This window comes from Glutamicibacter nicotianae (assembly GCF_016907615.1).
Lineage (GTDB): Bacteria > Actinomycetota > Actinomycetes > Actinomycetales > Micrococcaceae > Glutamicibacter > Glutamicibacter nicotianae.
In genome coordinates, this window is record NZ_JAFBCH010000001.1 from 1,364,966 (window position 1) to 1,479,932 (window position 114,967).

General features: G+C 62.8%; 104 protein-coding genes, 3 rRNA genes and 1 pseudogene (2 of these 108 cut by a window edge). 82 read left to right on the top strand and 26 right to left on the bottom strand.

Annotation, left to right across the window (positions count from 1 at the left end; all coding sequences use genetic code 11):
- Positions 1-423, top strand: the final stretch of a protein-coding gene (locus JOE62_RS06645) for an MBL fold metallo-hydrolase (RefSeq protein ID WP_204721299.1). 612 nt of this gene lie to the left of the window's left edge; the window shows 423 of its 1,035 coding nt (coding positions 613-1,035); the start codon falls outside the window, past its left edge; the stop codon is at positions 421-423.
- Complete coding sequence (locus tag JOE62_RS06650) at positions 420-1,901, top strand: MFS transporter (protein WP_204721301.1); 1,482 nt, start codon at positions 420-422, stop codon at positions 1,899-1,901. The genes JOE62_RS06645 and JOE62_RS06650 overlap by 4 nt, the downstream gene beginning before the upstream one ends.
- Positions 1,902-2,346: 445 nt before the next feature.
- Here the strand turns inward: JOE62_RS06650 and JOE62_RS06655 are convergent, their stop codons facing one another.
- Positions 2,347-3,690, bottom strand: a complete 1,344-nt coding sequence (locus JOE62_RS06655; RefSeq protein WP_204721303.1) for an MFS transporter — start codon at positions 3,688-3,690, stop codon at positions 2,347-2,349.
- A 112-nt stretch (positions 3,691-3,802) separates the two neighbouring features.
- On the opposite strand from JOE62_RS06655, the gene JOE62_RS06660 reads away from it, so the two are divergent.
- The 3 genes from JOE62_RS06660 to JOE62_RS06670 all read left to right on the top strand — a co-directional run bounded on the left by JOE62_RS06660 (position 3,803) and on the right by JOE62_RS06670 (position 6,972).
- The gene (locus tag JOE62_RS06660) at positions 3,803-4,282 is read left to right on the top strand and encodes an acyl-CoA thioesterase (protein WP_204721306.1); all 480 of its coding nucleotides are present in this window, start codon (positions 3,803-3,805) and stop codon (positions 4,280-4,282) included.
- A gap of 197 nt (positions 4,283-4,479) precedes the next feature.
- Positions 4,480-5,268: a cyclase family protein gene (locus tag JOE62_RS06665; RefSeq protein ID WP_204721308.1), complete on the top strand. Its 789-nt coding sequence runs from the start codon at positions 4,480-4,482 to the stop codon at positions 5,266-5,268.
- A 51-nt stretch (positions 5,269-5,319) separates the two neighbouring features.
- On the top strand, positions 5,320-6,972 hold the full coding sequence (locus JOE62_RS06670; RefSeq protein WP_204721310.1) for a thiamine pyrophosphate-binding protein: 1,653 nt from the start codon (positions 5,320-5,322) through the stop codon (positions 6,970-6,972).
- A gap of 124 nt (positions 6,973-7,096) precedes the next feature.
- On the opposite strand, the gene JOE62_RS06675 is transcribed toward JOE62_RS06670, so the two are convergent.
- From JOE62_RS06675 to JOE62_RS06700, 6 genes are all read right to left on the bottom strand, one after another.
- Positions 7,097-7,255 (bottom strand): hypothetical protein, encoded by a 159-nt coding sequence (locus tag JOE62_RS06675; protein WP_204721312.1) that lies wholly within the window; start codon positions 7,253-7,255, stop codon positions 7,097-7,099.
- A gap of 236 nt (positions 7,256-7,491) precedes the next feature.
- A complete protein-coding gene (locus JOE62_RS06680) occupies positions 7,492-9,888 on the bottom strand; it encodes a bifunctional salicylyl-CoA 5-hydroxylase/oxidoreductase (RefSeq protein ID WP_204721313.1) in 2,397 nt (798 codons plus the stop codon).
- Between the two features lie 64 nt (positions 9,889-9,952).
- A complete protein-coding gene (locus tag JOE62_RS06685; protein WP_204721315.1) occupies positions 9,953-11,584 on the bottom strand; it encodes an AMP-binding protein in 1,632 nt (543 codons plus the stop codon).
- Between the two features lie 34 nt (positions 11,585-11,618).
- Complete coding sequence (locus tag JOE62_RS06690; protein WP_204721318.1) at positions 11,619-12,509, bottom strand: acyl-CoA thioesterase; 891 nt, start codon at positions 12,507-12,509, stop codon at positions 11,619-11,621.
- Positions 12,506-12,988 (bottom strand): cupin domain-containing protein, encoded by a 483-nt coding sequence (locus JOE62_RS06695; RefSeq protein ID WP_038990080.1) that lies wholly within the window; start codon positions 12,986-12,988, stop codon positions 12,506-12,508. The genes JOE62_RS06690 and JOE62_RS06695 overlap by 4 nt, the downstream gene beginning before the upstream one ends.
- A gap of 41 nt (positions 12,989-13,029) precedes the next feature.
- Complete coding sequence (locus tag JOE62_RS06700) at positions 13,030-13,890, bottom strand: fumarylacetoacetate hydrolase family protein (protein ID WP_038989617.1); 861 nt, start codon at positions 13,888-13,890, stop codon at positions 13,030-13,032.
- Between the two features lie 144 nt (positions 13,891-14,034).
- Between JOE62_RS06700 and JOE62_RS06705 the strand changes: the two genes are divergently transcribed.
- Positions 14,035-14,454 (top strand): RidA family protein, encoded by a 420-nt coding sequence (locus tag JOE62_RS06705; protein WP_038989616.1) that lies wholly within the window; start codon positions 14,035-14,037, stop codon positions 14,452-14,454.
- 73 nt (positions 14,455-14,527) lie between these two features.
- On the opposite strand, the gene JOE62_RS06710 is transcribed toward JOE62_RS06705, so the two are convergent.
- Together JOE62_RS06710 and JOE62_RS06715 are read right to left on the bottom strand one after the other, a co-directional pair.
- Positions 14,528-15,400, bottom strand: coding sequence for a PaaX family transcriptional regulator (locus JOE62_RS06710; RefSeq protein WP_038989615.1), 873 nt, complete (start codon positions 15,398-15,400; stop codon positions 14,528-14,530).
- A 74-nt stretch (positions 15,401-15,474) separates the two neighbouring features.
- Positions 15,475-16,035: a phosphorylase family protein gene (locus JOE62_RS06715; protein WP_204721320.1), complete on the bottom strand. Its 561-nt coding sequence runs from the start codon at positions 16,033-16,035 to the stop codon at positions 15,475-15,477.
- Between the two features lie 121 nt (positions 16,036-16,156).
- Between JOE62_RS06715 and JOE62_RS06720 the strand changes: the two genes are divergently transcribed.
- The 3 genes from JOE62_RS06720 (at position 16,157) to JOE62_RS06730 (ending at position 18,745) form a co-directional block, all read left to right on the top strand.
- Positions 16,157-16,648, top strand: a complete 492-nt coding sequence (locus JOE62_RS06720) for an S-ribosylhomocysteine lyase (RefSeq protein WP_038989613.1) — start codon at positions 16,157-16,159, stop codon at positions 16,646-16,648.
- A 184-nt stretch (positions 16,649-16,832) separates the two neighbouring features.
- Complete coding sequence (locus JOE62_RS06725; RefSeq protein WP_204721322.1) at positions 16,833-17,198, top strand: hypothetical protein; 366 nt, start codon at positions 16,833-16,835, stop codon at positions 17,196-17,198.
- A 176-nt stretch (positions 17,199-17,374) separates the two neighbouring features.
- Positions 17,375-18,745 (top strand): M16 family metallopeptidase, encoded by a 1,371-nt coding sequence (locus JOE62_RS06730; RefSeq protein ID WP_420842175.1) that lies wholly within the window; start codon positions 17,375-17,377, stop codon positions 18,743-18,745.
- A gap of 70 nt (positions 18,746-18,815) precedes the next feature.
- Here the strand turns inward: JOE62_RS06730 and JOE62_RS06735 are convergent, their stop codons facing one another.
- Positions 18,816-19,550: an alpha/beta fold hydrolase gene (locus JOE62_RS06735; protein ID WP_204721324.1), complete on the bottom strand. Its 735-nt coding sequence runs from the start codon at positions 19,548-19,550 to the stop codon at positions 18,816-18,818.
- Between the two features lie 92 nt (positions 19,551-19,642).
- The gene (locus tag JOE62_RS06740; RefSeq protein WP_204721326.1) at positions 19,643-20,053 is read right to left on the bottom strand and encodes a hypothetical protein; all 411 of its coding nucleotides are present in this window, start codon (positions 20,051-20,053) and stop codon (positions 19,643-19,645) included.
- Positions 20,054-20,247: 194 nt separating this feature from the next.
- Between JOE62_RS06740 and dapB the strand changes: the two genes are divergently transcribed.
- Positions 20,248-21,006 carry a 4-hydroxy-tetrahydrodipicolinate reductase gene (dapB, locus tag JOE62_RS06745; protein WP_204721328.1) on the top strand — a complete coding sequence of 253 codons (759 nt, stop codon included), beginning with the start codon at positions 20,248-20,250 and terminating at the stop codon, positions 21,004-21,006.
- Positions 21,003-21,455, top strand: coding sequence for a tetratricopeptide repeat protein (locus JOE62_RS06750; protein ID WP_204721330.1), 453 nt, complete (start codon positions 21,003-21,005; stop codon positions 21,453-21,455). Before dapB ends, JOE62_RS06750 begins: the two co-directional genes overlap by 4 nt.
- 60 nt (positions 21,456-21,515) lie before the next feature.
- Here the strand turns inward: JOE62_RS06750 and JOE62_RS06755 are convergent, their stop codons facing one another.
- Positions 21,516-22,688, bottom strand: coding sequence for a heparan-alpha-glucosaminide N-acetyltransferase domain-containing protein (locus tag JOE62_RS06755; RefSeq protein ID WP_204721332.1), 1,173 nt, complete (start codon positions 22,686-22,688; stop codon positions 21,516-21,518).
- 67 nt (positions 22,689-22,755) lie between these two features.
- Here JOE62_RS06755 and dapA point away from each other — a divergent pair, with 67 nt between their 5' ends.
- Positions 22,756-23,667: a 4-hydroxy-tetrahydrodipicolinate synthase gene (gene dapA, locus JOE62_RS06760; protein WP_204721334.1), complete on the top strand. Its 912-nt coding sequence runs from the start codon at positions 22,756-22,758 to the stop codon at positions 23,665-23,667.
- 19 nt (positions 23,668-23,686) lie between these two features.
- Positions 23,687-25,393, top strand: coding sequence for a ribonuclease J (locus JOE62_RS06765; protein ID WP_038989607.1), 1,707 nt, complete (start codon positions 23,687-23,689; stop codon positions 25,391-25,393).
- A gap of 88 nt (positions 25,394-25,481) precedes the next feature.
- On the opposite strand, the gene JOE62_RS06770 is transcribed toward JOE62_RS06765, so the two are convergent.
- Positions 25,482-25,751, bottom strand: a complete 270-nt coding sequence (locus tag JOE62_RS06770) for a hypothetical protein (RefSeq protein WP_204721336.1) — start codon at positions 25,749-25,751, stop codon at positions 25,482-25,484.
- Between the two features lie 240 nt (positions 25,752-25,991).
- Here JOE62_RS06770 and JOE62_RS06775 point away from each other — a divergent pair, with 240 nt between their 5' ends.
- The 18 genes from JOE62_RS06775 (at position 25,992) to JOE62_RS06860 (ending at position 43,284) form a co-directional block, all read left to right on the top strand.
- On the top strand, positions 25,992-26,819 hold the full coding sequence (locus JOE62_RS06775) for an ABC transporter ATP-binding protein (protein ID WP_204721338.1): 828 nt from the start codon (positions 25,992-25,994) through the stop codon (positions 26,817-26,819).
- On the top strand, positions 26,816-27,502 hold the full coding sequence (locus JOE62_RS06780; protein WP_204721340.1) for an ABC transporter permease subunit: 687 nt from the start codon (positions 26,816-26,818) through the stop codon (positions 27,500-27,502). The genes JOE62_RS06775 and JOE62_RS06780 overlap by 4 nt, the downstream gene beginning before the upstream one ends.
- On the top strand, positions 27,499-28,227 hold the full coding sequence (locus JOE62_RS06785) for an ABC transporter permease (RefSeq protein ID WP_204721342.1): 729 nt from the start codon (positions 27,499-27,501) through the stop codon (positions 28,225-28,227). Before JOE62_RS06780 ends, JOE62_RS06785 begins: the two co-directional genes overlap by 4 nt.
- The gene (locus tag JOE62_RS06790; protein WP_204721344.1) at positions 28,224-29,126 is read left to right on the top strand and encodes an ABC transporter substrate-binding protein; all 903 of its coding nucleotides are present in this window, start codon (positions 28,224-28,226) and stop codon (positions 29,124-29,126) included. The genes JOE62_RS06785 and JOE62_RS06790 overlap by 4 nt, the downstream gene beginning before the upstream one ends.
- Positions 29,127-29,383: 257 nt before the next feature.
- Positions 29,384-30,373, top strand: coding sequence for an ABC transporter substrate-binding protein (locus JOE62_RS06795; RefSeq protein ID WP_338085761.1), 990 nt, complete (start codon positions 29,384-29,386; stop codon positions 30,371-30,373).
- The gene (locus tag JOE62_RS06800; protein WP_204721346.1) at positions 30,373-31,620 is read left to right on the top strand and encodes an MFS transporter; all 1,248 of its coding nucleotides are present in this window, start codon (positions 30,373-30,375) and stop codon (positions 31,618-31,620) included. The genes JOE62_RS06795 and JOE62_RS06800 overlap by 1 nt, the downstream gene beginning before the upstream one ends.
- Positions 31,617-32,723, top strand: a complete 1,107-nt coding sequence (locus tag JOE62_RS06805; protein WP_204721348.1) for a FecCD family ABC transporter permease — start codon at positions 31,617-31,619, stop codon at positions 32,721-32,723. The genes JOE62_RS06800 and JOE62_RS06805 overlap by 4 nt, the downstream gene beginning before the upstream one ends.
- A 30-nt stretch (positions 32,724-32,753) precedes the next feature.
- Complete coding sequence (locus JOE62_RS06810; RefSeq protein ID WP_204721350.1) at positions 32,754-33,551, top strand: ABC transporter ATP-binding protein; 798 nt, start codon at positions 32,754-32,756, stop codon at positions 33,549-33,551.
- A gap of 79 nt (positions 33,552-33,630) precedes the next feature.
- Positions 33,631-35,034, top strand: coding sequence for a mycothione reductase (gene mtr, locus JOE62_RS06815; RefSeq protein ID WP_204721352.1), 1,404 nt, complete (start codon positions 33,631-33,633; stop codon positions 35,032-35,034).
- A gap of 87 nt (positions 35,035-35,121) precedes the next feature.
- The gene (locus JOE62_RS06820; RefSeq protein WP_204721354.1) at positions 35,122-35,583 is read left to right on the top strand and encodes a hypothetical protein; all 462 of its coding nucleotides are present in this window, start codon (positions 35,122-35,124) and stop codon (positions 35,581-35,583) included.
- 135 nt (positions 35,584-35,718) lie between these two features.
- Positions 35,719-35,970: a hypothetical protein gene (locus tag JOE62_RS06825; protein WP_204721356.1), complete on the top strand. Its 252-nt coding sequence runs from the start codon at positions 35,719-35,721 to the stop codon at positions 35,968-35,970.
- Positions 35,971-36,066: 96 nt separating this feature from the next.
- Entirely contained in the window at positions 36,067-39,057 is a 2,991-nt protein-coding gene (locus JOE62_RS06830; RefSeq protein ID WP_204721375.1) for an FtsK/SpoIIIE family DNA translocase, read from the top strand.
- A gap of 5 nt (positions 39,058-39,062) precedes the next feature.
- Positions 39,063-39,665, top strand: coding sequence for a CDP-diacylglycerol--glycerol-3-phosphate 3-phosphatidyltransferase (gene pgsA / locus JOE62_RS06835; protein WP_204721377.1), 603 nt, complete (start codon positions 39,063-39,065; stop codon positions 39,663-39,665).
- A 6-nt stretch (positions 39,666-39,671) separates the two neighbouring features.
- The gene (locus JOE62_RS06840; RefSeq protein ID WP_204721379.1) at positions 39,672-40,154 is read left to right on the top strand and encodes a CinA family protein; all 483 of its coding nucleotides are present in this window, start codon (positions 39,672-39,674) and stop codon (positions 40,152-40,154) included.
- 197 nt (positions 40,155-40,351) lie between these two features.
- Positions 40,352-40,765 carry a helix-turn-helix domain-containing protein gene (locus JOE62_RS06845; protein ID WP_038992609.1) on the top strand — a complete coding sequence of 138 codons (414 nt, stop codon included), beginning with the start codon at positions 40,352-40,354 and terminating at the stop codon, positions 40,763-40,765.
- A gap of 110 nt (positions 40,766-40,875) precedes the next feature.
- Complete coding sequence (locus JOE62_RS06850) at positions 40,876-41,100, top strand: DUF3046 domain-containing protein (protein ID WP_204723239.1); 225 nt, start codon at positions 40,876-40,878, stop codon at positions 41,098-41,100.
- A 241-nt stretch (positions 41,101-41,341) separates the two neighbouring features.
- The gene (gene recA / locus JOE62_RS06855; RefSeq protein ID WP_038992608.1) at positions 41,342-42,394 is read left to right on the top strand and encodes a recombinase RecA; all 1,053 of its coding nucleotides are present in this window, start codon (positions 41,342-41,344) and stop codon (positions 42,392-42,394) included.
- Positions 42,395-42,492: 98 nt separating this feature from the next.
- A complete protein-coding gene (locus JOE62_RS06860) occupies positions 42,493-43,284 on the top strand; it encodes a regulatory protein RecX (protein WP_239543244.1) in 792 nt (263 codons plus the stop codon).
- Here JOE62_RS06860 and JOE62_RS06865 read toward each other — a convergent pair.
- Positions 43,278-43,586 (bottom strand): hypothetical protein, encoded by a 309-nt coding sequence (locus JOE62_RS06865; protein WP_204721381.1) that lies wholly within the window; start codon positions 43,584-43,586, stop codon positions 43,278-43,280. The genes JOE62_RS06860 and JOE62_RS06865 overlap by 7 nt on opposite strands.
- 171 nt (positions 43,587-43,757) lie before the next feature.
- Here JOE62_RS06865 and miaB point away from each other — a divergent pair, with 171 nt between their 5' ends.
- Genes miaB through dapF form a run of 3 tightly spaced genes read left to right on the top strand, consistent with a single transcriptional unit; the run spans position 43,758 to position 47,162 of the window.
- Positions 43,758-45,287, top strand: a complete 1,530-nt coding sequence (gene miaB, locus JOE62_RS06870; RefSeq protein WP_204721383.1) for a tRNA (N6-isopentenyl adenosine(37)-C2)-methylthiotransferase MiaB — start codon at positions 43,758-43,760, stop codon at positions 45,285-45,287.
- Between the two features lie 4 nt (positions 45,288-45,291).
- Complete coding sequence (gene miaA, locus JOE62_RS06875; protein WP_204721385.1) at positions 45,292-46,194, top strand: tRNA (adenosine(37)-N6)-dimethylallyltransferase MiaA; 903 nt, start codon at positions 45,292-45,294, stop codon at positions 46,192-46,194.
- A gap of 32 nt (positions 46,195-46,226) precedes the next feature.
- Complete coding sequence (gene dapF / locus JOE62_RS06880) at positions 46,227-47,162, top strand: diaminopimelate epimerase (RefSeq protein ID WP_204721387.1); 936 nt, start codon at positions 46,227-46,229, stop codon at positions 47,160-47,162.
- A gap of 70 nt (positions 47,163-47,232) precedes the next feature.
- On the opposite strand, the gene JOE62_RS06885 is transcribed toward dapF, so the two are convergent.
- Positions 47,233-47,838 carry a class I SAM-dependent methyltransferase gene (locus tag JOE62_RS06885; protein WP_038992599.1) on the bottom strand — a complete coding sequence of 202 codons (606 nt, stop codon included), beginning with the start codon at positions 47,836-47,838 and terminating at the stop codon, positions 47,233-47,235.
- Between the two features lie 420 nt (positions 47,839-48,258).
- Here JOE62_RS06885 and hflX point away from each other — a divergent pair, with 420 nt between their 5' ends.
- From hflX to JOE62_RS06900, 3 genes are all read left to right on the top strand, one after another.
- Entirely contained in the window at positions 48,259-49,827 is a 1,569-nt protein-coding gene (gene hflX / locus JOE62_RS06890) for a GTPase HflX (RefSeq protein WP_204721388.1), read from the top strand.
- Complete coding sequence (locus JOE62_RS06895) at positions 49,820-51,817, top strand: ATP-dependent DNA helicase (RefSeq protein WP_204721390.1); 1,998 nt, start codon at positions 49,820-49,822, stop codon at positions 51,815-51,817. The genes hflX and JOE62_RS06895 overlap by 8 nt, the downstream gene beginning before the upstream one ends.
- 144 nt (positions 51,818-51,961) lie before the next feature.
- Positions 51,962-53,008 (top strand): glycoside hydrolase family 76 protein, encoded by a 1,047-nt coding sequence (locus tag JOE62_RS06900; protein ID WP_204721392.1) that lies wholly within the window; start codon positions 51,962-51,964, stop codon positions 53,006-53,008.
- 56 nt (positions 53,009-53,064) lie between these two features.
- Here the strand turns inward: JOE62_RS06900 and lexA are convergent, their stop codons facing one another.
- On the bottom strand, positions 53,065-53,784 hold the full coding sequence (lexA, locus tag JOE62_RS06905; protein WP_073706797.1) for a transcriptional repressor LexA: 720 nt from the start codon (positions 53,782-53,784) through the stop codon (positions 53,065-53,067).
- A gap of 258 nt (positions 53,785-54,042) precedes the next feature.
- On the opposite strand from lexA, the gene JOE62_RS06910 reads away from it, so the two are divergent.
- From JOE62_RS06910 to JOE62_RS06945, 8 genes are all read left to right on the top strand, one after another.
- On the top strand, positions 54,043-54,396 hold the full coding sequence (locus JOE62_RS06910; RefSeq protein WP_073706798.1) for a LysM peptidoglycan-binding domain-containing protein: 354 nt from the start codon (positions 54,043-54,045) through the stop codon (positions 54,394-54,396).
- An 80-nt stretch (positions 54,397-54,476) separates the two neighbouring features.
- Positions 54,477-55,583, top strand: coding sequence for a histidinol-phosphate transaminase (locus JOE62_RS06915; protein WP_204721394.1), 1,107 nt, complete (start codon positions 54,477-54,479; stop codon positions 55,581-55,583).
- 22 nt (positions 55,584-55,605) lie between these two features.
- Entirely contained in the window at positions 55,606-56,226 is a 621-nt protein-coding gene (gene hisB, locus JOE62_RS06920) for an imidazoleglycerol-phosphate dehydratase HisB (protein ID WP_013348471.1), read from the top strand.
- Positions 56,227-56,862: an imidazole glycerol phosphate synthase subunit HisH gene (gene hisH / locus JOE62_RS06925; protein WP_204721396.1), complete on the top strand. Its 636-nt coding sequence runs from the start codon at positions 56,227-56,229 to the stop codon at positions 56,860-56,862.
- Between the two features lie 2 nt (positions 56,863-56,864).
- Positions 56,865-57,014: a CG2302 family histidine operon protein gene (locus tag JOE62_RS06930; protein WP_204721398.1), complete on the top strand. Its 150-nt coding sequence runs from the start codon at positions 56,865-56,867 to the stop codon at positions 57,012-57,014.
- Positions 57,015-57,043: 29 nt separating this feature from the next.
- On the top strand, positions 57,044-57,781 hold the full coding sequence (priA, locus tag JOE62_RS06935; protein ID WP_204721400.1) for a bifunctional 1-(5-phosphoribosyl)-5-((5-phosphoribosylamino)methylideneamino)imidazole-4-carboxamide isomerase/phosphoribosylanthranilate isomerase PriA: 738 nt from the start codon (positions 57,044-57,046) through the stop codon (positions 57,779-57,781).
- 221 nt (positions 57,782-58,002) lie between these two features.
- Positions 58,003-58,884 (top strand): SseB family protein, encoded by an 882-nt coding sequence (locus JOE62_RS06940; protein ID WP_204721402.1) that lies wholly within the window; start codon positions 58,003-58,005, stop codon positions 58,882-58,884.
- Positions 58,885-58,925: 41 nt separating this feature from the next.
- Positions 58,926-60,263: an MFS transporter gene (locus JOE62_RS06945; RefSeq protein WP_204721404.1), complete on the top strand. Its 1,338-nt coding sequence runs from the start codon at positions 58,926-58,928 to the stop codon at positions 60,261-60,263.
- On the opposite strand, the gene JOE62_RS06950 is transcribed toward JOE62_RS06945, so the two are convergent.
- Complete coding sequence (locus JOE62_RS06950; protein WP_204721406.1) at positions 60,260-60,811, bottom strand: GNAT family N-acetyltransferase; 552 nt, start codon at positions 60,809-60,811, stop codon at positions 60,260-60,262. The genes JOE62_RS06945 and JOE62_RS06950 overlap by 4 nt on opposite strands.
- 96 nt (positions 60,812-60,907) lie before the next feature.
- Positions 60,908-61,273: a DUF1844 domain-containing protein gene (locus tag JOE62_RS06955; RefSeq protein ID WP_204721408.1), complete on the bottom strand. Its 366-nt coding sequence runs from the start codon at positions 61,271-61,273 to the stop codon at positions 60,908-60,910.
- Between the two features lie 328 nt (positions 61,274-61,601).
- Here JOE62_RS06955 and infC point away from each other — a divergent pair, with 328 nt between their 5' ends.
- From infC to JOE62_RS07000, 9 genes are all read left to right on the top strand, one after another.
- Positions 61,602-62,252, top strand: a complete 651-nt coding sequence (gene infC, locus JOE62_RS06960) for a translation initiation factor IF-3 (protein ID WP_413455903.1) — start codon at positions 61,602-61,604, stop codon at positions 62,250-62,252.
- A gap of 165 nt (positions 62,253-62,417) precedes the next feature.
- Complete coding sequence (rpmI, locus tag JOE62_RS06965) at positions 62,418-62,612, top strand: 50S ribosomal protein L35 (RefSeq protein WP_013348480.1); 195 nt, start codon at positions 62,418-62,420, stop codon at positions 62,610-62,612.
- A gap of 104 nt (positions 62,613-62,716) precedes the next feature.
- The gene (gene rplT / locus JOE62_RS06970; protein WP_038993693.1) at positions 62,717-63,364 is read left to right on the top strand and encodes a 50S ribosomal protein L20, sunset domain variant; all 648 of its coding nucleotides are present in this window, start codon (positions 62,717-62,719) and stop codon (positions 63,362-63,364) included.
- Positions 63,365-63,475: 111 nt separating this feature from the next.
- Positions 63,476-64,354 (top strand): TrmH family RNA methyltransferase, encoded by an 879-nt coding sequence (locus JOE62_RS06975; protein ID WP_204721410.1) that lies wholly within the window; start codon positions 63,476-63,478, stop codon positions 64,352-64,354.
- Between the two features lie 25 nt (positions 64,355-64,379).
- Positions 64,380-64,820 (top strand): (deoxy)nucleoside triphosphate pyrophosphohydrolase, encoded by a 441-nt coding sequence (locus tag JOE62_RS06980; RefSeq protein ID WP_204721412.1) that lies wholly within the window; start codon positions 64,380-64,382, stop codon positions 64,818-64,820.
- An 86-nt stretch (positions 64,821-64,906) separates the two neighbouring features.
- A complete protein-coding gene (locus JOE62_RS06985) occupies positions 64,907-65,536 on the top strand; it encodes an LppM family (lipo)protein (RefSeq protein WP_204721414.1) in 630 nt (209 codons plus the stop codon).
- A 142-nt stretch (positions 65,537-65,678) separates the two neighbouring features.
- The gene (pheS, locus tag JOE62_RS06990; RefSeq protein ID WP_204721416.1) at positions 65,679-66,758 is read left to right on the top strand and encodes a phenylalanine--tRNA ligase subunit alpha; all 1,080 of its coding nucleotides are present in this window, start codon (positions 65,679-65,681) and stop codon (positions 66,756-66,758) included.
- Positions 66,759-66,761: 3 nt separating this feature from the next.
- The gene (gene pheT / locus JOE62_RS06995; protein WP_204721418.1) at positions 66,762-69,305 is read left to right on the top strand and encodes a phenylalanine--tRNA ligase subunit beta; all 2,544 of its coding nucleotides are present in this window, start codon (positions 66,762-66,764) and stop codon (positions 69,303-69,305) included.
- Positions 69,306-69,461: 156 nt separating this feature from the next.
- Positions 69,462-69,671 (top strand): hypothetical protein, encoded by a 210-nt coding sequence (locus tag JOE62_RS07000; protein WP_038993684.1) that lies wholly within the window; start codon positions 69,462-69,464, stop codon positions 69,669-69,671.
- Here the strand turns inward: JOE62_RS07000 and JOE62_RS07005 are convergent.
- Together JOE62_RS07005 and JOE62_RS07010 are read right to left on the bottom strand one after the other, a co-directional pair.
- Positions 69,668-70,150: a GNAT family N-acetyltransferase gene (locus JOE62_RS07005; protein ID WP_204721420.1), complete on the bottom strand. Its 483-nt coding sequence runs from the start codon at positions 70,148-70,150 to the stop codon at positions 69,668-69,670. The genes JOE62_RS07000 and JOE62_RS07005 overlap by 4 nt on opposite strands.
- Before the next feature lie 260 nt (positions 70,151-70,410).
- Positions 70,411-70,932 (bottom strand): phosphoribosyltransferase, encoded by a 522-nt coding sequence (locus tag JOE62_RS07010; RefSeq protein ID WP_204721422.1) that lies wholly within the window; start codon positions 70,930-70,932, stop codon positions 70,411-70,413.
- Between the two features lie 295 nt (positions 70,933-71,227).
- Between JOE62_RS07010 and JOE62_RS07015 the strand changes: the two genes are divergently transcribed.
- Positions 71,228-72,742: a DUF5129 domain-containing protein gene (locus tag JOE62_RS07015; RefSeq protein WP_204721423.1), complete on the top strand. Its 1,515-nt coding sequence runs from the start codon at positions 71,228-71,230 to the stop codon at positions 72,740-72,742.
- The gene (locus JOE62_RS07020) at positions 72,742-73,422 is read left to right on the top strand and encodes a 4'-phosphopantetheinyl transferase family protein (RefSeq protein WP_204721425.1); all 681 of its coding nucleotides are present in this window, start codon (positions 72,742-72,744) and stop codon (positions 73,420-73,422) included. Before JOE62_RS07015 ends, JOE62_RS07020 begins: the two co-directional genes overlap by 1 nt.
- A 47-nt stretch (positions 73,423-73,469) precedes the next feature.
- Here the strand turns inward: JOE62_RS07020 and ppk2 are convergent, their stop codons facing one another.
- The 5 genes from ppk2 to JOE62_RS07045 form a co-directional block, all read right to left on the bottom strand.
- Complete coding sequence (gene ppk2, locus JOE62_RS07025) at positions 73,470-74,366, bottom strand: polyphosphate kinase 2 (protein WP_204721427.1); 897 nt, start codon at positions 74,364-74,366, stop codon at positions 73,470-73,472.
- 132 nt (positions 74,367-74,498) lie between these two features.
- The gene (locus JOE62_RS07030) at positions 74,499-75,800 is read right to left on the bottom strand and encodes a M1 family metallopeptidase (RefSeq protein WP_204721429.1); all 1,302 of its coding nucleotides are present in this window, start codon (positions 75,798-75,800) and stop codon (positions 74,499-74,501) included.
- A gap of 13 nt (positions 75,801-75,813) precedes the next feature.
- Positions 75,814-79,749, bottom strand: a complete 3,936-nt coding sequence (locus tag JOE62_RS07035; RefSeq protein WP_204721431.1) for a Pls/PosA family non-ribosomal peptide synthetase — start codon at positions 79,747-79,749, stop codon at positions 75,814-75,816.
- A 165-nt stretch (positions 79,750-79,914) separates the two neighbouring features.
- The gene (locus JOE62_RS07040; protein WP_204721433.1) at positions 79,915-80,838 is read right to left on the bottom strand and encodes an amidohydrolase family protein; all 924 of its coding nucleotides are present in this window, start codon (positions 80,836-80,838) and stop codon (positions 79,915-79,917) included.
- A 16-nt stretch (positions 80,839-80,854) separates the two neighbouring features.
- Entirely contained in the window at positions 80,855-81,823 is a 969-nt protein-coding gene (locus tag JOE62_RS07045) for a quinone oxidoreductase family protein (RefSeq protein ID WP_204721435.1), read from the bottom strand.
- 217 nt (positions 81,824-82,040) lie between these two features.
- Between JOE62_RS07045 and argC the strand changes: the two genes are divergently transcribed.
- From argC to JOE62_RS07080, 7 genes are all read left to right on the top strand, one after another.
- Positions 82,041-83,072, top strand: coding sequence for an N-acetyl-gamma-glutamyl-phosphate reductase (argC, locus tag JOE62_RS07050; protein WP_204721438.1), 1,032 nt, complete (start codon positions 82,041-82,043; stop codon positions 83,070-83,072).
- A complete protein-coding gene (argJ, locus tag JOE62_RS07055) occupies positions 83,069-84,283 on the top strand; it encodes a bifunctional glutamate N-acetyltransferase/amino-acid acetyltransferase ArgJ (RefSeq protein ID WP_204721440.1) in 1,215 nt (404 codons plus the stop codon). Before argC ends, argJ begins: the two co-directional genes overlap by 4 nt.
- 22 nt (positions 84,284-84,305) lie before the next feature.
- Positions 84,306-85,268 carry an acetylglutamate kinase gene (gene argB / locus JOE62_RS07060; protein ID WP_204721442.1) on the top strand — a complete coding sequence of 321 codons (963 nt, stop codon included), beginning with the start codon at positions 84,306-84,308 and terminating at the stop codon, positions 85,266-85,268.
- Positions 85,265-86,530, top strand: a complete 1,266-nt coding sequence (locus tag JOE62_RS07065) for an acetylornithine transaminase (protein WP_204721444.1) — start codon at positions 85,265-85,267, stop codon at positions 86,528-86,530. Before argB ends, JOE62_RS07065 begins: the two co-directional genes overlap by 4 nt.
- Before the next feature lie 52 nt (positions 86,531-86,582).
- Complete coding sequence (gene argF, locus JOE62_RS07070; RefSeq protein WP_204721446.1) at positions 86,583-87,542, top strand: ornithine carbamoyltransferase; 960 nt, start codon at positions 86,583-86,585, stop codon at positions 87,540-87,542.
- Between the two features lies 1 nt (position 87,543).
- Positions 87,544-88,047: an arginine repressor gene (locus JOE62_RS07075; RefSeq protein WP_038993670.1), complete on the top strand. Its 504-nt coding sequence runs from the start codon at positions 87,544-87,546 to the stop codon at positions 88,045-88,047.
- A gap of 86 nt (positions 88,048-88,133) precedes the next feature.
- Complete coding sequence (locus tag JOE62_RS07080; protein WP_204721448.1) at positions 88,134-90,101, top strand: HNH endonuclease signature motif containing protein; 1,968 nt, start codon at positions 88,134-88,136, stop codon at positions 90,099-90,101.
- 81 nt (positions 90,102-90,182) lie between these two features.
- On the opposite strand, the gene JOE62_RS07085 is transcribed toward JOE62_RS07080, so the two are convergent.
- On the bottom strand, positions 90,183-90,734 hold the full coding sequence (locus tag JOE62_RS07085) for a macro domain-containing protein (protein WP_204721450.1): 552 nt from the start codon (positions 90,732-90,734) through the stop codon (positions 90,183-90,185).
- Between the two features lie 253 nt (positions 90,735-90,987).
- Between JOE62_RS07085 and argH the strand changes: the two genes are divergently transcribed.
- From argH to JOE62_RS07180, 19 genes and pseudogenes are all read left to right on the top strand, one after another.
- A complete protein-coding gene (gene argH, locus JOE62_RS07090) occupies positions 90,988-92,403 on the top strand; it encodes an argininosuccinate lyase (RefSeq protein ID WP_204721452.1) in 1,416 nt (471 codons plus the stop codon).
- A gap of 134 nt (positions 92,404-92,537) precedes the next feature.
- Positions 92,538-93,278 (top strand): maleylpyruvate isomerase family mycothiol-dependent enzyme, encoded by a 741-nt coding sequence (locus JOE62_RS07095; protein WP_204721454.1) that lies wholly within the window; start codon positions 92,538-92,540, stop codon positions 93,276-93,278.
- A gap of 86 nt (positions 93,279-93,364) precedes the next feature.
- On the top strand, positions 93,365-93,913 hold the full coding sequence (locus tag JOE62_RS07100; RefSeq protein ID WP_204721456.1) for an adenine phosphoribosyltransferase: 549 nt from the start codon (positions 93,365-93,367) through the stop codon (positions 93,911-93,913).
- A 217-nt stretch (positions 93,914-94,130) separates the two neighbouring features.
- Positions 94,131-96,413, top strand: coding sequence for a HelD family protein (locus tag JOE62_RS07105; RefSeq protein WP_204721457.1), 2,283 nt, complete (start codon positions 94,131-94,133; stop codon positions 96,411-96,413).
- A gap of 185 nt (positions 96,414-96,598) precedes the next feature.
- A complete protein-coding gene (gene tyrS / locus JOE62_RS07110; protein ID WP_239543247.1) occupies positions 96,599-97,918 on the top strand; it encodes a tyrosine--tRNA ligase in 1,320 nt (439 codons plus the stop codon).
- Positions 97,919-98,441: 523 nt separating this feature from the next.
- A 16S ribosomal RNA gene (locus JOE62_RS07115) occupies positions 98,442-99,967 on the top strand.
- A gap of 629 nt (positions 99,968-100,596) precedes the next feature.
- Positions 100,597-103,731 (top strand): 23S ribosomal RNA (locus JOE62_RS07120).
- Between the two features lie 163 nt (positions 103,732-103,894).
- Positions 103,895-104,011: ribosomal RNA gene (gene rrf / locus JOE62_RS07125) — 5S ribosomal RNA — on the top strand.
- Together the 16S, 23S and 5S rRNA genes form the textbook arrangement of a ribosomal RNA operon.
- 347 nt (positions 104,012-104,358) lie before the next feature.
- Positions 104,359-105,480: pseudogene (locus JOE62_RS16750) on the top strand (hypothetical protein); the annotation flags it as partial.
- Between the two features lie 165 nt (positions 105,481-105,645).
- Entirely contained in the window at positions 105,646-106,410 is a 765-nt protein-coding gene (locus JOE62_RS07135; RefSeq protein WP_204721461.1) for a tetratricopeptide repeat protein, read from the top strand.
- A gap of 48 nt (positions 106,411-106,458) precedes the next feature.
- Positions 106,459-107,466 (top strand): HAD-IIA family hydrolase, encoded by a 1,008-nt coding sequence (locus JOE62_RS07140; protein ID WP_038990318.1) that lies wholly within the window; start codon positions 106,459-106,461, stop codon positions 107,464-107,466.
- Positions 107,467-107,468: 2 nt separating this feature from the next.
- Positions 107,469-107,642, top strand: a complete 174-nt coding sequence (locus JOE62_RS07145; RefSeq protein WP_204721463.1) for a hypothetical protein — start codon at positions 107,469-107,471, stop codon at positions 107,640-107,642.
- Complete coding sequence (locus tag JOE62_RS07150; RefSeq protein ID WP_204721465.1) at positions 107,639-108,427, top strand: TlyA family rRNA (cytidine-2'-O)-methyltransferase; 789 nt, start codon at positions 107,639-107,641, stop codon at positions 108,425-108,427. The genes JOE62_RS07145 and JOE62_RS07150 overlap by 4 nt, the downstream gene beginning before the upstream one ends.
- Positions 108,428-108,501: 74 nt before the next feature.
- On the top strand, positions 108,502-109,527 hold the full coding sequence (locus tag JOE62_RS07155) for an NAD kinase (protein WP_204721467.1): 1,026 nt from the start codon (positions 108,502-108,504) through the stop codon (positions 109,525-109,527).
- A gap of 117 nt (positions 109,528-109,644) precedes the next feature.
- Complete coding sequence (recN, locus tag JOE62_RS07160) at positions 109,645-111,399, top strand: DNA repair protein RecN (protein ID WP_204721469.1); 1,755 nt, start codon at positions 109,645-109,647, stop codon at positions 111,397-111,399.
- 107 nt (positions 111,400-111,506) lie between these two features.
- Complete coding sequence (locus JOE62_RS07165) at positions 111,507-113,186, top strand: CTP synthase (protein WP_204721471.1); 1,680 nt, start codon at positions 111,507-111,509, stop codon at positions 113,184-113,186.
- Positions 113,187-113,302: 116 nt separating this feature from the next.
- Positions 113,303-113,947, top strand: coding sequence for an NUDIX domain-containing protein (locus JOE62_RS07170; RefSeq protein WP_204721473.1), 645 nt, complete (start codon positions 113,303-113,305; stop codon positions 113,945-113,947).
- Complete coding sequence (gene xerD / locus JOE62_RS07175) at positions 113,944-114,867, top strand: site-specific tyrosine recombinase XerD (protein ID WP_204721475.1); 924 nt, start codon at positions 113,944-113,946, stop codon at positions 114,865-114,867. The genes JOE62_RS07170 and xerD overlap by 4 nt, the downstream gene beginning before the upstream one ends.
- Positions 114,867-114,967: the 5' portion of an NUDIX domain-containing protein gene (locus JOE62_RS07180; RefSeq protein WP_204721477.1), read on the top strand. The gene runs 403 nt beyond the window's last position; only the first 101 of its 504 coding nucleotides appear in the window; its start codon is at positions 114,867-114,869; its stop codon lies beyond the right edge, outside the window. Before xerD ends, JOE62_RS07180 begins: the two co-directional genes overlap by 1 nt.

The window sequence follows — 114,967 nt, forward strand, 5'->3', positions numbered from 1 at the left end:
GCCTACCGCATCGATTCGCAATACGGATCGGTCGTGGTCTCCGGCGATACCGCTTACTCGGAGAATTGCATCAAGCTTGCCCGGGGCGCCGACCTATTGCTTCACGAGGTCATCGACCTGCCGGGCATCCTGGCGACATTCCCGGATGGCCCGACGCGTGATGGCATCGAGGTGCACCTGCGCGAGTCGCACACCCCGTACAGCGAGGTAGGCAAGGTCGCCGCGAAGGCCGGAGTTGGTGCTCTGGTGCTGCACCATATTGTTCCCAACACCCCTGGCGCCGCCGATTTGGAGGCTATGCTGGAGACCGCACGCGGTGATTTCTCCGGGAACGTAACCATCGCCGAAGACAATGACGTCTACAGCGTCGGCCCGGTAGCGGTGGAAATCTCCGCTGCAGAATCCAATGGGAGCTTGGTATGAGCACGACGCAGAATCTCGCTGACCACACGTTGCGTGCTGCCATTGCCAACGGCAAGATGAACCGGCGCGCCTGGCTGGTTACCGGCATGCTGGTGCTCTTCCAGATCGTGAACTTCGCGGACAAGGCAGTCCTCGGGCTTGTGGCGGATCCTGCCATGCGCGAACTGGGGCTAAGCGCCGGCCAGTTCGGTTTCATCGGCAGCGCCTTTTTCTTCCTCTTCGCCATCGTCGGCATTGTTGTCGGTTTCCTGGCCGGAAAGGTATCCACCCGTTGGATCCTGCTGACCATGGGTGTTGCGTGGGCCGTGCTGCAGTTCCCGATGCTCTTTGGCGGAGGCGCGGCCATCCTCCTGGTCACACGCATCCTGCTGGGTGGCGCGGAAGGGCCTGCGACTCCCATTTCGCTGCAGCATGCCCATGGCTGGTTCAACGCCAAGGAGCGAGGCCTGCCCAGCAGCGTCATCGCTGCCGGCTCCACGTTGGGGCCGATTGTCGCTGCTCCCATCCTGGCATGGATCATCGCCAACCCGGCGCTGGGCTGGCGCTGGGCCTTCGGCTTCCTGGGGATTTTCGGTCTGATATGGAGCCTGGGCTGGCTGCTGGTAGGCCGCGACGGACCCTATAGCCATGCGAAGCCGGGACCTTCGAAGAACGACTCCGTTGCTCATTCCGGGGCCCATGCTGAATCCGCCGCAACAGGCGAACCGCAGCAGGAACAACCGGCAGCGCTTGATCCCGAGGGCAAGGGAAGCATTGCGGATTCTTCCGATCTGCTGAAAATCGTCCCGATACGACGCGTCCTTGGCTCGTGGATGTTCGTGGCGGCGGTCCTCGCGGGTGCAGGTTGCTTCTGGGCCCAGGGATTCTTGACCACCTGGTCGCCGAAGTACCTGGGATCCGTAGTGGCGTTGAGCCCGGAGATGATCGGCTTGGTTTCGACCTTCCCATGGGTGGTCGGCGCCATCGCGTTGCTGGTCCTGGGCTTCGGCTCCCGCTACTTGATGAAGCGCGGGGTGACTGTTCGCTGGGCCCTGGGTGCGCTGTTCGGCGCTACGCTGCTGATCTCGGGGATCTGCTTCTCGATCCTTCCGTTCCTCTCCGGCTACGCCGCCGTGGCGATGCTGACCCTGGGCGCAGGAACCGCCATGATCTACCCGCTGGCTCCCACAGCGATCGCATTCAGTGTCTGTTCCAAGCAGCGTGCGGCTCTCATGGCCACGTTGACGGGCCTGGCCTCAGTGGGTGGCGTGGTCGCTCCGGCAATGGTTGGCGGCTTGATGGATCGCGCAGGCTACATTCCCAGCCCGAAGGGCGTGGCCGACTCGGCGGAGATGGCAGGGCTGCTGGCCCAGGGCATGAATACCTCATTCGGGATGATCGGCATCTATCTGGTCATCGTCGGCATCTTCTGCGTCCTGATGCTCAATCCGGATCGGACGGCCCGCAAGCTGCAGACCAGCTTCACGTTCACCGGCTAGCACTGGCCATCGAGATAGCCCTAACTGGGCGGCAAAACCCCATCTGCACAATGTGTGGATGGGGTTTGCTGATCGCTCCGGTTCTGCCGCTCAAGCTCGGAAACGTCTAGTTGCAAGGTGCTGCGCTGGCTCGCTGCAGATGCGATAAGCCAAGCAGGGGGTCCTGCCAAGGGCGCGGTGGCAAAGGGGTGGACGCAGTAAAAGGACAGGCGAAGTAGGGGGCAAATGCATCTATGCTCAACGTTGGGAATCGCACGGAATAGATGCATCCGGGAGTATTGCAAGATCACTTGATAGAAAGCGAAGTCCGCATGCTGCAGCGTCGGCATGGATCAAGGATGGGCTGGCTCGGTTTCAGGATGGACAAGAAAGAACCGTGGCACACCACCGCCAGGGGGTATGCCACGGTTCGCGGCCGAAGGCCGCGGACGAGAGAAGACCAGTATTATTCGGAGGCCAGCGCCCGCTGCGAGTCAACTGGCTGCGGTGCGCTTACGGTGATTTGCGGAGGAATCAGTGCCACAGAAATTGCGGCGATCACGCCGACGACAGCAAAGAATACGAAGTTGAACTCGAAGCTGATTCCTGTTGCCGCGATCCAGCCGCCGATGATGGGACCAGAAATTGCGCCGATGCGGGCGAAGGACAAGGCCCAGCCTGTGGCTGTGCCGCGCTGCGCGGCCGGATAGTAATCGGCGATGTATCCGGTGAGTACCAGCGAGGTAGAAATCGATCCGATGCCGGCAAAAGCCACGAAGAACAGGTTGACCAGCATGGTGTTGGGGAACATCAACAGCAAGATGCCGCCAGCGCCGAGCAGGTAGAAGATCACCAGAATTGTCTTCTGCCCGTACTTGTCGGCCAGGAAACCCAGCGCCAATCCGCCGGCAGCCGAGGCAAGGGAGAAGACCAGCAAGAAGGTCAGCGAGGAACCGAGGTTGTACCCTGCGCTGCGCATGATCTGCGGCAGCCAGGTATTCAAGCCATAGACCAGGACCATGCCGCAGAACAGCGAGATCCAGAAGAAGATCGTCGAACGCAGGTACGTGCCGGAGAACATGGAAGCCATGACTTGGCGCCAAGGGGCTTTTCCGGCGGGAACCGGCGGCGCAACGGGTTCGTAGTTGCAGATGCCCTGCCGGGCGGCCAATGCCTTGGCTTCGCTGATCCGGCCCTTGGACACCAGATACTCAAGGGACTCCGGAAGCATCCAGGCAACTAGCGGAAGCAGCACGACAGGAAGCGCACCCACCGCGATGACCCCGCGCCAGCCCAGGGTGGGCAGGAGCGACATGGCGACCAAAGCAGCCGCGACGATTCCCAGTGAATAGCCCGAGTACATGATTCCGTAGTTCAGCGACCGCTTCTTGGGTGGCGAATACTCGATGGTCAACGCAGCGGCCACCGGGATGATGCCGCCCATGCCCAGTCCGCCGATCAGCCGGAAGAGGCCGAACATCTCCGGGGTCGGGGCTAGCGCGGCACCGGCCTGGGTGATGGTGAAGACCAGCATGGCCAGCAGCAGCATGCGCTTGCGCCCGATGATATCGCTGAGCGTGCCGATGAACAGCGCGCCGAAGAGCATGCCCACCAGCGCGTAGGCGCCCAGCCCTCCGAGCTCCATGGGGCTCAGCGACCATTCCTTGTAGTCTGCCAATGCCGGGAGCACTGCACCGAGCACGCCAACATCGTAGCCTTCAGCCAGGATGGCGAGCCAGCACGCGAAGAGCACCATTGTGGTGGTTCGTTTGGGGATTTTCCAATCCGCGGATGCGGGGGAATTTTGCATCTTTTCACTCTCCTTGGGTGGGTTGGGCGGAATTCGGTGAACACCAATAGGATTATCACGTTAAAGTGACGTGCGTTACAATAGCAATACAGAATAATTGAGGGGGATCTTGATGCCGAATTCCGCTAGGGCAGATGAACCGAGCGAAGTGCCGCTGCCTCCGGCTGCCGACTTCATTGCTTCAGGAATCGCGGGAACGTCGCTGGAGCGCACTATCGAGTGGGTGGATACCGATGCTGCAGGACACCAGCACAACTCGGCCATCCTGCGCTTCGTCGAGGCGGCCGAAGCCAAGCTGTTCCGTGAGGCCGGTGCGCAGTCCTACTTCTCCATCTCGCCGCGAGCCAGGCATGAGGTCGACTACCGGGCCAAGCTGTATTTCGGCCAAGTGGTGACCGCGGCGGTGCGCGTGGAAAAAGTTGGACGCAGCTCCATGACCTTCGGATTCAAGGTCTGGGGACATCCGCATCGAGATCGCGGGCTCGTTGTTGCCGCCGAAGGCCGCTTTGTAACCGTGTGTGTTCCTGTCGGCGCGGAGGGCTCGGCCCCCTGGCCTCAGGAAATCCTCGAGAGTATCGAGGCTGGTTCCTGACTTGGATTCATCCCTCGCTCGCGTACCACCAGGCGTGAGTGCCCGTCCGTGCATTGTGGATCATGGTCTCATTTGGGCATGTTGTTGGTTCCTGGTGGCGCGACTGGTAGATTGAACCTAATTTGGTAAATGTGACGATCGTCATAATTACACTAGGGTTCACATGGCCCTGGATCACCTTTGCCCGAGGAGACGCAATGCCTGCCATAGAAGAAGCCGATCTGAACACGATGCTGACGGCGTTGGCCGCCGGCACCATCCACGTCCACGACTTGACTGCTCCGCTGTCGGACACCACACCGACCTTGGTGTTGCCAGATCCGTTCTCGAACCTGATCGATTTCAGCCTCGAGGAGGTTTCGGCCTACAACGAGCTTGGTCCGTTCTGGAAACACCACAACATCCATACGGGTGAACATATCGGAACCCATATCGATGCGCCGATCCATTGGGTTTCAGGTCGAGAAGGCAAGGATGTGTCGCAAATCGATCCGCAACGGCTAGTGGGTCCGGCAGTCGTGCTGGACTTCAGCGAACAAGCGGCAGCCGATCCGGATTTCCTCATTGATGCCGTGCACCTGCACCAGTGGCAAGAGGACCATGGAGCCTTCCCTGCCAATGCTTGGCTCCTGTTCCGTACAGGGTGGGAGAAGCATGACCATGACAAGCAGGCTTTCTTGAATTTCGACGCGTCCGGCTCGCATACGCCGGGTTTCACCTCCGAATGCGCCAAGTACATTGCTGAGGAACTGGACATTTCCGGTATTGGTGTGGAGACCGTGGGAATTGACGCCGGCAGGGCCGGTGAACTAGATCCTCCGTTCCCCATGCATTATTTCCTGCTCGGTGCCGACAAATACGGAATCACCTCGCTGAAGAATCTGGACAAGCTGCCGGCTTTCGGTGCCATGATCGTCGTCGCCCCGCTGCCCATCGTCGGAGGCACTGGTGCGCCAACCCGGGTACTGGCAATGGTTCAGAAATGAGGTTCCGGCGACCCGTGGCCACCGGCATTGCGCAGAAAGAGAGGAAAACCAATGAATGTCGCTGAACTAGTTGGCAAGACCTTGGCCGAACTCGGAGTGGGACATTCCTTCGGGGTGGTTGGCAGTGGAAATTTCGCTGTCACGAATGCGCTGATTGCGAGCGGTGTGCCGTACACCGCTGCTCGGCATGAAGGCGGAGCAGCGACGATGGCCGACGCCTATTCGCGCACCAGCGGCAAGGTTTCTGTGCTGTCGGTGCATCAGGGCTGCGGCTTGACTAATGCCGCCACGGGTATTGGCGAAGCTGCCAAATCCCGCACGCCGATGATTGTGCTCGCGGCCGAGGCGGCACCTAGCGCGGTGTACTCGAATTTCGCCATGGACCAGGATGGGCTAGCGGGCTCTATCTATGCCATTTCCGAACGCGTGCACAGCTCCCAAAGTGCGGTGGCCGATACAGTTCGTGCTTACCGCAGGGCTGTCAACGACCGGCGGACCGTGGTGTTGAATCTGCCACTGAACATCCAAGGCCTCGAAGCACCGGAAGTCCCTGCTGCAACCGAGATCGTTCCGATGGAGCCGATTCGCCCATCGCGTGCCGCGGTGCGGGCACTGGCAGTGCTGATCGAGAATGCCCGGCGCCCGGTGTTCATCGCCGGACGTGGCGGACGCGGCGCCAAGGCAGAGATTCTCGCGCTTGCTCGGCACAGCGGGGCACTGGTGGCGACCTCGGCGGTGGCCAAAGGCTTGTTCAATGGCGAGGAATTCAGTCTCGGGATTTCCGGCGGGTTCTCTTCGCCGCTGGCTGCGGAGCTGATTTCCGGCGCGGATTTGATTGTGGGATTTGGCTGCGCCCTGAATATGTGGACCATGCGCCATGGACGTCTCATATCCGATGGCACCAAGGTAGTGCAGGTGGATCTGGAAGAGCCCGCGCTGGGAGCGAATCGTCCCATCGATTTGGGCGTCGTCGGCGACTCGGCGCAATGCGCCCGCGACGTGCTGGAATATCTTGAGGCGCAGCGGATGCCGATGCGCGAAGGCTACCGCACCTCTGCGGTGCGCCAGCGGATCGACGAAGGCGCCAACTGGAGTCATGTTGACTATCGGGATCTGTCCACGGAAGACTGCATCGATCCGCGAACCTTGACCAAGGCGCTGGATGAGTTGCTGCCGAAAGAGCGCCTCGTCAGCGTGGACTCGGGCAACTTCATGGGGTATCCCAGCCAGTTCCTGTCAGTTCCCGACGAGCACGGTTTCTGTTTCACCCAGGCATTCCAGGCGATCGGCCTGGGGCTGTACACCGCTATCGGTGCGGCGCTGGCCCAACCCGGCCGTTTGCCAGTGTTGGGTACCGGCGATGGCGGATTCCACATGGCCATCGCCGAACTGGATACTGCGGTCCGGCTGAAGCTGCCACTTGTGTGCATCGTCTACAACGATGCCGCCTACGGGGCGGAAGTGCATCATTTCGGCGAGCCTGGCACGGAACAGAATATGGATTCGGTGACTTTTCCGGACAGTGATTTCGCAGCCATCGGCCGTGGCTTCGGGGCTGATGGCATCACGGTGCGCACGCTTGCGGATCTCGCAGCGGTCGCCGAGTGGCTAGGCTCGGATCCCGACCGGCCGCTGATCATTGACGCGAAAATCGCTTCGGACGGCGGCGCCTGGTGGCTCGCGGAGGCCTTCAAGGGGCACTAACCCTGTGCAGGAATAGCGGTTGCTGCTTGGATACCCTGGCGCGGCGTGCACAAAGTGCGCAACGCCGGGGTCTTCTTTTTTCGCTAGAGGGCGTCGCTGACGTTCTAGACATTGCGCGCCTGGCCTATAATCCGATCGCATCTTGCCAGGCGCAGGTTCCTGCATGCGCCAGCGCTATGCGCTTGCGCATCTGGAAATACAGGGCAGAGGCAACAAAGGCGAATCGCAAGCCGAGGAGCAGTGCGATGGAGAGCTGCTGGGCGAACAAAGCCGGTACCAGCATTGATGCTGTCGTCGCCAGGGGCAATCACGCTCAGCTGGCGCGAACTACGTTATCTCGATAATCCGGGTTCACGCTGCGCGAGTCGAGTACGGGAAGATTTCGTTGAACAGTCCAACGGAGGTTCGGTAATGGATTGGGATCCCGGCCAAGCGGTGCGTAGTGGTTCCCAGCGAGGCAAAAGCACGCAGGTCCGGCGGCCCTGAAGGGGCCACCGGACCTGCGGTGCGCAGCAACAGCTAAACGCTGGTTACCAAATTAGAAGTAGCGGATTCATTGGAAGGAGTCCAGCGCAGATGAGTTTGCTCCAGTTCCTCTTCTTGGCGGACCAGTGAGAGCCGAGGGCGGACGGCATCCGTGCGCGCGGCAGGCGGCTTGCGGCGTCCAGCCTTGAACTGCAGCGGCCACGTTGCGCCGTCGCCGATGTAATCCTGTTCGGCAGCTGCTTGCAAGGTCCACTGCGGGTTGTACAGGTGGGTGCGGCCCAGTGCCACCAGATCCGCGCGGCCCGCCAAAAGGATCGAATTCACGTCGTCGTAGGAGGATACGGCACCGACAGCGATGACCGAGGCTCCTGCCTGTGCGGCAACCTGGTTGCGGATCTTGTCGGCGAACGGGGTCTGGTAGCTGCGCCCGAAGGCCGGCTTCTCGTCCTTCACAATCTGCCCGGACGAAACATCGATAAACTGCGCGCCGTGGGCGATGAACGCTCGGGAGATCTCAACTGCGTCATCGTCGGTATTGCCGCCCTCGGCCCAGTCGGTGGCCGAAACGCGCACGCCGATGGTCTTGTGTGCTGGCCAAGCTTGGCGGACCGCATCCAGCACTTCCAGCGGGTAGCGCAACCGGTTCTCCAGGCTGCCGCCGTACTCGTCGGTGCGCTGGTTGGACAGCGGGGAGAGGAAGGACGAGAGCAGGTAGCCGTGGGCCATGTGCACTTCCAGCACGTCGAAGCCTGCGGCATCGGCACGGCGGGCCGCGGCGACGAACTGCTCGCGCACCTCGTCCATCTGCGCACGGTCCATTTCCACCGGTACGTGGCAGCCTTCGCCATAGGGGAGTGCACTAGGGGCGATGACTTCCCAGTTGCCTTCTTCCAACGGCTGGTCGATGCCTTCCCACATCAGTTTTGTCGAGCCCTTGCGGCCAGAGTGCCCCAGCTGCACGCCGATCTTGGCATTCGAGTTTCCGTGCACGTAGTCGGTCACGCGCTTCCAGGCTTCTGCCTGCTCATCGGTGTACAGGCCGGTGCAGCCCGGGGTGATGCGCCCGATATCAGAAACGCAGACCATTTCGGTCATCACCAGCCCCGCTCCACCCATTGCCTTGGAGCCCAGATGGACCAGGTGGAAGTCACCGGGCACTCCGTCGGTGGCCGAGTACATGTCCATGGAAGACACCACTATTCGGTTCACCAGGTCGGTGTTGCCCAATCGGTGCGGCTGAAACATCGCTGGTGCCGCGGAAGGTGAAGCGTTGAGTCGAGCGAAGTTCTCGTCTACCTGCTGTGCAAATCCGGTATCGCGCAGCTTGAGATTCTCATAGGTGATGCGCCGCGAGCGGGTGAGCAGGTTGAAGCAGAACTGAACCGGGTCCTGATCCTTATACTGGCCAATGTTCTCGAACCATTCCAGCGAGGCCTGGGCCGCGCGCTGGGTGGATTCCACCACCGGGCGGCGCTCGGTCTCGTAGGCGGCAAGTGCCGAGTCCACGTCGGCATGCTCATGCAGACAGGCTGCGAGGGCCAGGGCATCCTCCATGGCCAGCTTGGTGCCCGAGCCGATGGAGAAATGGGCGGTGTGCGCGGCATCGCCCAACAGCACGATGTTCTCGTGGCGCCAATTCTCGTTGCGTACCGTGGTGAAGTTGATCCACTTCGAGTTGTTGGTCAGCACTTGGTAGCCGGCCAGTTCCTCGGCGAAGATCTCCGCGACCTTGTCCACCGACTTCTGGTCACTCACGCCGGGGGCGAAGACCTCATGCTCGGTCTCATCGAATCCGGCCGCACGCCAAACATCCTCGTGCATTTCGACGATGAAAGTCGAACCCTCGTCGGAATATGGGTAGCCGTGGATCTGCATGGTTCCGGCATCAGTTTCCTTGACAAAGAATTTGAAGGCCTCGAAGACCTGGTCGGTACCCAGCCACATGTACTTGGAAGTCCGCGGATCTAGGGTGGGCTTGAAGGAAGCTGCGTACTTGGTGCGCACCGCGGAATTCAGCCCATCGGCCGCGAGCACCAGATCGTAGTCGGCCGCCAGCTGCTCAACATCCGGGGCAACGGTGGAGAAGCGCACATCCACGCCCAGCTCGAGGCAGCGGCGCTGCAGCAGCTGCAGCAGTTCCTTGCGGCTCATGGCAGCGAACCCCTGGCCACCCACGGTGTGCATCTGGCCTCGGAAGTGGATATCGATGTCGCTCCAGCGGGCGAAGCGCCGGGACATGTACTCGGCAACCACCGGATCGGCATTGCCGATGCCTCCGAGGGTCTCATCGGAGAACACCACGCCGAAGCCGAAAGTGTCTGATGCGGCATTGCGTTCCCACACGGTGACATCGTGGTGTGCATCCAGCTGCTTCATCAGGGCCGCGAAGTACAGGCCGCCAGGGCCGCCGCCGATAACTGCAATCTTCATGGTGTGTCCTTTCATCAGCCCCGGAGGGCGATTGGGCCGTGGCCCGAAAATTTTCTGGGTAGTTTTATGCGACCGGCGAGCTGTTGAAGGCCTCGCGCAACTTGAAGTGCTGCAACTTGCCGCTGGGATTGCGCGGCAACTCGGTGACGAAGCGGATTTCCCGCGGATACTTGTATGGAGCGATCGTTGCCTTGACGAAATCCTGCAATTCCTTGGCCTTGCCGTCATCAGCCTGGGCACCTTCGACCAGGACTACGAATGCGCAGACGATCGATCCGCGATTTGGATCAGGGCGGGCGACTACCGCGTTTTCCAGCACCTCGGGATGCTGATCCAAGGCTTGTTCGACTTCCGGTCCGCCGATGTTGTACCCGGAGGAGACGATCATATTGTCGCTACGGGCCTGGTAGGTAAAGTAGCCGTCCTCGTCCCGGGAGAAAATGTCCCCGGTGATATTCCAGCCGTCTTCCACGTAGCTGGTCTGCCTCGGGTCATCCAGATAGCGGCAACCGGTCGGCCCGATGACTGCAAGTCTGCCGGGTTCGTTGTCCGCGGCTTCGTTGCCCTCGGGGTCCAGCACCGTGGCGCGGAATCCAGGAATCGCCTTGCCGGTGGTTCCCGGCTTGATGTCCGGGCCGGAGGCAGAGACGAAAACGTGCAGCATCTCGGTGGAGCCGATGCCGTTGACAAGTTCCAGTCCGGTGGCTTCCCTAACCTGGTGCCAGGTGTCGGCTGGCAGGTGTTCTCCGGCAGAGACTGCGATACGCAAGGACTTGAGCATCTCGGCCTTGCCGTTCTTCAAGATGGCCCGGTAAGCGGTCGGCGCGGTGAACAGGATCGTTGCCCCCGCCGCGTGGGCTTGTTCGGCCAGCTGCACCGGGGTGGCGCGTTCGGTCAGCAGCGAACTGGCACCGAAGCGCAAGGGGAACACCACCAGCCCGCCCAGCCCGAAAGTGAAGGCCAACGGCGGGGAACCGGCGAAGACATCGTCCTTGGTCGGTTCCAGGATGTAGCGGGCGAAGGTATCCGCATTGGCCAGGATGTCGCGGTGGAAATGCATGGTGATCTTCGGAACGCCGGTGGTTCCCGAAGTCGGTCCCAACAACGCCACATCGTCCGCGGCCGTGGCCACCGCGGCGAATTCGCCGGACTTCGCTGCAGCTTTGCGGACCAGATCCTTGGGTTCCGCCCCGCCATAGCTGATCACCGGGTAGCTGCCGCTACTGGCCGTGAGCGCATCCTCGGCGAAGCGATGATCGGTGATCATTGCCATCGGCTGGGTCAGCGCCGCCAGTTTGGCTATCTCTGCGGAGCGCAGGGCCGCCATGGTGGTCACCACGACGCCACCGGCCTTGACCACGCCGAGCCAGCAGGCCACGAGCCATGCATTGTTCGGTCCACGCAGCATCACCCGGTTTCCTGGTACCAGCCCGTAGTCCTCGACTAGCACCTGGGCTACCTGGTTAGCCCGCTGGAGCAGCTGTCCATAGCTCAGGCTGGTGCCATCGGGTGCCAGCAGTGCCGTGCGCTCAGCGCCGAACTGCTCGACAGCCTGGTCGATCAATACTTCGGCGGCATTTAGCCGGTCCGGGTACTGCAGCTCGGGCAGCGTGAATTCCAGCGTGGGCCATAATTCCGGTGCGGGAAGATGATCTCGGGTAAAGCTATCATCATGTGCTGAAGGTGAAAGTTCCATGAGGCAACTCCGTTGGCAGATTCGGTGGAAAGTCCTAGTGGGCATTCCGCGCGGGGCGGATCATTCCTTCTTGGGCTACGGTGGCAAGCAGCTTGCCATCGCGGGCATAGAATCGCCCGATGGCCAAACCACGGTTGTCTTGGCTTGAAATGGCTTCCTGGGCGTAAAGTACCCATTCATCCATCCGCCCTTCGCGGTGGAACCACATGGAGTGATCCAGGCTGGCGGTCACCAGTCCTTCGTCTCCCCAGCTCAACCCGAGGCTGCGCATGATCGGCTCCAGAATCGTGTAATCGCAGACATAGGCCAGCGCTGCCTTTTGGATCACCGCATCATCGGGCAGCGGGGAAAAAGCCCGGATCCAAACGGCCTGGCTACCGGTCTTCTCGCGCTCGCCGGGAAGGTAGATCGCTTCGGGAACATGGCGCATGTCGAAGCTGCGGCCCCCGGCCCAGTATTTGGCGGCATCGCCTTCGACGCCCTCCAATACCTGGGCTGCGCTGGCCAGTGACTGCGGATCCAGATCAAGGGAATCGCCCGGGGCGTCAATTGCATATTCGGCCCCTTCTTCGGGCACGTGGAAAGATCCCAGTGCGCAGTAGACCGGCTTGCCGTTCTGGAAAGCGCGCACTTGGCGGGTTGAATAGCCACGGCCATCGCGCAGATGCTCCACCTCGTAGCGGACCGGTTGGTGCATATCCACGGGCCGCAGGAAGTAGGAATGCATCGAGTGCAGCTTGCGGTCTGTGCCCACCGACTTCATCAGCGACAGGGCGCCCTGGGCGACCATGTCGCCACCGTAGGCCTTGGGCCACGGCACGTACTGCGGAGTGGCGGTGAAAGCCTGGTCGAAGACTTCGGCCTCGCACTCGGCCATGTTGATGGCGTCCAGGAAAACCTGGGCGGACAGTGATGTGGTGTTCATGCTCGGCGGTATCCTTCCAAGGTTTCGTCGGCGACATCGGGCAGGTTGACCACGATGTTCTCCGGGGTCCTGGCGGTGAGCCATACCAGTTCCTCGGTGACCGACATGTTGGCCTCGACATGGGGCATGAACGGAGGGACGAAGACCCAGTCGCCGGCTTTCATATCTGCGTACTGCTCGTAGTTCTCTCCGTAGTAGATCCGGCCGTGCCCGCGCAGCACGTAGCCGCCGGTTTCCGCCTCCCCATGGTGGTGCGGCAGGGAACGGTAGCCAGGGACGTTGGAGACCTGTCCGAACCAGATCTTGGTGGCCGGGGTGTGCTGGATGCTCACGCCGGAGACGCGGATGCAGTCACCGGACTGTGCGGTGTTGGTGTCCTCGGATCCTGCCCGGGTGACTACGGGGACAACCTGTCCATTGTCGGAGGCGTAGATCGAGTTATCGCCCTCGGTGCGGTAGGTCATGGGTGTTTCGGTCATGATGTGCTCCTTCGGTGTTGGTTGCTGGATGCTGTTGATGGTCATTGGGATAGGGCTGGGCTGTTTACCCGGATCCGGAATTTGTTGGAGAGGATGCCGATACCGGGGATTTCGGTTTCTATCCGGTCCCCGTCAGCGAGGAATCGCGGTGGTTCCATGCCCATCCCGACTCCTCCGGGGGTCCCGGTCAGTACGATGTCTCCGGCACGCAAAGTGGTGAATTCGGAAATGTAGCTGATCAGCCGCGCCGCGGAGAAGACGAGCGTCGAGGTGTTGCCGCGCTGCACTTCCTCGCCGTTGATGCGGCAGATGACCTCCGCCCCGGCAACCGGGTCGATCTCATCTGCCGTAGCCAGCACGGGACCCAGGGGAGTGGTGCCATCGAAGGCCTTGCCCTGGAACCATTGCAGGGTGCGGCGCTGCCAGTCGCGCATCGAAATATCGTTGGCTACCGTGTATCCCGCAATAGCGGCCTGGGCTTCTTCCAATGACGCTGAGGATGCATCTGAACCAAGCACAACTGCCAGTTCCGCCTCCCAATCCACATTGGTCGAGGAAGCGCTGGAGATCTCCGCGTCGGGATCTGCCAGGGTGTCTGCGAACTTTGCGAACAGTGTGGGGTAGTCGGGTAGTTCGCGTCCCATTTCAATGATGTGTTCGCTGTAGTTCAGCCCGCAGCAGACCACCTTTGCGGGTGCTGGCAGCGGATTGAGCAGCCGGGCCTGCCCCGCTGGGATGAGATCGTCTGCGGTGCCGGATGCCAGAGTTTCTGCGGCGGTTGCTTTCCAGTCCTGACGCTTGATGAACTCGCTAAGATCGCCAGCTGGCAGGGGCAGGTATCCCTGATCGGTCTGGATTGCCGCCAGGCTCTTCCCGCCGGCGTTGATCGTTGCGAGCTTCATGAGTGCGTTCCCTTTGTTCGTGAGTGAAAATCTATGTGTCGACTTTTTTACCGTCGTCACGTAAGCTCAATGTAGCACGCATCACAAAGATGGCGCTAGAGCTAATTGGGGCAAATTTCATGCACCCGGTACAAGGAGTGGGAAATGACTGAAACCAAGCTGCACCGCAACGAGACGATCAACCCGGCATCCATGGCAAAGCCCTCTGGATATGCCCACGGAGTTAAAGCGGGAGATACTGTCTATCTCGGCGGCCAGACGGCGCTGGACAAGGACATGAATATCGTTCCCGGTGGCATTGTGGAGCAGTTCAAGCAGGCTTTTTCAAACGTGCTGACCACCTTGGTTGAAGCCGGGGGGCGTCCGGAGGATCTGACCAGTGTGACCATATACCTGACTGATGTGGATGATTACATGGCACATGGCAGAGAAATTGGGCGCCTTTGGCGCGAGATGGCCGGTTCGGAATATCCAGCAATGGCCGGAATCGGGGTCAGCCGACTGTGGCAGAAGGAAGCCCTGATTGAAATCCAGGGTGTGGCTGTCATCCAGGACCGCGACTAGCCCCGGAATGCGGAAAAGGGCTGCGAAACCAATCGGTTTCGCAGCCCTTTTTCTTGTGGCGAGAAGGCAAGGATCAGCGTTGTTCGCTAATCACCCGTTGCACATGCCGTGACGCGAGCGGCGACAATAGGGTATGCAGGTCTTTGAATAACGCTTCTGCCTTCAATGCGTTCCAACCCTCCGGGAGCAACTCGGCTGGCAACCCCGGGTCGGAGTAGGGGAATCGGCGCCACTGTGTAAGCAGTATCAGATGGTCAGCGAAGCCCTGAGCATCGAGCTCAGCGCTCTGCTGCGTATTGGCGCGTTCCTTCCAGAATTCCAGCAGTCCCTGATTTTCCTCTAGGAATTCGGAATACATTGCTTCCAAGGTTCCTAGATCCCACCAAGAATTCAGGTTCTCTCGCAACTGCACGCCGCCGATGTGCTCGGCCAGGAAGAACTCGAAGTACTTGTCCAAGCCATGCCGGGTAAAGTAGCCCAAAGCGGGGTCCTTGGCATGTTCCGGTGCTATCCAGAGTCCGGGAACCACCGAACCGAAGCCCATGCGCACCAAAGCGGAACGAATCTTGTGCCGGATATTGCGCTGGGTTTCGGGGACCGTGAAGGTTGCCAGCAGCCAGCGATCTTCGGCCGTTGCCCGGCGCGGATGGAAGATCCGCTCGTCGCCTTCGGCGAAGGTAGTCAGCACCGATTCGGACAACGAGTATCCATTGCGGCCGCGGACTTGCACGCTTTCGATTATTCCGCGCTTCTTCAGCCGTGAAATCGAGGAACGAGTACCCGCAGGCTCGACTCCCACGTCCTGCATCAAGGAGATGATTGCTGCCACCTGCAAGGCTCCATCATGCTGGCGGGCATGCATTCCAAAGAGCGAAACGATGAGCTGGTGGTGGCGGGGCATGGAGACCTCTACTGCACCGACGTGTGGTTTTGCCTGTGCTGTCATGGAACTGTCTCCCTTCGATGCTGGTGTAACAATAATAGAACGAGCCTTCAGCCTGCGGTCGCGTCGGCGGCCTGCTAGACCAGATGCTTGTCGAAGAACTCGCGCAGCTGGACGCTCTTCTGCTTGGCGATGTCATCCCATTCGTCGATCGACGCCGAGTCGTCCGCGTAATCGGATGGGATCTTGAAGATCTGCAGCGGGACATTGAAGCGCTGGCAGATGCTGGCGTAGGCGTAGCCTTCCATGTCGACGAGCGAGGCGCCCAAAGACTTGATGTGGATGCGCTGTTCGTCATTGGAAACAAAAACGTCACCGGTAGCCATGGTGGCCTGGAAATCAGGAAGCAGAATTTCACCTGCGGGATCCACATCCGCCGAAGGCAGCGGGAAATCGTGCTGGATCAGCTTGGTGACCTGGTAAATGGTGTCCAGGCTCGGGCGATCTTCACCGGCATGACCTACAACGCCGGCGGTGCCCAGTACTACGACGTTCTTGATGTTGCCCTCAGCGAGCACTCCAGCCAAGGCTACCGATGCGTTGATCTTGCCAACACCGGAAACGATGTGCTCGACATCTGCAAAGGCTACGGCTTCGTCTGCGTGCGCAAAGACGAGCAAGGACTTCTGGTCCGACATGAACTTCCCCTCTAAAGAAATCTGCTCGGGGAGTGCTGCCCCGAACGTCCTAAGAAGTCTATCGGTTACCTCCTTCGCTGAGGTCTCGATTCGCCGGACGGTGAGCAGATAGACTTTGCGTATGAGTGATATTGAACTTGCTGAAGTTGAAAGCTTTGCCCTGGACCACACCAAGGTGAAGGCGCCGTATGTGCGCAAAATCGGGGTGGAGCACGGTCCCAAGGGCGATGCCATCACCAACTACGACATCCGTCTAGTCCAGCCAAACCACGGTGAGATTCCAACGGCTGGCCTGCACACCATCGAGCACACCATGGCTGGTTTGCTGCGTACCCGAATTGACGGCCTGATTGATTTCTCCCCATTTGGCTGCCGCACCGGCTTCCATATGATCTTGTGGGGCGAACCGACCCCGGCGGTTGTCGCCGCTGCCATCAAGAGCTCGCTGGAAGACATTGCCGAGAAGGTTACCTGGGAGGATGTTCCGGGAACCGAAGCCGTGAGCTGCGGTAATTATCGTGACCATTCACTGCACTCGGCGCGCGAATGGGCGAAAGTCGTCTTGGAACAGGGCATCAGCCTTGACGCGTTCGATCGTTCCAAGATTGCCTAAGCAGTAGCTTGAGAACTGGAAATCCCGTGTGTTCCGTTGGGACGCGCGGGATTTTTCCTTGCCTGGCTGTTTCCTTGCCTGGCTGTTTCCTCGCCTGGCAGAATGGTAGCCGCCAAGCAGTAAATCAGCCGCACAATCACTGTGAGCAGTCGGTAGCATGAAGACTATGCGCAGAGTTCTTTCCTTGGCATCAGTACTTGGCGCCATGTCGTTGGCTATTAGTGGATGCATGAATTTCGATGCGGCAAGGACATCCAGCATCGGTGAGGAATGCCAATCGGCAATCCAGCGGCAGAACGAAGCCTGGTCCGATCCTGAATCATCCCAAGAGATGATTGGCGAAGCCGAGAAAAAGTCGCTTAGTGCTTGCAAGGACCTCGATGAGTGGAGCACTGCTGTCTCCTATAATCCCGGATCAATGGGATATCCGGAATTGAGTACAGAAGATGCCGCGAATACGGTATACCTTGCCTGTGCCTCCAGTGACCCGGCGCGGCAGACCCCAGTTTGCGCTGATGCTGCGAAACGCGGGTATCTCGATGCGACATGATCTGCAAATCTGCCTGACGGTATTTCGAAAGCCGCGGTTCGATCTCGAAATCTCCGAGAATGTGATTGCCCCGTCACCAATGAGCTATTGCTTTCAAATGGCGTTTCTATGGGAGAATGAAAGACAGTGTACTTAGCTTGAAATCGCTATTCTCGACGAATTAAGGACGTATATTCGTGGCCATGATTCCATTGCCGTTGCATTCGGTGGAGACCACGCAGTTTTCTCCGATTGACCCGGCGGACCCGACGTTGGTCCACCGCGGCGAAGGCGGCTCTGAAGTCCGGCGCAGCATCCTGCCTGGTGGCGTGCGGGTCCTGACGGAAGCGATGCCCGGACAGCGATCCACCACTGTGGGATTCTGGGTTCCGGTCGGTTCCCGTGACGAAGAAGCAGGACACTACGGCTCCACGCACTTCCTGGAGCACTTGCTCTTCAAGGGCACTGCAAAGCGCACTGCCTTGGAAATTGCCCAGTCCTTCGACGCTGTGGGCGGCGAATCGAACGCAGCCACCGCCAAGGAATCGACATGCTATTACGCACGGGTGCTGGACACGGATCTGCCAATGGCGCTGGAGGTCATTGCTGACATGGTCACCTCAGCGGTGATCGATCCGCAGGAACTAGAGCAGGAGCGCGGGGTGATCATCGAAGAGCTTGCAATGGATGCAGATGATGCGATGGACGTCGCCCACGAGCGCTTCGTTGCCAACGTCCTGGGCGATCACCCGCTGGGACGGCCTATTGGCGGAACTCCAGAAGAGATCATGGAGATCTCCCGCGAGGCAGTCATGGAGCACTACCGCGCGCACTACCGTCCAAGCGAGCTGATTGTTACTGCCGCAGGTTCCCTGGAGCACGACAAGCTGTGCGAGCTGGTTCTCAAGGCGCTGGCTGAAGCCGGCTGGGAACTGGACCCGATGGCCGTACCGGAGCCACGCCGCATGGGCGAGCCGGCACAGATCACCTCGAAGGCCGGGTTGGTAGTCATCAACCGCCCAGGCGAGCAAGCCAATATCATCATGGGCTGCTCGGGCATCACCGGCCACGACGACCGGCGCCAGGTGCTCGCGGTGCTGAACGCTGTGCTCGGCGGCGGCATGAGCTCGCGCTTGTTCCAGGAAATCCGGGAGAAGCGCGGACTGGTGTACTCGACTTATTCCTTCTCCGCCGCCTATACGGATGCCGGATACTTTGGCATGTACGCCGGTTGTGCCCCGGCCAAGGCGGCTCAAGTTATCGGGTTGCTCGGCGACGAGCTGGATCGCTTGGCCAAGGACGGCATCAGCGAGTCTGAATTGGCGCAGGCCAAGGGCCAGCTATCCGGGGGAACAGTGCTGGCCTTGGAAGATCCCGGAAGCCGCATGTCCCGTTTGGGCCGGGCAGAAATGATTACCGGTGAATTCCAAGACATCGACGAAGCCTTGTCTCGAGTCAACGCAGTCACCGCCCAGGACGTGCAGCAGCTGGCCCAGGAACTGGCGGCCAAGGATCGCGTAATCACCGTGGTAGGACCGTTTGAGAATGAAGCCGCGCTAGGCCTTTAGAATCCACCGGCAGCGCCCCTTGAATCGAATCTGAGGATCTTGATTCACGGGGCACTGCCGTTTTATTTGTTCAAACTGCGGCTTCGACTAGCGCCGCAAGCTCGGGCGCGTGGGAGAAATTGAACCCATGCGCACCATGGTGCATGACAGTAAGCTTGGCTTGCGGAGTTTTGGCGACCAAGCGAAGACCGAACTCCGGGGGAGAGAGCAGATCCCGGGTGCCGCATACGACATCAACCGGGCAGTGCACCGTGCGGAGCAAATCGATGGTGGAGTAATCCAACATCTGGGCACAGCTTTTGGCCCACCAGGGGATACCGCAACGCAGGTAGTCGACAAGCAAGATCGCCTTCACCGAGTTCAACTCATACGGTAAATCCTCGAAGAGCCGGCGTGCCTGCCTGAAGAGCGTCGCCTCGCGGTCGTTGACCGCGGGAGCTGCAATGATCAGGTGCTTGACCAGGTCCGGCCACGCGCGAGCCAGCTCAATGGAAACCTGCGAACCCATGGAATGCCCGAGGACAATTGCGTTCTCCACCTTCAGCTCGCGCAACGCCAGTGCCACTTCGTGTGCAAAACGCGGTACGGTCACCGGGCGACCATCATCGAGATTCTTGCCATGGCCGGGCAGCTCGGGAACGATCACCCGATGCGTCTGCGCCAAGATGTTTGCCAGCGGAGTGAAATAGCGGCTGGAAGCTCCGAGCCCATGCAGGAGCACCACGTCAGGCCCCTGGCCCGCGACGCGAACCGAGAGCCTGGTTTTCAAGGATTCGGGCAAATGCCCAAAGTACTCGTGGCGCACGCCAGCCTTTCATCGTGCGAAAAGTGCGCACATACTATCAGTAGGGAAAATCGACACGCTCGCCAGAAATGGCGAGACGAGCACCAAGGGAGCTAGCCGCCCACCCCGGTCGAATGCTGATTAATGGCGGAACGGAGATCTTCCGGGAAGAGTTCTTTCACGTCTTTTTCGTAGTCGGAACCGTCACTTGGACGACGCAGTTCTTGCCCGTCGATGCGGAATGGGAAGGCGTCGGCTTGAGCCGCGGCATCCGCGGATTCCTGGCTATCGGGTGCGCAGGTAGCCCAGCCGTAGGTCGTGGAATCCTCGATTCGGAAAACTTCTACCTGGCATGTCGGTGAATCGATAACTGTTCCCTGCTCTTGGACGATATCGATGATTGATGCTCGTTCGCCATCCGACAGGGTGATCGGTTCGCTGCCAGAACCGCAGGAAGTGCATGCGAAGGTCGCGGCGAGGATTGCACCGATGCCGAAACCGATACGCTTAATTTTCTGACCCATGGCCCTGCTCACTATTTGGGAACTCCTGACACATATTTTTCCCCTATTTGCTGGGCAAAACAAGTTGGACTGGCCGTAGGGTGCCTCCGCAATAATTTGCCGACTGCTCCCTGCTGAGAAGTCGTTGCAAAACTCGAGAGAGATCACGTCATCGTTGGCAGGAATGGTGCGTTCAGGAGGATAGGCTTAAGCCCATGAGTGCACAGATCAAGGTGGCCGTGCTCGGCGCGGCAGGACGAATGGGCTCGGAAGCGGTCAAGGCCGTGACTGAGGCTGCAGACATGGAACTGGTTGCAAGCTTGGGGCGAGGCGACGACCTGTCGCAGATCCTCCAAGCCGGAGCAACCCACATCGTTGACCTTTCCGTGCCAGCATCCACCGAAGACAATGTGCGTTTCGCCGTTGAGCATGGACTGCATGCGGTCGTCGGCACCACCGGCTGGGATGATGCCCGCCGGGCAAATCTGGAAACGTTGCTGAGCGAGCATCCCGAAGCCGGTGTGCTGATTGCGCCCAACTTCGCCCTCGGCTCCGTGTTGGCCAGCGCGTTCGCTGCCACGGCAGCGAAGTACTTCGAATCCGTAGAAATCATCGAATTGCATCACCCCAATAAGGTGGACGCTCCCAGCGGTACCGCGGTGCGTACCGCTGAACTGATCGCCAAGTCGCGTGAAGCCGCTGGGGTACCAGCCAGCCCTGATGCTACCGAGACCCAGCTCGACGGTGCCCGCGGTGCAGTTGTCGATGGAATCAACGTCCATTCGGTCCGCTTGCGTGGCTTGGTAGCCCACCAGGAAGTGCTCTTTGGCGGACCCGGCGAGCAGTTCACGTTGCGCCATGATTCCTTTGACCGTGCCTCGTTCATGCCGGGCGTCCTTCTGGGCCTGCGCACCGTTGGTTCCCGTCCGGGGTTGACCTATGGGCTCGACGGCTACCTGGAGCTGGGCCAGTGAAAACCAAACTATGGGTAGGCGGCATTCTGCTGCTGTTCGCGCTGTACATTGGCATGACATTCACCCAGGCCATGCGACTGCTGAATACCGGGGAGCTGGTCGCCCAGATCATGGGCATTGCGATCTTGGTGATTCCTGCCTTGTGCGTCTGGATACTGATTCGCGAAGTGCTCTTCGGTTTACGCACCGAGAAGATGGGCAAGGCCTTAGCCGCTTCGGGTGAGCTTCCAGAAGATCTTCCCCGCATGCCATCGGGACGCTTCATCCGTTCGGCGGCCGACGCGGATTTCCCCAACCACCAGCGGGACGTGGAAGAGAACCCGGAGTCATGGAAATCCTGGTACCGCCTGGCGCTGGCATATGAAGCCTGTGGCGATAAGCCGCAGGCTCGCAAATCCATGCGTAGGGCGATCACCTTTTGGCAAGCAGATCAGAAGGTCAGCCAGTAGAAATCACGAATACCAGCATAGTGCCGATGGCCCGGGCTCGTAAGAGCCCGGGCCATCGTTCTAGAACTTCATCTTCGTTTCGGGATCGGTGTCAGCTCCGCTGAGTACCCTGACGCCATATTCCAGCGGACCGGATGCCCGGCTGAAGCCGAGCCAAATTCCGCAGACGGCAGTGGCTGAAAAGAGAATCCACCAGATGGCCGTCGGATCCATGTTCTCTTTCATCGCCGGCAGCAAGATGATGTGTCCGGCATACAGGGTCAGTGGTGCGCGGCCGGCGCCAGCCAGAATCCGGCCCAGCACGCCAAGTCGGCCAATAATCAGCGATAGCAGGCCGATGATTGCGGCGGCGCAGGCGGCGTTGTGCAGCGTGGACAGCAAGGAATTGCTGTGGCCGGTTGGCAACCAGAGGTAGGCGGGATTATCCAGGAACGGATCGAGATTGGTGCCCGGCAGGCGCCCGGTGGTGATCATTGTTGGAACGAGGGATAAGTCCAGACCCAGTTCTTGGGCTATGACCCCGGCATTCTTCATGCTCACCAGATGTCCCGCTGCATAGGTCGCTGCTGCGATAAATGTCCCGCCCGCAGCAAGCAGGCCAGCAGTTTTCGTGCTGCGAAGATTGCATCGTCCGATGGCTATTCCCAGCAAGCCGAATCCGAACCAGATCATCAAAGGGTAGTATCCGGTGACGGCCAGATCCTTGAGGAGCAATTGCGGGGTGAGAAGGTCGCCGAAGCTTGGATTATGGCCTAGGGAGTTCCCCATCCAGCTGCTGGCCAAGGGCCGCCAAAGAACCGGCATCAGCAGCAGCCACAGGACTGAGACTACCCAAATAGTTATTCTTGTGAGCCTCAGACCCAGCGGAAGCAATAGAAATAGTAGTCCATAGTGGACAAGAATGACTGCGATGGCTTCATTTATTGACCCAATGGCCATTCCGAGCACGGCAATAATTAATGCTCTCAGCACAAGGACTGAGTAAACCTTAGGGTGAGAAAAGCCCTTCCGCGCCATGGATTTCGAGAGCAAACCCAGGGATAATCCGGCCAGCACCATGAACAGGACCGATGCCCTGCCGGAGGCGACAGCCCCGGTAAACGTTGGGGAGTAGGCGGGTGCGCCGCTGATTTCATACAGTGCGAAGACGTGCGCGGCGAACATGCCGAGGATGGCGGCAAGCCGCGCCGCATCCACGCCCAAGAGGCGCTGGGAACTACCCGAATCGTTCATGGAATCATCGCACCACGAATAGTTCCAGGGATGCCAATGCGACATGCGCGAGTGTAGATTTAATCCCATGGCAACAAGTGCAATTGATAATCAGGCATACCCGTTCGGAACCGTGCTGACCGCTATGGTCACGCCCTTCGACGAAGCGGGTGAAGTCAATTACGCGTTGGCCGCAAAACTGGCAACGAAGCTGGTTGATGATGGCTGCGACGGACTGGTTGTCACCGGCACCACCGGCGAGACCTCGACCCTGACCGATGAAGAGAACATCGAGATGTTCCGTACCGTCGCCAAGGCAGTGGGCGGCCGGGCCGCGGTGCTGGCCGGTTCCACCACAAACGACACCCGCCACTCCATCAAGCTGTCGCTGGCTGCCAAGGAAGCGGGCGTCGACGGTGTGCTGCTGACCACCCCGTACTACAACAAGCCAAGCCAGGCAGGCGTCATCGCCCACGTGAAGGCCATCGCCGAAGCTGTTGAGCTGCCCATCATGCTTTATGACATCCCTGGACGCACCGGCATTGCGCTGGCACCGGAAACCATTATCGAGCTGGCCAAGATTCCTCAGGTCATTGCGCTGAAGGATGCCAAAGCGGATTACCAGTCCACCACCACCGTGCTGGCCAACACCGAACTGCACGTGTACTCGGGCGATGACGGCCTGACCCTGCCGCTGATGGCGGCCGGTGCGGTCGGCGTGGTTTCGGTCACCGCTCACGTTGCAGCCGCCAAGTACCGTACGCTAGTTAATGCAATGCATGCAGGAGATCTGGCAACTGCACGCACCACACACTTTGAGCTGGACGCGATTCAGCGCGGCATCATGGGCCACATTCAGGGCGCCGTTGCCGCAAAATATGGACTTCACTGGCAGGGTGTCCTGCCGAACACCGTCGTCCGGCTGCCGCTGTTGGCACCGTCGGACGCAGAGCTAGATGCCATCCGCGCGGACCTACGTGAAGGTGGATGGGATCTGTAACGAAAGGGACTAACCACATATGACTGAGAGTTCAGTAGGTAAGGCTGACGCTGCGCGTATGCAGACTCCGGCGAAGCTGAAGAAGGGGACAATGCGCATTGTTCCCCTCGGCGGCTTGGGCGAGGTCGGCCGAAACATGACCGTATTCGAACTCAACGGGAAACTGTTGATCGTCGACTGCGGCGTGCTCTTCCCCGAAGAGCACCAGCCTGGCGTGGATCTGATCCTGCCGGATTTCTCCTACATCAAGGACCGGCTGGACGACGTGGTGGGCCTCGTGCTGACCCACGGCCACGAGGACCATATCGGTGCTGTTCCTTACCTGCTGCGCCTGCGCGAAGACATCCCTTTGTACGGGTCCAAGCTGACCCTGGCCTTCGTTGAAGCAAAGCTGGCAGAACACCGCATCAAGGCCAACACCAACATCGTGGTGGAGGGCGAGATCGCGCAGGTTGGCAACTTCGAATGCGAATTCGTTGCCGTGAACCACTCGATCCCCGACGCCCTGGCAGTATTCCTGCGCACCGAGGCCGGCACGGTGCTGCACACCGGCGACTTCAAGATGGACCAGCTGCCGCTGGACGGCCGCATCACCGACCTGCGCCACTTCGCGCGTCTGGGCGAGGAAGGCGTGGACCTGTTCCTGCCGGACTCCACCAACGCCGAAGTCCCTGGCTTCACCGTCGCCGAACGCGAAATCGGCCCGGTCCTCGAAGCCAAGTTCGCGCGCGCCCGCCGCCGCATCATTGTCGCGTCCTTCTCCTCGCACGTGCACCGCGTGCAGCAGGTGCTGGATGCGGCCGCGATGCACGGGCGCAAGGTTGCCTTCATTGGCCGCTCGATGGTGCGCAACATGGGCATCGCCGAACGCCTGGGCTACCTCGACGTGCCGCAGGGCGTGCTGGTCGACCTGAAGCAGATCGACTCGCTGCCGGACCACAAAGTCGTGCTGATGTCCACCGGTTCGCAGGGCGAGCCGATGGCAGCCCTGTCCAGGATGGCCAACGGCGAGCACAAGGTCCAGGTCAACCCGGGCGACACCGTCATCCTCGCCTCCAGCTTGATCCCGGGCAACGAGAACTCGGTCTTCCGCGTGATCAACGGCCTGATGCGCCTGGGCGCGGAGGTCATCCACAAGGGCATGGCCAAGGTCCACGTTTCCGGCCACGCATCGGCTGGCGAATTGCTGTACTGCTACAACATTCTGCGCCCGAAGAACGTGCTCCCGGTGCACGGCGAAACCCGCCACCTGATTGCCAACGGCCGGCTGGCCGCGCAGGCCGGTGTCCCGGAGGACAACGTGCTGCTGGCAGACGACGGTTCGGTTATCGACATGAAGGACGGCGTTGCGAAGCTCGTCGGCCAGGTCGAATGCGGATACGTCTACGTTGACGGCTCCAAGGTCGGCACCATCACCGACGATGACCTGAAGGACCGCGTCACCTTGGGCGAGGAAGGCTTCATCTCGGTCATCACCGTGATCAACCGCCAGAACGGCACGATCATCTCCGGCCCGGACATCCACGCACGCGGTGTGGCGGAAGAGGACTCAGTCTTCAACGAGATCAAGCCGAAGATTGCAGCCGCGATTGTGGAAGCAGTGGGCAACAACCCGAACCACACCACGCACCAGCTGCAGCAGATCACCCGCCGTGTGATCGGCTCGTGGGTATCGCGCAAGCTGCGCCGCCGCCCAATGATCGTCCCGGTAGTGCTCGAAGCCTAGACTTCCGGAATTATTGCCTCGAACCAATTATGGTTCGAGGCAATAATTTTTTGGACAGCTCCAACAGTGCCTGTGTAGAAATTCAGTGTCATCCAACGAAACTCAAGAATGCAGGCTTCGGCCAGTCAGGCGGTTCGATTGACGGAGCAGGACTTTGCGGCACGACGTGCCCCGTTTGCGCGTCCATGACAATGACCGAATCCCACTGGTCCGCATCGATCCGCTCCAGAACCTCTTCGGTGCGAGTGTCCATGATAACTGCGCTGTCCCAATCACTGGTTGGGGTAAAACCTTGCGTGTCAGCGATTGCTGGTGACGATAGAGCCAAGGCACCAATTGCCAAAGCGGCAGTAGCCATGAATTTCGAGCGTTTGTGCAATGTATTCTCCAAATGCCGTAAAAATGCTTTTGGCTCACTCTACCGACTTTCTGGTAGGAATACGGTAAGCGCCAAACTGTTTGAAGCTGAATGATTCCCGGCATTGGGTGCTGTCACAGCGCTTTTGAGGCAGAATTGGGCTCAACGCCAGCTCAAGGAGACGAAACATGCTCAGGCATCGCACAAGGTTCGGAATGAAACCGCCGAGGAGGAACCCGCATGATTGAGTTTGAGAACGTCTCGAAGCACTATCCGGATGGCACGGTTGCCGTCAAGGATTTCAGCCTGCAAATTCCGGCACACCGCACCACAGTCTTCGTGGGATCCTCAGGCTGCGGCAAGACGACCTTGCTGCGGATGGTAAACCGCATGGTTGATCCGAGCCATGGAGTGCTTCGGATCGATGGGGAGGACATCACCAACAAGCCAGCGGTGGAACTGCGTCGAAGCATTGGCTACGTCATGCAGAACTCGGGACTCATGCCGCATTTCACCGTCGCGGAGAACATCGCTACCGTGCCGCGGCTCCAAGGCATGTCCAAAGCCGCGTCACGCAAACGAGCCCTCGAACTCATGGAAACCGTAGGTTTAGTTCCTTCACAGGCCGACCGCTACCCGCACCAACTCTCGGGAGGCCAGCAGCAGCGAGTCGGTGTCGCCAGAGCACTTGCCTCGGATCCGAACATCCTGCTCATGGATGAGCCCTTCGGCGCAGTTGACCCTATCGTCCGCGCCGAGTTGCAAGAAGAGTTGCTTCGACTCCAAAGAGAACTCGGAAAAACCATCGTCTTTGTCACCCATGACATTGATGAGGCATTCCTGCTCGGTGACCAGGTAGTGATTCTCGCGGCCGGCGCACAAAAGCTCCAAGTAGGCAGCCCCAGTGAAATTATTGAGAATCCAGCCAATGATTTTGTCGCCTCCTTTATCGGTGCGCAGCGCGGGTCCCGGGCACTGAGTCTGAAGCAGACGGAACATGGAACCGTCCTTGTCGATGCGCAAGGCCGAACACAGGGCAAGCTTGTCGAGGACGGAACAGTCCAGTGAACTGGATCCTGGAAAACCTCGGACTCATTGGGTCGCTTTCGGTGGAGCACCTGCGCCAGTCCGTGATAGCAATTGTTCTCGGATTCGCTGCGTCGATCCCGCTGGGTTGGGTGGCCTGGAAATACAAGCTCGTGCGCGGACCAGTCGTGAGCCTCACTGGATTGCTCTACACGATCCCTTCATTGGCTTTGCTGATGATACTGCCCGTGCTCACCGGGATGAGCGCGATCAGCGAAGCCAACTTGATTCTCGCTCTGGCGATCTACGCGGTCGCCATCATGGTGCGCAGCGTGGTCGACGGGCTGAACTCGGTCGACCCGGCAACCAGGTCGGCGGCAACGGCCATGGGCTACGGAACGGCACGTCGTTTCTTTGCTGTTGACCTCCCCTTGGCCGGTCCCGTGGTTCTGGCCGGATTGCGCGTGACCGCGGTGAGCACGATCTCGCTGGCAACGGTTGGCATCCTGGTCGGCGTCACCAACCTGGGCTACTTGTTCACCAACGGCTTGCAGCGCCGCATTATCGAGGAAGTCCTGGCCGGTATTATCGCAGTGGCAGCGATCGCCCTGCTGGTCGACCTGCTGTTGCTTTTGGCAGGTCGTTGGCTGATGCCGTGGACCACGGCGAGCACCTTGAAGCGGCGAACGCCGGCGCCGAAGTCCACTGAACAGGCGGCATCATGAATCTGATTTCCGATGCGCTGTCGTGGATCTTCGCAGCTGAACAGTGGCAGGGCGATGGGGGACTGGGTGCCCTGCTGGGGCAGCACCTGCTGTTCACCGTGCTGGCAGTGCTGATCGCCGGCGTGATTGCCATCCCCGCCGGATGGGCAATCGGGCACACTGGCAAAGGGCGAGAAATTGCGGTCGGCATCGCCGGCATTGCCCGGGCGGTGCCATCCTTCGGCTTGCTGATCCTACTGGTGCTGCTGCTCGGTGTACTGCACAAGCCAGAAGCGGCCCTGCTGACCTTCGTTGTGCTGGCGATTCCATCACTGCTTGCGGGAGCCTACACCGGCTTCGAAGCCATTGACCGCAAAACCATTGACGCTGCCAGGGCCGTGGGGATGACCGAATGGCAGATACTCTTCAAAGTCGAGATTCCACTAGGCCTTGCCCTGCTCGTGGGCGGGATCCGCTCCGCAGTGCTTCAAGTGGTGGCCACGGTAACTGTCGCCGCCTACGTGAACCTCGGCGGCCTGGGCTTGCCCATCATCACCGGACTGAACCTGCGGCGCTTCGACATGGTCCTGGGTGGAGCCTTGATGGTTGCGGCGCTGGCCCTTGTGCTGGACTTGGCATTTGCCACGGCCCAGAAAGCTGCCGTACCGCGCGGTCTGGGTGCGCGCACGAAGAAGAAGTTCCACTATACCGATGACCAAATCACCCTCGAAAGGGAAATGTCATGAACAGGAAGCAGTTTTTCTCCACAAGCGCTCTCGTGCTGGCTGGAAGCCTGGTACTGGCCGGATGCTCCAGTGCGGACCCGCTGGCCACGGAAAGCGATGCCGCCCAGGATGGCGGAACAACGGTCGTGGTAGGTTCGCAGGCCTACTACTCAAATGAAATTGTCGCCGAGATCTATGCCCAGGCACTTGAAGGAGCCGGCATGGAAGTAGAACGGCAATTCAGCATCGGGCAGCGCGATGCCTACATGCCTCAGCTGGAAGACGGAAGCATTGACGTCTTCCCTGAATACACGGGCAACCTGCTGCAGTTCTACAAGGAAGACACCGAAGCGCGTTCCTCCGAGGAAGTCTATGACGAGCTGAAGAAGTCCTTGCCTGAATCACTTGCGGTGCTCGAAGCCGCCGAGGCTTCGGACCAGGACTCCTATACGGTGACGAAAAAATTCGCCGAAGCCAACAACCTCACCAGCATCGAGGACCTTGCCGGCATCTCCGAACCATTGACCGTGGGTGGCCCGCCCGAACTTGCTGAGCGCCCCTACGGCCCCAAGGGCTTGGAAAGCACCTACGGCGTGAAGGCGGAGTTCTCTGCAACGGGCGATACGACCGTTGAAGACCTGGTCGCCGGCACGGTGAATATTGCCAACGTCTTTACTGCCGATCCGCGCATCCAGACCGAGGACCTCGTGGTTCTGGAGGATCCGAAGTCCCTGTTCCTGGCATCAAACGTTGTGCCATTGGTGGCTGCTGATCAATCCGAGGAATTGGCGGAAGTCCTCAATCCGGTCAGCGAGAAACTGACGGCGCAGGTTCTGGTGAACCTGAATGTCCAAAGCACCGTGGACAAGAAATCGGCAGCAGACATCGCTTCGGCCTGGCTGGCTTCCGAGGGACTCTAGCCCGCAATCCAGCACAGAAAAGCAGCATCACGGCAGCCGCGCCGCCCGTTCAATTTCGGGCAGTGCGGCTGCTTTTCATTGTCCGAAAACGGCTTTGGCTGGGAAGAGCGAGGTGCTGACATATTTTGACAATTAATAATGATTCTCATTAGTGTTTAGCGTTGTTGGCTGAGGACTCGCTGGAATTCGGCGGTCGACGCCCGCTTGCCATGAATGGAGCACTGATAGATGAAAAACTCAACCCCTGGAAGCTGGCCGTGCCAGTTGCAGTCCTGGCTTTGGTAACCGGGTGCAGCACGCCGGCCGGATCCGCCAGCGGCGCGCCACAGGGTGCCGAGGCGACAAACCTTGTCCTAGACAACTGCGGAAGGCAAGTAGTCTTCTACAAGGCCCCGGAAAGCGTTCTTGCTGTGGGCTCGGAAGCGCCAGCCCTATTGACTGCCGCTGGAGCGGGAGACAAGCTCACGCACTACGCAGGCAGCATGCAGGTGCCTTTCGACGAGGAAACCATGGCGGTGGTGCGCAAGGCCGATCGGATCACCGAAGACTCCCATGACGTCTCCTACGAAATGATCCTGGCCTCGGGTGCGGACGTGGTGATCGGAACCGATATCGCAGCCGGAATCGATCTGGATTCGTTGGCAGAGCGTTTGGAAAGCGCCGGAGTGAAGATGCTGACCGTCAGCGGGTACTGCGCTGGATTCGAGGATCGATCCACCGGAGGACTGAGCGGTTTCGACCAGATCTACAAGGATGTGGAATCCTACGGACAGCTCTTCGGCACCGAACAGGTAGCCGCCGGCTCGGTGAAGGACATGCGCTCCCGCGTCGAGCAGGCAGCGCGCAATGCCAAGCAGGCCAGTGGGCAGCGGGGCATGGCGTTGTACGTGCCCGTCTCCGGCACCTTGGGGTCATACGGCCATGAATCCCTGATTGCCGAGCAGATGGAATTGCTGGGCATGGAGAACGTCTTCAGCGACGTTCCCAAGCGCTACTTCGAGCCCTCCACCGAAGAACTCGTGAACAGCGCTGCCGACAAGGTCTTCGCCATGTACCTGCCGACCGGTTCCTCGAACTTGGAAACGGACCAGCAGGTCATCGACGAGCTGCGCAACCGCCCCGAATTGGAGGGTTTGCCCGCCATTGATCAGGACAGCGCCATCGTGCCGCTGAACTACTACTATTCTTCGCCCGGTCCGCTGGCCGTGGACGGGGTCGAGCTGATCGCCGACCGGCTGGCTCGTTGATGAGCCAGACCGACCTGCATACCGCGCACCGGTTGCCCAGCGAACGGCGCATTATCGCGGAGATCTGGCCTGCGCTGCTGGCCTCGGCACTGGGCTTGCTGCCCTTCACGGTGCTGAGCACCTTCCTGGTGCCCATCGCGGACTGGGCCGGGGCCGGCTACGCAGAAACTGGAACCCTGCGCGGGCTGGCCGGCATCGGCGCGGTGCTCGCCGGAGTTGCGCTGGCCCCGCTGATCGGGCGCATCGCCCCGGGCACCGTGGCCGCCGCGGCGCTGGGGTTGATGGGCCTGGCAGCCATCGTGGGAACCTTTTCGGGACTGGCCGCGCTGGCGGTATTCTGCCTGGCCACCGGTGTATCCAACGCCTTGCTTTACCCCGCGCTGTCCACCGCGGCCGCGGACCGGTTCGGCACCACGCCGGCCGCCGGCCGGGCAGCCACCATGGTGATGACGGCCCAGACTTTGGCTTCCACCGTGGGCGCGCCGCTGCTGGCGCTGCCGGCGCTGTTCTGGGGGTGGCAGGGCAATCTGGTCGCGATCGCCGTGCTCAGCATCGCGCTGATCCCGGCGGTGCTGCGCTACGGCCGCCGTGGCGCTGGGCACGCCGGGGACACCCCGGCCCCTGCCCGGCTGGGCTACCTTGCGGCCTTCCGCACCCTGGCTGGGGTGCCCGGCGCCCGGGCTCTGCTGCTGGTTTCCTTCGGGCGCGCCGGAGCCTTCATGGGGCATCTGGCCTTCCTCGCTCCGCTGTATGCCCAGAAATTCTCCCTGGATGCCAATTGGTTCGCCTTCGTCTGGTCGGTCAGCGGCGGGGCCTTCTTCCTCGGCCACCTGCTGGCCGGGAGAATGCTCAACGCCGAAGATTCGCCGGCCCGCACCCGTGTCGTGATGGTTATCAGCCTGGGTATTTCGCTCGTGGCGCTGTCCGGGGTCTACCTCGCTCCGGTGCTGCCGCTGGCGGTGGCCGGCACAGCGGTGCTTTCGGCCAGCCACGCGGTGGTCTCGGCCGCCGTGATGAGCCTGCTGGTGAGCCGCTGCACGCAGGTGCGCGGCACCGCGCTGAGCCTGAACGCGGCCGGAATGTCCCTGGGCTTGTTCCTGGGCACGGCGGCTTCCGGCGCGGGGCTAGCCGCCTCCGGCTACCTGGCCGCCGCTGCCGTGCTGTGCGCATTGACACTGGTGGCGCTGGCTGCCGCGCTGACCCTGCGCGCCCCTTCCCCTGCCAAAACCTTGGAAAGGCAACCATGACCCCGTTGGATTCTGCAGTGCGAGCACACCGGGAGCCGCTGGCCGGTCCGGGCGATGATCTGGATCATGACCGGCGCGCCCGGCACGCATGGCTGTGGATTTGCGCGCTGCTGAGCGTGTTGCTGGTCTCTGTGCCGGTGGCCGTAGGGCTCGGCCCGGTGGCCATTGAGCCGGGCACCGTCCTGCAGATCCTCAAGGCGCACCTGTCCGGGGCAGCCGACTCCGGTGCCTTCAGCGCATCGGATGAGTCCATTGTCCTGCTGCTGCGCGTTCCGCGGGTCCTTCTGGGCGCCGCCGTCGGCGCCGGGCTGGCCCTGGCCGGGGTGGCGCTGCAGGCGCTGACCCGCAACATCCTGGCTGAACCGTACCTGCTGGGCGTGACCTCCGGGGCATCCACGCTCTCGGCGGCCTCGATCCTCTTCGGAGCGGCCGCCGGCATCGGAACGGCCTCGCTGGCGGCCAGCGCCTTTGCCGGGGCGTTGGCCGCGGGGATCGTCGTCTACCTGCTGGCACGGGTCGGCTCCGAGATGACATCCACCCGTCTGGTCCTGGCAGGGGTGTCAGTGGGCTATGTGCTGCACGCGCTCACCTCGCTGCTGATTTTCGCTTCGGAGGATCCGAACGCCGGACGTTCGGTGCTGTTCTGGACCCTGGGTTCCTTGGCGCAGGCTACCGGGCAGTCGGTCATGATCGCCTGGGTCGTGGTGCTCGGGACAGCTACGCTGCTGGCCTATTGGTCAAGACCGCTGGATGCGCTGGCCATTGGCGATGGCACCGCGCAGGCACTGGGCATAGCTCCGGCCAAACTGCGCGCGTCCGTCATGGTCGTGACCGCGGTGTGCGTGGGCGCGCTGGTCGCATCCTCCGGCGGCATCGGGTTTGTCGGGTTGGTGATTCCGCACGTGGCCCGGCTGTGCGTTGGATCGACGCACCGGATCCTGATACCGGTCGCTGCGTTGCTCGGTGCGGTGTTCCTGGTCTGGGCCGATGTGCTGGCCCGGACGGCCATGGCGCCGCAGGAGTTGCCCCTGGGCATCGTGACGGCGCTGCTCGGTGCCCCATTGCTGTTCGCGCTGGTTCGCAAGCTCAATGCGGTCCAGTAGGAATCACGAATCTGGAAGAAGGCAAGAAGAATGATTACTGCTACCGATATTTCCGTGGGCTATGGCGGAAAGCTGGTCATCGAATCGGCAGGGCTGCAAGCCGGCCCCGGGGAAGTGGTCGGGCTGATCGGCCCCAACGGCAGCGGCAAGTCCACCCTGCTGCGCACGCTCTATGCGGCGCTGAAGCCTACCGCCGGGCTGGTGCTTGTCGACGAACGCCCGGTCGCCGAACTGCGCGGCAACGAACTGGCCCGCAGAATTGCGGTCGTGGCCCAGGAAACCCCCACCGAATTGCCGGTCAGCGTCGCCGAAATGGTGCTCCTGGGCAGGGCACCGCACCGCAAGGCGCTGGCCGCCATGTCCCGCGAGGACCACCGGGCAGTTGCCTCGGCGCTGGCCCGGGTCGGCGCCCGGCACCTGGCCGACCGCCGCTACTCGACCCTCTCCGGGGGTGAAAAGCAGCGCGTGCTGGTGGCCCGGACCTTGGCCCAGCAGGCCGAGCACCTGCTGCTGGACGAGCCCACCAACCACCTCGACATCCGCTACCAGCATGAGCTGCTGCGCATGGTCGGAGAACTGGGAACCACCACGGTGGTGGTGCTGCACGACCTGAATCTGGCGGCCCGCTACTGCAGCAAGCTGGTGCTGCTGGCCAACGGCGGAATCATCGCCGCGGGCACGCCGCATCAGGTGCTGGTGCCCGAACTCCTGCTGCAGGTCTACGGGATCCATGCGCAGCCGGTGCTCGTGGACGGGATCCTGCAGCTGGTGTTCAGCCTGGCCGATGAGCCAGAACTGCAACATAGCGGAAGTCCGGTTCCCGGATGATAGCCTGCCCGGTAGGCAAGCGCTGTCAGCGCGCCTGCCTGCCGGGCCCCAAGCATTGACCCTGAAAGGTACACCTGCCATGACGTCTTCCGCCGCTATCGAAGCAGACAAGCACTACGATCTGATCATCCTCGGCACCGGATCGGGCAACTCCATTCCCGGTCCTGAATTCGACGGGCAGTCCATTGCCATCATCGAGAAGGGCGCCTTCGGCGGCACCTGCCTGAACGTCGGCTGCATCCCGACCAAGATGTATGTCTATGCCGCAGACGTCGCTTTGGAAACCAGGGAATCGGCGAGGCTGGGAATCGACGCCCAAGTCAATTCCGTGGACTGGCCCGGCATCGTCAGCCGGGTCTTCGAGCAGCGCATCGATCCGATCGCCCGGGGTGGAGAGGAGTATCGCCGCGGCGAGCAGACGCCGAACATCGACGTCTATGACCAGCACGCGCGTTTCGTCGGCGAGCGCACGCTGCGCACCGGGCAGGGAGAAGAAGCCAAGACCATCAGCGCGGACCAGATTGTCCTGGCAGCCGGTTCGCGACCCTTCATTCCGCAGGAAATCATTGATTCGGGGGTGCACTACCACACGAACGAGGACATCATGCGCCTGGCCCGCCAGCCGAAGTCCATCGTGATCATCGGCGGCGGCTACATCGCGATGGAGTTCGCCCACGTCTTCGAGGCGCTGGGCACCAAGGTCACCATCCTGGCCCGCTCCGAGCTGATGCGCCATCTGGATGCCGACCTGCGCGAGCCCTTCAACCAGCTGGCCACCGAACGCTATGACGTGCGCATGGGACGGACGGTGGCCAGCGCCGTGCAGGAAAGCGACGGGGTGGTGCTGACCCTGGATGACGGCTCCACCGCCAGCGCCGAGGTGCTGCTGGTAGCGACCGGGCGGGTGCCCAACGGCGACCAGCTGGACCTGCAGAATGCAGGCATCGCCTCGGACGACGGGCAGGTCAGCGTGGACGAATACGGCCGCTCGACTTCCGCTGAAGGTGTCTGGGCGCTGGGCGATATTTCCTCGCCCTTCCAGCTCAAGCATGTGGCCAACGCAGAGATGCGCGCGGTGCGCCACAATCTGCTGAACCCGAAGGACATGGTGAAGATGCCGCACGAGCACGTGCCGGCCGCGGTCTTCACCCACCCGCAGATCGCCTACGTCGGGATGACCGAAGAGCAAGCCCGCGAGGCCGGGCATGACGTGACCACCAAGGTGCAGAAGTACGGTGATGTGGCCTACGGCTGGGCCATGGAAGATGGCACCGGCATCGCAAAGCTCATCGCCGACCGGGACACCGGCAAGCTGCTCGGTGCGCACTACATGGGCCCGCAGGCCTCGACGCTGATCCAGCAGATGATCACAGTCATGGCCTTCGGTCTGGACGTGCGCGAGGTGGCAACCAAGCAGTACTGGATCCACCCGGCCCTGCCGGAGGTCACCGAGAACGCGTTGCTCGGCCTGGATTTCTCCTAGCTGCCGAAGCCGGCCAGTTCACTGGCCGCCGGCAGATGAATCCGCAGGCCAGTAACCATTGGCGCCACGCTGTCCTAGGCTGAAGCCATGACTCGGACTACCGCGCGAACCGCGACCTCGAAGACCGGCAGCATGTTCCTGATCGCCGCGGGCGTGGGCCTGGGTCTGGGCGTGCTGGCGGTGCTCTGGATGTTCTGGCCGATCGGCCAGGATGGCTACGGCAGCAGCCTCGGCGAATTGGGCTTGCCGCTGGCCTACGGCGCGATAGCCGGCGTGCTGATGGGGTTGATCTGCTGCAGCGGGGCGCATGCGGCCCTTGAAATCCAAGCCGCGGGGAAACCGGAGGCCAGTGGCACCCGGCAATCGGCAGCCGCCGGCCTCGGAGCTGCCGTTGCCGCCATGCTTCCCGCGGTGGCGATCGCCGCCATGGGCCTGGGCGATACGAATCCGGCACCATTCCTCGGTACTGCCCTGGGGCTGCTGGTGGTGTGCTTCGCCGCGGGATCCGCCATCCTGGCCGGGCTCAACTGCTGCACCGCCCGAGGCTGAAGATCTCTGGGGAGCGACGGCCCAAGCGCCAGCTGGTTGCCAGCTGGGCGCCGCTGGCCGAGCACCGCTCGCTGTGGCAGGTTGGGGGCGGGCGCCACGTCCAGGCGCCGGTTCCAACGCAGAGCAGGAGTAAGCATGAAGTCCGCAAGCCGCCTCGGCGCCTGCGCCACGGCAACGATGCTGGCCGGGGCGTGGGCGCTGTCGGCCATCCCGGCCGCCTACGCCAGCGCCATCGCCTACACCCAGGGAGTCTCCAGTGCCGGCACCTGCGCCATGATGGAAACTGCCACGGTGGATGCCTTCGAGGCCTCCGGGTACCAGGTGGAAAGCCATGCCTGCATGCCAAGCCCCGGCGGCTACACCCTGGTGATCGAGTACACGCCATAGCCCGGTCCTGCGGCGTGATGATTATCTAGCCGCTGCAGCACCCGTGCAGACGTGTAAATTCGGGGTGCATCCAGCGTATGGCGATACCCTTGGAGTATGGCCTCACGTACCCAGTCTCAGGGGACGAAGAAGACTGCGACGCGCAAACCCAAGGCGTCCAGCTCCTCGTCCTCCAAGAAAACGCCCGAGAACCCTGATGCGGAACTCGCCCTGCCGCTGCGCGCAATCCGCAGCGTGTGGATGGGCATTGCCCGGATCTTCGGCGGCGCGTTCCGCCGCATCGGCGGAACCGTCAAGCCTGACTACGAGCTGCGCCGCGACGGCACCGGCTTGTTCCTTGCGCTGATCGCGATCATCGTCGCGGTCATCGAATGGTGGGGCCTGCGCGATGCCGGCTGGTTCGGCACCGGCGTGCACGCTGTCGCCGGCGGCACCCTGGGCTTCATGGCGGTGCTGGTGCCGGTCATCCTGTTCATCGGCGCCTTCCGGCTCTTCCGCTACCCCGAAGCTGTCACCGCGAACAACCGCATCGGCATCGGGCTGCTGATCATGACGCTCTCCGGCTCATCGATCGCCTCGCTGGCCAACGGCTCGCCGGCGGTCACCGACGACTTCGAAGCGCTGTGGAATGCCGGCGGCATGGCCGGGTCCATCCTGGGCACCCCGCTGGGCCTGCTGATATCGGTTCCGGGCGCCATGGCGGTGTTCATTTTCCTGGTGTTCATGTCGATCCTGATCGTCACCGCCACCCCGGTGATGCAGATCCCTGCGCGCGTGCGCGCCGGCTACAACCGCCTGCTCGGCCAGGACCCGGATACGCCGCGCGCCACCCGGGCCACGGCGGCGATGGAACTGGATGCCACCCGCGAGGACCACGACCAGTCCTACCTCTATCCCGAAGCCGAGGCCGAGGCCCCGGCACCGAAAAAGAAGAAGCCGGGCTTCTTCGAGCGGCGTGCAGCCGCCGCCCGCAAGGTCACCGAAGTCTACGACGTGGATGGGACGGAGAATTCCGACCGTTCCGGCGATATCGCCTACGACCAGGCGGTCATCGGCGAGGATGATCCTGCCACCGACGCGATGCCTGCGGTCAACCGCAACTCCGGCAAGATCTTCGACGCCGACGAGGCGGCCACCCAGGCCATCGCCCGTCCGCAGCTGGATGGCTCCGGCCCCGCCGATGCCAGCGAAGACGCCGCCACAGTGGCGATACCGAAACCGGCCGGCCCGCCGCCGGGGGTCAAGCGCCCCACCAAGGCCGAGGCCGAAATGGCCGAGATCATGGCCAACATCGGGCTGAAGGCCGAACCCGAAGCCACCACCTCCGCGATGGACCAGGTCTCCTCGCGCGCCGCCGGGCTCGGAACTTCCCCGCAGGCGCCGATCCCGGCGCGCAGCGAGCAGCTGCAGCTCTCCGGGGATGTCACCTACACCCTGCCCGAGGAGCACTACCTGCCTGCCGGACCGCCGGCCAAGGAAGCCTCCGAAGCCAATCAGGTGGTGGTCGACGCGCTGACCAACACGCTGCAGCAGTTCAAGGTCGACGCGCAGGTCACCGGCTTCTCGCGCGGCCCGACGGTGACCCGCTACGAGATCGAGCTGGCTCCGGGCACCAAGGTGGAGAAGGTCACCGCGCTGTCCAAGAACATCTCCTACGCCGTGGCCTCCTCGGATGTGCGCATCCTCTCGCCGATCCCGGGCAAGTCCGCCATCGGCATCGAGATCCCGAACACCGACAAGGAAGTCGTCGCCCTGGGCGACGTGCTGCGCAGCTCCAACGCCCGCAAGTCCGAGCACCCGATGGTGATGGGCGTGGGCAAGGACGTCGAGGGCGGCTTCGTCGTGGCCAACTTGGCCAAGATGCCGCACCTGCTGGTGGCCGGCGCCACCGGCGCGGGCAAGTCCTCGTTCGTGAACTCGATGATCACTTCGATCCTGATGCGCGCCACCCCCGACGAGGTGCGCATGGTCATGGTCGACCCCAAGCGCGTGGAGCTCACCGCCTACGAAGGCGTGCCGCACCTGATCACCCCGATCATCACCAACCCGAAGAAGGCCGCCGAGGCCCTGCAGTGGGTGGTCCGCGAAATGGACACCCGCTACGACGACCTGGCCAACTTCGGCTTCAAGCACATCGACGACTTCAACAAGGCGGTCAAGGCCGGCAAGGTGCACCCTCCCGAGGGCTCCAAGCGCGTGCTTAAGCCCTACCCGTACCTGCTGGTGATCGTCGACGAGCTCGCCGATTTGATGATGGTCGCCCCGCGCGATGTGGAAGAGTCCATCGTGCGCATCACCCAGCTGGCGCGTGCCGCCGGCATCCACCTGGTGCTGGCCACCCAGCGCCCGTCGGTGGACGTGGTCACCGGCCTGATCAAGGCCAACGTGCCTTCGCGCATGGCCTTCGCCACCTCTTCGGTCACCGACTCCCGCGTGGTGCTCGATCAGCCCGGCGCGGAGAAGCTGCTGGGCCAGGGCGACGCGCTGTTCCTGCCGATGGGCACCTCCAAGCCGATGCGCGTCCAGGGCGCCTGGGTCACCGAATCGGAGATCCACCGCGTCGTCGAGCACGTCAAGAGCCAGCTGCAGCCCGAATACCGGGACGACGTGATCCCGGCCGCCGAGAAGAAGAAGCAGATCGACGAGGACATCGGAGACGACCTGGAGCTGCTGCTGCAGGCCACCGAGCTCGTGGTCACCAGCCAGTTCGGCTCCACCTCGATGCTGCAGCGCAAGCTGCGCGTGGGCTTCGCCAAGGCAGGTCGCCTGATGGACCTGATGGAATCGCGCGGCGTGGTCGGCCCTTCCGAAGGCTCCAAGGCCCGCGACGTGCTAATCCAGCCGGACGACCTGCCGATGGTGCTGGCCGCGATGCGCGGGGACGATCCGGCCACCAGCACCCCGTCGGCCACCGAGGCCGCGCTGGTCGCCGAGGCCAATGTGAACCATGCCGAGCCGGTCACCGACTATGCCGAGGACCTGGTCGCCAAGGATCTGGAGGATCGCCCGCAGGCCGTGGACTACTTCGACGGCTCCGATGACGACGATTCGGGCGAGGACGCCTGGAACCTGACAGGAAGAAACTGATACCCATGAGCGAGCAAGCTGGCCGCAGTGCCCAGCCACCGGTACCGACGCTGAACATCGCCAACGTGCTCACCACCATCCGCATCATCATGGTGCCGTTCTTCATCTGGGCGCTGATGGCGGATAACCACGAGCAGGGCCTGTGGCGCTGGGTCGCGCTGGCACTGTTCGTAGTGGCCATGTACACCGACAAGCTCGACGGGGACCTGGCGCGCAGCCGCGGGCTGATCACCAACTTCGGCAAGATCGCCGACCCGATCGCGGACAAGCTGCTCACCGGCTCGGCGCTGGTGTGCTTCTCGATCCTGGCCGAGCTGCCCTGGTGGGTCACCATCGTGATCCTGGTCCGCGAATGGGGCATCACCCTGCTGCGCGTGGTGGTCATCCGCTACGGCGTGATCGCCGCGAACATGGGCGGGAAGATCAAGACCGTGCTGCAGGCGATCGTGATCGGGGTGTACCTGCTGCCCTATACCCATACCATCGACTGGCTGGGCACCGGAGCCTGGTACCTGATGCTGCTAACCCTGGCGGTCACCGTGGTCACCGGCATCGAATACGTCATCAAGGCCGGCCAGCTGGTGGCGGCCGCCAAGAAGCGGAAGTAGGGACAGATGAAGCCCGCAGCCCCCGAGGTGATTGCCAAGGCAATCGACGGCGCCGTGCAGCTGGCGACCGCGGAATCGCTGACCGCCGGAATGATCGCCGCGCGCCTGGCCGAAGTTCCCGGCGCCTCGGCCGTATTGCGCGGGGGAATCGTCAGCTATTCTTCCGAGGTCAAGGCCTCGCTGCTGGGCGTCGACGAAGCACTGCTGGCGGCCAACGGCTCGGTGGATCCCGAGGTGGCCCGGCAGATGGCCATCGGCGCGCAGCGTGCTTGCGGCGCCGACACGGCGATTTCGGCAACCGGAGTCGCCGGTCCCGAAGCGCACGATGGCAAGGCCGTGGGCACCGTGTATATTGGATGGGCCATGGGAGACAAATCCGGATCCGAGGCCCACCACTTTGTGGGGGACCGGGCGCAGATCCGCGAGCAGAGCACCCAAGCGGCACTTCACCAGTTCGCTGCCATCTTGGATAAAGCTTCTTCACAGTAAGACGCGAAATACTTTTCTTCCTGAGATATTACGCAAAAATCATCCCGGATGTGGCGTAGCTCGCATTTATGTGATTAGGGTGAACGTACGGGAACAAAATCGTATGACCTGTCGTTGTACGAATTGCAGGGCCGCAAGGATGGCCCCCCGTATTTGATTAGATCTTCGAGATGGACCTAGGAGCAGAGGCTAAATTCATGGTCAAGCAACCCGTAACTGTCAATGGTGTCGTCCGTTGGCGCGACATGGGAGAAGCCCATATGGTCCAGCCCGAGAAGGAGGAGCACAAAATGGTAGTACTCCGTCATGAAATCGGCGATGTCCTGCGCGACGTCCGCCAGCGCCAGGGTCGTACCCTGCGCGAGGTTTCGCACAGCGCACGAGTTTCCCTCGGATACCTGTCCGAGGTTGAGCGTGGCCAGAAGGAAGCCTCTTCGGAGCTGCTCTCCTCAATCTGCGTGGCGCTGGAAATCCCATTGTCATTGATGCTCCGTGAAGTATCCGAGCGCGTTGCCCTGGCAGAGGGCATTGCGATCCCGGATACCGTCCCGACGGATATGGCCGACGAGTTTGCCGCCAAGGGCAACAGCAAGCCACTGGCCTCGGTCTAGCATCATCTTTTCCAGGCCGCCGCTACTCAGTAATCGAGACTGCCGGCAGCCATGCAAGGAGCCCGCGCGAAATGCGCGGGCTCCTTGCCTATTCGTGGGAGAATTATCAGGTGAAAATCAGCGATTTCTGGCGAAATATGGAAAACGAGTTCGGCCCGCGGTACTCCCGCGTGCTGGCCGATTCCATGGCCCTGACCGAACTCGGCAGCCTGACTGCGGCACAGGCGCTCGATAGGGGCATCAAGCCCAAGCAGATCTGGGAAGCCCTGTGCCGGGCGCAAGATATTCCGGCTGAACGCTGGCTTGGCGTGGATATCGAGCCGAAGCAATCATAGGGATTCCATTCGAATACCCATGCAGTAATTCTTCGAACACGCCGTGTTGAATTTCGAACACCTGTTCGGATAGGGTTATGCTGGAAACAACGCGGGAAACTGCGCCAAGAACTTAAGCACTGGGATTGTCCACACTTCTGGGCTACCGGAGTCCAAAGTGTCGGTGGGCAAGCATACTGTCTATTGCAGGACAGAAATTATGAGCAAGTACGTAGCAGGCTTGCAAGAGCAAAGGTGAACCATGGCAGCAAAAAATGATCGGGAAAAGGCGCTAGAGGCTGTCCTGGGCCAAATTGACAAGGCCTATGGCAAAGGCTCGGTCATGCGCCTGGGCGACGAAACCCGCGCACCCATTGAAGTAATCCCTACCGGCTCGGTTGCCCTGGATGCCGCCCTTGGCATTGGCGGATTGCCACGCGGCCGCGTGGTGGAGATCTATGGTCCGGAATCTTCGGGCAAGACCACGGTTGCCCTGCACGCAGTCGCCAGCGCACAGAAGGCCGGCGGCGTCGCCGCATTCATCGATGCCGAGCACGCGCTGGATCCGGAATACGCCAAGAAGCTGGGCGTCGACACCGACGCGCTGCTGGTCTCCCAGCCGGATACCGGCGAGCAGGCACTGGAAATCATGGATATGCTCGTGGGCTCCGGTGCACTGGATATCATCGTCATCGACTCCGTGGCGGCACTGGTTCCCCGCGCCGAAATCGAAGGCGAGATGGGCGACAGCCACGTCGGCCTGCAGGCTCGACTGATGTCCCAGGCATTGCGCAAGATCACCGGCCGCCTCTCGGCCTCGAAGACCACCGCAATCTTCATCAACCAGCTGCGTGAGAAGATCGGTGTCTTCTTCGGCAGCCCGGAAACCACCACAGGTGGCAAGGCGCTGAAGTTCTACGCTTCGGTGCGCATCGATATCCGCCGCATCGAGACCCTGAAAGAGGGCACCAACGCGGTCGGCAACCGTACCCGCTGCAAGATCGTCAAGAACAAAATGGCTCCTCCTTTCAAGCAGGCCGAGTTCGACATCCTGTACGGCCACGGCATCTCCAAGGAAGGCTCGCTCATCGACATGGGCGTCGAGCACAACCTGGTCAAGAAGTCCGGTGCCTGGTTCACCTATGACGGAGACCAGCTGGGCCAGGGCAAGGAAAACGCCCGCCGCTTCCTGCGCGACAACCCGGATCTGGCCAACGAGCTCGAACGCCAGATCCTGCAGAAGCTCGGTGTCCTGCCAATGGAAGAAGTTGAAGAAGACGAGACAGAACTGCGAGTCGTCGAGGGCGATCAGTAGTGGCCTCAGGCTTCCAACGACGTAGCGTCCGACCCGGAAAGAATTCCGGGTCGGACGCTACGTCCGTTTCCAAAGAGTTCCAGGGCGACCTCGAAGACATGCCGGACTGGGCCAAGCCCAGCCCGGAAGAATTGGAAGCCCAAGCGGTTGAGGAATCAGCCAAGCGGGACCGGGCGGCTCAGCGAGCATCCCAGCGCGCTGCGGCGCCTGCAATGCCGGCCGGCAGCACCTCGCGAACCATTGCCAGCTTCTCCGAGCAGCCGGCGAAACCGGGCAGCATCGAAGAGCTGCGCGCGGCCATGGAGCAGATTGTGGCTGCGCCCGCGCCGGCCAAACCGTCGAAGCAGGAACGCCGCGAAGCGCGAAAAGCTGCCCGCCAAGCGGGGGAGCCTGAAGAGCTCAGCGACGACCAGTGGCGGGAAAAGGCACGCGGAATTTTGCTGCGCCAGCTCACGGCCAGCGACAAGACCGCCAAGCAGCTCAAGGACAAGCTCCTTGAGAATGAATGCCCGGAAGACATTGCCGATGAGGTCATCGACCGCTATGCCGAGATCAACCTCGTGGATGATGAACGCTTTGCGAAGTCCTGGGTCGTTGCCCGCGCTCGCTCGCGTGGATTAGCCCGCGGTGCGATCAAGCGCGAGCTGCGTACCAAGGGGGTGGACGACGAGCTGGCCGCTGAAGCGCTGGAGCAAATCGATGACGAAGCGGAGGAGCAGCGAGCCCGCGAACTGGTGCGCGCGAAGCTGCGTCCCGAATCCATGGGCGCCGATCGGGACAAAGCCCTGCGCCGGCTCGTGGGGATGCTGGGCCGCAAAGGCTACAACGGCGGCATGGCGTTCAAGGTCGCCCGCGAGGAATGGGAAGAGCGCTTCGGCAATCGCTACTGATGTCGTTTCGGATGCCGCCCTGGTGCGTTTCTCCGGCGCTCAAGCCAATCGTCAATGCCCTGGTAGGCCCAGAGGCTCAAGACCAGGACCCCGGCAAGCATCGAGCCGACACCGATATTGAACAGCAGGCTGTCGGTTTGACCATCAATGGGCGGGATGATGCCAATAGCGGTCGGGATGGCGAGAAGGAAAAGCGCGGATAATCCTGCCATCCACCAGTGGAAGATCTTCATGCCGCGCGACAACCGCAACGGTCGGTACTTGCCGGTTTTCTGGTGCTTGCCTGGCGAATGGTTTTCCACGGATTGCCCTTCCTGCGCCGAATCAGCTATCGAAAAGCCTATTCCTTTTCCTGGCCGTCCACCCGAAGGCGCGCACCGACGGCCACTAGGCCGTAACCGTGAAGGCAACCAGGAGTCCAGCGGAGGCTCGCCTACATTTCAGCGGCACCCGATCTTCGGTAATCTTTAAGGGTGACTGAGCAACATACCTTGAGCAACATCGGCAGCGAAGAACTACCCCGTACCTATGAGGTACGTACCTTCGGCTGCCAAATGAACGTCCACGACTCCGAGCGCCTCTCTGGCCTGCTGGAAGATGCAGGGCTGAGCCGCAAGCCGGAAGAGCTGGCCGAAGAAGTCGCCGACGTTGTTGTCTTCAACACCTGCGCAGTGCGTGAGAACGCAGACAACAAGCTGTACGGGCACCTGGGCATGCTCAAGAACCTGAAGGCTGAACGCCCCAATATGCAAATTGCCGTCGGCGGCTGCCTTGCTCAGAAGGACCGCGACACCATCATCAAGAAGGCCCCATGGGTCGACGTGGTTTTCGGCACGCACAACATCGGCTCGCTGCCCACGCTGCTGGCCCGCTCGCGCCACAACCAGAAGGCGCAACTGGAGATCCTTGAATCCCTGGATGTCTTCCCCTCCACGTTGCCTACCCGACGCGAATCCGTGTACGCCGGCTGGGTCTCCATCTCCGTAGGGTGCAATAACACCTGCACCTTCTGCATCGTCCCTTCCCTGCGCGGCAAGGAGCGGGACCGTCGTCCGGGCGAGATCCTCGCCGAAATCCAGGCCCTGATAGACGACGGTGCCATCGAAGTGACCCTGCTGGGCCAAAATGTGAACTCCTACGGCGTGGAATTCGGAGACCGCCTGGCCTTCGGCAAGCTGCTGCGCGCTTGCGGTGAAATCGAAGGACTGGAACGCGTGCGCTTCACCAGCCCGCACCCGGCGGCCTTCACCGATGACGTCATCGATGCCATGGCGGAAACACCTAACGTGATGCCGCAGCTGCACATGCCGCTGCAGTCCGGCTCGGACAAGGTGCTCAAGGACATGCGCCGCTCCTACCGGTCCAAGAAATTCCTCGGCATCCTGGACAAGGTCCGCGAACGCATCCCGCATGCGGCAATCACCACCGACATCATTGTCGGCTTCCCGGGTGAAACCGAAGAAGACTTCCAGGCCACCCTCGACGTGGTTGAAGCGTCGCGGTTCTCCTCGGCCTTCACCTTCCAATACTCCAAACGTCCGGGCACCCCGGCAGCCGACCTGGACGAACAGCTTCCCAAGGCAGTGGTGCAGGAACGCTATGAGCGCTTGACGGCGTTGCAGGACCGCATTTCCAAGGAGGAGAACGCGAAGCAGCTGGGCCGTACCGTGGAAGTCATGGCCACCGAACAGTCCGGACGCAAGGCCGAAGAGACCCACCGTCTCTCAGGACGCTCGCAGGACCAGCGCCTGGTGCACTTCTCGGTACCTGAAGGTGCCCAGGCCCCGCGCCCTGGCGACCTGGTAACCCTGCCGATCACCGAAGTGGCGGCATTCCACCTGATCTCGGATCCCACCGTGGACCAGTACTCCCTGCGCCGTTCTCGCGCCGGGGATGCGTGGGACCGGGCGCAGGCCGAAAGCTGCGGGGTTCCAGCGCCGGCGGGGAGCGGATCCAAGGGCCGCACGAGCTTGGGCATGCCGACGTTGAAAGTGCGCAGCTAGCCATATGGCCACTTCGAACCTGCCGGTGATTGCCATCGTCGGCCCCACAGGTACCGGCAAGTCGGACTTGGCCATCGCCGTGGCGCAGGAATTGGGCGGGGAAATCGTCAATTCCGATGCCCTGCAGTTCTACCGCGGCATGGACATCGGCACCGCGAAGCTGCCGGTGAGCGAGCGTGGCGGCATCGAGCATCACCTGCTCGACACCATGGGCATCACCGAGGAAGCATCCGTTGCCGCATTCCAAGCCCAGGCCCGCGACCACTTCGCCCAAATCCGTGCCCGCGGCAAGGTTCCGGTGATGGTCGGGGGCTCAGGGTTGTACGTGCGGGCGGCCCTTGATGTGATCGATTTCCCGCCGACGGATCCAGAAGTCAGGAAACGGCTGGAGGCCGAGGTCGAGGCTCAAGGAGACGGACCGCTGCGCCGCCGGCTGGCCGAGGTTGACCCGGTATCTGCAGCACGCAATCTTGACTTGCGCCGCGCGATCCGCGCCCTTGAAGTACACGAGATTTCCGGTCGGGCCTTCAGCTCCTTCATGCCGCAACGCGAGTATGCCGCTCCGGCAATCCAGATCGGCTTGAACTACGACCGCCAGGCGTTGCATGAGGCCTTGGAAACCCGCGTGCACAAGATGGATTCCTTGGGATTTGCCGCGGAAGTCGAGGGACTGCTCGGCCAGGGATTGCGCGAAGGCAAGACCGCCTCGCGCGCCATCGGCTACCAGCAGTACATCGACTTCCTCGACGGGCAGATCACCCGGGACGAAGCCATTGACCAGACGGTCATTGCCACCCGCAAGTTCGCGCGACGCCAAATCACTTGGTTCAACGCAGATGAGCGGGTCAACTGGCTGAACCCGCTGGAACCGGGATTGCTGGAAAAAACACTGCAGATCATCGGCTAGCCAACGTACGAACGAAAACTCTAGGAGCATTGATGTACCGCACCGAATTAGGTCAGCTGGCCGGACAACGTTTCGCCAAGGGCCATGCCACCGGCAACGACTTCGTGCTGATTGCCGACCCGGAAGCACAGCTCGACATCAACGCCGAACAGGTGGCCGCCCTGTGCCACCGCCGCTTCGGCATTGGCGGTGACGGGCTGATCCGTGCCGTGCCAACCTCCAGGGTTCCCGGATACGAAGGGCAGTTCCTGGAGCATCCCAAGGCCTACTGGTTCATGGATTACCGGAACAATGACGGCTCCATCGCCGAGATGTGCGGCAACGGCGTTCGTGCCTTCGCCCACTACCTGATTGCCGAGGGGCTTGTGAGCCTCCAAGTAGGGCAAAGTTTCCAGATCGGCAGCCGTGCCGGCGTAAAGGAAATTACCCGACTCGCTGATGGCTACGCGGTGAACCTCGGCCCCTGGGGATTGATCTTCGAGCAGGAAGCCGCCGAAAAATCGGTGGACTCCATGGTCAAGCCCAGAGGCTGGGAGCAGGCGCTGCCAGCCTTGAGCATCACCATGGGCAACCCGCACACCGTAGTTGCCTTGCCAGACGTCCAGATGCTTGAAGAACTGGACCTGTTCGAAGCCCCCGAGGTATCTCCGGTCCCTGCCAACGGCACCAACGTGGAATTCGTGGTTCCTTCCGAGCCGCTGATCGAAGAGGACGGGGTTGCCCAGGTCCAGATGCGCGTCCATGAACGCGGAGTCGGCGAGACGCTCTCATGCGGTACCGGTGCGTGTGCGGCCGCGGCAGCAGTGCGCTATTGGGCCCGCAGCACCGCGCTGATCAACCAGTGGGCTGTCAAGGTGCCCGGCGGTGTCGTCGGCGTTGAATTCCGTGGCAATGCAGAGGGCGGCGAAGATACGATCCTCAGCGGCCCGGCAGACCTGGTTGCCCGCGGGATCATCGGTTCGGAGTAGACCTGATCGGCTCCACGGCAAAAATCGCAGAATGGCTCGGCGAGCCATTCTGCGATTTTGCTTTTTGCAATCAGGCCGGACGCGCTACCTTCAGCACGCGGAAGGCCTTGGCGGTCGCTTCACGGGTGATCTTCCAATCCGAGGGAAGCTGCTCAACCAGCCACTTCTGCAGCGAATCGCTGCCCAGGTTCTTCTGCACCACCATCCATGCCTCGCCACCCGGGGCCAACCGCGGCAACCACAACATCAGCAGTTCATGCAGGGCATCCTTGCCGATGCGAATGGGCGGGTTCGACCAGATGGTGTCGAATTGCAGGCTCGGATCCACGGACTCAGGGGTGCCGACAACCACGTTGGACAAGCCGAGCGCCGCGGCATTCAAGCGGGCCAGGTCGATGGAACGCTCATTGACATCCACGCCGTAGACCTCGGACTGCGGGGACTGCTCGGCGGCGGCCAGGGTGATGGGCCCCCAGCCGCACCCGATATCCAGAATGCGTCCGCGAGGGGTTGGCACGTACTGCAGCAGCACCGCCGTTCCCTTGTCCAGACCGGCGGGGGAGAAGATTCCCGAGGCCGTCTGCACCTTGCGCAACGAGCCGTTGAGCTCGACTTCGATGGTGCGCCGTTCATCTGCCGAGGCCGGGCTGGCGGTGAAGTAGTGATCCGAGGTCATAGGCAAAGCTTATCGCCCAGTACGGATACCCCAAAGATCAGCGTCGGCAACGTGAGCAAGGCGATATGGGCGTGAGCAGATATCACTGATAGAGTTTTCCCTATGACTTTCATTTTCGTCTAATACGTAGCCCTCTTGGTTACCCGCGGTTCCACGAGCTGGCCGCGCAGTTCTTGCGCGCCCATTTGCATGAATTAGCAGACGGCAAAGTCATTTCCCATTACCTGGCAGTTCTTCTTTCCAGAACCCCGCACACGCCTTTGCTTACCGGTAACCATGCATTCACCTGTTTGCCCATAGACCTTTACTCCTTGCAAAGGACCACGAATGTTTGATGAACCAACCGAAACTGAACGCGCCACGTCGCAAAGTGGGGTCCACCCGCACTATTCTGGAAAGCGAAGTACTTCTAAGGAGACCATGACTAACTCCGAGTCACACGAGCACGATTCGGCATCGATGGATGATGCCCAGATCCAGGCCGCCATCGATCGAATTCTCGCAGCCGATGATGCGCAGAGCCCGCAGGTTCAGCACTTCGGCGAAGAAGAGAATTCCATTTTCGCTGGCCAGGCTACTGCACTGAACCGTTTTTCCTCAGGCCTCAGCAATTTCGACGGGGACCAGGAAGATCTGGAGGATCGCCGCGCGCTGCGTCGCGTCGCAGGCCTGTCCACGGAACTGGAAGACGTCACCGAGGTTGAATACCGCCAGCTGCGCCTGGAACGCGTCGTGCTGGCGGGCATCTGGAGCGATGGTACCGTCGTCGACGCCGAGAACTCCCTGCGCGAGCTCGCCGCCTTGGCGGAGACCGCAGGTTCCGAAGTCCTCGATGGCCTGGTGCAGCGCCGCAGCAAGCCGGACCCTTCGACCTTCCTCGGCTCGGGCAAGGCCGAAGAGCTGCGCGGAATCGTTGCGTCAACGGGTGCCGATACCGTGATTGTCGATGCAGAGCTGGCGCCATCGCAGCGCCGTGCCCTGGAAGATATCGTCAAGGTCAAGGTTATCGACCGCACCAACCTGATCCTGGACATCTTTGCGCAGCATGCCCAATCGCGCGAGGGCAAGGCCCAGGTTGAATTGGCCCAGCTCGAATACCTGCTGCCGCGTCTTCGCGGTTGGGGCGAATCGATGTCCCGCCAGGCCGGTGGCCGCGTAGGTGCCGCCGGTGGCGGCATCGGCTCGCGTGGACCGGGTGAAACCAAGATCGAGATGGACCGCCGCCGCATTCGCGACCGCATGGCGAAGCTGCGCCGCGAGATCAAGGCCATGAAGCCTGCCCGCGAAGCCAAGCGCGCCAATCGCAAGCGCAATGAGGTTCCGGCCGTGGCCATTGCCGGCTACACCAACGCCGGCAAATCCTCGCTGCTCAACCGCTTGACCAACGCCGGGGTGCTGGTGGAGAACGCGCTGTTCGCTACCCTGGATCCAACCGTCCGCCAGTCGGCGACCGAGGACGGGCTGACCTACACGCTGGCCGATACCGTTGGCTTCGTATCCAACCTCCCGACCCAGCTGGTGGAAGCCTTCCGTTCCACCCTGGAGGAAATCGCCGATTCGGATCTCATCCTGCACGTCGTTGACGGGTCCCACCCTGATCCCGAAGGGCAGATCCAGGCGGTGCGCACCGTGCTCGGCGAAGTCGACGCGTTGAACATTCCAGAGATCATCGTGGTTAACAAGGCCGATGTGGCCGACCCGTTCGTCGTCGAACGCATCCGCAACCGGGAATCCAATACCGTGGTCGTCTCCGCGCACACCGGTGAGGGCATCCAAGAGCTGCTGGAAAAGATCAGCTCGTCGATTCCACGCCCCGGCATCCAGCTTGAGGTGCTCATTCCCTACAACCGCGGGGATTTGATCGCCAAGCTGCACCAGAGCGAATCAGAGATCTTGGAAAGCGAACACCTGGAGGAGGGCACCCGGATGATCGTCAAGGTGCGCGATTCCCTAGCTGCAGAGTTGGAGACCTTCAACCTTCATGGATAAGCAAGAGCAGGCCCTGGGGCTGCTGGAGGCCGCGGTCACTTCCATGGGCGGAGCCATGCGCACCGGCCAGCAGGAAATGGTCAAGCATGTGGTCAGTGCGCTGGAAGATGAAAAGCACTTGCTGGTGCAGGCAGGCACCGGCACCGGCAAGTCGATGGGCTACCTGATTCCGGCATTGGCCCACGCGCAGACCAGCGCCAAGCCGGTGATCGTCTCCACCGCGACCTTGGCGCTGCAATCGCAGATTGTCGGCCGTGACGTGCCGCGGTTGCTCGAATCGCTCAAGGGCAAGCTCTCGCGCCCGATGGATGTGGCCCTGCTCAAGGGACGCTCGAACTACCTGTGCCAGTACAAGCTCGGCGGCGGGTACCCGGATGACGAAGGCACGCTTTTCTCGATGGATGAGCCGGCAGCACCTGCCGGCACCACTTATTCGCCGTTGGCCAGCGAGGTCATGAAGCTGCGCGAATGGGCTGAAGAGACCGAGACCGGTGACCGCGATGAGCTGGTGCCCGGGGTCAGCGACAAGGCGTGGAAGCAGGTCTCGGTTTCGGCCATGGAGTGCTTGGGGTCGCAGAAGTGCCCGATGGCGGATGAATGCTTCTCGGAGATGGCTCGTGCCCGTGCCGCGGAAGCGGACGTGGTCATTACAAACCACGCCCTACTGGCGGTATCGGCCTTCGAGGGGCTTTCTGTCCTCCCGGACTTCGAAGTCGCGATCATCGATGAGGCCCACGAACTGCAGGACCGCGTGACCAGTTCGGTTTCCGGGGCGCTCTCCGCACGCATGGTGCTCACCGCGGCTGGCGGCGCCAAGCGCCATTGCGGAGTGAACGTGGACGAGATGGTCAAGGCGGCGAACCGCCTGGAAAAGTCGTTGACCGGCGTGCCCACGGGGCTGCTGGAACATGGCCTGCGCGAAGACATGGGCATCGCCCTGAACGACATCGTGGAACAGGCCCGGCTGGCGTTGGCGCTGTCCAAGCCGGAAGCCAATGCACCGGCTGACGGCGGGCGACAGACCGCCCGCTCCCAGCTGCAGTCGGTGATGGACGATGCGATTCGCATGCTCGAATCAGAAGAACGCCGCGAGGTGCTGTACACCACCCGTCCGCGGGAGTTTGTCGAAGGCCGGGGATACGTCGAAGCTGACGAGACCCAGCCAGCCACGTTGAACGTTGCCCCGTTGTCCGTTGCCGGCAAGCTGCGCGAAGGGCTGTTCGATGGGCGCACGGTCGTCTTGACCAGCGCTACCTTGGCTATCGGTTCGCAGTTCGATTCGGTCGCAGGCTCGCTGGGCTTGATGGGCGCCGGGGCTCCGTCCTGGACTGGCGTGGACGTCGGCAGTCCCTTCGACTACCCGAAGCAGGGCATCCTGTACGTAGCCAAGCATCTGCCCAAGCCGGGCCGCCAACTGGCTGCGGAGACGCTGGATGAGATCGAGGATCTCATCAAGGCCTCCGGCGGCGGTGCACTGGCTCTGTTCACTTCGAAGCGCTCCGCCGAAGAAGCGGCAAGCATCTTGCGCGAACGCCTGGACGTGGACATCCTGTGCCAGGGCGAGGGCAGCATGAAGTCGCTGGTCGAGCAGTTCAGCAGCGAACGTGACACCTGCCTGTTCGGAACCATGACCCTGTGGCAGGGCGTTGACGTGCCAGGAGATTCCTGCCGACTGGTCATCATCGACAAGATCCCGTTCCCGCGCCCGGACGATCCGATCTCCAAAGCCCGTTCCGAAGACGTGGCCAAGCATGGCGGCAACGGCTTCATGCAGGTGGCCGCCACCCATGCGGCGATTCGCCTGGCCCAGGGCGCTGGACGCCTGATCCGTTCGATCGGGGACAAGGGCGTGGTGGCGATCCTCGATTCGCGCATGGCCACTGCACGGTACGGCAGCTTCTTGAAAGCAACCCTGCCGCCGATGTGGCCGACTGTCGACAAGAAGGTCATTACCGGAGTTCTCCAGCGTTTGAACCCGGACGGTAAATAGCCGAATCATGGAGCATGAACTTGAGCTGTCCTTGGACTGAGGGCAGCTCAAGTTCTTTATGCCCTATCTGCAGGACGCTCGGCGATGCACTAAGGTCTGTGACAAGAACTGATGCCGCGTGAATCGAAAGGCACCATGGAGTCCATGCAAGAATTGGCACACCAAGCCGCCATCGACACCCATCAGCGTTTCGGGCGTCGCCTCTTGCGGCTGCCCGGAACCTGGATTGGGCAAAGCTACAGCAGGGCGCACCGGTTGCGCGACGGAAGCATGCTCAGCGATCTCAATGGCTGCGCGCACCCGTTGTCGGAGTGGAACTATTGGTGGCAGGCGCATTACCTGGATGCCATCATCGATGACGGCCACTCCTTCTTGGCGGCAGGCGACGCGGAATCGGCGCGAGCCGAGTTGGCCAGGGCCAATCATCTGTTGCATGGCATTCGAATTCGCAACTTCGGGATGCTGCCCAACTACTTCTTCGACGATATGGCGTGGCTTGCCTTGGCTAGCGGCCGACTGGAGCAATTCGCTCTGGCAGTGACGGGAGAAGGAAACCACGCTGCCCAGACGGCAGGCAGGGTGCTGGGAAAACAGCTTCATGCTGGCATGGACGAGGTGCTGGGCGGCGGCCTGTACTGGTCGAAAAAACGGGATTTCAAGAATACGCCGGCCAATGCGCCGGCGGCACTGTTCTTCGGCCGAACCGGACAGAAGGACACCGCACGGCAGGTTCTCCAATGGCTGGAGAAGAACCTGTTCAGCACCGAGCGTGGGCTGTACTTGGACGGGCTGCGGTTGGCCAGCCAGGGGCACACGGTGGAGCCAGCGATCTATACCTACAACCAGGGCACGGTGCTAGGCGCGTTGCTTGAGCTTGGCGAGCCGGCCGATCTGGCTCACGCCCAAGTGCTGATCGATGCGACCACGCACTCGCTGTCTTCCGCTGCCGGAGTACTCGCGTTCAACCGCGGGGGAGACGGGAACCTTTTTGCCGGAATCCTGTGCCGGTATCTGGCCCTCGCCGCGAAAGATCACCGCTTGGAAGCACCAAGCAGGGAGCAGGCCAGGAAACTGGTCACGGCAACTGCAGGCCATCTGATCGACCAAGAACCGCGCCGGCTCTCGGCGGCAGTCCAGCGCTGGATGATCTTCGCCGCGGCCGCCCAGATCGAGCTCGAGGCCGGCGAGTAGCTGATTAAACGAAAATTGCGCTGGTGCCAAGCACCAGCGCAATATCCACACGAAATCTAGAGCGAGCGCATGACCGAGACGACGCGTCCCATGATCTTTGCTGCATCACCCAAAATCGGTTCGTAGCGCGAGTTCTGCGGAAGCAGCCAAGTATGCCCATCACGCTGCCGGAAGGTCTTGACAGTCGCTTCCTCGTCCAGCAGGGCTGCGACGATGTCGCCGTTGTCTGCCGTCTGCTGTCGGCGGACAACTACCCAGTCGCCGTCGCAAATCGCGGCGTCAACCATTGAATCGCCGGACACCTTGAGCATGAACAGTTCGCCGTGGCCCACGAGCTGACGAGGCAACGAGAAAACATCCTCGACGGACTGTTCTGCCAGGATCGGACCGCCAGCAGCAATACGGCCAACCAGCGGAACCATGGTGGTGTCAGCAGAAGTGCTCAGCTCAATGATCTTGGCGTCTTCGCTGGCAGCCGGCTCGACCGGCTCCGAGACCTCGGCCTTTTCGGCATCGTCGGACAATTGCAGCGGAAGCAGGATTTCCATCGCGCGCGGACGGCGTGGGTCTCGACGGATATAGCCGAGCTTTTCCAACTGGCTCAACTGGTGGGTCACGCTCGAAAGGCTCTTGAGTCCGACAGCGTCGCCAATCTCACGCATCGATGGCGGATAACCGTTCTTGCCGATAGACCGCTGAATCGTCTCAAGGATCTTCTTTTGGCGAATCGTCAGCGAACGTGCATTCGATCGGGGAGTGCGTTGTGATGCTGACATGAGATTTTGCCTTCCCTAGCAATCATTCGAAAGTTTGCGTGTCCAAACTGTCGGAGCTAGATGGTGAGATGTTTTCATTGCTCGTCTACTTCGAAATCTTAGTAGATAAGCGAGCTTCTTTCAAAGATTTGTTCGAAAACTTCTGGACAAGTTCCGCGAATCTCTGTTAGAACAGATATACGAGGTTCGAACAAGTTTTCGAATCCGTTCTTTCGAATAAAAATTCGCATCACTTGAATTTCTTGAGGAGACAACGTCATGGCTACCGTCGCACTTGACTCAGATCAGACCCAAGCGCCGCTGAAAATCCGCATCAACCGCCGCGGTTGGGCTGTGCTGGTGGGGATGCCCGTTTTCGCACTCACGATCGCTGCTGCTTTCTTCTTCTCCATGTTCGCCTCTGACGCGCATGCCGCGGCAGAAGATCCTGCTGGGGTTGGAACCATTGATGTCACCGTGATCCCCGGGGATACGCTATGGAGTTTGGCTCGCGACTATGCCACCGGTTACGACGTAACTTCCGCAGTTGGCCACATCGCGGAGCTCAACGCCTTGGACGGCAGCGAAATCCAGGTAGGAGATACCTTGTCGATTCCGGTCATTGCCGGCTAGTTTCCCCTGCTGTCCAGTGTTTGTTACCTGCAGCCGTAGCGGATTCACTGGCGGGCTCGCTGCGCACGTAGACTTGATGCGTGAATGACCGCAGTGAACTTTTGAGTCAGCTGCCCTTGCGTGAGAATCTCCGCGGGCTATCCCCTTACGGCGCACCGCAAATTGACGTGCCGATCCAGTTGAACGTCAACGAGAACACCCATCCGTTGCCACCGGTAGTCGTAGACGCCATTGCCCAGGAAGTGGCCAAGGCAGCGACAACTCTGAATCGCTATCCTGACCGCGAATTCACCGAGCTTCGTGAACTTCTTGCCGATTACCTCGGCCACTCGCTCACCAAGGAGAACATCTGGGCCGCTAACGGTTCGAATGAAATCCTGCAGCAGATCCTGCAAGCCTTCGGTGGACCAGGCCGTACCGTGATGAGCTTCGGCCCCACCTACTCCATGTACCCGCTGTTGGCCAGTGGTACTGATACCACCTATATCGCCGGTGAACGCGCCGAGGATTTCACCTTGTCCGCCGAATCTGCAGCCGCGCAGGTCCGCGAGCACAAGCCGAATATCGTGTTCCTGTGCTCGCCGAACAACCCCACCGGCACCGCCCTTGGCCTTGATGTCATCACGGCCGTGTACGAAGCCATGAGCGAGCACAACGGCATGGTGATCGTTGACGAGGCGTACGCCGAATTCTCCTTGGCCAGCACCAAGTCCGCACTGAGCCTGCTTGAAGGCCGCCAGCGATTGATCGTCTCGCGCACCATGTCCAAGGCATTCGGCCTGGCCGGCGCACGCGTCGGCTACCTGGCCGCCGCGCCAGAGGTCACCGATGCCATCCGCTTGGTGCGGCTGCCGTACCACCTGTCGGCCGTGACCCAGGCAACGGCGATCGCCGCCTTGAAGAACATCGAGTTGCTGCTGGCGCAGGTCGAAGACATCAAGTCCCAGCGTGACCGCATCGTCGCGCGCTTGAAGGAACTGGGCCTGAAGCCATCGGTCTCCGACTCCAACTTCGTCTTCTTCGGTGGCGTCGAAGACCCCCACGCTATTTGGGAAGGCCTGTTGGAAGCCGGCATCATCATCCGCGACAATGGAATTCCGGGGACCTTGCGTGTTACGGCCGGAACCGAATCAGAAACCACAGCCTTCTTGGAACGACTTGCCGAACTGCTCGGCTCGCAGAAGTAATCAAAGACAAGCGAAGGAAGACATGTCTGCCGAATTGATTGGCGCACGTCGCGCCCGCATGGAACGCGTGACCAGCGAATCGTCCGTATTCGTTGAATTGGATCTCGATGGAACCGGCGTCTCGGAGATCAGCACCTCGGTGCCGTTCTATGACCACATGCTGACTGCGCTCTCCAAGCATTCGCTCATCGATCTCACCGTGCGTGCTACCGGCGATACCCACATCGATGTCCACCACACCGTTGAGGACACCGCGATCACCATCGGCGAAGTGCTGCGCGTGGCGCTGGGCAACAAGGCAGGCATCCGCCGCTTCGGCACCTCCTACGCTCCGCTGGACGAGGCGCTGTCCCGTTCAGTCGTCGATGTCTCGGGCCGGCCATACCTCGTGCACTCCGGCGAGCCTGCTGGCCAGGAATACCACTTGATCGGCGGACACTTTACCGGCTCGATGACCCGCCACGTCTTCGAAGCCATCACCTTCCACGCACAGATCTGCGCTCACATCGAGGTGCTCTCGGGCCGCGACCCGCACCACATTGTCGAAGCGCAATTCAAGTCCTTCGCCCGCGCCTTGCGCGAAGCCGTAGAGCGCGATGAGCGCATGGGCGACAAGATCCCATCCACGAAGGGTGCCCTGTAAGTGGAGAAGAAAACAGTAGTTGTCCTGGACTACGGTTCAGGCAACGTGCGTTCCGCCGTGCGCGCCTTGGAAGCCGCCGGCGCCGAGGTGGAACTGACCGCAGACCCGAAGAAGATCGTGGCTGCCGACGGACTGGTAGTCCCGGGAGTCGGCGCCTACGCCTCGGTCATGGAGCAGTTGACCGCAACCGGTTCCCTGCGCTGGATCGGCCGCCGCATCGCAGGTGGCCTGCCCGTCTTGGGGATCTGCGTGGGCCACCAGGTATTCTTTGAAGAAGGCGTGGAGCACGGAGTGAAAACCGAAGGCATCGGCGAATGGCCGGGCAAGGTTGAACGCCTCCAGTCGGATGTCATTCCGCACATGGGCTGGAACACGGTGCGCCCGCCGGAAGGATCCAAGCTTTTCGCCGGCATCGAGAACGAGCGATTCTACTTCGTGCACTCCTACGCTGTGCAGAAGTGGGAATTCGACGTCACCCAGCCGGCGATGACCCCGCCGCAGGTGACCTGGTCGACGCACGGGACGCCATTCGTGGCCGCCGTCGAAAACGGCCCGCTCTCGGCAGTCCAGTTCCACCCGGAGAAGTCCGGCGACGCTGGCGCACAGCTGCTGCGCAACTGGTTGGGGACACTCTAGGCATGTGGAGCCTCATCTTGGGTGTTGTCGGGGCCTTCCTGATCGGCGGGGCCATTTCGCTGAAGAACCAGAAGGCCCATATTTCATGGATCATCGCGCTCTGGGTGCTTGCAGGCATGAGCCTGATCGCAGCCTGGGCCTTGACCTACTAACCACTTTTTACTTCTTCACTAAGGACATCATGAGCGAGCAACCAATCCTCGAACTCTTGCCTGCGGTAGATATCGCCGGCGGCCAGGCGGTGCGCCTGGTCCAGGGCGAAGCCGGTTCCGAGACCGGATACGGCGACCCGCTGGAAGCAGCGCTTTCCTGGCAGAACGCCGGCGCCGAATGGCTGCACCTGGTCGACCTGGACGCAGCCTTCGACCGCGGTAGCAATGTCGAGATCGTGCAGCGCATCGCCAGGGAACTGAACATCAAGGTCGAGCTCTCCGGCGGAATCCGCGACGACGCCTCTCTGGAACGTGCACTGGAATTCGGCGCTACCCGCGTCAATCTCGGTACCGCCGCACTGGAAAACCCGGAATGGACGAAGCAGGCCATCGCCCGCCACGGCGACAAGATCGCCGTGGGCATGGACGTGCGCGGAACCACCTTGTCCGGCCACGGCTGGACCAAGGACGGCGGCGACCTGTGGGATGTGCTGGCTCGCTTGGAAGATGCCGGATGTGCCCGCTACGTTGTCACTGACGTGACCAAGGACGGCACGCTGCGCGGTCCAAACGTTGAACTGCTGCGCGAAATCGCTGCCAAGACCAGCAAGCCGATTGTCGCCTCGGGCGGCATCTCCTCGCTCGAAGACCTCCGCGTCTTGCGTGAGCTGGTTCCCGAAGGCATCGAAGGCGCCATCATGGGCAAGGCGCTGTACTCAGGCCAGTTCACCTTGCAAGAAGCCCTCGATGTGGCAGGCCGCCGCTAGGCACCAAGCACCATCCGTGAAAGGCGATTCAGAAGCCCCCTGCTTCTGGATCGCCTTTCCATTTGTGAAGCCGGATTTCTGCAATACCTCCTCCTGGCAGCGATTGCGCACAGACGGCAGGGAATGAAATCTGAAATGCCACCGTTCGGGGTGTCCAAGCTCATGAATGCAGTTTTGGAACTTCCTGCCATCAACCTCGAAACCACCGATAGCATGGAGCTATGAGCACCGAGCAACCTGAATCCGCACCCAAACGCCATCTGCCGGGACATATTGTCGCTGCGCTGGCGCAGGCAGGCTCAGAAACCGACTCTGCCGGCCAGAATTGGGAAGGCCGCGACCTGAGCGGCGACGGCAACCCCCTGCATAACTTCGACAAGGACGACGGCAAGGCCGACGCCAATGTCGTTGCTGCTTTGGCAGCCATGCGCGCGGGCACCGCGGGGGAGGGCGAAGTGCATCAATCCTTGTCACAGGCGCGCGTTTTCGTTGCGGTGGTCGCCCAGCTCGGTGAAGAAGCGATTACCGAACACGGCTTCGCCTCCGATAAGGAAGCCGATATGGCCCTGGTGAAAATCAAGGCCCCGGACGGCCGCATGGCTCTGCCGATCTTCACCACAGTTGAACGGCTTCAGGCGTGGCACAAGGAAGCCCGGCCGGTGGCGGTCTACGCCCCGCGGGCGGCCCTCTCGGCAGTCAGCGAGGAATGCCAGCTGCTGGTCCTCGATCCCGGAAGCGATTTCACCTTCGTGCTTCGACGACCGGGGGTCTGGAACCTGGCTAAGCAGATCGAGTGGATTCCGAGTTATCAGAATCAGCAGATCGCCAACCTGGTGCAGGATGCGACCGAAGGCTTCAGCCAGTTGCAGACCGTCAAGGTTGCCCCGGGCAGGGGAGTCGGCTCCCGCAGCAAGGACGGGCAAGTTGTCCTTGGCGGAGGTTCCGGACCGGAACTTAACCTGCAGTTCGTTTTTGCTCCTGGAACGAGCGAAAACGATGCACGCGAGGCAACTCGCGCAATCCACGGGCGTTTGTCCCAGAACACCGAATTCGCTGAAGCAGTGGATTCCCTCGAACTCAGTTTGCACAGCGCGCCGAGCTAGACCGGCGGGCTCCTTTTGACCAGATAAGGAACTTTCCGGGCATGAAAAGCTATTGGCAGATCCTGCGCCAGCCGCAGATCTCACTGTTGTTGCTGATTGGCATGATTGCCCGCCTGCCGCACTCTGCCTTGAGCATGCTGCTGCTGCTGCATCTGGTGAACAACCTCGACCAATCCTGGGTTTCAGCGGGCCTGGTCACGGCAGTCATGACCCTGGGCATCGCCATCGGCGCACCCTGGCGCGGAGCCCGCGTGGATGTCTGGGGACTTCGCCGCGCGATGATCCCCTCGGTGATCGTCGAAACCCTCGTCTGGTGCACGGTGCCCCATGTTCCGCTGGTTTGGGTCTACCCCTTGGCCTTCATCGGCGGGCTCTTCGCACTGCCGGTCTTTTCCGTGGTGCGTACCGCACTGGGCATCATGACCACCGGTGAGCAGCGCCGTACCGCCTTCGCTCTGGACGCAACCGCCACCGAACTGGTGTTCATCGTCGGCCCGGCCAGTGCCGGCATTGTCGCCACCCAGGTCAGCAGCGTCATCGGCTTGAGCGTAATTGGCGTAACCTCGACGGTGGCCGGTTTGGCGCTGATGATCCTGAATCCGCCAACACGCAGCGACGACCCCAAGGCGATTGCTTCACGGGCCAACGTGCACGAAGAACGCCTGGGCGCGGAAGCCAGCTTCATTGCCGCCGCACCGATGGGCGTGCCCGAAGTCGAAGGCGAGCTGATTGCCGCCGGCATGAAATCCGCCCGTGCCCGGATCAAGCAGCGCGGACGCAACTTCAAGAACCGTTTCAACTGGGTCAGCGCTTCGGTCCTGGCGGTCTTCATCGCCTCGGCCGGAGCGGGCATGCTGCTCACCGGCACCGAGGTGGCCATCGTGGCCGAACTGGATGCGTCGGCGCAAAGCCACCAGCTTGGGCTGGTGTTCTTATTCTGGTGCGGCGCCTCGTTGATCGGCGGCCTGATCTACGGGTCGATGACCCGGGTCATCTCTCCGCTGGTGCTGCTGCTGACCATGGCAGTGCTGACCATACCGATGTATTTTGCGTGGGATACCTGGTCGTTGGCGCTGTTCTCCGCCTTGCCCGGCTTCCTCTGCGCGCCAACGCTGTCGGCGGCCTCCGAATGGCTTACCGACCTGGTGGCTGAAAAGCGCCGAGGCGAAGCCATGGGCTGGTACGGTTCGGCGATGACCGCTGGCACCGCGCTGGGCTCTCCAATCACCGGCATCTTCGTCGACAACTTCGGTCCGGCTCCTGCCTTTATCGGCATCAGCACGATGGCCGCGCTGGTTGTAGTGATCGCGCTGATCGCCCAGCAGATCCGCCGTCGCGTGCGCCGTGTCCGCCGCCGTCGCCTGGAAACGATCGCCTAGGCGCGAGGCGCTGGCCTGAGCCGCGAGTACATGTACATGTCCTTGCGGTCGGAGCCCACCCGTTCCCAGCTGCGCAGCAACCCTTCGCGCTGGAAGCCGCAGGCTTCGGCGGTCCGCCACGACCCCTCGTTCCAGGGCTCCACGTAGAGCTCCACCCGTTCGACGCCCGGATGCTCCAAGCCCCAGGCCGCCAGCGCGGTCAATGACTGCTTGGCAATGCCACGCCTGCGCCACCCAGGGGCGATCCAGTATCCGATGCTGGCCCGGCCCTGGTGGGCGTCGCGCAGCCAGAGGCCGATCTGCCCGGCAGCGGCATTTGTCGACGAGTCGGCGATGGCAAATGAGTACCCGCTGCCCTCGGCGACCCGGCGGTGCTGGCGTTCGATGAATGCCGCGTAGTCCGCTTCGGTCCCTTGCGCCGGGACAGTGGTGATCCGAGGAATGTACGGGTCAGCGGACGCCTGCCGCACGGCAGGGATGTCGCTGGGCTGGAAGGGGCGTAGGCGGTAGGCCCCGGCGTCCAGCACTGGCTGTTCGAGCATCTGCATGCTTCCAATCTAGCCCGTGATCCGAACAACAATGGACCCGTTTCCCGAAGGAAACGAGTCCATGATGTTAATCTCTTAAAATTCGGCCAATATTACCTAGTTGACCGGTCCGGTGAACTTCTCGCCCGGGCCCTTGCCTGGTGCATCGGGGATGATCGAAGCTTCGCGGAAGGCCAGCTGGAGGCTGCGCAGTCCGTCGCGCAAAGGCGCCGCGTGTTGGGAGCCGATCTCCGGCGCACCGGCGGTGACTAGGCCTGCCAGTGCGGTGATCAGCTTGCGGGCCTCGTCGAGATCCTTCAGCTCATTGGCATCTTCGCCCTCTGCAAGGCCGCACTTGACTGCTGCTGCACTCATCAGGTGAACAGCAGCGGTGGTGATGATTTCAACTGCTGCAACTTCAGCGATATCGCGCACCTGCTGGTCCACAGTGTGCTGGTGCGAGTTGGTGTCTTCGTTAGTCATACTGCTAAGCTTGTCACAGACCGACTCGATGCCGGTACTTCTCGCAGTTCTCCAGTTAGCCCTGGACGAGGGATTCGTACTAGTATTGAGCCATGCAAGTGGAGGCCAACTCCCACCCGCTGTCGCCGTTTCAGGCTTCCGGGTAATTCGGCAGGATCACAGCAATGCGATCCCCAAGCGCTTACGCGGGAACTTCCCGTGTTCGGCTGTGTCGTTCTTTCTGGCCTTCGCCTGCAATCGCAGACGGAGGCCTTCTTTGTTTGCGGTCATGGATTACGAATTTCAGGAGTGACACATCAGCGATCCACGCATTAACGAGCGCATTCGCGTGCCAGAGGTACGTCTCGTCGGCCCTAATGGTGAGCAGGTAGGCATCGTCCGCATTGAGGACGCGCTTCGTCTTGCTCTCGAGTCCGATCTGGACTTGGTCGAGGTGGCACCCAGCGCCAAGCCTCCAGTGTGCAAATTGATGGATTTCGGCAAGTACAAGTACGAAGCCGCCGTCAAGGCTCGCGAAGCTCGTAAGAACCAGACCAACACGGTCTTGAAGGAAGTCCGCTTCCGCCTGAAGATCGACACCCACGACTACGAGACCAAGGTCGGCCACGCAGTGCGCTTCCTGGGCGCAGGCGACAAGGTCAAGGCCATGATCCAGTTCCGTGGTCGTGAGCAGCAACGTCCAGAGATGGGCATCCGCTTGCTTGAAAAGTTTGCAGCAGACGTCGCCGAAGTTGGAGTCATTGAGTCCAGCCCGCGCATCGATGGCCGAAACATGGTCATGGTTGTTGGTCCGCTGAAGAACAAGGCAGAGGCTCGCCGCGAGCAGCAGCAGAAGTCGGGTGGCCGCAATTCGGCCAAGCGCAAGATCCGCACCGACGCTCCGGTCGAGACCGAGGGCCAGAATGTCGCAGCTTCCATGGATGATGACGCCCGCGCCAAGCTGGAGCAGGCACGTCAGGCAGCTGAAGGCGACGCCTAGCCAAGCCTGTTGGGCTTTCGGGCCCGTCACCGTTCACGGTGAAGGATTTTCCTCCGGGAAGATCCAACTACAAAAGAACAACAGCGGTCACCTTTATCGGGGCCCGCTTCGGATGATCCCCACCCGGTGCCTTACCGGGTGGAGCACGTAAGGAGAACGGCAGCTATGCCGAAGTTCAAGACTCACAGTGGCGCCAAGAAGCGCTTCAAGCTCACCGGCAGCGGTAAGCTCGCTCGCCAGCAGGCCAACCGCCGCCACTACCTGGAGCACAAGTCCTCGCGCGTTACCCGTCGCCTGGCTTCTGACCAGATCGTCGCCAAGGCCGATGTGAAGACCATCAAGCGGATGCTGGGCCTCTAAGCTCTCCCTTTCGCACTACGGGGAAGCAATACCCCACCACCCATAGATTTCACCCATCCCGCGGCATTGCGGGCACTGGGGAACTGACTTGAAGGAGTACACACGTGGCACGTGTGAAGCGGGCAGTAAACGCCCACAAGAAGCGTCGCGTCGTTCTGGAACGCGCAAAGGGTTACCGCGGTCAGCGTTCGCGCCTGTACCGTAAGGCCAAGGAGCAGCTGCTCCACTCGTTCGTTTACAGCTTCAACGACCGCCGTAAGCGCAAGGGCGACTTCCGCCGCCTGTGGATCCAGCGCATCAACGCTGCATCCCGCGCCAACGGCATGACCTACAACCGCCTGATCCAGGGCCTGAAGGCTGCTCAGATCGAGGTTGACCGCCGCATGCTCGCAGAGCTGGCTGTTTCGGACTCGAACGCTTTCGCCACCCTGGTCAAGGTTGCAAAGGACGCTCTTCCAGCTGACGTCAACGCACCAAAGGCTGCTGCTGAGGTTGCTGCCCCTAAGGCTGAGAAGGCTCCAAAGGCTGCTGCCAAGGCTGTCGAGGGCGAAGGCGTAATCAAGGCTGTTGAAGGCGAAGACGCTCCTGAGGGCTTCGTCATCAAGGGCAACGCCGGCTCGAACAAGTACCACGTTCCGGGTTCGACCTGGTACGAGCAGACTGAAGCAGAGTACTGGTTCAACTCCATCGAAGCTGCCAAGGCTGCAGGCTTCGAACCAGCTGGCGGCGAATCCCGTCAGCAGATGAAGTAATTCTCTTCTCCCTTTGAGCTGAAGCTCAGGTAGGACAGATCACAACGAAGGGCGGGTCCCGCGCATAGCGCGGACCCGTCCTTTGCGTGTATCTACCGGTATTCTCGAGTCATGAGCAGTTTTCCTCCAGAAGTGATGTCCAATCCACGCGCTGAACGGGTCAAGGCCATCGCGCGGCTGGCCAAGAGCAAGGGCCGCGAAGCCACAGGCGAATACCTCGCCGAAGGCCCGCAGGCTGTTCGCGAAGCGCTCAAGGCCCATCTGGAGGACGACAACCTGGTCCAAGGCGTCTACGCCGTCGGCGGGTTCCTGGAAAGCCACGAGGAATTCGCGCAGCTGCTCGACGAGGCGAAGGTGCCAACCCGCATCGTCACTGGCGAGGTGCTGCACGCCATGGCCGACACCCAGACCCCGCAGGGCATTCTCGCGGTCGTCGCCATGTCCCAGCCGCAGCTGAGCGAGGTGCTGGACACCAAGCCGAAGCTGATCGCCGTGCTCTGCCGCGTGCAGGATCCGGGCAACGCCGGCACCATCCTGCGCGCCGCCGATGCCGCCGGAGCTGATGCGGTGATCCTGACCAAGGGCAGCGTGGACATCTACAACCCGAAAGCCGTGCGCTCCACCGCCGGCTCGCTGTTCCACCTGCCGGTGCTGAGCAACATCGAATTCGACCACCTGGTCGCCGCCGCGAAGAGCACCGGAAGCCAGGTCCTGGCAGCCGACGGCTATGCCGCCCACAACCTCGATACCCTGCAGGATGCCGCTGTGCTGCGCGCACACCAGCCAGGCACCGCCACACCCGAAGGCCAGCCGGTGCTCGAAGCGCCCACCCTGTGGCTGTTCGGCAACGAAGGCCAAGGCCTGGACGAGCACGAGAAGGACGCCGCCGACTACCGCGTGGCAGTGCCGCTCTACGGTGTCGCCGAATCCCTGAACGTGGGGACCGCATCCACCGTCTGCCTGTACGCCTCCGCCCGGGCCCAGCGCTAAGCGCAGAAGAGCGTCCTGAATACCCATGAGCACTGAACTCAAGCAAATTGTCGCCGTGGCCATCGTCGATGACCTGGCCCGGCCCACCAAGCTATTGGCCGCGCGCCGCAACCGACCAGCAGCCCTCGCAGGGCTCTGGGAATTTCCCGGTGGCAAGGTCGAACCGGGGGAGAGCGAAATCCAGGCAGTGCACCGCGAGCTGCGCGAAGAACTCGGGGTGCAACTGCGTCTTGGCGCCCCGATCCCGGGCCCGCATCCGCAAGGCTGGCAACTGAACGAGAAGGCCGCCATGCGCATGTGGTTCGCCCAGATCGCCGAGGGGGAGCCAGCACCGCTGGACGGGCATGACCAGCTGGCCTGGCTCCAGCTCGATGACTCGCTGGGTGGCATTGTCCCATGGATTCCAGCCGATGCGCCGATCGTTGCGGCATGCCTGGCCCTGGCACGTGCAGGGGCGCAGGGTTAAACACCCGTAAGCTTGATACCACGCCAACATCTGGCATATTGCCTATCGCCGATATTTTTTGAGGAGCACACTTCGTGAAGCGAATTATGAGCGTTATCGCTCTGGCCTTCGCCGCCGTCCTAGCACTTTCCGGCTGCGTCAACATGAACGCAGAAGTCGACATCTTGGGCAAGGACAAGGTCGCCGGGGCCATGCAGCTGACCCTGCACAAGTCGACGCTCAACGGCGTCAGCTTCGAGGAAGTGCTCAACAGCCAGATCGACATCGAAGCGATGGAACAGCAGCTGGGGGACCAGTGGAGCTACAGCAACGTTGATGATGGCGAGAACGTGGGCCTGCGCTTCGAGACCACCAGCCCGATGACCTACGTCCAGCTGGCCGACGCATTCAGCCTCTTCGGCTTCGAGATCAACCTGAGCGACGACGGGCAGGAATACACCTTCTCGATGCCGGGCGACAAGGCAGCCGTGGATTCCTCCTTCACCGAAGCTAACCTGCACGTCACCTTCCCGGGGGCTGTCACCTCGCACACCCCGGGTACCGTTGAGCACCATACCGTCACCTTTGACATGATCCAGGGAGCCACCGCCTACGAGGCCACCGGCAAGGTCAACCACGCCATGTTCTACTCCGCAGTGTTCGGCGGGGCGCTGCTGGTCTTGAGCCTGGTCTTCGTGGCTGCATTCGCACCCAAGGCCGCGAAGGAAGCGCACTAGAAAGCGGGAACCCCGCTTCAAGGTAAGAAGCTTCACGCCAAGGGCCCGTCATCGGTGAAACGATCACGGGCCCTTAGCCATAGAATGGAAGCAGAGAATTCTACGCGTAAGTACAAGATAAGAGTAAGGATCGATCGATCCCATGTCTGATCAGACAACTGAACAAGCTCCTGTCGGGGAGTCAAATGTTCCGCACCCAACCGATGAAGCAGGCATCCAGCATGCTGTCGACGCCGCCCTGGCAGCCATCGAGGCATCCGGCGACCTGAACGAGCTGAAGGAAGCCCGCTTGGCCCATACCGGCGAAAAGTCGGCGCTGTCGCTGGCCAACCGGCAGATCGGCAAGCTGGACAAGTCCGAAAAGGCCGTGGCCGGCAAGCTCGTGGGCGGTGCCCGCGGACGCGTCAACAAGGCGCTGGCCGCCCGCACCGTGGTGCTGGAGGAAGCCGAAGCCGCCCGCATCCTCATCGAGGAAACCGTCGACGTCACCGCGGCAGCCCGCCGCCGCCGCGTCGGCGCCCGCCACCCGCTCTCGGTGCTGCAGGACCGTGTCGCTGACATCTTCGTCGGCATGGGCTGGGAAATCGCCGAGGGCCCGGAAGTCGAATCCGAATGGTTCAACTTCGATGCGCTGAACTTCAAGCCGGATCACCCGGCCCGCGAAATGCAGGACACCTTCTTCGTGGAGCCTGCCGACGCGCACCTGGTGCTGCGTACCCATACCTCCCCGGTGCAGGTCCGCTCAATGCTCGAGCGTGATGTGCCGGTCTACGTGCTATGCCCTGGACGCACCTTCCGCACCGATGAGCTGGACGCCACCCACACCCCGGTCTTCCACCAATTCGAGGGCCTTGCCGTGGACAAGGGCCTGACCATGGCCGACCTGCGCGGCACCCTGGAGCACTTCGCCCGGCAGATGTTCGGCGCCGAAGCGCAGATCCGCCTGCGCCCTGCCTACTTCCCGTTCACCGAGCCATCGGCCGAGCTGGACATCTGGCACCCGGGTGCCAAGGGCGGTCCGCGCTGGATCGAGTGGGGCGGCTGCGGCATGATCAACCCGAACGTGCTGCGCGCCGCAGGCATTGATCCGGAAGAGTATTCCGGCTTCGCCTTCGGCATGGGCATCGAGCGCACGCTCATGTTCCGCAACGATGTCCCCGACATGCACGACATGATCGAGGGCGACATCCGTTTCAGCCAGCACTTCGGGATGGAGATCTAAGCAATGCGTATTCCACTATCTTGGCTGCGCGAGTACGCGCAGGTACCAGCCGACGCCTCGGCTGAAGACGTCATGGCAGACCTGGTCAAGGTCGGCCTGGAGGAAGAAGACGTCCACCGCCCATCGGATGAGCTCTCGGGCCCCATCGTTGTCGGCCAGGTCCTGTCCCTGGAAAAGGAAGTCGCGTCCAACGGCAAGACCATCAACTGGTGCCAGGTCCGCGTGGTTCCCGAAGGCGCCGAGCAAACCCTGGCCGGCAAGGGCATCGACCCGTCCGGCGTGCAGGGCATCGTGTGCGGAGCGCACAACTTCGTGGAGGGCGACAAGGTCGTTGTCACCCTGCCCGGCGCCGTGCTGCCCGGGGACTTCAAGATCTCCCCGCGCAAGACCTACGGGCACACCTCGGCCGGCATGATCGCCTCCAGCCGCGAGCTGGGCATCGGCGAGGACCACGACGGCATCATCGTGCTCTCCCGCCTGGGCCTGGACCCCGAGCTGGGCACCGATGTACTGGAGCTGTTCGGATTGCGCGATCAGGCGGCGGAAATCAACGTCACCCCGGATCGCGGCTACTGCTTCTCGATCCGCGGCGTAGCCCGCGAGTACGCGCTGGCCACCGGCACCTCCTTCACCGATCCGGCATCGAAGGTGGTCGTCTCCGACGCGGCAGAAGCCGGCCATGAGGTCGTGCTGGCAGATGAGGCGCCGATCTACGGCGTGCCTGGCTGCACCCGCTTCGTGACCCGCGAGGTCACCGGCATCGACCCGAGCCGTCCCACTCCGCGCTGGATGGCATCGCGCCTGCAGCTGGCCGGCATGCGCTCGATCTCGCTGGTGGTCGACATTTCCAACTACGTGATGCTTGAACTCGGCGCGCCGCTGCACTTCTACGACGCTGACAAGCTGACCGGTGCCATCACCGTGCGCCGTGCCTCCGCAGGGGAGAAGCTCACCACCCTGGACGGCAAGGAACGCGAGCTGTCAGTTGAGGACCTGCTGATCACCGACGAGTCCGGCGCCATTGGCATTGCCGGCGTCATGGGCGGCGCGGCCACCGAGGTCTCGGATTCGACCAGCCGCGTGCTGATCGAAGCCGCCCACTTCGATGCCGTGTCCATCGGCCGTTCGCGCCGCAGCCACAAGCTGCCGTCCGAAGCCTCCAAGCGCTTCGAGCGCGGCGTGGACCCACACGTCATGCAGATCGCCGCGCAGCGTGCCGTGGACCTGCTGGTGGAGCTGGCCGGCGGCACCGAGACCGCCAAGGTCACCGATGCAGGCCAGATTCCTGCCGACACCACGATCCAGCTGCCGGCCGGTTTCGCCGGCGCACTGGTCGGCGTGGACTACACCGACGAGCAGACCATCACCGCGCTGGAAGGCATCGGCGCAAGCGTCGAGCAGAACGCCGAGGGCTTCGCGGTCACCGCGCCAAGCTGGCGCCCGGATCTGGCCATCAAGGAAGACCTGGTCGAGGAAGTAGCCCGCGTCGTCGGCTACGACAAGATTCCGGCAACCCTGCCGGTGGCACCTCCGGGCCGCGGCCTGACCCGCACCCAGTCCCAGCGCCGCCGCCTGCTGCAGGGATTGGCGGATGCCGGGCTGACCGAGGTCTTGAACTACCCGTTCGTTTCTGAAGCGCAGAACAGCACCTTCGGTGCCGCGCAGGCGGGGACCGAGGTGAAGTCCATTGCGCTGGCCAACCCGATCTCCAAGGAATTCCGCTTCCTGCGCACCTCGCTGCTGCCAGGCCTGCTGGACACCGCACGCCGCAACATCGGCCGCGGCTTCCGCGATCTGGCGTTGTACGAGGGCGGACTCGTCTTCCTGCCAGGTGAGCAGCTGGGCTCCTCGGTGCTGCCTCCGCTGGGCGCCAAGCCAAGCGATGAGGTCCTGGCCGAGCTGTTCAATGGCGTCCCGAACCAGCCATGGCACCTGGCCGCAGTGCTCACCGGCCGCGAGGCAACGCCTGCCGCCGGCTTCGCCCCGCGTGCTTGGGACTGGACCGACGCACTGGATGCCGCCTATTGCGCGGCGGATATCCTTGGCGTTGAGCTGGAAGTTGCCCAGGGCAGCCACCAGGCCTTCCATCCGGGCCGCGTCGCGGCGCTGAAGGTTGCCGGCGAGGTCGTTGGCTACGCCGGGGAACTGCACCCGGCGCTGCTGAAGGATGCGGACCTGCCAGCGCGAACCGTCGCCATGGAACTGGACGCCGCTGCCATGATGGCCGCTGCACCTGCAGTGGTTGCCGCCCAGCAGCATCTGTCCACACAGCCGCTGGCTACCCAGGACGTGGCACTGGTTGTCGACCAGGACGTCGTGGCCGGCGATGTGCGCGACGCGCTGCGTGAAGGTGCCGGTGAACTGCTCGAAGACATCGCGCTGTTCGACGTGTACCAGGGCCAGGGCATCGAAGACGGCAAGAAGTCTCTGGCCTTCGGCCTGCGTTTCCGTGCCGCCGACCGCACCTTGACCGCCGATGAGGCGTCCGAGGCCCGCGCCGCCGCGGTGGCCGTGGCTACTGAGAAGTTCGGTGCCACCCAGCGCTAGGCCCTGAATGTGACGTATGCCCTGCTGCTTTTCCGGGATTCGGGATAAGCAGCAGGGCATTTCGCATTGTGGCCGTGCACAGGGACTGCATGTTTGAGGCCTACACTTGGTCTGGGATGAACCGATACGGCGACGAGATGCAGCAGGAGGCTGGAAGTGAAGGGATTGCGTTCTTGCGGTGCTGTGCTGCTGGTGTTCTTCCTCGGCATCTTGGCCGTTGCAGTGCTCATCGCGGCCGGATGGGCGGCGGTGCTGTTCATCCAGCGCGGCGCAGGAACCCACCTCGATGAGCCGCCCACCCCGAGCGTTTCGGTGGAGGAAGAAGCACCCGATCCGCTTCGCCCCTCGGAAACGTTCACGCCCTAGCTGGCTGGCGGCATCGGAACGGTGGGCATAGCCCGTGTCAGCGTAATGAGCCCGGGTCCTTCCTTCGCCTGGGCGATGAACCCGTAGCGGGCAAGCACTTTCAGCGACGCGATATTCGAGTCGTCCACCCGTGCGATGAAAGCGCTGCGGCCGGATTCCTGCAATAGTGAGAGCCCTTCGCCGACGACTGCCCTCGCCAGGCCCTGGCCCCAGTACTCCGGGTCGATCCAATAGCCGATTTCCGTGGCCTGCCCGCGTTCGGTAGCGGTGAAGAGGCCAACCGGTGACTTCTGGCGGCGGGCGATGAACCAGGAGATCGCCGGATCGCTCAGGGCGTGCTCCACGCGTTGCACGGTGTATTCACGGCTCCAGGAGCTGCCGTCTCCGATGAAACCTGTGACGCGCTCATCTGCCGCAAGGCGTGCAACGAAATCCGTATCTGTCGTGGCCATCGGCGTAAGCACCAGTGAAGGACCCATGGCTTCAGCCTATGCCGGTTCGGCAGGAGGGCAAGCTTCGTTTCACGAGCCAAGCGGTTTCATGGCAAGAACCGTCGGTTCCCAGTAAAGACGGCCATGGCTTGGACGGGAGACCGAAATTTGGACTTGATCTGATTGAGTCGCACCGAGTTTGCGGGCATTGCTTGGAACACAGGCCTCTTCCATTCCCGTGGCAGGCCCGGCAAAACAAAAGCAGGGAACGACGAATTTTCGTCGTTCCCTGCTGAAGTTGAAGAACTTTACTTGGCTCCGCCAGCTGTAACCGGTGGCAGATCCGACCATGGGAAGGTAATCCACTTGTCGGTGCGGCGCCATTCGTAGTCCGGGACCATGATGGTGCGTGGCTTGGTGTACAGGCAAACGGTCTTGACATCGGCGCCCCAAGCGGACACCAGATCGACGACCTTTTCAAGGGTCCGGCCGGAGTCGGAGACGTCGTCAACGATCAGGATCTTCTTGTCGCGCAGGTGGCCGTCATCAAGCATTGGGGGAAGAACCACTGGTTCAGGCAGGACGGTGCCGATGCCGGTGTAGAACTCCACGTTCAGCGCACCGCAAGCCTTGACACCCAGGGCGTAGGAAATGGATCCGGCGAGCAGCAGGCCGCCTCGGGCAACTGCCAGGACGATGTCTGGCTCGAAGCCATCGTCGACAATGGTCTGTGCCAGCTCGCGGGAAGCCGCACCGAAGGTGTCCCAGGTGAGGATTTCGCGCTCTGGTTCTGAAAGGACGGATGCCCCTGAATCGTCAATGCTAGTCATTCTGCAATTTTATCCCCGAATTCGTGGCAGCGATGCACAGTTGAAACCGACCGTTCACTTTTTCCTGCTGAGCCCGGAGGATTCCCATCCGCTGATTAGGCATGAATAGGCAGGCAATGGACCGGCTTGAGGAATCCATCACTTTTGGCGAAATCAGGCCTGGCGCCAGCGCATGGCGGGCTCGATGTGCCAAAAGCCGTCTTAATGATGACCCGTGCCGCATCCATGATCGCTAGTATGGGGAGAAAGGCCATCAGCCGGAGATAATCCGGAATCCCCATGAAGGAGACGCAACGTGAGCCCACGAACCTGGAGCATCCGGATAGCCGGTGCCGCAGCCATTCTCTCCTTGGGACTGGCAGGGGCGTTGCCTGCTGCGCATGCGGCCACCGGAGTGCAGGTCGCTGCGGGGCAGAACCTGGAATCTGTCACCATCGATGACTCCACGGGCAAGCTCAATGAGCAGAGGCTGCGTGATGCATTGGACGAACTCGATTTCAATGAGCCGACCGATGTGGCGATCTACGCCCGTAACGGGGAATACTCCGACGACATCAATACCGAAACTCTTGACTACGCCAAGTCGACGCATCCCGAATGGATTTCCGGCAAGCCCGAAGACTACGGCGACTACTGGGCCGATGGCCTGTTCATCATCACCTTGTCCATCGAAGGAGAGGGAGACGGACAGATCGGCACTTACTTTGGCGAAGACCGCAAAGTTTCCGAGAGCTCCATGGAGAGCATCCACGAGGCCGGCTACGACGATTTCAACCTGTCCCGCTGGACCGACGGCGTCATCGCCGTAGCCGACAAGGCATCCGCGATCATGAATCGTCCCTGGTACCAGCACCCTGCCTTGTGGATTACCACCGGCATCGGTGGACTTGTTGCCGCCAGCGTCGGCGGAGCCGTGCTGCATACCCGGTCGACACGGCGGAAAACTTTCGCCGAAGAATTGCAGCAGGGAACCGTGCACCTGACCAACGTCACGATGGATCTGGAAGAAACCGAACTGGCGGCCCGTACATTGCCGACCGCTTCAGGGCATGCAGCCGAGCTGGAACAGCGCTTCAGCAAGTTCACGGCCAAATACCGTGATTGCTTCGAAGCGCAGCAGTCGCTGGAGCAACAGAGCAAGAAAGAGCGTTCGGGCACCAACGGCGTGCGCCAGGCCAAGGAATTCCGAGAGTCAACCCAGTCCTTGGACCTGACGGATGACGCCATCATTGCCGCGGCCGCGCTCTATACCCGTTCGGCCTCATGGCAAGATGCCTGGCATACGCAGACCAAGCCACTGGAAGAAGACCTGGACGATATCCGTGAATTGCTCAATGACGTCGAACCGGAGCTGAAGGGCAGTGCTGCCGCCTTGGCTTCCTACCGGGAAACTGCAACCACCGAGCTCAACACGCTGACGGCGCAGCTGACGGATGAATCGATCACCGTGGACCAGGCGCTTGATGGATTATCCACATTGCGTGCGGAGCTGACCGAAAAGCTGGACGTCTTCGCCCAAGCGCAAATCGAGGTGTACGCGGAGAATGCGGAAGAGAAAGCCGATATGCAGTCGGAGCTCAAGAAATCCCGGTACGAAACCCGTGCCTATGACGGCCGTTCTGGAACCATCCTGGATGTCCTGAATCCCGCATCGATGTATTGGCGGGTGAGCGGCTACCACCACGGATATTCTTCAGGCGTCAGCGCAGTAACTGCCTCGCGTGAAGCGGCGAGCTCCTCCGGCGGAGTATCCAGCGGCTACTCCGGTGGCGGTAGCTTCTCGGGCGCTGGCGGATCCTCCCGCTTCTGATGAAATCCAGCAAGATCTTCGCGGACCTGTTTCCGCCGTCGGTGCGGGTCGTTGAGACCCGCATCGAGCTGGAGGAAGGCCCGTACTATCCCGAAGAAGAACGGTACATCGCCGATGCGGTGCCCGAAAGGCAGCGTGAATTCCGCACCGTCCGGGTGTGCGCTCGCCGAGCCCTTCGAGAACTGGGCCATGAAGGTGCTGCCCTGGTCCCGGATGAGAAGCGGGCACCAATCTGGCCAGCTGGCGTTGCCGGGAGCATGACCCACTGCGCGGGCTTCCGGGCAGCCGCGGCAGCTTCCACGAATGATATCCGTGGCGTGGGCATCGACGCCGAGCTGCATGTCCCGCTGCCAGAAGAAATCCTCGACATCATCTTGCTTCCCGAAGAGCGGCCGATGGTCGAAGACCTATCGGCACGCTATCCGGATATCGCCTGGGAGCGGCTGATCTTCAGCGCCAAGGAAAGCGTCTTCAAGGCCTGGTTTCCGCTGACCAGGCAGTGGCTGGATTTCCTGGAATGCCGAATTCTCATCGATGCGCCAGCACGCCGATTCCAAGCCCGCATCCGGGCCCTGCGACCGGCTGCCGCCGAGCATGGCCTCACCGTGATCGACGGACGCTGGATGGCCGAAGGACCACGCGGCCGGGGGCTGCTGGGGACTAGCGCCATCGTGCCCTAGCAGCGGTGCGCCAACCTAGCACGCATCAGCACGCACTAGGGGCAGCGCTAGAACTCTTCGCCGTGGGTAATCACCTTCGCGGCACGACCCACGATTTTCGGATCGGGAGAGCCCACCAACTCATGGTCCTTGCCGGTGTAGTCGAAAAGGTTCAGCACATGACGCATCGCCTGCAAGCGGGCGCGCTTCTTGTCGTTGGACTTCACCACGGTCCACGGGGCATGCTCCGTATCGGTCTTGAGGAACATCTCCTTCTTGGCGTGGGTGTACTTGTCCCATTTATCCAGGGACTGCAGATCCATGGGCGAGAGCTTCCACTGGCGGACCGGATCGATGCGGCGGATGGTGAAGCGGGTCAGCTGCTCGCTGGCGGACACGGAGAACCAGAACTTCACCAGGTCGATGCCCTCATCGACCACCATCTTCTCGAAGGCGGGCGTCTGGTCCAGGAAGTGCTCCGCCTGGGCCTCGGTGCAGAATCCCATCACCCGTTCGACGCCGGCACGGTTGTACCAGGACCGGTCGAAGAGCACGATCTCCCCAGCCGAAGGGAAATGCTGCACATAGCGCTGGTAGTACCACTGGGTGGACTCGCGTTCGCTCGGCTTTTCCAATGCCACCACGCGGGCGCCGCGGGGATTCAGGTGTTCGGTGAACCGCTTGATCGTGCCGCCCTTGCCGGCGGCGTCGCGGCCCTCGAAAACGATCATGATCCGGCGGCCATGGGCCTTGGCCCACTTCTGCAGCTTCAGCAGTTCGATCTGCAGCGCGCGCTTTTCCACCTCGTAGGTGGCGCGATCCAGCTTGTGGTCGTAGGGGTAGTTCTCCCGCCAGGTATCGACGATGCTTCCATCGGCGCGGACCAGCACCGGATCGTCATCGTCGTCATCGAGGACGGAATAGCCCCGGAAGGCTTCATCAAGCAGCGGCATCTGAACAGTCATGCACCGACCGTAGAATTTTCCGGTGAACAGCAAGTGAACAAATGCTGAACATGACCAAGCCAGAGGGCAATTTGTGATGAAAGGCAACCGCCCTGCGTCCCTTGCGGCTACGACCGGCCCGCCGCGCACTGATCAAGCAGGGAAGGGTGGCAGGTCCTCGGAGAACAGCCAGGCATCAAGGATGGCCTGGATGTCGTGGGCCGGCGCGTAGCTGCCCAAAAGCCCAGCGAACTTCTGCGTGCTCACCGTCGAATGCTGGTACGTGGCGGTCCATTCGCGAAGCATAGTGTAGAAGCTGTTCTCGCCCAGCTTTCGCAGCAGCGCATACAGCGCTAGCGCGCCGCGCTTGTACACCCGGTCATCGAACATGTCCTCGGGCCCCGGGTCGCCGACCAGGATGTCCTGCGGCAAGGAATCGAGCATCTCCCACGCCTGCTTGGCGCGTTCGGCCAACGGCAACACCTCGGCGTGATCGGAGTACACCCACTCGCTGAAGCAGGCGAAGCCTTCGTTGAGCCAAATATCCTTCCAGCGGCCCGGGGTCAGCGAGTTGCCGAACCACTGGTGCGCGAACTCATGGGCGATCAGCCGCTGGGCTTCCCACTGCAAGGACAGGTGGTTCTTGCCGAAGATGCTCAGCCCCTGGGCTTCGAGCGGGATCTCCAGCTCGTCGTCCACCACCACGATCTTGTAGCTCCCGAACGGGTACGGGCCGAACTTGCGCTCGAACAGCTCCGCCATCGCCGCCTGCTTCGCGAACGCGCCGCGGACCGGCAAATCGGAGCCCGGGACCGCGTACGCCACCAGGTGGCCGCCTTCATCGAAGGGAATCTTCGAATAGCGGCCGATCTGCAAGGTCGCCAGATAGCTAGCCATCGGCTCATGCTGCTCGTACACCCAGGTTTCCCGGCTGGCCGAGCGGCGGTGGTCCACCAGGTGACCGTTGGCCACCACGCGGTATCCGGCATCCGCCGAGACCTCGAAGCGGTAGCTGGACTTGTGGCTCGGGTGGTCGTTGCACGGGTACCAAGTCGCCGCGCCCACCGGCTGGCCGGAGACCAGCACCCCGTCGGTGAGCTCTTCCCAGCCGAGTTCGCCCCACGGCCCATTCTCGGGTTGCGGGCTGCCGGCGTAGCGCAGGTTCAGCTCCACGCGCTCGCCGGCCTTCAGCACCGCGGGCAGCGCGACCACCATCCGGTGGTGCTTCTTGGCCACCGCCACCTTGCGTCCCTGGCAGGTGGCCTTGATGATCTTCAGGCCGCTGAGATTCAACGCGACCTCGCTGATGTCCTCCACTGCGCGGATGCGCAGCATGGCTCGGCCATCCAGCAGGTTGCTGGCCAGCTTGATCACCAGCGACAGGTCGTAGTGCTCAACCGTGTACTTCGCCGACCCGTGGTGCTTGGTGTATTCGTCGAGAATGTGATGGGGCATGGGTGGGGATTCCTCAGGCTTGCTGGTCAACGGGCTGCTCGGCGCCGCGTGGGTGCTCGATGTTCCAGCGTACCGCCGGATTGCCGCGCCAGTAGGTATTGGCCGGCAGCACCTCGCCGCGCAGCACCAGGCTTGCAGGCCCGGTGGTGGTGCCCTCGCAAATCCGTGCGGCGGGCAGGATCACGCTGTGCGGGCCGAGCGTGGCCCCGGCGCCCAGGGACACCGCGTCGATGGACATGATGCGGTCGTGGAACAGGTGGGTCTGCAGCACGCAGCCGCGGTTCACCGTGGCATGGTCTTCCAGCGTCACCAGGTCCGCTTCCGGGAACCAGTAGCTTTCGCACCACACGCCGTGCCCGATCTTCGCCCCTTGCGCGCGCAGGAACCAGACCAGCGCCGGGGTGCCTGACGCCAGGCGGGCGAACCACTGCGCGCAGACCAGCTCGGTGAACGAGTCCACCATTTCGGTGCGCCAGATGAAGGAGCTCCACAGCGCATGCTCCCCGGGACGGATCACTCCGACCACCAGCCACTTAGCGGCCACGGCCACCAGCGCGGCGATAGCCCCGGCGGCCACCAGCACGGCCCCGGAGAGCAGGATCGCCGCCAGCGGTCCGGCGTAGGAGGCCAGGGCGGAGAGCGCAAAGAGCACGCCGCCGGCAATAGCTACGGTGGTCAGCACCGCCAGTCCGCGGGTCAGCTCCCAGGCCGCGCGCATCACCTTGAGCTTGAGGGTCGGGCGGTAGGTCAGATCGCTGTTGCCTTCCACGGTGGTGCGGCGCAGCTTATGCGGAGGCGAGCCGATCCACGAGGTGCCGGCCTTCATCTTCTTCGGCGTGGCCGAGAGCACCGCGATCAGCGAACGCTTGGGCACCCGGCGCCCGGCATGCAGGATTCCGGAGTTGCCCAGGAAGGCCTTCTTGCCAACGCGGACCGGTGCGATGTGCATCCACCCGCCGCCCAGCTCGTAGGAGGCGACCATGGTGTCATCGGCCAGGAAGGCGCCGGAGGAAATGGTGGTCATCTTCGGGATGAGCAGCACCGTGGAGATCTCCACATCGCGGCCCACCTTCGCCCCGAGCAGGCGCAGCCAGATCGGGGTGAACAGCGAGGCGTAGAGCGGGAAAAGCTGGTCGCGGGCGGTATCCAGGACCCGTTCGGTGGCCCAGGCCTGCCAGCCCACCCGGGAGGTCACCGGATGCCAGCCTTCCACCAGGCCGATGGACAGCAGCCTGATGATCACGATGACCACCACCATGGTCGACAGGAACCACACGGCCGCGCCCAGGGCCACGGCCGGAATGAACAGCCAGCCGATGCCGGTCAGCGACTGCGCCGAGCGCAGCATCGGGGCGATGGCCAGCAGCGCCGCGATGACAGGGATCCACTGGGCCAGGTTCAATGCGAGCGAGCCGAGTCCGCCCAGCACGCGGGGCAGCTTCTTGTACTCGGGTTCGGCCAGCGGCCACTTCGGCTTCGCCTTGCCCTCGCGCTGCGCCGGAGAGCCGGCGTAGCGCGAATGGCTGCGCGCCGGCCCGTAGATGGCGGATCCGGCTTCCACGATGGTGTGCGCGCCGATGGAGGCGCCGGGTGCCAGGGTGCTGCGCGCCCCGATGGAGGCATGCGCGCCCACCTCGATGGCGCCCACATGCAGCTTGTCGCCGTCGATCCAGTAGCCCGAGACATCCACCTCGGGCTCGATGGTCGCCCCGGGGCCGACGGTGAGCAGTCCGGTGACCGGCGGCAGGGTGTGCAAGGTGGCGGTGCGGTCGATCTTCGCCCCGAGCATCCGGGCGTACCAGGGCAGCAGCGGAGCCGAAGCCAGGGACACCGGATCCACCACATCGGCAATGTGCTGGGCCAGCCACAGCCGCAGGTGCATCGAGCCAGAGCGCGGGTAGGTGCCCGGCACCAGGCCGCGCAGCAGCAGCTTGGTGGCGGCGATGGACAGGCCCATGCGCCCGATCGGGGTCACGAAAACCAGCCACAGGCCGGCCAGCACGTACCAGGGCACCGGCAGGGCAGCCTCGAATACGCCGAGGGCGAGAAGCAGCAGGTGGCCGAGCATCAGGTAGGTGAACCAGCGCAGGCCCGAAAGGATGAACAGCGGGATGGAGACCAGGGACTGGGCCCACTGGGTTCCGCGCTTGGTGCGCGTGACGGTGCGCGGTTCGGCCGGGGCGGCGGCCTGCTGCTGCCCGCCGAGGTATTCCACCAGGGCGCCAAAGCGCGGGTAGTCATAGAGCTGGGCGACGGTCAGATCCGGGTAGCGGGCGCGCAGGGCCGAGACCAGCTGGGCCGCTGCCAGCGAGCCGCCGCCGGAGGCGAAGAAATCGGCGTCCATGCCGGTCGCCGGGGCGCCCAGGGCGCCGCGCCAGGCCTCGGCAATGAACTGGCCGGTGCCATCGAGCTCCGGCAGGCTGCCGGCATCGGCATCATCCCCGGCGCCCGGCAGCGGCCAGGGCAGCGCGTTGCGGTCCACCTTGCCGCTGGTCTTCATCGGCAGGGTGTCCATCACCGCCAGGATCGGCACCATCGGAGCTGGCAGGTCGGTCAGCAGCGTGGTGCGCGCCGCGGCCAGGTCGTAATCCGCGGCGGCCTGCAGGTAGCCGACCAGCACCTTGTTGCCGGTGGCGGTTTCGCGCACCGCCACCGCGGCGGAGGAAACTTCGGGAAGGGAATTCAGCGCGGCATCGATTTCGCCCAGCTCGATGCGCCGGCCGCCGATCTTCACCTGGTCGTCCACGCGGCCGATGAAGATCAGGCCCAACGGGTCGTTGACCACCATGTCGCCCGAGCGGTAGGCGCGATCCCAGCCCAGGGTGGGCATCGGCGCGTACTTCTCGGCGTCCTTCTCCGGATCCAGATAGCGGGCCAGGCCCACGCCGCCGATGATCAGCTCGCCCGATTCGCGCTCGGCCACCGGGATCCCGTCGGGGTCGACCACGGCCAGGTCCCAGCCGTCCAGCGGCAGGCCGATGCGCACCGGCACGCTGCCATCCATAGTGGCGCCGCAGGCCACCACGGTGGCCTCGGTTGGCCCGTAGGTGTTCCACACTTCGCGGCCCTCGGTGGCCAGGCGTCCGGCCAGTTCCGGAGGGCAGGCTTCGCCGCCGAAGATCAGCAGGCGCACCGTTTCCAGCGCCTGCGCCGGCCACAGCGCGGCCAGCGTCGGGACGGTGGACACCGCGGTGATGGAACGGGAAATCAGCCAGGGGCCCAGGTCCATGCCGCTGCGCACCAGCGCGCGCGGGGCAGGCACCAGGCAGGAGCCGTTGCGCCAGGCGATCCACATTTCCTCGCAGGAGGCGTCGAAGGCCACCGACAGCCCGGCCAGCACGCGGTCGGTGGTGTTCAGCGGATCGCCGGGAAGGAACATCTTCGCTTCGGCGTCCACGAAGGCGGCGGCCGAACGATGGGTGACCGCGACGCCCTTGGGCTTGCCGGTGGAACCGGAGGTGAAGATGATCCAGGCGTCGTCTTCAAGGCCGGGCATGCGCGGGGCGGGGAAGGGCTTGGGGCGCTGCGCGCTGGCCACGATCGTGTCGGTGCCCTTGACGATGCCTGACACCTGGGCCTCGGTGAATACGGTCTTGGCACGCTCATCGGGGTCGTCGGCGTCCACCGGGACATAGGCGGCGCCGATCCACATGATCGCGAGGATCCATTCGTACAGGTGCCGGGTGCCCGATTCCACGCGCACGCCGATGCGGTCGCCCGCGCCAAGGCCCTGCTCGTGCAGCCGCCGGGCCTTGTCCTTGACCTCGTCCAGGAGTTCCGCGTAGCTTTCCACGCGCTGCCCGTCGTCGATGGCCGGCGCATCGGGGTGGGCTTCGGCGGTGGCCTGCAGGATGTCCATGAGGGTGCGCGCAGGCGGCGCCAGGGCACCGGAGGGGAACTGGGGTGGGTGGATTGGTGCATCCGGCGCTGGAGTTTGTCCGTTATCCATGCTGATCGGATCCGTCCCTTCACTAAAGAGCGTGTCGGTCCGCTGGGGGAGAGCGGTCCGGAAGTGAAGCGGATCCTGGAGGGGTGGAACGCGGGGTTCCATCAACCATTAAAGCGTGCCGCGGGCGGACCGCCGCAAGAATATGGTTGAACTGTCATACATCTCTCAACTGTTGCGCACCGCCTGCAGCAGCCTGCGCGGGGTATCGTGCAGCACGTCGCGCATCCATTGGGCGCCCAGCGACCAGGATTCCAGCGCCTGGATCTGGTGGCTGTAGGAATAGGGGATATTCGGGAAGTCGGAGCCGAACACGATCTTGTGCGAGAGCCCGGCCACGAGCTGCGGATATTCCGCCGGCAGCGGGGCGATGCGGTTCATGAACCCGGTGCCCACCATGGTGGTATCCAGGTAGACGTTGGGGTTTTCTGCGGCCAGCTGCGCGAACTGCACGTAGTCGGGCAAGCCGGCATGGGCGATGACCAGCACCAGCTGCGGATGCCGTGCCACCAGTGCGCGGATCGGCTCGATCCCGGTGAACCGGCCGGCATGCGGCCCATGCCCGCAATGGATCACCACCGGCGTCTGGGCCTCGGCGACCAGCTCCCAGGCGCCTTCGAGCAGCGGATCGAGCGGGGTGAAGCCGCCTACCTGCACGTGCACCTTGAACAGCTGCACCCCCTCGGCCAGCGCGGCGCGCACCAGTTCGGCGGCCCCGGGCTCCGGGTAGAAGGTGCCCGAACAGATCGCCTCGGGATGGTGGTCCGCGAACTGCCGCGAATACTCGTTGAGCCAGGCGGCCATGTCCGGCCGGTGGGCATAATTCAAGGTGCCATAGGCGATCACGCCCAGTTCCTCCAGCGCGGTGACGCGCTGCGCTTCGGGCATCCGGTAGCTGATCGGCCACGGGTGCCCGGTGCGCTGCGCTTCGCCGTCGAAGTAGGACCAGACCTTGGCCAGCACGTTATCCGGCATGAAGTGCACATGCAGGTCGATCAGCCCCGGGATGCCCAGGGCCTGCAGGTACGCCGGCACCTCCTCGTCGGCGGCGGGGCCGATGCCGGCGTGCCGGCCGAGTTGCTGCTCGTTCATGGTTGGGGATCCTGCGCTAGGGAACCAGGATGATCTTGCCGGTGGTGGCCCGCGATTCCAGCGCGGCGTGCGCCGCGGCGGCCTCGGCCAGCGGGTACTCGGCACCGATGCGCACGTCGATCTGGCCGGCGGCGACCCAGCCGAAGATGTCGCCGAAGCGCCAGTGCAGCTCCTGCTCGGTGGCCAGGAAGTCGTCGAGCTTCGGACGGGTCACGCTCAGCGAGCCGCCGGCGTTCAGCCGCTGCAGGTTGAAGTCGGGCACCTGACCGGAGGCGCCGCCGAAGAGCACCAGGGTGCCGCGCCGGCGCAGCGCCGCCAGCGAGGTCTCGAAGGTGTCCTTGCCTATGCCGTCGTAGACCGCATGCACTCCCGCCCCGCCGGTGGCCTGCTCGACGGTGGCCGCCACCTGGTCGTAGTCCACCACGTAGTCGGCTCCGGCGGCCCGGGCCAGGTCCTTCTTCTCCTGGGTGGAGGCGGTGGTGATCACCGTCGCCCCCTTGAGCTTGAGCAGCTGGGTGAGGATCAGGCCCACGCCGCCGGCGCCGGCATAGGTCAGCACCACGTCGCCGGAGCGCACCATGTAGCTCGAATGCACCAGGTAGTGCGCGGTCATGCCCTGCAGCGGCAGCGCGGCGGCGATATTTAGGTTCACCGCGTCGGGCACCTTGCCTGCCCGCTTGGCCTCCACCAGCGCGTACTGGGCGTAGCCCCGGGAGCCGGAGGCGGTGGCCACCCGGTCGCCGACCTTGTAGTTCTGCACGCCGTCGCCGATCTGCTCCACCACGCCGGAGAACTCGGTGCCCGGGGTGAAGGGGTAGTCCACCGCGTACACGCCGCTGCGCTGGTAGGTTTCGATGAAGTTCACCCCGGTGGCGGCGATCTTCACCAGCAGCTGGCCCGGTCCCGGGGCAGGGACCGGGATTTCTGCCGGCACCAGTCCGCTGGCGCCGGAGGGTTCGTTGACCACGATGGCTTGCTGCTGCATGGAATGGCGCTCCTTGGCTCTGCAGGTCTCGAAACCCTGCGTATCTGGATCCCGGCGCTCGATGCGCTCGATGCGCTCGATGCCGGGCGGTCTCTACGGCCAGTGTAGGACTTCGGGCGGTCGTGCGGGCGCCGCGCGGGTGGGTGTCGGTTTACGTGACGAAGAATTTTATGCATATTTATTAGCTTGTGTGAATATTTCGCGGTAGAATCTGGTCATGACGATTTCAGTAGCTGTTTCCGGCGCCAGCGGATACGCCGGCGGTGAGGTCCTGCGCATCCTCGCGGCCCACCCAGAGGTAGAGATCGGCGCGATCACCGCGCATTCGCAGGCCGGGCAGCGCCTCGGCTCGATCGCCCCGCACCTGCATGCGCTCGCCGACCGGGTCCTGGCGGACACCACCGTGCAAAACCTCGCCGGGCACGACGTGGTGTTCCTGGCCCTGCCGCATGGAGCCTCGGCCGCCGTGGCCGCCGCCCTGCCCGAGAACACCCTGGTCATCGACGCCGGCGCCGACCACCGGCTGGAATCGGCCGCCGCCTGGGAGAAGTTCTACGGCTCGCAGCACGCAGGCTTCTGGCCCTATGGGCTGCCCGAGCTTCCCGGGCAGCGCCAGAAGCTCGCCGGCGCCAAGCGCGTTGCGGTCCCCGGCTGCTACCCGACCGGCGCGCAGCTGGCTTTGGCTCCGGGCTTCGCCGCCGGGTTGCTGGAAACCGACGACGTGGTCATCATCTCCGCCTCGGGCACCTCGGGCGCCGGCAAGTCGCTCAAGCCCCACCTGCTGGGCAGCGAGGCGATGGGCTCGATGAGCACCTACGGGGTGGGCGGCTCGCACCGCCACATCCCAGAAATGGAGCAGGGCTTCTCCAAGCTGGCTGGCGAAGATGTCACCGTCTCCTTCACCCCGACCCTGGCCCCGATGCCGCGCGGCATCCTGACCACCGCCACCGCGCGGGTGTTGCCGGGCGTATCCGCAGCGCAGCTGCGCGAGGCCTGGTCGGCCGCCTACGCCGGCGAGCTGTTCGTGCACCTGCTGCCCGAGGGCCAGTGGCCGACCACCGGCGCGGTGCTCGGCTCCAACCACGTCCAGCTGCAGCTGGCCTTCGACACGCACGCGAACCGCGTGATCGCCACCGCGGCGCTGGATAACCTGACCAAGGGCACCGCAGGTGCCGCCGTCCAGTCGATGAACATCGCGCTGGGACTGGAAGAAAACACCGGACTGCTCATGCAAGGAGTCGCACCGTGAGCCTCGCCTACACCCCCACCCGCCCCTCGGCATCCGGCACCGGCGTCACCGCCCCGGCAGGCTTCGAGGCCGCCGGAGTGCCGGCAGGGCTGAAGTCCACCGGCAAGAACGACGTGGTCGTGGTGCGCAACCTCGGACCGCAGTTCACCGCCGCCGGCGTGTTCACGTCCAACCGCGTGGCCGCAGCCCCGGTGCACTGGTCCAAGCAGGTGCTGGCCGACGGCCGCATCGACGCGGTCGTGCTCAACTCCGGCGGAGCCAACGCCTGCACCGGCGCCGAAGGCTTCGCCAACACGCATAGGACCGCCGAATACGCCGCCGAGCTGCTCGCGGTTTCCGCCGGAGATGTGGCGGTGGCCTCCACCGGGCTGATCGGCATGCAGCTGCCCATGGACAAGCTGCTGCCCGGCGTGCAAGCAGCGGCCAGCGCCCTGGCCAGTGACCAGAACGCCGCCGATCAGGCCGCCGCGGGCATCATGACCACGGACACCGTGCCGAAGCTGGTTTCCCGCATCGTCGGGGCCCCGGGCTCCGGCCAGGTGGTCATCGGCGGCATGGCCAAGGGCGCGGGCATGCTCGCCCCGGCGCTGGCCACCATGCTCGTGGTGCTCACCACCGATGCGCAGCTGACCGCCGAGCAGGCCGATGCGGCCCTGCGCGCCGCCACCGCGATGAGCTTCGACCGCGCGGATTCCGATGGCTGCATGTCCACCAACGACACCGTGCTGCTGCTGGCCTCCGGCGCCTCGGGCACCACCCCGGACCTGGGCGACTTCACCGCCGCGCTGACCGACGCCTGCTGCGAGCTGGCGGCGAAGCTGATCGAGGACGCCGAAGGGGCGGACCACACCATCGCGATCCGCACCTACAACGCCGCCACCGAAGACGACGCGCTGGAAGTCTCCAAGGCCGTCTCGCGCTCCAACCTGGTCAAGACCGCGGTCTTCGGCAAGGACCCGAACTGGGGTCGGGTGCTCTCCGAGGTCGGCACCACCAAGGCGGCTTTCGAGCCCGACGAGTTGAACGTGTCGATCAACGGCGTGATGGTCTGCAAGAACGGCGGGGTCGGCGAAGACCGCGACCTGGTCTCCCTCGAGGAGCGCAATGTGCGCATCGAGATCGACCTGAACGCCGGCACCGAGGAAGCGACCGTGCTGACCAACGACCTGACCCACGACTACGTCCACGAGAACTCCGCCTACTCCAGCTAGGCAGAAGCAAGGGAATTCAGCTATGGCCCACACCGCCCGCACCAACCTGGATACCGCCCAGTCCAAGGCCGAAGCTCTGATCGAGGCGCTGCCCTGGATCCAGCGCTTCGCCGGGACCACCATGGTCATCAAATACGGCGGCAACGCGATGGTCAACGACGAGCTGCGCCGCGCCTTCGCCGAGGACATCGTGTTCCTGCGCCACGCCGGGATCAACCCGGTCGTCGTGCACGGCGGCGGCCCGCAGATCAACAAGATGCTCGACACCCTCGGCATCGAATCCGAGTTCCGCGGCGGGCTGCGGGTGACCACCCCCGAAGCCATGGACGTGGTGCGCATGGTGCTCACCGGCCAGGTGCAGCGCGACTTGGTCGGCCTGATCAACTCGCACGGACCCTACTCGGTGGGCATGTCCGGCGAGGACGGCGCCACCTTGCAGGCGGTGCGCACCGGCACCATCGTCGACGGGCTGCCGGTGGATCTGGGGCTGGTCGGCGAGGTGACCCGCGTGCGCACCGACCAGGTCGACTCGCTGGTGGACGCCGGGATGATCCCGGTGATCTCCACCGTCGCTCCGGAGTTCGACGCCGACGGCGAGCCCACCGGTGCGGTGCTGAACGTCAACGCGGATACCGCCGCGGCGGCGCTGGCCACCGCGCTGGGCGCCGCCAAGCTGGTCATCCTCACCGACGTGGAGGGGCTGTACGCGGCCTGGCCGGACAAGTCCTCGCTGATCAGCTCGATCACCAACGACGAGCTGCGCACCATGCTGCCCAGCCTGGAATCGGGCATGATCCCGAAAATGGGCGCCTGCCTCAAGGCCGTCGACGAGGGCGTGGGCCAGGCCCACATCGTCGATGGCCGCCAGCCGCACTCGATGCTGCTGGAAATCTTCACCACCGCCGGCGTGGGCACCCAGGTGCTCCCCGCCGCCAACACACCAAGCAACACCGCTACGAACACCGCACAGAAGGACGCCAAGTGAGCGAGCACGCCGACCCCGCCACCGATTCCGCGCTGGCCGGCAGCGCAGCCGCCGAGGTTGCCGGGCTGAGCCAGCTCTCCTCGGCCGCCCTGGCCGAACGCTACTCCAACTCCCTGCTGGGCGTGTTCGGCGCCCCGCAGCGGGTGCTGGTGCGCGGATCGGGCTGCCACGTCTGGGACGCCGACGGCAACCAGTACCTGGATCTGCTCGGCGGCATCGCGGTGAACACCCTGGGCCACGGGCACCCGCTGCTCGCCTCGGTGATCTCCAGTCAGCTGGCCACCCTGGGCCACGTCTCGAACTTCTTCACCAGCCCCAGCCAGATCGCGCTGGCCGAGAAACTGCTGGAGATCTCCGCCGCCCCGGCCGGTTCCAAGGTGTTCTTCGCCAACTCCGGCACCGAAGCCAATGAGGCGGCGCTGAAGCTGACCCGGCGCAATGCCGGCACCGCCGAGGCTCCGCGCACCAAGGTGATCGCCCTTGAGCACGCCTTCCACGGCCGCACCCTCGGCGCGCTGTCGCTGACCTACAAGGAGAAGTACCGCGCCCCCTTCGCCCCGCTGCCGGGCAACGTGCACTGGATCGAGGCCGGGAACATCGAGGCGCTGCGCGCCGCGGTGGACGAGACCGTCTCGGCGGTGTTCATCGAGCCGATCCAGGGCGAGGCCGGGGTGCGGCTGCTCTCTGCCGAGTACCTGGCCGCCGCCCGGCAGATCACCCGCGAGGCCGGCGCGCTGCTGGTCTTCGACGAGGTGCAGACCGGCATGGGCCGCACCGGCTCGTTCTTCGCCTCCGCACCGGTGATCCCGGATGTGATGACGCTGGCCAAGGGCCTGGGCGGCGGCTTCCCGATCGGCGCGATGATCGTCTTCGGCGAGGAGAACACCAAGTGGCTGGCCCCGGGCGACCACGGCACCACCTTCGGCGGCAACCCGGTGGCCTGCGCCGCGGGCCTGGCGGTCATCCACACCATCGAAGCGCAGAACCTGCTGGCCCATGTGCGCACCACCGGCCAGTGGCTGCGCGAGCAGCTGGCGGGCATCGAGGGCATTTGTGCGGTGCGCGGCGCCGGGCTGCTCACCGCCTTCGAACTTCAATCCGCGAACGCGCCGAAGCTGGTGGCCGCGGCGCTGGATGCCGGCTTCATCGTGAACGCCACCGACGAGCGGACCATCCGCCTGGCCCCGCCGCTGGTGATCACCACCGAGCAGCTGGGCACCCTGATTGCCGCCCTGCCGCAACTGATCAGCGCGGCCAGCTAGCCGCCGGAATGAACCTCGCCACCACCCCTGAGACGAGCAAAGGAATCACCCCATGAGCGCAACCCGCCACTTCTTGACCGACCTGGATTTCACCCCCGACGAGCAGTCCAAGGTGCTGGATCTGGCCGCGGCGATGAAGGCCGACAAATACGGCTACACCCCGTACGCCGGCCCGCAGACCGTCGCGGTCTTCTTCGACAAGACATCCACCCGCACCCGGGTCTCCTTCCACGCCGGCATCGCCGAACTGGGCGGCTCCCCGCTGATCATTAATTCCGCCGACTCGCAGCTGGGCCACAAGGAGTCCATCGCCGACTCCGCCAAGGTGCTTGAGCGCATGGTCTCCACCATCGTGTGGCGCACCTTCGCCCAGTCGGGCCTGGAGGAAATGGCCGCGAATTCCTCGGTGCCGGTGATCAACGCGCTGTCCGACGACTACCACCCCTGCCAGCTGATCGCCGACCTGCTCACCGTGCGCGAGCACAAGGGCAAGACCAAGGGGCTGACCATGAGCTACCTGGGCGACGCGGCGAACAACATGGCCAACTCCTACCTGCTGGCCGGGGTGACCGCCGGCATGCACGTGCGCATCGCCGGTCCCGAGGGGTACCTGCCCGAGGCGCGCATCGTCGAGGCCGCGCAGCAGCGCGCCGCGGAAACCGGGGGATCGGTCACGATCACCACCGATGCCGCCGCCGCGCTCGCCGACGCCGACGTGGTCGTCACCGACACCTGGGTCTCCATGGGCCAGGAGGACGAGAAGGAAGCACGGCTGAAGCTGTTCACCGGCTACTCGGTGACCGCCGAAGCGATGAAGCTGGCCAAGGACGACGCGATCGTGCTGCACTGCCTGCCGGCCTACCGCGGCTACGAGATCGACGCGGAGGTGATCGACGGCCCGCAGTCGGTGGTGTTCGACGAGGCCGAGAACCGCGTGCACGCGCAGAAGGCGGTCATGACCTGGCTGATGGTCGCTTCAGGCCTGGCAGAAGACGACCGGGTGGAGCTCTAGGATGTCCGCCCAGCCCAGCACCAAGACCGCCCGCCAGGCCCGCATCCGCGCCTTCTTGGGAAACAACTCCGTCAAGTCCCAGGCCGAGCTGCTGGGCTTGCTCAAGGAGGACGGGCTCGAAGTCACCCAGGCCACGCTCTCGCGCGACCTGGTGGAAATCGGCGCGGTGCGCATCCGCGACAACTCCGGCCAGCTGATCTACGCGGTGCGCCAGGAGGGCGGGGACCGTTCCCCGCAGACCGCGATCACCCAGGAAGTGCTCGACGCGCGCCTGGCGAAGATCTGCGCCGAGCAGCTGGTCACCGCCGAAGCCAGCGGCAACATCGTGGTCCTGCGCACCCCGCCAGGCGCCGCGAACCTGCTGGCCCTGGCCATCGACCACTCGCAGATGCCCTCGATCCTGGGCTGCATCGCGGGGGATGACACCATCATGCTCACCACCCGCGCGGTCGACGGCGGCGCCGAAGTCGCCGCCCGCTTCCTGCAGCTGGCAGAGCCCCGCTAGGCGCTAGCGCCCAAGCCGCCGCGAACTTGTCCACAGTTCGCGGCGGCTTTGCCATGCCCGCCCCCGTAGCGCCGGAGGATCGGTGCATGGAACAACACGAACACGCCGGCACCCAAGGCACCGCAGGGCCTGCCGAGCCGGCCACCGGCCTGGGAGCCGTATTGGCCAGCACCGCAGAGCAGCTGGCCAGCGGAACCCCGCTGGATGCGGCCAGCCTGCTGCGTGCCGAGGCCGCGTGCCTGAACCTGTTCCAGCACCTCGGCGCCCAGGCCTCGCGCAGCACCGATCCGCGCCTTGCCCTGGCCCACGCCCACTTCACCGAAGCCTTTGGCCAGCAAGCCACCCGCGCCCTCATCATCGCCGCAAGCCTGGTCGAAACCACCGCCGCCCACGCCCTGGACCTCGATGAATTCGACCACCTGCGCGCGGGCACCACCGATTTCAGCGCCCCGCCCCAATTCGCGCCCGGCCGCACCGTCTACCTGGATGCCGCCACCGTGCTCTCGCAGCTGCTGGACCTGAACTATTTCGAGGCCGACCGCCGCGTCAAGGACGCCCACCTGGTCCACGCCCGCAAGGACATCTCCGGCACCGCCTGCGCCCCGCGCTTCACCCTGATCGCCGAGCACTTCGCAGCCCCCGCCCCCGGCCTGCTGGATGCCGGCTCGGCCACCGCCGGCACGAGTACCGCGGCGTCGTCCGCGCCCGCCGCCTGGGCCTTGCCGGAGCTGCACAACGCCCCGGACCCGCGCGAAGTGCTGAAAACCGCCCGTGCGCTGGACAAGTTCGAACCCGAAGACACCACCTTCGACGGCTTGCCCACCGCGGCGACCGCCAGGGCCGCCGACGGCGTCTTGCTGGAGGAGCACGCCGCCGCGCACCTGAAGGAAGACCGGATCCGCATCCGCCAAAAGCGCATCAACGGCTTGATCAAGGACTACAAGGACGCGCACGCTCAGGGCAAGACCCCGAAACTGGGCCTTTTCCGCGGCAAGGTGGTCAACGGCGTGCATGAATTCATCGTGCGCGTGCGGGAGATCGACGCGGAACTCTGGGAATGGCTGATCACGCAGGCCGACAACAAGCGCACCAAGGCCGGGGCCGCCGCCCGCCAAGCCGCAGACGCAGCAGATGCCGCCAGCGATGACCCGGCAGACGGCCAACGCTCCGGCAACAGCAGCTCAAATCAGCAACCCGGAGATGCCGGCGGTCCAGCGGCCACCGGGCAGCCCACCGCCCGCAACGGAACAGAAGCCGCCGACGAGCCTGGCCGCGGGAACGATCGGCCAGCGCGCAATGGCACGACCGGGCAGGACGAGGCGTCCGACCGCCTCTGGCACAGCGGCCAACCTGCCCCGGACTGGGCGGGCATTGAGCCGGATGCCCCGCCAGAAGAATCCCCGCCAGGCGAAACCCCGTCAGGTGATGCCCATCCGGATCCGGACCCGCCGGGTAGGCCGAATCCGCAGGACCAGCTACCGGGGCTGCCGGACACCTGCTCGGTGCCCGAACGCCGACTCAACGCGCTGAACGCGATCCTGCGCCATACTGGCAGGGAAAGCAACGGCCAACGCATCATCCCCGAAATCGTGGTGCACGCGCACCTCGAAGATCTCCAGGATCTCGCATCGCTCACCGGCGTCAGCGCCCACGGCGTGAAAATCCCAGCGCCGCAGCTGCGCACCATGCTCTGCGAAGCGAAAGTGCTCAGCCCGATCTACGACGCTGACGGGATGGTCATGGACATCGGCCGCGACGCCAGGTACTTCCCGCGCTGGATGAAGCTTGCCGCCCGCGACCGGGACGGCGGTTGCCTGGTCCCTGGCTGCACGCAGGACCCGGCCCTGCTCGAATTCCACCACTTCAGGCCATGGGCCAAGGGAGGCCGGACCCGGCTCCAGGACTGCTGCCCGCTGTGCGCAGCGCACCACACCATGGTCCACAGTGGCTACCTGAAAGTGGTCAAGGTCAGGGGACTGCCCCACATCATCCTGCCCAAGCACCTCGATCCGCTGCAACTGCCGCAACGCAACGCCTATTTCGCCCGAACCTAGCTGCCTGACCTGGCAAAACTGCCGCGCACTCGGTACCAAGTGCGCGGCAGTTTTCGTGCGTTGATGCCCGTCGGGAGGCGATCAGGCGGCAAGTTCCTCCACGGCGTCAAGCGAGAATGCGCGCTCGAAAGCTGCCTGTACCTCGTCGGTATGGGCCACCAGAATGATCTTGTGGATCGGTGAAATGTGCTTGTTGGTCTCGACCCACCGGCTGATAGCTGCGTGGGCGATGTCGGCAACCTGTTCGGGATCCCATCCGAAGGCACCTGCGCCAATCGCCGGGAACGCGACCGAGTGGGCCTCATGGCGGGCCGCGACGTAGAGGGAGTTCACGAAGCAGTCATCGAGGATCTTCGGGTTCGGCTTGATCAGTGCCAGATTCGGAGCCGCGGTGTGCACGACCCACTTGGCCCTCAGATTTCCGGCCTTGGTGATGACGGCAATACCCGAGGGGATCCCGTCGGGGTAGCGGTTGGCGCGAATCTCCCGGCAGGCGGCCAGCAGGCTGGGGCCGGCAGCTGTATGGATGGCGCCATCGACGCCGCCTCCACCGAGCAGCGAAGGATTAGCCGCATTGACGATGGCATCAACATTCAGGGTGGTGATATCGCCCCGGTACAGCTGGATTTCCATTTGGTACCTCCGAAGAACGTTCCGTATCGGCTTTATGCTCACACCATACGCCCGGGCGCTGAGGACTGGAAGAGGCAAAACATAAGGTTTCCTGCGTGTTCCAGAACTCCATCGATCCTCGCCGCGCACGCCACGGCGGAAATCATGTAATGCATGAATCGGCACAACTTTGCATAAATATGAGTTGTATTGCATAAAGTTTTGCTAGAGTTGGGTGCAGTGCAACTTTTTTACCGGCAGAAAGGAACGGGCCATGGCCTCGTCAACAAATGAAGGATCGCTCTGGGGCGGTCGCTTCTCCGGCGGCCCAGCGGATGCAATGGCAGCGCTGAGCAAGTCCACCCACTTCGACTGGCGCCTGGCCAGCTACGACATTGCCGGATCCCGCGCCCATGCCAAGGTGCTCAATCGCGCTGGCCTGCTCACCGATGCCGAGCTGGCAGACATGATCACCGCGCTGGACCAGCTGGAAGCAGATGTGCTCTCCGAGGCCTACGTTGCGGCGCCCACCGACGAGGACGTCCACGGCTCGCTGGAGCGTGGGCTGCTGGAGCGCGCAGGAACCACCCTGGGCGGCAAGCTGCGCGCCGGCCGTTCGCGCAATGACCAGATTGCCACCTTGGGCCGCATGTTCCTGCGCGACCACGCGCGGATCATCGCCCGCGGCGTGATCGACACCCTCGACGCCATGGTCCAGCAGGCCAAAGCGCACCCGTATGCGCCGATGCCAGGCCGCACCCACCTGCAGCATGCCCAGCCGATCCTGCTCTCGCACCTGCTGCTGGCCTACTCCTGGCCGCTGCTGCGCGACGTGCAGCGCCTGATCGACTGGGACAAGCGCGCTGCCGTCTCGCCCTACGGCTCCGGTGCGCTGGCCGGCCAGACCCTGGGCCTGGATCCGAACTTCGTCGCCGCCGAGCTGGGCTTCGACTCCGCCGTGCACAACTCGATCGACGGCACCGCAGCCCGCGACGTGTTCGCCGAATTCTCCTGGATCGCCGCCATGATCGGCGTGGACCTGTCCCGCGTGAGCGAAGAAGTCATCCTCTGGGCCACCAAAGAATTCAGCTTCGTAAAGCTGCATGACTCCTTCTCCACCGGCTCCTCGATCATGCCGCAGAAGAAGAACCCGGACATCGCCGAGCTGGCCCGCGGCAAGGCAGGCCGGCTGATCGGCGATCTGACCGGGCTACTGGCCACGCTCAAGGCGCTGCCGCTGGCCTACAACCGCGACCTGCAGGAAGACAAGGAGCCGGTGTTCGACGCCGCGGACACCCTGGAACTCCTGTTGCCTGCGGTCGCCGGAATGATGGGCACTCTGACCTTCAACACCGAGCGCATGGCCGAGCTGGCCCCGCAGGGCTTCGCGCTGGCCACCGACATCGCCGAATGGCTGGTCCGCCAGGGCGTGCCGTTCCGCGACGCCCACGAGTTGTCCGGCGCGGCCGTGCAGCTGGCCGAATCTCGCGGCGTGGAACTGTGGGACCTGACTGACAAGGACTACGCCGGCATCTCCGAGCACCTGACCCCTGCAGTGCGCGAGGTGCTCTCCACCGAGGGCTCGCTGAACGCCCGCAACGGCCAGGGCGGCACCGCCCCGAGTGCCGTCGCGGCGCAGCTGGCAGAGTTCGAACGCCAGCTGGCGCAGATCAAGGACTGGGCCAAGTAGCACCGGGCACGCAGCCTGAGCGAAGCTGCAAGCGGCCGCCGATCGGGAAGAATCCCGCCCGGCGGCCGCTGCCGTTTCAACCACGGCATCCTGCCCTTGCGCACTTGCACCCGGTTCGCGCTAGAGTGTGCTTCATGACACAACTCCTGGCCCCAGCCGAACTGATCGCACAGGTCACCACCGCATTGGACGAGCTGACCGTGCAGCTGCGCGAGGTTCCGGCCACGCAGTACACCAAGCCGAGCTCGCTGCCGGGGTGGAGCACCGCACAGCTGATCGCGCACCTGGCCTCCTTCGCGAAGGCCGCCGTGCGCCAATTCGAGCACGCCGGAGCGGACCAGCTGCCCTCGATGTACGACGGCGGCGCCGAGGGCCGGATCGAGGCGATTAACATGACCGCGCTGATCCGCCCCGAATCCCTGCGTGCCTTGGCCGCCGACGGGTTGGCCCAGTTGCGCGCCGTCCTGCCCGGCGTCGAAGACCTCTGGGAGCAGCCGGTGGGGTACCGCCAAGGCGCCACGGTCGAGGACCTGATGTACGCGACCTGGCGCGAGATGCTGATCCACGCCACCGACCTGGACGAATTTGTCCGCCCGGCCGCCAGCTGGCCGGCGGCCTTCAGCGCGCACCTGTTCCGTGCGCTCGAAGCCCGCGTTCCGGAAGGAACCCGCCTGGTGCTGCAGCCGCATGGGAAGACCCCGATCGTGCTCGGGAACGGCTCGAAATCCTGGGTGCTCTCGGGCACGGATTTCGATCTGGCCGCCTGGATGGCTGGACGCCCGGCAGCCGGACCGGTGCAGGTCACCGCGGCCGCCGATTCGGCCGCCGATCCGCAGCTGCTGCCCTGGCCCAGCGATCGGCTGATGGCCCGCTAGAACCGGGCGCACCGCGCCGGGGCCACCCGGAATGTGCTCATGATTATGCACGGTCGTGGGAAAAGCAGCGCGCAAAGGGACTAAAATTGGCAGACGTGACTACTTCTGAGAGCATTGGCGACCTGCTGGACCGACTGTGCGAGATCGTGCCCGACTACCCGCAGCCGGGGATCTCCTTCAAGGACCTCACCCCGGTCTTCGCCGACCCGGTCGGCCTGCGCCGCATGGTCGACGAGCTGATCGCCCCCTTCGAAGGGCAGTTCGACATCGTCGCGGGCCTCGAAGCGCGCGGTTTCGTGCTGGCCGCGGCGGCCGCCTACGCCTCGGGCAAGGGCATGCTGGCCATCCGCAAGGCAGGCAAGCTGCCGCGCGAGGTCTACCGCGACGAGTACACCCTGGAGTACGGTACCAGCTGCCTGGAGGTGCACAAGGACGAGATCGCCCCGGGCACCCGCGTGCTGATCCTCGACGACGTGCTTGCCACCGGCGGCACCGTGGGTTCGGCGGTCCGCCTGCTCCGGCAGACCGGCGCGCAGATCGTCGGCGTTGGCGTCGTGCTGGAACTCGATGGCCTGGATGGCCGCGCGAAGCTGGAGGGGCAGCAGGTGGTGTCCTTGCAGGTCGTGCATTCCTGAACCCCTGTGGGCGGGTAACAATCCGCCACGGTTCCACGCCGCTGGCGAACAACCCTCTGGCGGGCCCGGGCGGCGCACGGGCAGCGGTGCCCGGGATTACTTGCGCGGGCCAAAAGGCGCGTATCATTATCTGTCCTGCGTTTTCACGCGGGAACCGTTGCACGCAGGGCCCTGCGCCCTGCGCACGGGCACATCTTGAGCGCGAGGGGAAACTGGGTTGACCGACACCATCGAGGCCGATCTGCTAGCTGAATCCGAGTATGTGGGCCGCCTGTATGCGCGGCTGGACGAGTTGCGCGCCGAAAAGCTGGAGCAGCTGGAGCGCACCCGGGCCCAGGGGGCCGTGGGCACCTTCCAGAACATGTCCGAACGCGACTCCTTCGCCACCCTCTACGAGGACCGGATCGCCCAGCTCGACGCCGTCGAGGACCGCCTGGTCTTCGGCCGGCTGGACATGGCGGCCAACGGCCGGCAACAGCAGCCCGGCGACTCCGATTCCGCGGCCGCGCCGCGCTACATCGGCCGCATCGGCCTGTCCGACGAGGACCTGAATCGGCTGATGATCGACTGGCGGGCCAGCGAAGCCGCCCCGTTTTACCAGGCCACCGCGCTGAATCCGCGCGGGGTGCGCCGCCGCCGCCACCTGATGCTCAAGGGCCGGTCCGTGGCAGGCATCGAGGACGACGTGCTCGACGAGACCTGGCTGGACGAGGGGCACACGCACCACGGCGAAGGCGCGCTGATGGCCGCCCTGCGCGAGAAGCGCACCGGCCGCATGGGCGACATCGTCGGCACCATCCAGGCCGAGCAGGACGCGATCATCCGCGCACAGCTGCCCGGGGCAGTGGTGGTCCAGGGCGGCCCGGGCACCGGCAAGACCGCCGTCGCCCTGCACCGCGCGGCCTTCCTGCTCTACGAATACCGCGATCGGCTGAAGAACGCCGGCGTGCTGATCGTCGGCCCCTCCAACTCCTTCATGCGCTACATCGAGCGCGTGCTGCCCTCGCTGGGCGAGACCGGCGTGGTCATGTCCTCGGTGGGCGATCTCTACCACGGCATCCGCGCCGTGCCGGAAGCCAACCGCACCGTCGCCCGGCTCAAGGGCCAGCTGTCCATGGCCAAGGTGATCGCCAACGCGGTGCACAACCGCCAGCGGCTGATCCCGGAAAACCGGACCCTGGTGGTGGAGGGCACGCGCCTGACGCTGACCCCGAAGATGGTCAAGAACGCGCGCGAACGGGCCCGCCACACCCGCAAGCCGTACAACGAGGCTCGCGAGACCTTCGTCAAGGTGCTGGTGGGCGAGCTGGCCGAGCAGCTGCGCCGCAAGCTGGAGGAATCGGCCGGGCAGTCCTCGACCACCGACCGCTCCTACCTGCCGCAGGAGGTGCGCGAATCGCACGATGTGCGCGTGGCGCTGAACCTGTGCTGGATGCCGATGACCCCTCAGCAACTGGTGGCCGAGCTGTTCGCCACCCCGCACCTGTTGGCCGCCGCGGCGCCGCATCTGGCCGAGCACGAACGCGATGCCCTGTACCGCCGGGCCGGCTCGCCGTTCACCGAGTCCGACGTGCCGCTACTGGACGAGGCCGCCGGGCTGCTCGGCGACTTCGCCGACCCGCTGGAAGGCGCCCGCACCGCCCAGTACGAGGCCGATGTGGAGAACGCCAAGGCCGCCCTGCGCAATATGCACACGATGCTTCAAAACGCCGGCATCGACGGCGTGGTCACCGCGGAGCAGGTAGCCGGGGTGAACCAGGAAACCGCCGTGCGGCTCACCGCCGCCGAACGCGCGGTGGCCGACCGCACCTGGGCCTACGGGCATATCGTCGTCGACGAGGCGCAGGAGCTCTCGCCGATGCAGTGGCGCCTGCTGATTCGCCGCTGCCCGATGAAGTCCTTCACCATCGTCGGCGATATCGCCCAGACCTCGGCCGCCTCGGGCGCCAGCAGCTGGTCCCAGGCCCTGGAGCCGTTCTTCGGCGACCGCTTCGAACTCGAAGAACTGACCGTGAACTACCGCACCCCCGCGCAGATCGCCGACGCGGCGGTGCGCGTTGCCCAGGCCGCCGGCCTGCGCATCACCACCCCGCAGGCGGTCCGCGAGGGCGACTGGCCGCCGGTGCTGACCCGCACCACGGCCGACGGAGTGCAGGAGGCGGTGCTGGCCGCGCTGCGCGAAGAACTGGAGTATTCGGCCGGGGGACTGCAGGCGATCATCGTGCCGCAGCAGGACCTGGCCCGCATCCGCGCGGCGGTGGAGCAGGTCTACGGCGACCGCGTCGGCAGTGGCTCGGGCGGGTTGAGCCAGGACATCGTGGTGATCACCGCGCGCGAGTCCAAGGGCCTGGAATTCGATGGCGTGCTGATCTTGGAACCTGCCGAGCTGGTGGACGAGGTCGACGGCGGCGTCGGCGACTTGTATGTGGCGATGACCCGCACCACCCAGCGGCTGCACGTGGTCCACACCCGCGACCTGCCCGAGGGCATGGAAGCCTAGCGGCCCGCGCGGTTGCAGATGTGACCAAGGGACGGGCCGGGCAAGTGGCACGAGCCCGCCGGCAGGCGATAACCTTGAACCTGTGTGCCGGGAACGCAACCCCAACTCCCGGCGCGATCACAGGTGTACGCAGGAAAATGCGTGCACTCGGGGCAGAACGAAGACAGAAAATGGTCACAGTGAGCATGTCTGATACGAAGCAGAATCCCGTGATTGCGGGACAGAGCAACGACGCATCTTTCGAGAACGTCTGGCAGGAATTGAAGTGGCGCGGCCTGGTACACGTGTCCACCGATGAAGCCGAGCTGGAACGAGCCCTCTCCGAAGAATCTGTGACCTACTATTGCGGGTTCGATCCCACCGCGCCGTCCCTGCACCTGGGCAACCTGGTGCAGCTGCTGAACATGCGCCGCCTGCAGCTGGCCGGCCACAAGCCGCTGGCACTGGTGGGCGGTTCCACCGGCCTGATCGGCGATCCGCGGCAGACCGCGGAGCGCACCTTGAACACCAAGGAAACCGTGACCGAATGGGTCGCCAAGCTCCAGGCCCAGGTTTCCCGCTTCCTTTCCGCCGAGGGCGAGAACGCGGTGCGACTGGTCAACAACCTGGACTGGACGCAGCAGCTGTCGGCCCTGGACTTCCTGCGCGATGTGGGCAAGTACTTCCGCGTGGGCACCATGATCAAGAAGGAGATCGTGGCCGCGCGCCTGAACTCCGACGAGGGCATCAGCTACACCGAGTTCTCCTACCAGGTGCTGCAGGGCTACGACTTCCTGGAGCTGAACCGGCAGTACGGCTGCACCCTGCAGACCGGCGGTTCGGACCAGTGGGGCAACCTGACCAGCGGCACCGACCTGATCCGCAAGGTCCAAGGCACCTCGGTTCACGCCTACGGCACCCCGCTGATCACTAACTCCGACGGCACCAAGTTCGGCAAGTCCGAGGGCAACGCCATCTGGCTGGATGCCGAGATGTGCAGCCCGTACACCTTCTACCAGTTCTGGCTGAACACCGCCGACGCCGACGTGATCGACCGCCTGAAGGTCTTCACCTTCCTGACCCGCGAGCAGATTGCGGAGTTGGAAACCGAGGTTGCCGAGCGCCCGTTCAAGCGCGTCGCCCAGCGCACCTTGGCCTGGGAGGTCACTTCCCTGGTCCACGGAAGGCAGGCCACCGAACAAGTGATCGCCGCTTCGGCTGCGGTCTTCGGCAATGGCGATCTTGGCGCAATCGATCTTCCAACCCTGGAATCGGTCATCGCCGAGCTGCCTTCGGCAAAGGTCGCCGCGGACGATCTGGGCATCCTGAATGTCCTGGTGGCATCGGGCCTGAGCAAGTCATTGTCCGAAGCGCGCCGCACGGTAGCCGAAGGTGGCGCCTACGTGAACAACGCCAAGGTCGACGGCATCGAAACCGAACTGGCCGAGTCGGACTTCCTGCATGGCCGGTACGCGATCGTGCGCCGCGGCAAGAAGAACATGGCAGTGGCTGAACTGGTCAAGTAAGGCCCGCGAACAGCTGCAATACACGAAACCGCCAGAAAAACTTGTGAACCAAGACACTTTTCTGGCGGTTTTGTTGTACCAAACTAGCAAAATTCCTAGTCAAGCTCGAAATAATAAGGGAAAACAAGCCTGCTGGCTGATTTTGCTTCGTGGTGGGATGCGTGTAGAGTTTTATCTCGCGCCGCTGATCCGGACGGCCTGAAAAGGCGAGTCGGAAACAGCGGGGTGAACCAGCCTGAAACGCCGAGTTGACAATGGTCAACGCGGTGGTAAGCTGGAAAAGTTGCTCCGGAGCGAAGCAGTGGCCATCAAAGGGTGGCTGGTGTGGTGTCGAGAGTGTTTGTTGTTTGAGAACTCAATAGTGTGCCAAGTTTGTTGATACCGAATATTTTTATTTGGTGAATACATAACATTTGCTTGAGGCATTGCACCCCCGTGCAGTGTTCTTGAGTGTTTTATTATTCGCCAGGACTTCATCGGCTTCGCCCTTCTTTTCCAAGGGGTTGCTGGTGGCTTTTTATTTTTTATGGAGAGTTTGATCCTGGCTCAGGATGAACGCTGGCGGCGTGCTTAACACATGCAAGTCGAACGATGAAGCCCAGCTTGCTGGGTGGATTAGTGGCGAACGGGTGAGTAACACGTGAGTAACCTGCCCCCGACTCTGGGATAAGCCCGGGAAACTGGGTCTAATACCGGATATGACCATGGAACGCATGTTTTGTGGTGGAAAGATTTATCGGTGGGGGATGGACTCGCGGCCTATCAGCTTGTTGGTGAGGTAATGGCTCACCAAGGCGACGACGGGTAGCCGGCCTGAGAGGGTGACCGGCCACACTGGGACTGAGACACGGCCCAGACTCCTACGGGAGGCAGCAGTGGGGAATATTGCACAATGGGCGAAAGCCTGATGCAGCGACGCCGCGTGAGGGATGACGGCCTTCGGGTTGTAAACCTCTTTCAGTAGGGAAGAAGCGAAAGTGACGGTACCTGCAGAAGAAGCGCCGGCTAACTACGTGCCAGCAGCCGCGGTAATACGTAGGGCGCAAGCGTTATCCGGATTTATTGGGCGTAAAGAGCTCGTAGGCGGTTTGTCGCGTCTGCCGTGAAAGTCCGAGGCTCAACCTCGGATCTGCGGTGGGTACGGGCAGACTAGAGTGATGTAGGGGAGACTGGAATTCCTGGTGTAGCGGTGAAATGCGCAGATATCAGGAGGAACACCGATGGCGAAGGCAGGTCTCTGGGCATTTACTGACGCTGAGGAGCGAAAGCATGGGGAGCGAACAGGATTAGATACCCTGGTAGTCCATGCCGTAAACGTTGGGCACTAGGTGTGGGGGACATTCCACGTTTTCCGCGCCGTAGCTAACGCATTAAGTGCCCCGCCTGGGGAGTACGGCCGCAAGGCTAAAACTCAAAGGAATTGACGGGGGCCCGCACAAGCGGCGGAGCATGCGGATTAATTCGATGCAACGCGAAGAACCTTACCAAGGCTTGACATGTGCCAGACCGCTCCAGAGATGGGGTTTCCCTTCGGGGCTGGTTCACAGGTGGTGCATGGTTGTCGTCAGCTCGTGTCGTGAGATGTTGGGTTAAGTCCCGCAACGAGCGCAACCCTCGTTCCATGTTGCCAGCACGTAGTGGTGGGGACTCATGGGAGACTGCCGGGGTCAACTCGGAGGAAGGTGGGGATGACGTCAAATCATCATGCCCCTTATGTCTTGGGCTTCACGCATGCTACAATGGCCGGTACAATGGGTTGCGATACTGTGAGGTGGAGCTAATCCCTAAAAGCCGGTCTCAGTTCGGATTGGGGTCTGCAACTCGACCCCATGAAGTCGGAGTCGCTAGTAATCGCAGATCAGCAACGCTGCGGTGAATACGTTCCCGGGCCTTGTACACACCGCCCGTCAAGTCACGAAAGTTGGTAACACCCGAAGCCGATGGCCTAACCACCTTGTGTGGGGGGAGTCGTCGAAGGTGGGACTGGCGATTGGGACTAAGTCGTAACAAGGTAGCCGTACCGGAAGGTGCGGCTGGATCACCTCCTTTCTAAGGAGCTAACCATTATTGGTTGCCCATGCTGGACACGAGTGTTGTCCGGGTGGGTTGCTCATGGGTGGAATATCAATGGACTCAGTACTGGAAAGCGTGCATGCTTTGCCGGCTCCTTGTGTGGGGGTTGGTGGTGTGTGCGGGGTACTGGCTGTGGCTGCATGGTGCTGGGCATCTGCGAGTACGCGTGGCAAGAATCAAGTTTCGGCTTGTTCTTGGTGTGTGGGAAAGCGGTGTGTGGGTGTTGTGTGGTTTGTATGGTTTGGCATGCTGTTGGGTTTTGAGGCAACAAGCCTCCTTTCCTGGTGAATGGTTGCCGGGGTTCTTCCTGTGGGGAGGGTCCTGGTGGTGTTCGCTTGGGTGAGGGGTTCTTGGTGTTTCGGTGTTTGTCCTGTGTTTGCTGCAAGGATGTCCTGTTGGATTGATGCTGGCCTTTGGTTGGTGTTGGTTTTGGGGTGTTGTTGCGGGGGTGCGGGGTTGTTGTTTGGGAACTGTATAGTGAACGCGAGCATCTTGCAGATGAGATGAGCTGGCTGGTCCTTTTCCTGGGGCTGGTTGGTGTTGGAGTCTTGTCTGCGTGATTTTGTTAGATTGTTTTATTGCTCAATTCTGAGACTTTGATTTGTGTTGAAGTTTTTAAGGGCGCACGGTGGATGCCTTGGCATCAAGAGCCGATGAAGGACGTGGGAATCTGCGATAAGCCTGGTGGAGTCGATAACCGGACGTTGAGGCCAGGATTTCCGAATGGGGGAACCCCGCACCATGTTATGTGGTGTGACCTGCAGCTGAATGTATAGGCTGTGTGGAGGGAACGCGGGGAAGTGAAACATCTCAGTACCCGCAGGAAGAGAAAACAATAGTGATTCCGTTAGTAGTGGCGAGCGAACGCGGATGGGGCTAAACCGGTTGGTGTGTGATAGCGGATAGGCGTTGCATCACCGGGGTTGTGGGGTTGACATGTACCAGCGCTATCTTGCTGGTGGGATGAGGTGCAGGCGTATAGGTGAATCGGTTGGAATGCCGGACCAGAGAGGGTGATAGTCCCGTAGGTGTAATGCGTGTCTGCCGTTCTAGTGTTGATACCCGAGTAGCACGGGGCCCGTGAAACCTTGTGTGAATCTGCCAGGACCACCTGGTAAGCCTGAATACTACTTGATGACCGATAGTGAATCAGTACCGTGAGGGAATGGTGAAAAGTACCCCGGGAGGGGAGTGAAATAGTACCTGAAACCGTGCGCTTACAATCCGTTAGAGCCTGGGACTTGTTCCTGGGTGATGGCGTGCCTTTTGAAGAATGAGCCTGCGAGTTAGTGTTACGTCGCGAGGTTAACCCGTGTGGGGAAGCCGTAGCGAAAGCGAGTCTGAATAGGGCGTTTGAGTGGCGTGATCTAGACCCGAAGCGAAGTGATCTACCCATGGCCAGGTTGAAGCGCGTGTAAGAGCGTGTGGAGGACCGAACCCACTTCAGTTGAAAATGGAGGGGATGAGCTGTGGGTAGGGGTGAAAGGCCAATCAAACTTCGTGATAGCTGGTTCTCCCCGAAATGCATTTAGGTGCAGCGTTGCGTGTTTCTTGCTGGAGGTAGAGCTACTGGATAGGCGATGGGCCCTACAAGGTTACTGACCTTAGCCAAACTCCGAATGCCGGCAAGTGAGAGCGCAGCAGTGAGACTGTGGGGGATAAGCTTCATAGTCGAGAGGGAAACAGCCCAGAACGCCAACTAAGGCCCCTAAGCGTGTGCTAAGTGGAAAAGGATGTGGAGTTGCTGTGACAACCAGGAGGTTGGCTTAGAAGCAGCCACCCTTGAAAGAGTGCGTAATAGCTCACTGGTCAAGTGATTCCGCGCCGATAATGTAGCGGGGCTCAAGCACACCGCCGAAGTTGCGTCATTCAAGTATTAGCCTGGTTTCGATTGGGTGCTTGGATGGGTAGGGGAGCGTCGTGTGGACGGTGAAGTCGCGGTGGAAACCAGCGGTGGAGGCCACACGAGTGAGAATGCAGGCATGAGTAGCGAATGACGGGTGAGAAACCCGTCCGCCGAATGATCAAGGGTTCCAGGGTTAAGCTAATCTGCCCTGGGTTAGTCGGGACCTAAGGCGAGGCCGACAGGCGTAGTCGATGGACAACGGGTTGATATTCCCGTACCGGCGAAGGACCGCCCATACCAAGCTGTGGATGCTAACCATGACGGATCATGGCTGTTGCGGCCTTCGGGTTGCTGGTTGTGTGATGTGGTGGGAACCGATGCAGTGAGGTCAGCGTATTAACAGGTGTGACGCAGGAAGGTAGCCGAGCCAGGCAATGGAATTGACCTGGTCCAAGGGTGTAGGAAGAGTGGTTGGCAAATCCGCCGCTCGTATGTTCTGAGACCTGATAGGCGCCCCGTTTATGGGGTGATTCGGTGATCCTATGCTGCCTAGAAAAGCATCGGCGCGAGGTCCCAGTCCGCCCGTACCCCAAACCGACACAGGTGATCAGGTAGAGAATACTAAGGCGATCGAGAGAATCATGGTTAAGGAACTCGGCAAAATGCCCCCGTAACTTCGGAAGAAGGGGGGCCTGCCCCGTGATGGAGACGTGCTCTCCGGAGGCGGGTGTGGGCCGCAGAGACCAGGGGGAAGCGACTGTTTACTAAAAACACAGGTCCGTGCGAAGTCGCAAGACGATGTATACGGACTGACTCCTGCCCGGTGCTGGAAGGTTAAGAGGACTGGTTAGCCCTTGTGGCGAAGCTGAGAATTTAAGCCCCAGTAAACGGCGGTGGTAACTATAACCATCCTAAGGTAGCGAAATTCCTTGTCGGGTAAGTTCCGACCTGCACGAATGGAGTAACGACTTCCCCGCTGTCTCAACCATGAACTCGGCGAAATTGCAGTACGAGTAAAGATGCTCGTTACGCGCAGCAGGACGGAAAGACCCCGAGACCTTTACTATAGTTTGGTATTGGTGTTCGGTGCAGCTTGTGTAGGATAGGTGGGAGACTGTGAAGCTTGGACGCTAGTTCAGGTGGAGTCATCGTTGAAATACCACTCTGGCTGTACCGGTCACCTAACTTCGGACCATGATCTGGTTCAGGGACAGTGCCTGATGGGTAGTTTAACTGGGGCGGTTGCCTCCTAAAATGTAACGGAGGCGCCCAAAGGTTCCCTCAGCCTGGTTGGCAATCAGGTGTCGAGTGTAAGTGCACAAGGGAGCTTGACTGTGAGAGTGACAGCTCGAGCAGGGACGAAAGTCGGGACTAGTGATCCGGCGGCACCTCGTGGAAGGGCCGTCGCTCAACGGATAAAAGGTACCTCGGGGATAACAGGCTGATCTTGCCCAAGAGTCCATATCGACGGCATGGTTTGGCACCTCGATGTCGGCTCGTCGCATCCTGGGGCTGGAGTAGGTCCCAAGGGTTGGGCTGTTCGCCCATTAAAGCGGTACGCGAGCTGGGTTTAGAACGTCGTGAGACAGTTCGGTCCCTATCCGCTGCGCGCGTTGGAAATTTGAGAAGGGCTGTCCTTAGTACGAGAGGACCGGGACGGACGAACCTCTGGTGTGTCAGTTGTACTGCCAAGTGCATCGCTGATTAGCTACGTTTGGAAGGGATAACCGCTGAAAGCATCTAAGCGGGAAGCCTGCTTCGAGATGAGATTTCCATGCACCATTGTGTGTGAGAGGCCCCCAGCTAGACCACTGGGTTGATAGGCAGGATGTGGAAGCAAGAACTGAAGACTTGTGCAGCTGACCTGTACTAATAGGCCGATGGCTTTCAACACACAATAAAACAATAATTTGAACTGATGATTTCAATGCTGTTCGCGTTCACTATGCGGTTACGAGACAACAACCTCAAACCGAGAATACTTGGCTTTGTGCGTGCTTTGCTGCATGCCACCGAAGGCAACACCAAACCGTAGGGTTTGTGTGCTTCGTGATTGTTACGGCGGTCATAGCGTGGGGGAAACGCCCGGTCCCATACCGAACCCGGAAGCTAAGGCCCATTGCGCCGATGGTACTGCACTCGTGAGGGTGTGGGAGAGTAGGTCACCGCCGGACTTAACCTAAATAATGGGTTTGAGGCCCTGGTACCGTTTGGTGCCGGGGCCTCACCTGTTTAACCCGTGGAGGGCTTGGGGGTCAGGCATGAGTGCTTGGCCTGTTTTTGTTTAAGGGGATTCGGGTGCTGGCCGCTGCCGCGGCCCGCAATGGATCAGGCCGGCAGTGGAGTGACTGAGTGTCTTGCCACATTGCACCTGTTTCCCTATGGTATGTCTCGTGGCTCCCGTAGACTTGAAGTTAGATGTACATGCCTTTATGGCGTGCAGAATAGTTAATAGTGAAGTGATTTGCTAAGGCAATCACGAAGGTTGCGGTATTGAGATAGCCGCTGAAGGGGACATTAGATGTCTAACGAATTCCGCCGTAACTCCGACAACGGACGAGGCGACTTCCGGAACTCAAATTCAAGCCGCAACAACTCCCGCGATGGTTTCAAGCGTCGCGATGACCGCAGCGATTTCAATCGCACCGACGATAACCGTGGTGGATTCCGTGGTGAGCGTCGTGATGACAACCGTGGTGGTGGCTTCAAGCGTAATGATGATCGTGGCCGTTTCCGTAGCGAGCGTCGTGATGACAACCGCGATGGCGGTTTCAAGCGCAACGATGACCGTGGCGGTTTCCGTGGTGAGCGCCGTGATGACAACCGTGGTGGTGGCTTCAAGCGCAATGACAACCGCGATGGCGGGTTCAAGCGTAATGATGATCGCGGTGGCTTTAAGCGTAACGATGACCGTGGCGGTTTCCGTGGTGAGCGCCGTGATGACAACCGTGGTGGTGGCTTCAAGCGCAATGACAACCGCGATGGCGGGTTCAAGCGTAATGATGATCGCGGTGGCTTTAAGCGTAACGATGACCGTGGCGGTTTCCGTAGCGAGCGCCGTGATGACAACCGCGGTGGCGGGTTCAAACGTAATGACGACCGTGGCGGTTTCCGTGGTGAACGCCGTGATGACAACCGTGGTGGTGGCTTCAAGCGCAACGATGATCGCGGTGGCTTCCGTGGCGATCGTAGTGATGATCGCGGTGGCTTCAAGCGCAACGATGACCGTGGCGGTTTCCGTAGCGATCGTAACGATGACCGTGGCGGTTTCCGTGGCGAGCGCCGTGATGACAACCGTGGTGGTGGCTTCAAGCGCAATGACAACCGCGATGGCGGTTTCAAGCGCAACGATGACCGTGGCGGTTTCCGTGGTGAACGTCGAGATGACAACCGCGGCGGGTTCAAGCGCAACGATGACCGTGGCGGTTTCCGTGGTGAACGTCGAGATGACAAGCGCGGTGGCGGGTTCAAGCGTGATGACAACCGCGGCGACTTCAAGCGCAACGATGACCGTGGCGGTTTCCGTGGCGAGCGTCGCGATGACAACCGCGGTGGCGGCTTCAAGCGCGCCGATGACCGTCGTTCCAAGGGTGATCGTCCAGCACGCGAGGACCGCTTTGCCGACAAGCGCGAGAATGCGCCACGCGCGCACAACCCGGGCGATCTGCGCATCTCGAACCGCTCCGATCGCGAGCAGTCCCCGGACATCGATGAGGACGTTACTGGCAAGGAGCTGGACCGTGTAGCACGCGCACAGCTGCGCTACCTCGAAGAGCGTTCGGCAAGCTGGGTCGCCAAGCACCTGGTGATGGCTGGCCGCCTGCTGGAAGAGGACCCGGAACTGGCTTACCAGCACACCCTGGCGGCATCGCGCCGTGGCGGCCGCGTCGCCGTCGTGCGCGAGGCCGTTGGCATTGCCGCCTACCATGCCGGCAAGTACGCCGACGCGCTGCGTGAGCTGCGCACCCACCGCCGCATTTCCGGCTCGGACTACAACCTGCCGTTGATCGCCGACTCGCTGCGCGGCCTGGGCCGTGCGGAGAAGGCCATCGAGCTGGCGCACTCCGAGGAATGCGCCAACCTGGAAACTGCCGTCAAGGTCGAAATGCAGATGGTTGCGGCTGGCTCCTACGCCGACCTGGGTAAGCTGGACAAGGCGCTGGCTGAGCTGGAGTCGCTGGAGCAGCTGAACTTCAACCGCGCCTTCTCCTTCAGCCCGCGCCTGTTCACCGCCTACGCTGACCTGCTTTCGGCTGCCGGCCGTGCAGAAGACGCGAAGCGCTGGAATGCGCAGGTGGAGGTTGCCGAAAGCGCCCTGGGCATCGAACGCGAAACCGAATCCTTCATCATGGACCTGGCTCCGGAGCTGGACGAGGAAGAGGAAACCCCGCGTGCCAAGGATCTGATCGAACCTTCCGAGTCCTCGGAATCGGCCGCCGACGCGATCGCAGAAGAAGCTGAAGAGCCTGAAGCCGAGCGGACCGGCATCGACGAGGACGATGACCTGAACGTGGTTGTCGAATCCGACACGGACGCCGCCGAAGCCGACGTGGAAGACGAATCGACGAAGTAAGCTTTGGCGTAGCAGCCAAATACCTAAAGTAGTAGGGACCACCACCGAATGCTGATCTCCGGATTTGATTCTGTCCTCTCCGATTTGGATGGCGTCGTCTATGCTGGCCCGAACGCCATTGACGACGCTGTCGAGTCGCTGAACACCCTCGCGGAAGTGAATGTCACACTGGCGTTCATTACCAACAATGCCGGGCGTTCGCCGATGTCGGTCGCGGCGCACCTGCGCCAGCTGGGTGTGAAGACCAGTGCCGAGCAGGTCTTCGGCTCGGCCGACGCCGGCGCGGAGATGCTGGCCCGCGAACTGAATCCGGGATCCAAGGTCCTGGTGGTCGGTTCCCCCTACCTGCGCGAATGCATTGCCGTGCGCGGGCTGGAAGTCGTCGAAACCCATAAGGAAGAACCCGTAGCGGTGATCCAGGGGTTCGACCCGGACATCTCGTGGACGAACCTGGCCGAGGCCAGCTATGCGATCAATAACGGCGCCGCATGGGTTGCCACCAACACCGACCTGACGATCCCGCGCGCCGAGGGCCTGGCCCCGGGCAACGGGTCGCTGGTCAACGCGGTGAAGCTGGCTACCAGCGTGGAACCGCGGGTGGCCGGAAAGCCCGAATCCTACCTGTTCGCGCGGGCCGCCGACCGGCTGGATTCCCAGCGCCCGCTGGTCGTTGGCGACCGCCTGGACACCGACATCCTCGGCGGCTTCCGTGCAGGGTTCTCCACCGCGCTGGTGCTCACCGGCGTCGACACCCCGCGCACCGCGCTGGGCGCTCCGGTCGAGCAGCGACCCAACTACCTCATCAACTCCCTGGCCGACCTGTACCGTCCCTACCCGACCATCAAGGTGCTCGGCTACGGCGTGCAGGTCGGCGACGCGGTCGCCAAGGTCGATCACGGCGCGATCGAAGTGACGGGCAGCGACCAGGACCTGAACGCCTGGCGCGCCGCCTGCCATGCCTGGTGGCTGGCCCACCCGCGCCAGTCGCGGCATGAAGAACCGGAAATCCGGTTCACCGAACGCGGACTGGATGCCCTGCGGAAGGTGCGGGGCTAGCCATGCAGCCACAGGAACCTGTCCCGAGCCCCGGCACCCGCGGGCTGGATGACGCGGCAGTCGAGCAGGCGCTGTCCTCGCTGGCCGACCACGACATTACCGAGCACGCCGGAATTTACGAGCAGCTGCTCGCCGGCCTGCAGCACGAACTGAACCGTACGGAGCACGGCGCGTGAATCGCCTGGATCAAGAACTTGTCACCCGTCAGCTGGCGCGCTCGCGCACCGAAGCTGCCAAGCTGATCGATGCCGGACGGGTGCTGCTGAACGGGAAGGCGACTGCCAAGGCCTCCAAGAAGGTATGCACCGCCGACGAGCTGGCCCTGGTGCCCAGCGAGGGCGAGGAGTACGTCTCTCGCGCCGGGCACAAGCTCGCCGGCGCACTAGATGTCTTTGCGACTATCGATCCTGCGGGCCTGCGCTGCCTGGATGCCGGCGCCTCCACCGGCGGTTTCACCGACGTGCTGCTGCGCCGCGGGGCAAAGTCCGTGGTCGCAGCCGATGTAGGCCATGGCCAGCTGGTCGATGAGATCCGCGAAAACCCGCGCGTCACGGTCCGCGAAGGGCTGAACGTGCGCTATCTGCTCCCCGAAGATATTGGTGGACCAGTCGACCTCGTAGTATCCGACTTGTCCTTTATCTCGCTGCGTCTGGTGATCGACGCTTTGGCCTCGGCCACCAAGGACGGCGGCGGGCTGCTGCTGATGGTCAAGCCGCAGTTCGAGGTCGGGCGCGAGCATCTGAACCGTACCGGCGTGGTCACCGATCAGCAGCTGCGCCGCAGCGCCGTGGAAGCGGTCGTGGCCAGCGCGCACGCTGCGGGCCTGCAACTGCGCGGCTTGGCCCGCAGCCCCCTGCCGGGACAGGACGGCAACGTCGAATTCTTCCTCTGGCTGGCCGCCGGCGGGAATCCACAGCCTGCCGATGTGCCGCTCATCGGGCAGGACGTTGACTATTCTTAGTAGTGACGTGTTTTAGCCGTGGTCGATAACCACGGTCATTTTGCACCTCGCGAAGCTGAGAGGGGCCGACCGCCTTGCGCCGAATCCTGATTTTCACCCATACCGGCCGCCAAGAAGCGATCACCGCGGCCATCGAAACCTGCGCCCTGCTCAATGAAGCAGGCGCCATCCCGGTGATGCGCCGCAAGGACCAGCTGGCGGTGACCGAAGCGATCGGCGCGGCTGTGCCCTCGGTGCAGGTGCTCGACGAGGATTGCCAGATCGAAGACATCGACTTGGGCGTGGTGCTCGGCGGCGACGGCTCGGTGCTGCGCGCCGCGGAACTGGTGCGCGAATCCCCGATGCCGCTGGTGGGGGTGAACCTCGGGCATGTGGGTTTCCTCGCCGAAGCTGAACGAAGCGAACTGGCCTCCACCGTCCAGGCGTTGGTCAATGAGACCTATACAGTGGAAGAGCGCATGACCATCGAGGTCAAGGTGTGGCTGGATAACGTCTGCCTTGCCGAAACATGGGCCTTGAACGAGGCCGCCGTGGAAAAGGCAAACCGCGAGCGCATGGTCGAGGTAGTGATCGAGGTCGACGGGCGTCCGATCTCCACCTTCGGATGCGACGGCGTAGTGATGGCCACGCCGACCGGCTCCACAGCCTATTCCTTCTCCGCCGGCGGACCGGTGGTGTGGCCGGATGTCGCGGCGCTGATCATGGTGCCGATCTCCGCGCACGCCCTGTTCGCCAAGCCCCTGGTCATTTCCCCGGATTCGATCATGGCCGTGGAAATGCTCACCCGTACCGATGCCGGCGCGGTGCTCTGGTGCGATGGCCGGCGCACCATCGAGTTGCCGCCGGGAGCCCGCGTGGAAGTGACGCGCAGCGATCGGCCGGTATACATGGCCCGGCTGAACACCACTCCGTTCTCCGAGCGCCTGGTCAACAAGTTCGAACTGCCGATTACCGGCTGGCGCGGTCCGGCAAAGGAAGAGGCGCGCCGTCCGGCAACCACGGCATTGCCGGTGATCGGGCCGGGGCTGCAAAGCGTGGATCCGCACTACCGCGATGAACCGGGGATCCCCATGGTGGGACGGCCTGAGGACCAAGGCTAACCGCCCGCATCAGCGAAAAATTCTCCACCCGCTCGAACATAGTTGCGAAAAATAGGATTAGAACACATATACTAAAAACGCACGGTACGACTTGAACTCGACATTCGGGAGCAGGCAATGATTCAGGAAATCCAGATCTCCAACCTCGGAGTGATTACCGAGGCCACGCTGCCGCTTGGCCCCGGGCTCACGGTAGTCACCGGTGAAACGGGCGCTGGCAAGACCATGGTGATCACCGCCCTGTCCCTGCTGCTTGGACGCCGGGCCGATGCCGGTGCGGTGCGCAACGGCGCCAAGCATGCCCTGGCCGAAGCCGTAGTGCACCTGCCCCCGGATCACCACGTACTCGATGCCGCAGGCCAGGCCGGTGCCTTCATCGAGCCGGCGGGGGAGAACAGCGAGCTGCTGCTGTCCCGCTCACTCTCGGCCCAAGGTCGTTCGCGGGCCACCATTGGCGGACGCAGCGCCCCGGTCGGGTTGCTGGCCGAGCTGGGCCATGACCTGGTTGCCGTCCACGGCCAGTCGGACCAGATCCGCCTGAAAGAACCTGTTGCCCAGCGTGACGCGTTGGACCGCTTTGCCGGTAGCTCGCTGTCGCGCACGCTCAGCAGCTACCAGCGCGCCTATCGCCAGTGGCGTTCTGCTTCCAAGGAGCTGGCTGGCCTGAAAACCGATTCGCGCAACCGCGTACGCGAAGCGGAAAATTTGCGCCTGGCGTTGGACGAGATCGATTCGCTGGATCCGCAGCCCGGCGAGGACGAGTCGCTGCGCGAGCAATCCATGAAGCTGGGCAATATCGAATCCCTGCGTACCGCTTGCCAGCAGGCCCAGGCCATCATCGACTCCGAAGATTTCGAAAACCCGGGCGTGACGACCTTGGCCGAGACCGCCCGCGGCGTGCTGGGCCAGGCCAGCGGCGATGACACCGTGCTGGCGGCTTTCGCAGAGCGGGCAGCTGAATTGGGAATTATTGCATCTGAGCTCTCCAGTGATCTTTCCTCCTACGTGGCCGACCTCGATGAAGAAGGCCCGGAGCGCTTGGCACAGATTGAAGCCCGCCGTGCCGACCTGAACAAGCTCGCGCGCAAATACGCGCCGAGCATCGATGAGGTGCTGGCCTGGGCGGCCGAATCCCGCTCCCGGCTCGAAGAACTTGGCGGGGACGACTCGCGCATCGAGGAGCTGGAAGTAGAAGTCGTCGACCTGGAGCACAAGGTTTCCTCGCTGGCCTCGGACCTCTCCGATGCGCGCCGCAAGGCAGCCAAGAAGCTCTCCGCGCAGGTTTCGGCCGAACTGAAGGCCCTGGCGATGCCCGATGCCAAGCTCGTCATCGAGGTGAGCGAATTGGAAGAACCCGGCGGTTTCGGGCAAGACGCAATCTCCATGCTGCTGGCCCCGCATGCTGGCGCCTCGCCGCGGCCGCTGGGCAAGGGTGCCAGCGGCGGCGAGCTCTCCCGCGTCATGCTAGCCATAGAAGTCGTTCTGGCAGCCGTCGATCCGGTACCGACCTTCGTCTTCGATGAAGTGGACCAGGGCGTGGGCGGCAAGGCGGCGGTGGCCATTGGTGAGCGCCTGGCCATGCTGGGCAAGCATGTGCAGGTCATTGTGGTGACCCACCTGCCCCAGGTGGCCGCCTATGCGGATCGGCATATCCGTGTGATCAAGAATTCAGATGCCAAGTCGAAGGCCGGAGCTGGCTACACTGCCAGCGATGTCATCAGCCTGAATCAGGAAGCCCGTGTCAAGGAGCTTGCGCGCATGCTCGCCGGCCAAGAGGAATCCGGCACCGCGCAGGCGCATGCCGAGGAGCTACTCGAGGATGCCCAGAAGCTAGTGTCATCGCTCACCTCAAAGAAATTGGTGAAGGCCTAAAAGTCTTGGTGAACCCCTGAATTACGCGGATGCTATGGCATTGGCCGGTGGTGCACTAGAGTCTTATGAGGATGCGAAATATTGGAATGGTGATAGGATGAAATCCCGTGGTGCAGCGTAATTCAACTCGTGATTCTCGGTCGTCTGAAACGACAAAGCATATCTTCGTCACCGGCGGTGTGGCCTCTTCCCTAGGCAAGGGTTTGACGGCATCCAGCCTCGGACATCTACTTCGAGCTCGTGGTCTCTCAGTGACCATGCAGAAGCTCGACCCGTACCTGAACGTCGATCCAGGTACCATGAACCCTTTCCAGCACGGTGAAGTTTTCGTTACCGACGATGGCGCCGAAACCGACCTGGATATCGGCCACTACGAGCGTTTCCTGGACGAAAACCTGCCAGGTACCGCCAACGTGACCACCGGACAGGTCTACTCGACCGTCCTGGAACGCGAACGCCGCGGTGAATACCTCGGCGATACCGTGCAGGTCATCCCGCACATCACCGATGAGATCAAGCGCCGCATGCGCTTGGCGGCTACCGAACCGGGCGCCGGCAAGTCGGCTCCCGACGTGATCATCACGGAAATCGGTGGCACGGTCGGCGATATCGAGTCCCAGCCATTTCTCGAGGCAGCACGCCAGGTCCGCCAGGACATCGGCCGTAAGAACGCATTCTTCGTGCATGTTTCCCTGGTTCCGTTCATCGGCCCGAGCCATGAACTGAAGACCAAGCCTACCCAGCACTCCGTTGCGGCGTTGCGCTCGATCGGCATCCAGCCAGACGCACTGGTGATCCGCTCGGACCGGCCAATCCCTGCGGAGATGCGCGCCAAGCTTGGCCGCACCTGCGATGTGGACACCGAAGCAGTCATCAACTGCGCCGACGCTCCAAGTATCTACGACATCCCCAAGGTCATCCACTCCCAGGGCTTGGACGCTTACATCGTCCAGACCTTGGAGATGAAGTTCCGCGATGTGGACTGGGAGTCGTGGGATCGACTGCTCGAAGTCGTGCACAACCCGGCAACCGAGCTGACCGTCGCTTTGGTGGGCAAGTACATCGATCTGCCAGATGCCTACCTGTCAGTCACCGAAGCACTGCGTGCCGGCGGTTTCGCCAACAACGCGAAGGTCAACATCCGCTGGGTGCCGGCTGACGACTGCGCTACCGAAGCAGGGGCCGCCAAGGCGCTCGAAGGCGCAGAGGCAATCTGCGTCCCCGGCGGCTTCGGCATCCGCGGCCTGGAAGGCAAGCTGGGCGCACTGCGCTTCGCTCGCGAAAACAAGCTGCCAACCCTGGGCCTGTGCCTGGGGCTGCAGTCGATGGTCATCGAATTCGCCCGCAACATGGCTGGCCTCACCGATGCATCGTCCACCGAATTCGATCCAGAAACCTCCACACCGGTCATCGCGACCATGGAAGAGCAGCTGGAGATCGTCGACGGCAAGGGCGATCTGGGCGGCACCATGCGCCTGGGCCTGTACGACGCAAAGCTGCTTGACGGGTCGGTTCTGGCTGAAACCTATGGCAAGACCGAGGTCGCAGAGCGCCACCGCCATCGCTACGAGGTCAACAACGCATACCGTGCCCAGCTTGAAGAAGCTGGTCTGGTCTTCGCTGGCACCTCGCCAGACGGCAGCCTGGTCGAGTTCGTTGAACTGCCGAAGGACGTGCACCCGTACTACGTCTCCACGCAGGCACACCCAGAGCTCTCCAGCCGCCCAACTCGTCCGCACCCGCTGTTCGCAGGTCTGGTCGAGGCAGCCCTGGAGCTGCGCAAGTAATACAGCTTGCCAGGGGTAAAACTCTGAAGGCAATGCGCGCCGGTCAGTACTGACCGGCGCGTTGCTGTTTAAGCTGGAGAGTAACGACCAGCTTTTTCTACCGAAGGACGATCCTCGTGCCGCTGCATCCGATAGCCGATGAATTCTCGCCGCGTGAATTGCTGAACCGTGAAACCGTGTACGAGGGCCGCATCTGGGACGTCATCCATGACACCGTGAAGCTCTCTGAATCAGGGGCGACGATCGAACGCGACTACATCAACCACCCCGGTGCGGTCAGCGTGCTGGTCATGGATGCCGAGGAGCGCATCTTGATGGTCAACCAGTACCGCCACCCGGTCGGCATGCGCCTGTGGGAAATCCCCGCCGGCCTGCTCGACGTAGCTGGCGAGCCGCCGTTGGACGCCGCCAAGCGCGAATTGTGGGAAGAAGCGGACCGCACCGCCGATCACTGGTCGATCCTCACCGATGTCTTCTTGAGCCCGGGCTCGTCGGCCGAGGCCGTGCGGATCTACCTGGCACGCGATGCGAAGCTGGTCGCAGCAGACCATCGCCATCAGCGGACCGAAGAGGAAGCCGAAATGGTCAGCACCTGGGTTCCCCTGGAAGAAGCCGTTGCCGCGGTGCTGGCAGGAAAGATCCATAACCCCACCGCGACCATCGCCATCCTGGCCGCTCATGCCGCCCGCGCCAACAAGTACCTCGACCTGCGCGACGCGAACGAGCCATTCGACGTGCACCCGTACCTGCGAGAAGGATGAGCAACCAGTTCGAAACCCCGCTCAAGCGCTACCTGCAGCATCTGGCGATCGAGCGCGGGCTGGCCGAGAACACCTTGGCGTCCTACCGCAGGGATCTGACCCGATACATGGATGCGCTGCAAGCGGCAGGCATCGCGCAGCCGCAGCAGATTACCGAGGCAGCCATCAGCGGCTACCTGCAGGAGCTCTCGCGCGGAGACGAAGAGCATCAGCCGTTGAGCGCCCGCTCCGTCGCACGCCACTCGGTAGCCATCCGCCAGCTGCACAAGTACTGGGAACTCGAAGGGATCTGCGCGCCGAATCCTGCCCGCGAGATCCAGCCTCCGGCCATCGGCCAATCCCTGCCCAAGGCAATATCCATCGACCAGGTCACCCGGATCCTTGAATCGGTGAGCATCGAAACCCCTGCCGGGCTGCGGGACCGGGCGATCCTGGAATTCTTGTACTCCACCGGCGCACGCATATCCGAAGTCGTGGACTTGGATGTCGATGATCTGCACTTTGCCGATGATGCCGTGGTGCGCCTGTTCGGCAAGGGATCCAAGGAACGGGTGGTTCCGGTTGGCAGGTACGCCCAGCGTGCGGTCAGCGATTATCTGGTACGTGCTCGTCCCGGGCTGGCCGCCAAGGGAAAGGGCACCCCGGCATTGTTCCTGAACCAGCGCGGGGGACGGCTCTCGCGCCAATCGGTATGGCTGCTGCTGGCCAAGGCGGCCGAACGGGCCGGGATAACTACCGAGGTATCTCCGCATACGCTGCGCCATTCCTTCGCCACGCATTTGCTTGAGGGCGGAGCAGATGTCAGGGTGGTCCAGGAACTGCTGGGGCATGCATCGGTCACCACCACGCAGATCTACACCAAGGTCACCGTTGATTCGCTGCGCGAAGCTTACCAGTTGGCCCACCCGAGGGTGAACTAGTGGCGGGCCGCCGGATGCCCGGTGCCAAGCAGGTAGCCCTCGTTGCCCTGCTTCAGAAACGCGCAGGGAGCCTGCACGTGCTGCTCGGGCGCAAGCGCCG

Excerpts from the sequence above, each read along its gene's own strand:
- JOE62_RS06650 (WP_204721301.1), top strand. The coding sequence starts at position 420 with ATGAGCACGACGCAGAATCTCGCTGACCACACGTTGCGTGCTGCCATT.
- JOE62_RS06655 (WP_204721303.1), bottom strand. The coding sequence starts at position 3,690 with ATGCAAAATTCCCCCGCATCCGCGGATTGGAAAATCCCCAAACGAACC.
- JOE62_RS06660 (WP_204721306.1), top strand. The coding sequence starts at position 3,803 with ATGCCGAATTCCGCTAGGGCAGATGAACCGAGCGAAGTGCCGCTGCCT.
- JOE62_RS06665 (WP_204721308.1), top strand. The coding sequence starts at position 4,480 with ATGCCTGCCATAGAAGAAGCCGATCTGAACACGATGCTGACGGCGTTG.
- JOE62_RS06670 (WP_204721310.1), top strand. The coding sequence starts at position 5,320 with ATGAATGTCGCTGAACTAGTTGGCAAGACCTTGGCCGAACTCGGAGTG.
- JOE62_RS06675 (WP_204721312.1), bottom strand. The coding sequence starts at position 7,255 with ATGCTGGTACCGGCTTTGTTCGCCCAGCAGCTCTCCATCGCACTGCTC.
- JOE62_RS06680 (WP_204721313.1), bottom strand. The coding sequence starts at position 9,888 with ATGAAGATTGCAGTTATCGGCGGCGGCCCTGGCGGCCTGTACTTCGCG.
- JOE62_RS06685 (WP_204721315.1), bottom strand. The coding sequence starts at position 11,584 with ATGGAACTTTCACCTTCAGCACATGATGATAGCTTTACCCGAGATCAT.
- JOE62_RS06690 (WP_204721318.1), bottom strand. The coding sequence starts at position 12,509 with ATGAACACCACATCACTGTCCGCCCAGGTTTTCCTGGACGCCATCAAC.
- JOE62_RS06695 (WP_038990080.1), bottom strand. The coding sequence starts at position 12,988 with ATGACCGAAACACCCATGACCTACCGCACCGAGGGCGATAACTCGATC.
- JOE62_RS06700 (WP_038989617.1), bottom strand. The coding sequence starts at position 13,890 with ATGAAGCTCGCAACGATCAACGCCGGCGGGAAGAGCCTGGCGGCAATC.
- JOE62_RS06705 (WP_038989616.1), top strand. The coding sequence starts at position 14,035 with ATGACTGAAACCAAGCTGCACCGCAACGAGACGATCAACCCGGCATCC.
- JOE62_RS06710 (WP_038989615.1), bottom strand. The coding sequence starts at position 15,400 with ATGACAGCACAGGCAAAACCACACGTCGGTGCAGTAGAGGTCTCCATG.
- JOE62_RS06715 (WP_204721320.1), bottom strand. The coding sequence starts at position 16,035 with ATGTCGGACCAGAAGTCCTTGCTCGTCTTTGCGCACGCAGACGAAGCC.
- JOE62_RS06720 (WP_038989613.1), top strand. The coding sequence starts at position 16,157 with ATGAGTGATATTGAACTTGCTGAAGTTGAAAGCTTTGCCCTGGACCAC.
- JOE62_RS06740 (WP_204721326.1), bottom strand. The coding sequence starts at position 20,053 with ATGGGTCAGAAAATTAAGCGTATCGGTTTCGGCATCGGTGCAATCCTC.
- dapB (WP_204721328.1), top strand. The coding sequence starts at position 20,248 with ATGAGTGCACAGATCAAGGTGGCCGTGCTCGGCGCGGCAGGACGAATG.
- JOE62_RS06755 (WP_204721332.1), bottom strand. The coding sequence starts at position 22,688 with ATGAACGATTCGGGTAGTTCCCAGCGCCTCTTGGGCGTGGATGCGGCG.
- dapA (WP_204721334.1), top strand. The coding sequence starts at position 22,756 with ATGGCAACAAGTGCAATTGATAATCAGGCATACCCGTTCGGAACCGTG.
- JOE62_RS06765 (WP_038989607.1), top strand. The coding sequence starts at position 23,687 with ATGACTGAGAGTTCAGTAGGTAAGGCTGACGCTGCGCGTATGCAGACT.
- JOE62_RS06770 (WP_204721336.1), bottom strand. The coding sequence starts at position 25,751 with ATGGCTACTGCCGCTTTGGCAATTGGTGCCTTGGCTCTATCGTCACCA.
- JOE62_RS06775 (WP_204721338.1), top strand. The coding sequence starts at position 25,992 with ATGATTGAGTTTGAGAACGTCTCGAAGCACTATCCGGATGGCACGGTT.
- JOE62_RS06785 (WP_204721342.1), top strand. The coding sequence starts at position 27,499 with ATGAATCTGATTTCCGATGCGCTGTCGTGGATCTTCGCAGCTGAACAG.
- JOE62_RS06790 (WP_204721344.1), top strand. The coding sequence starts at position 28,224 with ATGAACAGGAAGCAGTTTTTCTCCACAAGCGCTCTCGTGCTGGCTGGA.
- JOE62_RS06800 (WP_204721346.1), top strand. The coding sequence starts at position 30,373 with ATGAGCCAGACCGACCTGCATACCGCGCACCGGTTGCCCAGCGAACGG.
- JOE62_RS06805 (WP_204721348.1), top strand. The coding sequence starts at position 31,617 with ATGACCCCGTTGGATTCTGCAGTGCGAGCACACCGGGAGCCGCTGGCC.
- JOE62_RS06810 (WP_204721350.1), top strand. The coding sequence starts at position 32,754 with ATGATTACTGCTACCGATATTTCCGTGGGCTATGGCGGAAAGCTGGTC.
- mtr (WP_204721352.1), top strand. The coding sequence starts at position 33,631 with ATGACGTCTTCCGCCGCTATCGAAGCAGACAAGCACTACGATCTGATC.
- JOE62_RS06820 (WP_204721354.1), top strand. The coding sequence starts at position 35,122 with ATGACTCGGACTACCGCGCGAACCGCGACCTCGAAGACCGGCAGCATG.
- JOE62_RS06825 (WP_204721356.1), top strand. The coding sequence starts at position 35,719 with ATGAAGTCCGCAAGCCGCCTCGGCGCCTGCGCCACGGCAACGATGCTG.
- JOE62_RS06830 (WP_204721375.1), top strand. The coding sequence starts at position 36,067 with ATGGCCTCACGTACCCAGTCTCAGGGGACGAAGAAGACTGCGACGCGC.
- pgsA (WP_204721377.1), top strand. The coding sequence starts at position 39,063 with ATGAGCGAGCAAGCTGGCCGCAGTGCCCAGCCACCGGTACCGACGCTG.
- JOE62_RS06840 (WP_204721379.1), top strand. The coding sequence starts at position 39,672 with ATGAAGCCCGCAGCCCCCGAGGTGATTGCCAAGGCAATCGACGGCGCC.
- JOE62_RS06845 (WP_038992609.1), top strand. The coding sequence starts at position 40,352 with ATGGTCAAGCAACCCGTAACTGTCAATGGTGTCGTCCGTTGGCGCGAC.
- recA (WP_038992608.1), top strand. The coding sequence starts at position 41,342 with ATGGCAGCAAAAAATGATCGGGAAAAGGCGCTAGAGGCTGTCCTGGGC.
- JOE62_RS06860 (WP_239543244.1), top strand. The coding sequence starts at position 42,493 with ATGCCGGACTGGGCCAAGCCCAGCCCGGAAGAATTGGAAGCCCAAGCG.
- miaA (WP_204721385.1), top strand. The coding sequence starts at position 45,292 with ATGGCCACTTCGAACCTGCCGGTGATTGCCATCGTCGGCCCCACAGGT.
- dapF (WP_204721387.1), top strand. The coding sequence starts at position 46,227 with ATGTACCGCACCGAATTAGGTCAGCTGGCCGGACAACGTTTCGCCAAG.
- JOE62_RS06885 (WP_038992599.1), bottom strand. The coding sequence starts at position 47,838 with ATGACCTCGGATCACTACTTCACCGCCAGCCCGGCCTCGGCAGATGAA.
- hflX (WP_204721388.1), top strand. The coding sequence starts at position 48,259 with ATGACTAACTCCGAGTCACACGAGCACGATTCGGCATCGATGGATGAT.
- JOE62_RS06895 (WP_204721390.1), top strand. The coding sequence starts at position 49,820 with ATGGATAAGCAAGAGCAGGCCCTGGGGCTGCTGGAGGCCGCGGTCACT.
- JOE62_RS06900 (WP_204721392.1), top strand. The coding sequence starts at position 51,962 with ATGCAAGAATTGGCACACCAAGCCGCCATCGACACCCATCAGCGTTTC.
- lexA (WP_073706797.1), bottom strand. The coding sequence starts at position 53,784 with ATGTCAGCATCACAACGCACTCCCCGATCGAATGCACGTTCGCTGACG.
- JOE62_RS06910 (WP_073706798.1), top strand. The coding sequence starts at position 54,043 with ATGGCTACCGTCGCACTTGACTCAGATCAGACCCAAGCGCCGCTGAAA.
- hisB (WP_013348471.1), top strand. The coding sequence starts at position 55,606 with ATGTCTGCCGAATTGATTGGCGCACGTCGCGCCCGCATGGAACGCGTG.
- JOE62_RS06930 (WP_204721398.1), top strand. The coding sequence starts at position 56,865 with ATGTGGAGCCTCATCTTGGGTGTTGTCGGGGCCTTCCTGATCGGCGGG.
- priA (WP_204721400.1), top strand. The coding sequence starts at position 57,044 with ATGAGCGAGCAACCAATCCTCGAACTCTTGCCTGCGGTAGATATCGCC.
- JOE62_RS06940 (WP_204721402.1), top strand. The coding sequence starts at position 58,003 with ATGAGCACCGAGCAACCTGAATCCGCACCCAAACGCCATCTGCCGGGA.
- JOE62_RS06945 (WP_204721404.1), top strand. The coding sequence starts at position 58,926 with ATGAAAAGCTATTGGCAGATCCTGCGCCAGCCGCAGATCTCACTGTTG.
- JOE62_RS06950 (WP_204721406.1), bottom strand. The coding sequence starts at position 60,811 with ATGCAGATGCTCGAACAGCCAGTGCTGGACGCCGGGGCCTACCGCCTA.
- JOE62_RS06955 (WP_204721408.1), bottom strand. The coding sequence starts at position 61,273 with ATGACTAACGAAGACACCAACTCGCACCAGCACACTGTGGACCAGCAG.
- rpmI (WP_013348480.1), top strand. The coding sequence starts at position 62,418 with ATGCCGAAGTTCAAGACTCACAGTGGCGCCAAGAAGCGCTTCAAGCTC.
- JOE62_RS06975 (WP_204721410.1), top strand. The coding sequence starts at position 63,476 with ATGAGCAGTTTTCCTCCAGAAGTGATGTCCAATCCACGCGCTGAACGG.
- JOE62_RS06980 (WP_204721412.1), top strand. The coding sequence starts at position 64,380 with ATGAGCACTGAACTCAAGCAAATTGTCGCCGTGGCCATCGTCGATGAC.
- JOE62_RS06985 (WP_204721414.1), top strand. The coding sequence starts at position 64,907 with ATGAGCGTTATCGCTCTGGCCTTCGCCGCCGTCCTAGCACTTTCCGGC.
- pheS (WP_204721416.1), top strand. The coding sequence starts at position 65,679 with ATGTCTGATCAGACAACTGAACAAGCTCCTGTCGGGGAGTCAAATGTT.
- pheT (WP_204721418.1), top strand. The coding sequence starts at position 66,762 with ATGCGTATTCCACTATCTTGGCTGCGCGAGTACGCGCAGGTACCAGCC.
- JOE62_RS07005 (WP_204721420.1), bottom strand. The coding sequence starts at position 70,150 with ATGGGTCCTTCACTGGTGCTTACGCCGATGGCCACGACAGATACGGAT.
- JOE62_RS07010 (WP_204721422.1), bottom strand. The coding sequence starts at position 70,932 with ATGACTAGCATTGACGATTCAGGGGCATCCGTCCTTTCAGAACCAGAG.
- JOE62_RS07020 (WP_204721425.1), top strand. The coding sequence starts at position 72,742 with ATGAAATCCAGCAAGATCTTCGCGGACCTGTTTCCGCCGTCGGTGCGG.
- ppk2 (WP_204721427.1), bottom strand. The coding sequence starts at position 74,366 with ATGACTGTTCAGATGCCGCTGCTTGATGAAGCCTTCCGGGGCTATTCC.
- JOE62_RS07030 (WP_204721429.1), bottom strand. The coding sequence starts at position 75,800 with ATGCCCCATCACATTCTCGACGAATACACCAAGCACCACGGGTCGGCG.
- JOE62_RS07035 (WP_204721431.1), bottom strand. The coding sequence starts at position 79,749 with ATGGATAACGGACAAACTCCAGCGCCGGATGCACCAATCCACCCACCC.
- JOE62_RS07040 (WP_204721433.1), bottom strand. The coding sequence starts at position 80,838 with ATGAACGAGCAGCAACTCGGCCGGCACGCCGGCATCGGCCCCGCCGCC.
- JOE62_RS07045 (WP_204721435.1), bottom strand. The coding sequence starts at position 81,823 with ATGCAGCAGCAAGCCATCGTGGTCAACGAACCCTCCGGCGCCAGCGGA.
- argC (WP_204721438.1), top strand. The coding sequence starts at position 82,041 with ATGACGATTTCAGTAGCTGTTTCCGGCGCCAGCGGATACGCCGGCGGT.
- argB (WP_204721442.1), top strand. The coding sequence starts at position 84,306 with ATGGCCCACACCGCCCGCACCAACCTGGATACCGCCCAGTCCAAGGCC.
- argF (WP_204721446.1), top strand. The coding sequence starts at position 86,583 with ATGAGCGCAACCCGCCACTTCTTGACCGACCTGGATTTCACCCCCGAC.
- JOE62_RS07075 (WP_038993670.1), top strand. The coding sequence starts at position 87,544 with ATGTCCGCCCAGCCCAGCACCAAGACCGCCCGCCAGGCCCGCATCCGC.
- JOE62_RS07080 (WP_204721448.1), top strand. The coding sequence starts at position 88,134 with ATGGAACAACACGAACACGCCGGCACCCAAGGCACCGCAGGGCCTGCC.
- JOE62_RS07085 (WP_204721450.1), bottom strand. The coding sequence starts at position 90,734 with ATGGAAATCCAGCTGTACCGGGGCGATATCACCACCCTGAATGTTGAT.
- argH (WP_204721452.1), top strand. The coding sequence starts at position 90,988 with ATGGCCTCGTCAACAAATGAAGGATCGCTCTGGGGCGGTCGCTTCTCC.
- JOE62_RS07095 (WP_204721454.1), top strand. The coding sequence starts at position 92,538 with ATGACACAACTCCTGGCCCCAGCCGAACTGATCGCACAGGTCACCACC.
- tyrS (WP_239543247.1), top strand. The coding sequence starts at position 96,599 with ATGTCTGATACGAAGCAGAATCCCGTGATTGCGGGACAGAGCAACGAC.
- JOE62_RS07135 (WP_204721461.1), top strand. The coding sequence starts at position 105,646 with ATGGCTGGCCGCCTGCTGGAAGAGGACCCGGAACTGGCTTACCAGCAC.
- JOE62_RS07140 (WP_038990318.1), top strand. The coding sequence starts at position 106,459 with ATGCTGATCTCCGGATTTGATTCTGTCCTCTCCGATTTGGATGGCGTC.
- JOE62_RS07145 (WP_204721463.1), top strand. The coding sequence starts at position 107,469 with ATGCAGCCACAGGAACCTGTCCCGAGCCCCGGCACCCGCGGGCTGGAT.
- recN (WP_204721469.1), top strand. The coding sequence starts at position 109,645 with ATGATTCAGGAAATCCAGATCTCCAACCTCGGAGTGATTACCGAGGCC.
- xerD (WP_204721475.1), top strand. The coding sequence starts at position 113,944 with ATGAGCAACCAGTTCGAAACCCCGCTCAAGCGCTACCTGCAGCATCTG.